Source organism: Nonomuraea longicatena (genome assembly GCF_039525605.1).
Classification (GTDB): domain Bacteria; phylum Actinomycetota; class Actinomycetes; order Streptosporangiales; family Streptosporangiaceae; genus Nonomuraea; species Nonomuraea longicatena.
In genome coordinates, this window is record NZ_BAAAHQ010000015.1 from 104260 (window position 1) to 216885 (window position 112626).

At 71.7% G+C, this 112626-nt stretch carries 110 protein-coding genes (1 of these 110 only partly in view); 52 read left to right on the plus strand and 58 right to left on the minus strand.

What is annotated here, in order from left to right; all coding sequences use genetic code 11:
* Positions 1-3: 3 nt before the first annotated feature.
* Together ABD120_RS16015 and ABD120_RS16020 are read right to left on the minus strand one after the other, a co-directional pair.
* Positions 4-870: a glutamate ABC transporter substrate-binding protein gene (locus ABD120_RS16015; RefSeq protein WP_343950675.1), complete on the minus strand. Its 867-nt coding sequence runs from the start codon at positions 868-870 to the stop codon at positions 4-6.
* A gap of 19 nt (positions 871-889) precedes the next feature.
* Entirely contained in the window at positions 890-1609 is a 720-nt protein-coding gene (locus ABD120_RS16020; protein ID WP_425563978.1) for an amino acid ABC transporter ATP-binding protein, read from the minus strand.
* A 174-nt stretch (positions 1610-1783) separates the two neighbouring features.
* On the opposite strand from ABD120_RS16020, the gene miaB reads away from it, so the two are divergent.
* The 4 genes from miaB to ABD120_RS16040 all read left to right on the plus strand — a co-directional run bounded on the left by miaB (position 1784) and on the right by ABD120_RS16040 (position 6679).
* Positions 1784-3274 carry a tRNA (N6-isopentenyl adenosine(37)-C2)-methylthiotransferase MiaB gene (gene miaB / locus ABD120_RS16025; protein WP_343950676.1) on the plus strand — a complete coding sequence of 497 codons (1491 nt, stop codon included), beginning with the start codon at positions 1784-1786 and terminating at the stop codon, positions 3272-3274.
* Positions 3275-4423: 1149 nt separating this feature from the next.
* Positions 4424-4936 (plus strand): hypothetical protein, encoded by a 513-nt coding sequence (locus ABD120_RS16030; protein WP_343950677.1) that lies wholly within the window; start codon positions 4424-4426, stop codon positions 4934-4936.
* Between the two features lie 258 nt (positions 4937-5194).
* Positions 5195-5923, plus strand: a complete 729-nt coding sequence (locus tag ABD120_RS16035; RefSeq protein ID WP_343950678.1) for an isocitrate lyase/PEP mutase family protein — start codon at positions 5195-5197, stop codon at positions 5921-5923.
* An 87-nt stretch (positions 5924-6010) separates the two neighbouring features.
* Positions 6011-6679: a class III extradiol ring-cleavage dioxygenase family protein gene (locus ABD120_RS16040; protein WP_343950679.1), complete on the plus strand. Its 669-nt coding sequence runs from the start codon at positions 6011-6013 to the stop codon at positions 6677-6679.
* Here ABD120_RS16040 and ABD120_RS16045 read toward each other — a convergent pair.
* Entirely contained in the window at positions 6655-7572 is a 918-nt protein-coding gene (locus tag ABD120_RS16045; protein WP_343950680.1) for a ribonuclease Z, read from the minus strand. The genes ABD120_RS16040 and ABD120_RS16045 overlap by 25 nt on opposite strands.
* 1 nt (position 7573) lies before the next feature.
* Between ABD120_RS16045 and ABD120_RS16050 the strand changes: the two genes are divergently transcribed.
* Positions 7574-8074: a methylated-DNA--[protein]-cysteine S-methyltransferase gene (locus tag ABD120_RS16050; protein ID WP_343950681.1), complete on the plus strand. Its 501-nt coding sequence runs from the start codon at positions 7574-7576 to the stop codon at positions 8072-8074.
* Here ABD120_RS16050 and ABD120_RS16055 read toward each other — a convergent pair.
* Positions 8071-8352: an antitoxin gene (locus tag ABD120_RS16055; protein ID WP_343950682.1), complete on the minus strand. Its 282-nt coding sequence runs from the start codon at positions 8350-8352 to the stop codon at positions 8071-8073. The genes ABD120_RS16050 and ABD120_RS16055 overlap by 4 nt on opposite strands.
* A gap of 80 nt (positions 8353-8432) precedes the next feature.
* Between ABD120_RS16055 and miaA the strand changes: the two genes are divergently transcribed.
* The 9 genes from miaA to ABD120_RS16100 all read left to right on the plus strand — a co-directional run bounded on the left by miaA (position 8433) and on the right by ABD120_RS16100 (position 21338).
* Positions 8433-9326: a tRNA (adenosine(37)-N6)-dimethylallyltransferase MiaA gene (miaA, locus tag ABD120_RS16060; RefSeq protein ID WP_343950683.1), complete on the plus strand. Its 894-nt coding sequence runs from the start codon at positions 8433-8435 to the stop codon at positions 9324-9326.
* Positions 9323-10135: a diaminopimelate epimerase gene (gene dapF, locus ABD120_RS16065; protein WP_343950684.1), complete on the plus strand. Its 813-nt coding sequence runs from the start codon at positions 9323-9325 to the stop codon at positions 10133-10135. The genes miaA and dapF overlap by 4 nt, the downstream gene beginning before the upstream one ends.
* A 26-nt stretch (positions 10136-10161) precedes the next feature.
* Positions 10162-10914: an SCO6745 family protein gene (locus tag ABD120_RS16070; RefSeq protein WP_343950685.1), complete on the plus strand. Its 753-nt coding sequence runs from the start codon at positions 10162-10164 to the stop codon at positions 10912-10914.
* Positions 10915-10933: 19 nt separating this feature from the next.
* On the plus strand, positions 10934-13210 hold the full coding sequence (locus ABD120_RS16075) for a tetratricopeptide repeat protein (RefSeq protein WP_343950686.1): 2277 nt from the start codon (positions 10934-10936) through the stop codon (positions 13208-13210).
* 175 nt (positions 13211-13385) lie between these two features.
* The gene (locus tag ABD120_RS16080; protein ID WP_343950687.1) at positions 13386-13748 is read left to right on the plus strand and encodes a phosphomannose isomerase type II C-terminal cupin domain; all 363 of its coding nucleotides are present in this window, start codon (positions 13386-13388) and stop codon (positions 13746-13748) included.
* 375 nt (positions 13749-14123) lie between these two features.
* Positions 14124-16787 (plus strand): GcvT family protein, encoded by a 2664-nt coding sequence (locus tag ABD120_RS16085; RefSeq protein ID WP_343950688.1) that lies wholly within the window; start codon positions 14124-14126, stop codon positions 16785-16787.
* Positions 16784-17989 carry a sarcosine oxidase subunit beta family protein gene (locus tag ABD120_RS16090; protein WP_343950689.1) on the plus strand — a complete coding sequence of 402 codons (1206 nt, stop codon included), beginning with the start codon at positions 16784-16786 and terminating at the stop codon, positions 17987-17989. Before ABD120_RS16085 ends, ABD120_RS16090 begins: the two co-directional genes overlap by 4 nt.
* The gene (locus ABD120_RS16095) at positions 17989-18228 is read left to right on the plus strand and encodes a sarcosine oxidase subunit delta (protein ID WP_343950690.1); all 240 of its coding nucleotides are present in this window, start codon (positions 17989-17991) and stop codon (positions 18226-18228) included. The genes ABD120_RS16090 and ABD120_RS16095 overlap by 1 nt, the downstream gene beginning before the upstream one ends.
* A complete protein-coding gene (locus ABD120_RS16100) occupies positions 18225-21338 on the plus strand; it encodes a 2Fe-2S iron-sulfur cluster-binding protein (RefSeq protein ID WP_343950691.1) in 3114 nt (1037 codons plus the stop codon). The genes ABD120_RS16095 and ABD120_RS16100 overlap by 4 nt, the downstream gene beginning before the upstream one ends.
* On the opposite strand, the gene ABD120_RS16105 is transcribed toward ABD120_RS16100, so the two are convergent.
* Both ABD120_RS16105 and ABD120_RS16110 read right to left on the minus strand, forming a co-directional pair.
* Positions 21301-22359, minus strand: coding sequence for a CU044_5270 family protein (locus ABD120_RS16105; protein ID WP_343950692.1), 1059 nt, complete (start codon positions 22357-22359; stop codon positions 21301-21303). The genes ABD120_RS16100 and ABD120_RS16105 overlap by 38 nt on opposite strands.
* Positions 22356-22946 (minus strand): RNA polymerase sigma factor, encoded by a 591-nt coding sequence (locus ABD120_RS16110; protein ID WP_343950693.1) that lies wholly within the window; start codon positions 22944-22946, stop codon positions 22356-22358. Before ABD120_RS16110 ends, ABD120_RS16105 begins: the two co-directional genes overlap by 4 nt.
* 171 nt (positions 22947-23117) lie before the next feature.
* On the opposite strand from ABD120_RS16110, the gene ABD120_RS16115 reads away from it, so the two are divergent.
* Positions 23118-23771: an HNH endonuclease family protein gene (locus tag ABD120_RS16115; protein WP_343950694.1), complete on the plus strand. Its 654-nt coding sequence runs from the start codon at positions 23118-23120 to the stop codon at positions 23769-23771.
* Between the two features lie 3 nt (positions 23772-23774).
* Here ABD120_RS16115 and ABD120_RS16120 read toward each other — a convergent pair whose 3' ends face one another.
* From ABD120_RS16120 to ABD120_RS16130, 3 genes are all read right to left on the minus strand, one after another.
* The gene (locus ABD120_RS16120) at positions 23775-24119 is read right to left on the minus strand and encodes a PepSY domain-containing protein (RefSeq protein ID WP_343950695.1); all 345 of its coding nucleotides are present in this window, start codon (positions 24117-24119) and stop codon (positions 23775-23777) included.
* 75 nt (positions 24120-24194) lie between these two features.
* Positions 24195-25460, minus strand: a complete 1266-nt coding sequence (locus tag ABD120_RS16125; protein WP_343950696.1) for a sensor histidine kinase — start codon at positions 25458-25460, stop codon at positions 24195-24197.
* The gene (locus ABD120_RS16130) at positions 25457-26137 is read right to left on the minus strand and encodes a response regulator transcription factor (RefSeq protein WP_343950697.1); all 681 of its coding nucleotides are present in this window, start codon (positions 26135-26137) and stop codon (positions 25457-25459) included. The genes ABD120_RS16125 and ABD120_RS16130 overlap by 4 nt, the downstream gene beginning before the upstream one ends.
* A gap of 50 nt (positions 26138-26187) precedes the next feature.
* Here ABD120_RS16130 and ABD120_RS16135 point away from each other — a divergent pair, with 50 nt between their 5' ends.
* Positions 26188-26646 (plus strand): hypothetical protein, encoded by a 459-nt coding sequence (locus tag ABD120_RS16135; protein ID WP_343950698.1) that lies wholly within the window; start codon positions 26188-26190, stop codon positions 26644-26646.
* Here the strand turns inward: ABD120_RS16135 and ABD120_RS16140 are convergent.
* From ABD120_RS16140 to aceB, 8 genes are read right to left on the minus strand one after another with little or no spacing between them, the layout of a single operon-like run.
* Positions 26630-28522: a hypothetical protein gene (locus ABD120_RS16140; protein WP_343950699.1), complete on the minus strand. Its 1893-nt coding sequence runs from the start codon at positions 28520-28522 to the stop codon at positions 26630-26632. The genes ABD120_RS16135 and ABD120_RS16140 overlap by 17 nt on opposite strands.
* A 60-nt stretch (positions 28523-28582) precedes the next feature.
* Positions 28583-28795 (minus strand): DUF2277 domain-containing protein, encoded by a 213-nt coding sequence (locus tag ABD120_RS16145; protein WP_343950700.1) that lies wholly within the window; start codon positions 28793-28795, stop codon positions 28583-28585.
* Between the two features lie 4 nt (positions 28796-28799).
* Positions 28800-29537 (minus strand): IclR family transcriptional regulator, encoded by a 738-nt coding sequence (locus tag ABD120_RS16150; RefSeq protein WP_343950701.1) that lies wholly within the window; start codon positions 29535-29537, stop codon positions 28800-28802.
* 25 nt (positions 29538-29562) lie between these two features.
* Positions 29563-30291, minus strand: a complete 729-nt coding sequence (locus tag ABD120_RS16155) for an IclR family transcriptional regulator (protein WP_425563986.1) — start codon at positions 30289-30291, stop codon at positions 29563-29565.
* Positions 30292-30293: 2 nt separating this feature from the next.
* Positions 30294-31481 (minus strand): (Fe-S)-binding protein, encoded by a 1188-nt coding sequence (locus ABD120_RS16160; protein ID WP_343950703.1) that lies wholly within the window; start codon positions 31479-31481, stop codon positions 30294-30296.
* A 1-nt stretch (position 31482) separates the two neighbouring features.
* Complete coding sequence (locus ABD120_RS16165) at positions 31483-32688, minus strand: FAD-binding oxidoreductase (RefSeq protein ID WP_343950704.1); 1206 nt, start codon at positions 32686-32688, stop codon at positions 31483-31485.
* Positions 32688-34124: an FAD-linked oxidase C-terminal domain-containing protein gene (locus ABD120_RS16170; protein ID WP_343950705.1), complete on the minus strand. Its 1437-nt coding sequence runs from the start codon at positions 34122-34124 to the stop codon at positions 32688-32690. Before ABD120_RS16170 ends, ABD120_RS16165 begins: the two co-directional genes overlap by 1 nt.
* Positions 34121-35674, minus strand: a complete 1554-nt coding sequence (aceB, locus tag ABD120_RS16175; protein ID WP_343950706.1) for a malate synthase A — start codon at positions 35672-35674, stop codon at positions 34121-34123. The genes ABD120_RS16170 and aceB overlap by 4 nt, the downstream gene beginning before the upstream one ends.
* A gap of 144 nt (positions 35675-35818) precedes the next feature.
* On the opposite strand from aceB, the gene ABD120_RS16180 reads away from it, so the two are divergent.
* From ABD120_RS16180 to holA, 6 genes are all read left to right on the plus strand, one after another.
* Positions 35819-36502, plus strand: a complete 684-nt coding sequence (locus tag ABD120_RS16180; protein ID WP_343950707.1) for a DUF4097 family beta strand repeat-containing protein — start codon at positions 35819-35821, stop codon at positions 36500-36502.
* Positions 36503-36584: 82 nt separating this feature from the next.
* Positions 36585-37994 (plus strand): GTPase HflX, encoded by a 1410-nt coding sequence (gene hflX / locus ABD120_RS16185; RefSeq protein WP_425563987.1) that lies wholly within the window; start codon positions 36585-36587, stop codon positions 37992-37994.
* Positions 37995-38382: 388 nt separating this feature from the next.
* On the plus strand, positions 38383-39591 hold the full coding sequence (locus ABD120_RS16190) for an amidohydrolase family protein (RefSeq protein WP_343950709.1): 1209 nt from the start codon (positions 38383-38385) through the stop codon (positions 39589-39591).
* Positions 39592-40224: 633 nt separating this feature from the next.
* Positions 40225-40644, plus strand: a complete 420-nt coding sequence (locus ABD120_RS16195) for a ComEA family DNA-binding protein (protein WP_343950710.1) — start codon at positions 40225-40227, stop codon at positions 40642-40644.
* Between the two features lie 538 nt (positions 40645-41182).
* Positions 41183-44149, plus strand: a complete 2967-nt coding sequence (locus tag ABD120_RS16200; RefSeq protein WP_343950711.1) for a ComEC/Rec2 family competence protein — start codon at positions 41183-41185, stop codon at positions 44147-44149.
* A 310-nt stretch (positions 44150-44459) separates the two neighbouring features.
* Positions 44460-45431 (plus strand): DNA polymerase III subunit delta, encoded by a 972-nt coding sequence (gene holA / locus ABD120_RS16205; RefSeq protein ID WP_343950712.1) that lies wholly within the window; start codon positions 44460-44462, stop codon positions 45429-45431.
* Between the two features lie 586 nt (positions 45432-46017).
* Here the strand turns inward: holA and ABD120_RS16210 are convergent.
* The 6 genes from ABD120_RS16210 to ABD120_RS16235 form a co-directional block, all read right to left on the minus strand.
* The gene (locus ABD120_RS16210) at positions 46018-46707 is read right to left on the minus strand and encodes an ABC transporter ATP-binding protein (RefSeq protein WP_343950713.1); all 690 of its coding nucleotides are present in this window, start codon (positions 46705-46707) and stop codon (positions 46018-46020) included.
* Positions 46700-47620 carry an ABC transporter ATP-binding protein gene (locus ABD120_RS16215; protein WP_343950714.1) on the minus strand — a complete coding sequence of 307 codons (921 nt, stop codon included), beginning with the start codon at positions 47618-47620 and terminating at the stop codon, positions 46700-46702. The genes ABD120_RS16210 and ABD120_RS16215 overlap by 8 nt, the downstream gene beginning before the upstream one ends.
* Positions 47621-50233, minus strand: a complete 2613-nt coding sequence (locus ABD120_RS16220) for a hypothetical protein (protein ID WP_343950715.1) — start codon at positions 50231-50233, stop codon at positions 47621-47623.
* Positions 50230-53403 (minus strand): FtsX-like permease family protein, encoded by a 3174-nt coding sequence (locus tag ABD120_RS16225; protein ID WP_343950716.1) that lies wholly within the window; start codon positions 53401-53403, stop codon positions 50230-50232. The genes ABD120_RS16220 and ABD120_RS16225 overlap by 4 nt, the downstream gene beginning before the upstream one ends.
* 205 nt (positions 53404-53608) lie before the next feature.
* Complete coding sequence (gene rpsT, locus ABD120_RS16230) at positions 53609-53875, minus strand: 30S ribosomal protein S20 (RefSeq protein WP_343950717.1); 267 nt, start codon at positions 53873-53875, stop codon at positions 53609-53611.
* A 108-nt stretch (positions 53876-53983) separates the two neighbouring features.
* Positions 53984-54982, minus strand: a complete 999-nt coding sequence (locus ABD120_RS16235; protein WP_343950718.1) for a glycoside hydrolase family 18 protein — start codon at positions 54980-54982, stop codon at positions 53984-53986.
* A gap of 55 nt (positions 54983-55037) precedes the next feature.
* On the opposite strand from ABD120_RS16235, the gene lepA reads away from it, so the two are divergent.
* Positions 55038-56870: a translation elongation factor 4 gene (lepA, locus tag ABD120_RS16240; protein ID WP_343950719.1), complete on the plus strand. Its 1833-nt coding sequence runs from the start codon at positions 55038-55040 to the stop codon at positions 56868-56870.
* A gap of 69 nt (positions 56871-56939) precedes the next feature.
* Here the strand turns inward: lepA and ABD120_RS16245 are convergent, their stop codons facing one another.
* On the minus strand, positions 56940-58355 hold the full coding sequence (locus ABD120_RS16245; RefSeq protein ID WP_343950720.1) for a DUF6297 family protein: 1416 nt from the start codon (positions 58353-58355) through the stop codon (positions 56940-56942).
* The gene (locus ABD120_RS16250; RefSeq protein ID WP_343950721.1) at positions 58352-58954 is read right to left on the minus strand and encodes an ABC transporter ATP-binding protein; all 603 of its coding nucleotides are present in this window, start codon (positions 58952-58954) and stop codon (positions 58352-58354) included. The genes ABD120_RS16245 and ABD120_RS16250 overlap by 4 nt, the downstream gene beginning before the upstream one ends.
* 188 nt (positions 58955-59142) lie before the next feature.
* Here ABD120_RS16250 and ABD120_RS16255 point away from each other — a divergent pair, with 188 nt between their 5' ends.
* Positions 59143-59448 carry a hypothetical protein gene (locus ABD120_RS16255; RefSeq protein ID WP_343950722.1) on the plus strand — a complete coding sequence of 102 codons (306 nt, stop codon included), beginning with the start codon at positions 59143-59145 and terminating at the stop codon, positions 59446-59448.
* Positions 59449-59504: 56 nt separating this feature from the next.
* On the opposite strand, the gene ABD120_RS16260 is transcribed toward ABD120_RS16255, so the two are convergent.
* Entirely contained in the window at positions 59505-60752 is a 1248-nt protein-coding gene (locus ABD120_RS16260; protein WP_343950723.1) for a glycoside hydrolase family 18 protein, read from the minus strand.
* A 123-nt stretch (positions 60753-60875) separates the two neighbouring features.
* On the opposite strand from ABD120_RS16260, the gene ABD120_RS16265 reads away from it, so the two are divergent.
* Positions 60876-61613 (plus strand): tyrosine-protein phosphatase, encoded by a 738-nt coding sequence (locus ABD120_RS16265; RefSeq protein WP_343950724.1) that lies wholly within the window; start codon positions 60876-60878, stop codon positions 61611-61613.
* A 146-nt stretch (positions 61614-61759) separates the two neighbouring features.
* On the opposite strand, the gene ABD120_RS16270 is transcribed toward ABD120_RS16265, so the two are convergent.
* From ABD120_RS16270 to ABD120_RS16280, 3 genes are all read right to left on the minus strand, one after another.
* On the minus strand, positions 61760-62416 hold the full coding sequence (locus tag ABD120_RS16270) for a response regulator (RefSeq protein WP_343950725.1): 657 nt from the start codon (positions 62414-62416) through the stop codon (positions 61760-61762).
* The gene (locus ABD120_RS16275) at positions 62413-63405 is read right to left on the minus strand and encodes a sensor histidine kinase (protein WP_343950726.1); all 993 of its coding nucleotides are present in this window, start codon (positions 63403-63405) and stop codon (positions 62413-62415) included. The genes ABD120_RS16270 and ABD120_RS16275 overlap by 4 nt, the downstream gene beginning before the upstream one ends.
* 239 nt (positions 63406-63644) lie before the next feature.
* A complete protein-coding gene (locus tag ABD120_RS16280) occupies positions 63645-64025 on the minus strand; it encodes a hypothetical protein (RefSeq protein ID WP_343950727.1) in 381 nt (126 codons plus the stop codon).
* 149 nt (positions 64026-64174) lie between these two features.
* On the opposite strand from ABD120_RS16280, the gene hemW reads away from it, so the two are divergent.
* Both hemW and ABD120_RS16290 read left to right on the plus strand, forming a co-directional pair.
* Entirely contained in the window at positions 64175-65392 is a 1218-nt protein-coding gene (gene hemW, locus ABD120_RS16285) for a radical SAM family heme chaperone HemW (RefSeq protein WP_343950728.1), read from the plus strand.
* A 9-nt stretch (positions 65393-65401) separates the two neighbouring features.
* Positions 65402-65743: a winged helix-turn-helix transcriptional regulator gene (locus tag ABD120_RS16290; RefSeq protein WP_343950729.1), complete on the plus strand. Its 342-nt coding sequence runs from the start codon at positions 65402-65404 to the stop codon at positions 65741-65743.
* Here the strand turns inward: ABD120_RS16290 and ABD120_RS16295 are convergent.
* The 5 genes from ABD120_RS16295 to ABD120_RS16315 form a co-directional block, all read right to left on the minus strand.
* Positions 65740-66090 carry a hypothetical protein gene (locus tag ABD120_RS16295; protein WP_343950730.1) on the minus strand — a complete coding sequence of 117 codons (351 nt, stop codon included), beginning with the start codon at positions 66088-66090 and terminating at the stop codon, positions 65740-65742. The genes ABD120_RS16290 and ABD120_RS16295 overlap by 4 nt on opposite strands.
* On the minus strand, positions 66087-67679 hold the full coding sequence (locus ABD120_RS16300) for a hypothetical protein (RefSeq protein WP_343950731.1): 1593 nt from the start codon (positions 67677-67679) through the stop codon (positions 66087-66089). Before ABD120_RS16300 ends, ABD120_RS16295 begins: the two co-directional genes overlap by 4 nt.
* Before the next feature lie 70 nt (positions 67680-67749).
* Positions 67750-68235 carry a DUF4870 domain-containing protein gene (locus tag ABD120_RS16305; RefSeq protein ID WP_343950732.1) on the minus strand — a complete coding sequence of 162 codons (486 nt, stop codon included), beginning with the start codon at positions 68233-68235 and terminating at the stop codon, positions 67750-67752.
* A complete protein-coding gene (locus tag ABD120_RS16310; protein ID WP_343950733.1) occupies positions 68232-69041 on the minus strand; it encodes a DUF3097 domain-containing protein in 810 nt (269 codons plus the stop codon). The genes ABD120_RS16305 and ABD120_RS16310 overlap by 4 nt, the downstream gene beginning before the upstream one ends.
* Before the next feature lie 17 nt (positions 69042-69058).
* The gene (locus tag ABD120_RS16315) at positions 69059-69895 is read right to left on the minus strand and encodes a hypothetical protein (RefSeq protein ID WP_343950734.1); all 837 of its coding nucleotides are present in this window, start codon (positions 69893-69895) and stop codon (positions 69059-69061) included.
* Between the two features lie 144 nt (positions 69896-70039).
* Here ABD120_RS16315 and hrcA point away from each other — a divergent pair, with 144 nt between their 5' ends.
* From hrcA to ABD120_RS16330, 3 genes are all read left to right on the plus strand, one after another.
* Positions 70040-71050, plus strand: coding sequence for a heat-inducible transcriptional repressor HrcA (gene hrcA / locus ABD120_RS16320; protein ID WP_343950735.1), 1011 nt, complete (start codon positions 70040-70042; stop codon positions 71048-71050).
* Positions 71051-71061: 11 nt separating this feature from the next.
* The gene (gene dnaJ / locus ABD120_RS16325; RefSeq protein ID WP_343950736.1) at positions 71062-72201 is read left to right on the plus strand and encodes a molecular chaperone DnaJ; all 1140 of its coding nucleotides are present in this window, start codon (positions 71062-71064) and stop codon (positions 72199-72201) included.
* 108 nt (positions 72202-72309) lie between these two features.
* Entirely contained in the window at positions 72310-73035 is a 726-nt protein-coding gene (locus ABD120_RS16330) for a 16S rRNA (uracil(1498)-N(3))-methyltransferase (protein ID WP_343950737.1), read from the plus strand.
* 1 nt (position 73036) lies between these two features.
* Here ABD120_RS16330 and ABD120_RS16335 read toward each other — a convergent pair whose 3' ends face one another.
* Positions 73037-73690, minus strand: a complete 654-nt coding sequence (locus ABD120_RS16335) for a hypothetical protein (protein ID WP_343950738.1) — start codon at positions 73688-73690, stop codon at positions 73037-73039.
* Positions 73687-74166 (minus strand): SigE family RNA polymerase sigma factor, encoded by a 480-nt coding sequence (locus tag ABD120_RS16340; RefSeq protein WP_343950903.1) that lies wholly within the window; start codon positions 74164-74166, stop codon positions 73687-73689. The genes ABD120_RS16335 and ABD120_RS16340 overlap by 4 nt, the downstream gene beginning before the upstream one ends.
* 298 nt (positions 74167-74464) lie before the next feature.
* Here ABD120_RS16340 and ABD120_RS16345 point away from each other — a divergent pair, with 298 nt between their 5' ends.
* From ABD120_RS16345 to era, 8 genes are all read left to right on the plus strand, one after another.
* A complete protein-coding gene (locus ABD120_RS16345; protein WP_343950739.1) occupies positions 74465-74809 on the plus strand; it encodes a histidine triad nucleotide-binding protein in 345 nt (114 codons plus the stop codon).
* 92 nt (positions 74810-74901) lie between these two features.
* A complete protein-coding gene (locus tag ABD120_RS16350; protein WP_343950740.1) occupies positions 74902-75939 on the plus strand; it encodes a PhoH family protein in 1038 nt (345 codons plus the stop codon).
* Entirely contained in the window at positions 75936-76412 is a 477-nt protein-coding gene (ybeY, locus tag ABD120_RS16355) for an rRNA maturation RNase YbeY (RefSeq protein WP_343950741.1), read from the plus strand. Before ABD120_RS16350 ends, ybeY begins: the two co-directional genes overlap by 4 nt.
* A complete protein-coding gene (locus ABD120_RS16360; protein WP_343950742.1) occupies positions 76409-77674 on the plus strand; it encodes a hemolysin family protein in 1266 nt (421 codons plus the stop codon). Before ybeY ends, ABD120_RS16360 begins: the two co-directional genes overlap by 4 nt.
* Before the next feature lie 657 nt (positions 77675-78331).
* Positions 78332-78988: a hypothetical protein gene (locus ABD120_RS16365; RefSeq protein WP_343950743.1), complete on the plus strand. Its 657-nt coding sequence runs from the start codon at positions 78332-78334 to the stop codon at positions 78986-78988.
* Between the two features lie 6 nt (positions 78989-78994).
* Positions 78995-79315: a cytidine deaminase gene (locus tag ABD120_RS16370; protein ID WP_343950744.1), complete on the plus strand. Its 321-nt coding sequence runs from the start codon at positions 78995-78997 to the stop codon at positions 79313-79315.
* Between the two features lies 1 nt (position 79316).
* Positions 79317-79793, plus strand: a complete 477-nt coding sequence (locus tag ABD120_RS16375; protein ID WP_343950745.1) for an NUDIX domain-containing protein — start codon at positions 79317-79319, stop codon at positions 79791-79793.
* Between the two features lie 18 nt (positions 79794-79811).
* Positions 79812-80720: a GTPase Era gene (gene era / locus ABD120_RS16380; protein ID WP_343950746.1), complete on the plus strand. Its 909-nt coding sequence runs from the start codon at positions 79812-79814 to the stop codon at positions 80718-80720.
* Positions 80721-80732: 12 nt separating this feature from the next.
* On the opposite strand, the gene ABD120_RS16385 is transcribed toward era, so the two are convergent.
* Positions 80733-81215: a hypothetical protein gene (locus ABD120_RS16385; RefSeq protein ID WP_343950747.1), complete on the minus strand. Its 483-nt coding sequence runs from the start codon at positions 81213-81215 to the stop codon at positions 80733-80735.
* A gap of 210 nt (positions 81216-81425) precedes the next feature.
* Between ABD120_RS16385 and ABD120_RS16390 the strand changes: the two genes are divergently transcribed.
* Complete coding sequence (locus ABD120_RS16390; RefSeq protein WP_343950748.1) at positions 81426-82256, plus strand: helix-turn-helix domain-containing protein; 831 nt, start codon at positions 81426-81428, stop codon at positions 82254-82256.
* The gene (locus ABD120_RS16395) at positions 82241-82468 is read left to right on the plus strand and encodes a DUF397 domain-containing protein (RefSeq protein ID WP_343950749.1); all 228 of its coding nucleotides are present in this window, start codon (positions 82241-82243) and stop codon (positions 82466-82468) included. The genes ABD120_RS16390 and ABD120_RS16395 overlap by 16 nt, the downstream gene beginning before the upstream one ends.
* An 87-nt stretch (positions 82469-82555) precedes the next feature.
* Here the strand turns inward: ABD120_RS16395 and ABD120_RS16400 are convergent, their stop codons facing one another.
* The 8 genes from ABD120_RS16400 to ABD120_RS16435 all read right to left on the minus strand — a co-directional run bounded on the left by ABD120_RS16400 (position 82556) and on the right by ABD120_RS16435 (position 89235).
* On the minus strand, positions 82556-83275 hold the full coding sequence (locus ABD120_RS16400) for an urease accessory protein UreD (protein ID WP_343950750.1): 720 nt from the start codon (positions 83273-83275) through the stop codon (positions 82556-82558).
* An 8-nt stretch (positions 83276-83283) separates the two neighbouring features.
* On the minus strand, positions 83284-83934 hold the full coding sequence (gene ureG / locus ABD120_RS16405; protein WP_343950751.1) for an urease accessory protein UreG: 651 nt from the start codon (positions 83932-83934) through the stop codon (positions 83284-83286).
* 14 nt (positions 83935-83948) lie between these two features.
* Complete coding sequence (locus ABD120_RS16410; RefSeq protein ID WP_343950752.1) at positions 83949-84767, minus strand: urease accessory protein UreF; 819 nt, start codon at positions 84765-84767, stop codon at positions 83949-83951.
* Positions 84767-86467, minus strand: coding sequence for an urease subunit alpha (locus ABD120_RS16415; protein WP_343950753.1), 1701 nt, complete (start codon positions 86465-86467; stop codon positions 84767-84769). Before ABD120_RS16415 ends, ABD120_RS16410 begins: the two co-directional genes overlap by 1 nt.
* Positions 86460-86771, minus strand: a complete 312-nt coding sequence (locus ABD120_RS16420) for an urease subunit beta (RefSeq protein WP_343950754.1) — start codon at positions 86769-86771, stop codon at positions 86460-86462. The genes ABD120_RS16415 and ABD120_RS16420 overlap by 8 nt, the downstream gene beginning before the upstream one ends.
* Complete coding sequence (locus ABD120_RS16425) at positions 86768-87070, minus strand: urease subunit gamma (RefSeq protein ID WP_343950755.1); 303 nt, start codon at positions 87068-87070, stop codon at positions 86768-86770. Before ABD120_RS16425 ends, ABD120_RS16420 begins: the two co-directional genes overlap by 4 nt.
* A 68-nt stretch (positions 87071-87138) precedes the next feature.
* Positions 87139-88404 (minus strand): endonuclease/exonuclease/phosphatase family protein, encoded by a 1266-nt coding sequence (locus ABD120_RS16430; protein WP_343950756.1) that lies wholly within the window; start codon positions 88402-88404, stop codon positions 87139-87141.
* Between the two features lie 111 nt (positions 88405-88515).
* The gene (locus ABD120_RS16435; RefSeq protein WP_343950758.1) at positions 88516-89235 is read right to left on the minus strand and encodes a Mut7-C RNAse domain-containing protein; all 720 of its coding nucleotides are present in this window, start codon (positions 89233-89235) and stop codon (positions 88516-88518) included.
* A gap of 27 nt (positions 89236-89262) precedes the next feature.
* Between ABD120_RS16435 and ABD120_RS16440 the strand changes: the two genes are divergently transcribed.
* From ABD120_RS16440 to ABD120_RS16450, 3 genes are all read left to right on the plus strand, one after another.
* A complete protein-coding gene (locus tag ABD120_RS16440) occupies positions 89263-90204 on the plus strand; it encodes a TAXI family TRAP transporter solute-binding subunit (protein ID WP_343950759.1) in 942 nt (313 codons plus the stop codon).
* Positions 90205-90356: 152 nt separating this feature from the next.
* Positions 90357-90656, plus strand: coding sequence for a type II toxin-antitoxin system Phd/YefM family antitoxin (locus tag ABD120_RS16445; protein ID WP_343950760.1), 300 nt, complete (start codon positions 90357-90359; stop codon positions 90654-90656).
* Between the two features lie 59 nt (positions 90657-90715).
* Positions 90716-90892, plus strand: coding sequence for a type II toxin-antitoxin system RelE family toxin (locus ABD120_RS16450; RefSeq protein WP_343950761.1), 177 nt, complete (start codon positions 90716-90718; stop codon positions 90890-90892).
* On the opposite strand, the gene ABD120_RS16455 is transcribed toward ABD120_RS16450, so the two are convergent.
* The 5 genes from ABD120_RS16455 to ABD120_RS16475 all read right to left on the minus strand — a co-directional run bounded on the left by ABD120_RS16455 (position 90889) and on the right by ABD120_RS16475 (position 95566).
* The gene (locus ABD120_RS16455; RefSeq protein WP_343950762.1) at positions 90889-92226 is read right to left on the minus strand and encodes a sensor histidine kinase; all 1338 of its coding nucleotides are present in this window, start codon (positions 92224-92226) and stop codon (positions 90889-90891) included. The two genes, ABD120_RS16450 and ABD120_RS16455, sit on opposite strands and share 4 nt — an antisense overlap.
* Positions 92223-92888 (minus strand): response regulator transcription factor, encoded by a 666-nt coding sequence (locus ABD120_RS16460; RefSeq protein WP_343950763.1) that lies wholly within the window; start codon positions 92886-92888, stop codon positions 92223-92225. Before ABD120_RS16460 ends, ABD120_RS16455 begins: the two co-directional genes overlap by 4 nt.
* 10 nt (positions 92889-92898) lie before the next feature.
* Positions 92899-94221, minus strand: coding sequence for an MFS transporter (locus tag ABD120_RS16465; protein WP_343950764.1), 1323 nt, complete (start codon positions 94219-94221; stop codon positions 92899-92901).
* 91 nt (positions 94222-94312) lie between these two features.
* Positions 94313-95278: a GNAT family N-acetyltransferase gene (locus ABD120_RS16470; protein ID WP_343950765.1), complete on the minus strand. Its 966-nt coding sequence runs from the start codon at positions 95276-95278 to the stop codon at positions 94313-94315.
* Between the two features lie 42 nt (positions 95279-95320).
* A complete protein-coding gene (locus tag ABD120_RS16475) occupies positions 95321-95566 on the minus strand; it encodes a DUF2630 family protein (protein ID WP_343950766.1) in 246 nt (81 codons plus the stop codon).
* Between the two features lie 276 nt (positions 95567-95842).
* Here ABD120_RS16475 and leuA point away from each other — a divergent pair, with 276 nt between their 5' ends.
* The 4 genes from leuA (at position 95843) to ABD120_RS16495 (ending at position 101128) form a co-directional block, all read left to right on the plus strand.
* Positions 95843-97549, plus strand: coding sequence for a 2-isopropylmalate synthase (gene leuA, locus ABD120_RS16480; protein WP_343950767.1), 1707 nt, complete (start codon positions 95843-95845; stop codon positions 97547-97549).
* 121 nt (positions 97550-97670) lie between these two features.
* On the plus strand, positions 97671-98207 hold the full coding sequence (locus tag ABD120_RS16485) for an MFS transporter (protein ID WP_343950768.1): 537 nt from the start codon (positions 97671-97673) through the stop codon (positions 98205-98207).
* Complete coding sequence (locus ABD120_RS16490) at positions 98204-100513, plus strand: PEP/pyruvate-binding domain-containing protein (RefSeq protein ID WP_343950769.1); 2310 nt, start codon at positions 98204-98206, stop codon at positions 100511-100513. The genes ABD120_RS16485 and ABD120_RS16490 overlap by 4 nt, the downstream gene beginning before the upstream one ends.
* Before the next feature lie 9 nt (positions 100514-100522).
* Entirely contained in the window at positions 100523-101128 is a 606-nt protein-coding gene (locus ABD120_RS16495) for a TetR/AcrR family transcriptional regulator (protein ID WP_343950770.1), read from the plus strand.
* 3 nt (positions 101129-101131) lie between these two features.
* On the opposite strand, the gene ABD120_RS16500 is transcribed toward ABD120_RS16495, so the two are convergent.
* Positions 101132-101830: a TetR/AcrR family transcriptional regulator gene (locus tag ABD120_RS16500; protein WP_343950771.1), complete on the minus strand. Its 699-nt coding sequence runs from the start codon at positions 101828-101830 to the stop codon at positions 101132-101134.
* Between the two features lie 66 nt (positions 101831-101896).
* Here ABD120_RS16500 and ABD120_RS16505 point away from each other — a divergent pair, with 66 nt between their 5' ends.
* On the plus strand, positions 101897-102802 hold the full coding sequence (locus tag ABD120_RS16505; RefSeq protein ID WP_343950772.1) for a Gfo/Idh/MocA family protein: 906 nt from the start codon (positions 101897-101899) through the stop codon (positions 102800-102802).
* Here ABD120_RS16505 and ABD120_RS16510 read toward each other — a convergent pair.
* From ABD120_RS16510 to ABD120_RS16525, 4 genes are all read right to left on the minus strand, one after another.
* Complete coding sequence (locus tag ABD120_RS16510) at positions 102780-103574, minus strand: trypsin-like serine peptidase (protein ID WP_343950773.1); 795 nt, start codon at positions 103572-103574, stop codon at positions 102780-102782. The genes ABD120_RS16505 and ABD120_RS16510 overlap by 23 nt on opposite strands.
* A gap of 76 nt (positions 103575-103650) precedes the next feature.
* On the minus strand, positions 103651-104130 hold the full coding sequence (locus tag ABD120_RS16515; RefSeq protein WP_343950774.1) for a cupin domain-containing protein: 480 nt from the start codon (positions 104128-104130) through the stop codon (positions 103651-103653).
* A 10-nt stretch (positions 104131-104140) separates the two neighbouring features.
* Positions 104141-104332 (minus strand): hypothetical protein, encoded by a 192-nt coding sequence (locus ABD120_RS16520; protein WP_343950775.1) that lies wholly within the window; start codon positions 104330-104332, stop codon positions 104141-104143.
* A 164-nt stretch (positions 104333-104496) separates the two neighbouring features.
* Positions 104497-105774: a Glu/Leu/Phe/Val family dehydrogenase gene (locus ABD120_RS16525; protein WP_343950776.1), complete on the minus strand. Its 1278-nt coding sequence runs from the start codon at positions 105772-105774 to the stop codon at positions 104497-104499.
* A gap of 204 nt (positions 105775-105978) precedes the next feature.
* Between ABD120_RS16525 and ABD120_RS16530 the strand changes: the two genes are divergently transcribed.
* From ABD120_RS16530 to ABD120_RS16545, 4 genes are read left to right on the plus strand one after another with little or no spacing between them, the layout of a single operon-like run.
* Positions 105979-107520: an alkaline phosphatase D family protein gene (locus ABD120_RS16530; RefSeq protein WP_343950777.1), complete on the plus strand. Its 1542-nt coding sequence runs from the start codon at positions 105979-105981 to the stop codon at positions 107518-107520.
* 22 nt (positions 107521-107542) lie between these two features.
* A complete protein-coding gene (locus tag ABD120_RS16535; protein WP_343950778.1) occupies positions 107543-108259 on the plus strand; it encodes a class I SAM-dependent methyltransferase in 717 nt (238 codons plus the stop codon).
* 53 nt (positions 108260-108312) lie between these two features.
* A complete protein-coding gene (locus tag ABD120_RS16540) occupies positions 108313-108918 on the plus strand; it encodes an RNA polymerase sigma factor (RefSeq protein ID WP_343950779.1) in 606 nt (201 codons plus the stop codon).
* Positions 108911-110221, plus strand: coding sequence for a hypothetical protein (locus ABD120_RS16545; RefSeq protein ID WP_343950780.1), 1311 nt, complete (start codon positions 108911-108913; stop codon positions 110219-110221). The genes ABD120_RS16540 and ABD120_RS16545 overlap by 8 nt, the downstream gene beginning before the upstream one ends.
* A 6-nt stretch (positions 110222-110227) precedes the next feature.
* Here the strand turns inward: ABD120_RS16545 and ABD120_RS16550 are convergent, their stop codons facing one another.
* From ABD120_RS16550 to rocD, 3 genes are all read right to left on the minus strand, one after another.
* Complete coding sequence (locus ABD120_RS16550) at positions 110228-111697, minus strand: multicopper oxidase family protein (RefSeq protein ID WP_343950781.1); 1470 nt, start codon at positions 111695-111697, stop codon at positions 110228-110230.
* Positions 111694-112062, minus strand: a complete 369-nt coding sequence (locus ABD120_RS16555) for a hypothetical protein (RefSeq protein WP_343950782.1) — start codon at positions 112060-112062, stop codon at positions 111694-111696. The genes ABD120_RS16550 and ABD120_RS16555 overlap by 4 nt, the downstream gene beginning before the upstream one ends.
* A 115-nt stretch (positions 112063-112177) precedes the next feature.
* On the minus strand, positions 112178-112626 hold the final stretch of the coding sequence (gene rocD / locus ABD120_RS16560; RefSeq protein ID WP_343950783.1) for an ornithine--oxo-acid transaminase. 760 nt of this gene lie beyond the right edge of the window; only the last 449 of its 1209 coding nucleotides appear in the window; the start codon falls outside the window, past its right edge; it ends in the stop codon at positions 112178-112180.

Sequence of the window (112626 nt, forward strand, 5' to 3'; positions counted from 1 at the left end):
TTTCTACGCGCAACCCTCGGCGGGCGGCGCGGCGGTCGGAGCCGTCAGGCCCTTGGCCTGGCCGAACCACTTCTGCCAGAGCTGCTGGGCCTCACCCTTCTGGTAGAGGGCGGCCACGGCCTTGTTGACCGCCTCGCACGTCTTGGTGTCGCCCTTCTTCAGGCCGATGCCGTACTTCTCCTCGGTGAAGGGGTCGCCGAGGATCTTGAAGTTGCCACCGGCCTGCTTGGCGAAGCCCGCCAGGATCAGGTCGTCGGTGGTGACGGCGTCGAGGTTGGAGCCGCTCAGCTTCTGCACGCACTCGGAGTAGTTGCTCGCGCCGACCAGCTTGGCCGACAGGCCCAGCTTGCCGTCGGGCGGCGGGTCGGTGATGCGCTTGTAGGAGTTCGAACCGGCCGCCTGGCAGATCCGCTTGTCCTTGAGGTCGGTCGCCTTCATGATGGCGGAGTCGTCCGCGCGCACCATCGTGTCCTGGCGGGCGATGATGTACGGCCCGCCGAAGGAGACCTTGCCCTTGCGCTCGTCGGTGATGGAGTACGTGGCGAAGATGATGTCCACGGTGCCGTTCTGGAGGAGCGCCTCGCGGTTCTTGGAGGGCGCCTCCTTCCAGCTGATCTTGACGTCCTTGCCGCCGGCCATCTCCTTGATGACGGCCTTGGCCATGTCCACGTCGTAACCTTCGGGCTCGTTGCCCGTCTTCAGGCCCAGGCTCGGCTGGTCCCATTTGGTGCCGACGACGATCTCGCTCGCGCCCGTCACCTTGTCGACGACGGTCGAGTAACTGGCGTCGCCGCCCCCGCCGCCACAGGCCGCGAGTCCGACCGCGAGGGCGGCCACAGAGCCGGCGACACCGATTCGACGCTTGTGCATGCGTTCCCTACCTCAATCTTCAGTGCGTGAGGATCTTCGACAGGAAGTCCTTCGCCCGTTCTGTCTGGGCGTTGGTGAAGAACTCGTCGGGCGTGTTCTGCTCGACGATCTGTCCGTCGGCCATGAAGACGACCCGGTTGGCCGCCCTGCGCGCGAACCCCATCTCATGCGTGACGACCATCATGGTCATGCCGTCCCGTGCGAGCCCGACCATGACGTCGAGCACCTCCTGGACCATCTCGGGGTCCAGCGCCGAGGTGGGCTCGTCGAAGAGGATCATCTTCGGATCCATCGCGAGCGCCCTGGCGATGGCGACACGTTGCTGCTGGCCACCTGAGAGTTGCGCCGGGTACTTGTCCGCCTGCGCGGCGATGCCGACCCGTTCGAGCAGTTCCATGGCGCGCTTGTCGGCCTCCGCCTTGGCGATGCCGCGGACCTTCACCGGACCCAGCGTGACGTTCTCGCGAATCGTCTTGTGGGCGAAGAGGTTGAAGGACTGGAACACCATCCCGACCTCGGAGCGGAGACTGGCCAGAGCCTTGCCCTCCGCCGGAAGGACCTTGCCGTCGAAAACGATCTGACCGCCGTCGATGGTCTCCAGCCGGTTGATGGTCCGGCAGAGCGTGGACTTGCCCCCTCCAGAGGGCCCGATCACGACGAGAACCTCGCCCCGGGAGACGGTCAGATTGATGTCCTTCAGGACGTGCAACGCCCCGAAGTGTTTGTTGACGTGCTCCATTACGACGAGTGGAGCGCCGTCACCTTTCTCCATCATGGGGAGAAAACTAGAGGCAATATGGTTCCTGGTCACTAACCGGGTGGTACCGATCCGATCACATCCCACCCGTAACCTGGAGTAATGAGACAGGTGGGGAACGCGCAGGCCAGAGATGCGACTACCCTTGAACTCGCGATGACTGTTACCCAGGAGGGCGCCCGCACCTACCAAGTGCGCACATACGGGTGCCAGATGAACGTCCACGACTCCGAGCGGCTGTCCGGCCTGCTGGAGGACGCGGGATACGTCCGTGCGGCCGACGACGACACGGCGGACGTGGTGGTCTTCAACACCTGCGCCGTCAGGGAGAACGCCGACAACCGCCTTTACGGGAACCTCGGCCACCTGCGCCCGGCCAAGGTGCGCAACCCTCGCATGCAGATCGCCGTGGGCGGCTGTCTCGCGCAGAAGGACCAGGGCGAGATCGTCCGCAAGGCCCCATGGGTCGACGTGGTGTTCGGCACCCACAACATCGGCTCGCTGCCGGTGCTGCTGGAGCGCGCCAGGGTCGCGGGCGAGGCGCAGGTCGAGCTGAAGGAGTCGCTGGAGGTCTTCCCCTCGACGCTGCCGACCAAGCGTGAGTCGGCCTACGCGGCCTGGGTCGCGATCTCGGTGGGCTGCAACAACACCTGCACGTTCTGCATCGTGCCGTCGCTGCGCGGCAAGGAGAAGGACCGGCGGCCGGGCGAGGTCCTGTCGGAGGTGCAGACGCTGGTCGACCAGGGTGTGCTCGAAGTGACGCTGCTGGGCCAGAACGTCAACACCTACGGTGTCGAGTTCGGCGACCGGCTGGCGTTCGGCAAGCTGCTGCGGGCCTGCGGCGACATCGCGGGCCTCGAACGCGTCCGCTTCACCTCGCCGCACCCGGCGGCCTTCACCGACGACGTCATCGCCGCCATGGCCGAGACGCCCAACGTGATGCACCAGTTGCACATGCCGCTGCAGTCGGGCTCCGACCGGGTGCTGAAGGCGATGCGCCGCTCCTACCGGGCCGAGCGCTACCTGGGCATCATCTCCCGGGTGCGGGCCGCGATGCCCGACGCGGCGATCTCCACCGACATCATCGTCGGCTTCCCCGGTGAGACCGAGGAGGACTTCCAGGGCACGCTCGACGTGGTCCGCGAGTCGCGGTTCGCCAACGCCTTCACCTTCCAGTACTCCATCCGCCCCGGCACACCGGCCGCGACCATGGCCGACCAGGTGCCGAAGGAGGTCGTCCAGGAGCGCTACGAGCGGCTGGTGGCGTTGCAGGAGGAGATCTCCTGGGAGGAGAACAAGAAGCAGGTCGGGCGCACGCTGGAGGTGCTGGTGGCCGAGGGCGAGGGGCGCAAGGACGCGGCCACGCTGCGGCTGAGCGGGCGCGCGGCCGACAACCGGCTGGTGCACTTCACGGCGGGCGACGGGGTGCGGCCTCGGCCGGGCGACATGGTGACGGTGGAGGTCACGTACGCGGCGCCGCACCACCTGGTGGCCGACGGCGAGGTGCTGTCGCTGCGCCGTACGCGTGCGGGTGAGGCGTGGGAGGCGCGGCAGGGGGCGCCGAGCGGGGGCGGGGGTGTGTCGCTGGGCATGCCGACCGTGGGCCGACCGGCGCCTTTGCCGCCGTCGGGATGCGCGGCTCACTGAGGGGTCCGCGCTTTTTCAAAGCGCTTGTGGTCTTCATCACGGCAGTGCCCACGTAACCGCCGCCCGCCGACGCCGGTTCCCCGACGTCGGCGGCGCCAGGCGTCCGACACACCGACCGCCGCGACGACGCACTGTTACGCGCGCCGCCGGCCAGGCACGTCGTCCACGCCGGTAACCGGTCTCGGTGGTAGCCGGGCCTGCCGGCCATCGCACTCGCCGGTAGCCGGTCGTGTCGGCCATCGGTCGTGCTGGTTACGGGTCGTGCTGGTCACGGGTCTGGCTGGTCAGGGGTCTGGCTGATCACCGGTCTCGCCGGTCATCGGCCGAGGAGGCGGTCGCAGTAGGCGCGCCGGATGTCGGGAAATGTCGCGCACGGGTTCGGTTGTGGCTTCGGCGCTTCCTGGGTGGTCGATCGGCCGCTGTCCGGCTGGGACGGCGGCTGCCGTGTGCCCGCACCAGGGCGGGTGTCGGCGGTGCCGGGTGCGTCGGACCCGCTGCGGGGCGTCGGCGTGTCCTGAGCCTTCTGCGTCGCGTGTTCCGACTGCTGGGCCGGTCGTTCGGCGGGACGCCGGGCGGCGCGGTGCGGTGGCCGGTGTTCTGACGCGGGGGCCGGAGGGCGGGCTTCCGTACCCGGTCGGTGGGCTTGCGCGCTGCCCTGAGGCGGGGACGACGGGGTGAGGGACGTGCTCGGGACCGTCGTTGGGGTCGCCGGAGGAGGTGTTGTGGGGGCGGTGGTCCCGGGTGGCGGGATGCGCTGGGTCCAGCCCACGTGTCTGACAGAGCCGGTTCCGGATGAATACGCCGGTGTGGAAATCTGTCTTACCTGATCGTTTACTGACTGCTCTTGTTCGATTCCCGTGAAGGACAGGGCTATGCCGAATCCCGCCACTGACAGGACGGCGCCCACTGAAACCACTGGCGCCACCCAATTTCGCTGACCTGGTCGAACGGCTCCAAAGCGTGACAAGTCGTGATTCCTTTGTGATTGGTGCGCGAGCATTGCACTCCTGTGGCTAGTGTGAGTCATCACCCGCGGAAGCCGGCGAGCTTTCCCGATCCGACCGCAGGGAGTTGTCCCCCATGCACCATCCCGAGCCGAACCGGCCCGACCTCCTCACCGGGCCAGGAGACGAACCCAGGCCGGCGCGAATGCGCAGGAGGAAGTCCGTCGTCGCCGGAGCGGTCGCCGCCGTCCTGGTGGCGGCAGGCGTCGGCTTCGCCGTGTCGCAGTCCGGAGGCGGCCCCGCCGCCGGCACCGAGCAGAACCAGCAGCCCGCGCCCCCCGGCCTCGCGGAGGACCGGACAGGCGACCCCCCGAACACCGGCCCGTCCCAGGACGGCGGCGCGGACGACGCCGACGGCGGCCCGGGCAGCGGCCCCGACACCGGTATCGGCGGCGGCCCTGACGGCGGCACCGGCGGTGGCCCTGACCGGGGTTCCGACGGTGGCGCCGACCAAGGCTCCCACTCCGGGACGCCGCAGAACAGCGCCGAGAACCCCCCGGACACCGGCTCAGCGGGTTCCGACACCCCTCGCGGCAACGGCGACGTCGGCAAGGGCGACGGCCCGGCTGGCGGCACCCCGTCGGACGACCTCACGAACACTCCCGCGGACGGCCCGGCCGGTGAAGTCCTCGGCGAGTGCGCCAAATCCGGCTGCTGACGCCCGAACGGCGGCCCCACGCCGGGGCCGCCGCCCGCAACTCTCACACCCACGCCGAGCCCGCGACGAAGGACACCGTCCCCTTCGCGCCGGGCTGCGCCGGGCTGCGCCGGGCTGCGCCGGGCTGCGCCGGGCTGCGCCGGGCTGCGCCGGGCTGCGCCGGGCTGCGCCGGGCTGCGGAGGTGGGGAAGTGGTCTGTGGCTTCCGGGGGGAAATGGATCTTCTGGGGTGCGGTGCGGGTGCCTAGAGTGGGTGGGCATGACAAGCTCGAAAGCCGATCTCCTACGCCGACTTCACGTCCCCGGCACCCCGCTCGTGCTGGCCAATGCCTGGGACGCCGCGTCGGCGCGGGCCGTACAGGAGGCAGGGTTCCCCGCCGTGGCCACCGCGAGCGCGGCCGTCGCCCCCGTGCTCGGGTACGCCGACGGGGAGGAAACCCCGGTCGCCGAGATGCTCGCGGCGGTCGCGAGGATCGCCAGGGCCGTCGAGGTGCCGGTCACCGCCGACATGGAACGCGGCTACGGCCTCGAACCGGCCGAGTTCGCCGAACGCCTGCTCGCGACGGGCGCCGTCGGCTGCAACCTGGAGGACCTCGGCCCCGGCGGGCTGCGGGATCCGCACGAGCAGGCGTCCTACCTGTCGGCGGTCAGAGCGGCCGCAGGCCAGGACCTGGTGATCAACGCCAGGGTGGACACCTTCCTGCCCGAGGGCGGCACCCTGGACGACGCCCTCCATCGCGCGGCCCTGTACCTGGAGGCGGGGGCCGACTGCGTCTACCCCATCCTCGCCCCCGATCCGGCCGCGCTGGCGAAGGGGATCGGCGGCCCGGTGAACGTCCTGTACACCAAGGGGTCACCCGCCCTGGCCGACCTGGCGGCCATGGGCGTGGCCCGCGTCAGTTTCGGTCATGTCCTCCACGAGGTGACCCAGTCGTACACGGCCGGCCTCCTGAAGCGGATCAACCAGGGCGAAGATCCCTACATGTGACCATTCGTAGAAGAGCGGCACGGCATGAGGCCGTACCCCCTGGCGGTCGGAGGGGCCGGGGGGCGCGTACTCGCATAACCTGAACGGGTGCTGATCGCCGCGGCCGTCTGCCCGCATCCTCCGCTGCTCGTGCCCGAACTCGCCGGTGCCGCCGCACCCGAGCTCGACCGCCTGCGCGCCGCCTGCTCCGCCGCCGTCGCCGCCGTGCGCGCCGCAGATGCGGAGGTGCTCGTCGTGGTCGGCGCGGGCGAGCGCACCCGCGAGTACGGCGCGCGGGCGGCGGGCTCGTTGCAGCCCTGGGGCGTCGACGTGCGGGCCGGCGACGGCGAGCCGGTGCTGCCTCTGTCCCTCACCATCGGCCGCTGGCTGCTGGGCGAGGCGCCGGACGGGTTCCAGGCGGTCGCCGGGGACGCGCCCACCGCCGAATGCCTGGCGCTCGGCGAGCGGCTGGCGGCCGGACGGCGCACCGCGCTGCTCGTCATGGCGGACGGCTCGGCCAAGCTGGGCGAGAAGGCGCCCGGCTACCTCGACCCGGGCGCCCCGCCGTACCAGGAGAGGTGGTCCAAGGCGCTGGCCGAAGCGGACGCGGCGGCGCTCGCGGCGCTCGACCCTGCCGAGGCCGAGGCGCTCTGGGCGGGCGGCCGGGCGGCGCTGCAGGTGCTCGCCGGGGCGGCCGGGGGAGCGGCGCTGGAGGGCGGGCTGCTGGCCGAGATCGCCCCGTACGGCGTCGGCTACTCGGTGGCCGTCTGGACTTGACGTCTGGGCACCGGCACGGTCATGAGATCTTCTGCCAGGACCACGTCGCCGTCGTAGGAGGCGCGCACGTCGGCGAGGAAGCGCGGCTCGTCGTCCTTGCGGTAGCGCTCGGAGAAGTGGGTCAGCACCAGCCGCCGCACCCCGGCCGCCCGCGCGACCACGCCGGCGTCGCGGGCGGTCAGGTGGCCGTACTCGTGGGCCAGCGCGGCCTCGGACGACAGGAACGTCGACTCGATCACCAGCAGGTCGGCGCCGTCGGCGAGGGCGAAGACGTTGTCGCACAGGCGGGTGTCCATGACGAAGGCGACGGACTGCCCCGGCCGGTGCTCGCTGACCTGCCCCAGGCTGACGCCGCGCAGGGTGCCCTCGCTCTGCAGCAGTGCGATGTCGGCGCCGCCGATGCCGTGCTCGCGCAGCCGCTCGGGCAGCATCCGGCGGCCGTCGGGCTCCTGGAGGCGGTAGCCGTACGACTCGACGGGGTGGGACAGCCGCCGCGCGGTCAGCAGCGGCGGCACCCGCGCCACGTCGCCGTCGAGGGGGTGCTCGACGATGACGTCGGTGTCGGCGAAGACGCTGGCGTGCCGCAGGCGTTCCCAGAAGACCTGGCCGGAGGCCGGGTAGAGGGCGTGCACCGGGTGGGCGACCCCGTCGCGGGCGATGCGCTGGACGATGCCGGGCACGCCGAGGCAGTGGTCGCCGTGGAAGTGGGTGACGCACAGGTAGTCGATCCGGTTGGCGCTGAGGCCCATGAGCGCGAGCTGGCGCTGGGTGCCTTCGCCGGGGTCGAACAGCAGGCCCTGTCGGTCCCAGCGGATAAAGTACCCGTTGTGGTTGCGGTGCCGGGTCGGCACCGCGCTCGACGTGCCGAGGATCGTCAGCTCACGAGAGGACATCGTGCCCACTGTCGCCTATGCCGAGGTTCCGACGCCGGTCGGCGACTTCCATGTCGCGGTGACCGAGCAGGGGCTGGTCGCGACGGGCTGGCGGGCCTTCGACGGGCCGGCGGGCCTGGCAGAGGTGCATGATCCGGATCGTACGGCTCCGGTGGTGGCCGAGCTCAACCGCTTTTTCGACGGCACGCTGCGCGAGTTCGCCGTCCCGATCGACTGGCGGCTGACGGCCGGGTCACGGCGCAAGGTGCTCCAGGCACTGCACCGCGTGCCGTACGGCAGGGTCGTCACCTACGGCGAGCTCGCCGAGTTGAGCGGCACCCGGGTGCCGCCGCGCGGGATCGGGTCGATCATGGGTGCCAACCCGATCCCGATCGTGGTGCCCTGCCACCGCGTGCTGGCGGCGAGCGGGCTGGGCGGCTTCAGCGGCGGCGTCGGCGTCGAGACCAAGCGCTGGCTGCTCACCCACGAGGGCTATCTTCAGCCCACGCTGCTCGACCTCTAACCCTCCTTGCCGTCGATCTTGTCGGCGGCGTCCTTGGCCATGTCGGTGCCCTTGGAGATCTGGTCGTCGTACTTGCCCCCGGTGGCCTCACTGGCGGCCGACGAGGCCTTGTCGATGCCCTGGTTGGCCAGGTCCTCGGCCTTCTCGCGGGCGGAGTCCATCACGCCGCCCGACGAGTCCTGAGCCTGGCCGCCGGTGTTCTTGGCCTGCTCGGGGATGTTCTTGAGCTTCTCCTCCGCCCCGCCGAACATCTCCTTGACCTTGTCGAAGATCGACATGTCGTTACCCCCGATGCTTGGTTCACGGCCCCCCCGAGCCGCGTCTTCTTCATACCCGTTCCATTGACACACTTATCGGTGTGCGTACCCAGCCAGTCATCGCCGTCGTGGGCCCCACCGCGGCCGGAAAGTCCGATCTCGCCGTGGATCTGGCCCTCCGGCTGGGGGGTGAGTGCATCAACGCCGACTCGATGCAGCTTTACCGAGGAATGACCATTGGAACGGCTAAACTCTCCCAAACTGAGCAACGTGGTGTACCTCACCATCTGCTGGACATCTGGGATGTGACGGTCACCGCCAGCGTGGCCGAGTACCAGCGGCTGGTCCGGCCGCTGCTCGACTCCGTCGCCGTGCCCGTCCTCGTGGGCGGCAGCGGCCTGTACGTCAGGGCCGCCATCGACGAACTGGACTTCCCCGGCACCGACCCGGACATACGCGCCCGGCTGGAGGCGGAGCTCGCCGAGAACGGCTCGGCGGTCCTGTACGACCGGCTCAAGGCGCTGGACCCGGTCGCCGCCGAGGCCATCCTGCCCAGCAACGGCCGGCGCATCGTCCGCGCGCTGGAGGTCATCGAGTTCTCCGGGCGGCCGTTCTCCGCGAGCATGCCGTCGTACGAGGCCGTCTACCCGAGCGTCCAGCTCGGCCTGGACGTTCCGAGGCCCGAACTCGACGCGCGCATCGAGTCGCGGGTCGAGCGCATGTGGGAGGCAGGGCTGGTCGAGGAGGTGCGCGGCCTGCTCGGGCAGGGACTGGCCGAGGGCCGTACGGCCGGGCGCGCGCTCGGCTACGCGCAGGTCGTGCGCTTGCTGTCGGGAGAGTGGAGCGAGGAGCAGGCCAAGGCCGAGACCGTCCGCGCGACCAGGCGCTTCGCCCGCCGCCAGGAGTCGTGGTTCCGGCGCGACCCCCGGGTGCACTGGCTGCCGTACGACGCGCCCGACCTGCTGGAGCGGGCCCTCGATAGGGTTGGCGCATGAGGTTTCTCAAGGGTCACGGCACAGAGAACGACTTCGTCATCCTTCCCGATCCCGACGGCGAGCTCGAACTGCCCGCCACACTCGTGGCCGCGATCTGCGACCGGCGGGCCGGCATCGGCGCCGACGGCGTGCTCCGCGTGACCCGCGCCAAGACCAGCGAGGAGGTCGCGGCGCTGGCCGGGGAGGCCGAGTGGTTCATGGACTACCGCAACGCCGACGGCAGCGTGGCCGAGATGTGCGGCAACGGCGTGCGCGTCTTCGCCCGCTACCTGGTCGACGCCGGACTGACGGCGCCGGGCGAGTTCGCGATCGCCACGCGCGGCGGCCTGCGCCGGGTGCGCCTGGGCGCGGAGGGCGACGTCACCGTGGACATGGGACGCCCGGTCGTCCGGGGCGAGAGCCTCACCACCGTCGCAGGGCACGACTATCCCGGCCTCCACGTCGACATGGGCAACCCGCACCTGGCCTGCGCGATCGGCGACCCGGTCGCCCAGCTCGACCTGACCCACCAGCCGGGCTTCGACCCCGGGGTGTTCCCCGCCGGTGTCAACATCGAACTGTTCAACGCGGTGGGCCCGCGCCGCGCCGTGATGCGCGTCCACGAGCGCGGCTCGGGCGAGACCCGCTCGTGCGGCACCGGCGCGGTCGCCACGGCGGTCGCGGCGGCGCACCTTGCGGGCGAGAGCACCGGTGAGTGGATCGTCGAGGTGCTCGGTGGGCGGCTGACGGTCACGCTCGACCAGGAGACCAGCTACCTGAGCGGGCCCGCGACGCTGGTGGCCGCCGGCGAGCTGACTCTTGCAGAATAATGTTCTTTCGGGTCATGCTGTGACCCATGGCTGATCCACAGACCACCGCCGCCGAGGTCAAGACGCCCGTCGGCCTGCTCGGCGGGGGCTTCATGGTGTCGAGGGAGGCCAAGGCCCTCTGCGCGGCCCACGGCCTCGGCGGGCGCGAACTGTACTTCAGGGGCCGGTGCGGCGTGCTCGGCGAGTGCGACGCCGAGGTCGTCGCCTCCGTCGCGGTCTTCTTCCCGCTCGACCACGTCAAGGAGAGCTGGGACGGCGGGCGCAAGCTGCCGGCCGAGCAGGCCGTGGAACTGTACGCGGGCGCCTGCCACGACTGGGGGCGCCGCCGGCTGACCGGCTTCGACGGGCTCGGCAGGGTGGCCGAACTGGTCGAACGCGTGGTGACGGCCGCCTCGCCGATCGGGGCGCCGCTGTTCGCGGGATGGCGGGCCCTGCCCCTGCCCGGCGACCTGCCCGCGCGGGCGGCCCACCTGCTGCACCTGCTCAGGGAACTGCGCGGGGGACTGCACGCCAACGCGGTGCTCGCCGCGGGGATCCACCCGCTGGAGGCGATCATCGCCGCGGACCACGACGCGCCGATCGGCCACTCGACCGGCGAGCGGATGGCGCGCTTCTTCGCCTGGCCGGAGCCGTACGCGGTGCCCGGCCCCGAGCTCATTCAGCGCAGGGCCGAAGCGGAGACCGTCACAGACCGGCTCATGGCACCGGTATTTTCCACCCTCAACAGTGATGAATCGGACGAGCTGATAGCCCTTCTGCGTTTGGGGCACGGTCATTGACCTGGCAGACTGACTGCCCATGGACGTGGACATCTGGGCCTGGGTCGGCGAAACCCAGCAGCAGCTTTCAGAGGCGGGCAACGTGGGCCTCGCCATGGCGCTGGGAGACCTCCCCGCACAGGCTTACGAGGGCCGCTACCCGCAGCTCGACGTGATGGCTCCGGCCATCGCCCAGCAGGCGGAGGCCCTTCAGCAGCCCTGGCTGGAGTTCTACGCCCGCTACTGGCACCTCATCGGCCGCGTCGGCGACCGCGCGCAGGGCGCGGTCGCGGTCGGCGACGCCGAAGAACTCCTCGCCTTCGCCCAGCGCGAGGACATCCGCGACTGCCCGGCCGCACCGGCCGCCGTCGAGGCGCTGGCCATCGCGATGGCCGCCGCGGACGGCCCCGGCTACGCCGACGAGCGCCTGGCCAAGCTCGGTCCGGCCATCGACGCGATCACGGCGGGCGACCCCGCCTACTGCGGGCTCGTGACGCAGTACGTGTCCGCCCTCACCGACGCCGGCCGCGCCGACGAGGCGGTCGCCTACGCCGAGTCGGCCGTCGAGCAGTTGCGCGCGATCGACAAGCAGGCCAGCTGGGAACTCGGCGCGGAGAGCGCCCGTGCCCTGCTCGCCACCGGGCGGGCCGAGGGCGCGCTGGCCGCGCTCCAGGCCGCCGCCGACTTCCCCGCCGACGACCCGGTCGCCAAGGAACATCGCGACGGCGTGCGCCGCGCGCTCATCCTGGCCGAGCTCGGCCGCACGGCCGAGGCCGTCGACGCGCTGCCCGACCTCGACGTGGTCGGCGAGCACCCCCGCGTGTTCGTCGAGTGGGCCAAGGCCATCGACAAGCTCGTCGGCTCCTCGCAGATCACCAACACCTGGCAGCTCGGCCGGGTCCTGCGCCAGTGGATCGACTACTTCAGCATGATGGGCGGCTACCGCGCCCGCATCGAACTGGCCCTGGTCGCGGGCGAGCTCGCCGTCGCCAGGCAGGGCGTCTGGCAGGCCAAGTTGCTCGCCGACCTGGCCGAGAGCTTCCTCGGCGAACTGCGCGCCGGCGACGGCCTCACCGAGCGCATCGCCGCCCTGCGCGCCAAGACCGACGCCACCACCGAGCCCGCCGCGCCCGGCCCGGTCGAGGAGCGCGTCGCCTACTTCGACGCCGCCGACGGCTTCAACGCCGACCCGGAGAAGTGGGTGGGCTGGCTGTCCCCGCTGTCGGGCACCGACCTGGAGACCACCCGCCGCCACACGACGACGCTCGGCTTCCTCGGCTACCCCGCCACCGGCGCCGACATCTACTGGAAGCTGCTCGTCGACCCCGGCGAGATCGCCTCCGCTTCCGCCGAGGACGTCTCCTACCTGACCACGCTGCTCATCGAGGCCCGCCAGGACGAGCGCCTTGAGCAGATGGCCGGCCTCCTCGACCACGCGGGCAAGCACCTGGCGCTGGCCCGCCTCCACAGCGCTCGCGAGCGCTGGGCCGAGACCCTCGCCGAGGGCGAGCACGCCATCGCGGCCGGAGCCGGTCTGGAGGCCCGCCGCCTGGTGTCCGGCGCCGCCCAGCAGCTCGACGACAACGCCAAGGGCGCCCAGGTGCTGCTTGAGGTCATCGACGAGCTCGGCGACGAGGACGTCTGGCGCATGGTCGTCATGGCTACCTCCGCCGAGGACTGGGCGCTCGTGCGCAAGGGCGCCGCCAAGATCGGCATGCCGCTCAAGTCGTCCGAAGGGCCGATCGAGGAGGAGATGGGCCTGATCCGGGTCATCCTCCCCGCCCCCGACGGCGGCCGCAGGCAGGTCCTGTCCATCCGCACCGGCCCCGCCACCGCCCGCCTGGCCCTCCCGCAGCCGCGCGGTATGGAGTACAACGCCGGCGACCTGGTCGTCTTCGACCCGCAGTTGCTGGAGCCCATCCCGGAGGACCCCAAGGAGCAGGAGAACTTCGTGCCGCCGTTCGCGGCCGTGCGCATCCTGCGGCCGGGCGGCTACACGAGCTACTTCTTCGACGGCGCGGCGCCCGGTGAGTCCGACTGGACGGAGTTCACCGAGGTCATGGCCGAGCGCGGCTGGCCGATGTGGGTCTACTCCGACGAGAACTACACCGTCGACCACCCGACCAGCGGCGAGAAGCTGCCCGGCGTCTACGGCTGGGTCGCGGTGCCGCCGGAGGTGTCGGCGGCCGAGGTCGACGCCCTGCTCGACGACGCCACCGAGCGCTGGTCCCATCCGCTGGCCTGGCTCGACCTGGCCCGCGAGATCGACGTCGAGGTCGAGCGGCACGAGCGCATCGTCAAGGAGTACGGCCTTTGACGCACCCGCGTCCCGGATTCGGCGGGCGGCGGCAGCCGCCGCCCGCCGAATCGGTGGCCGAACCCGGTGAACCCGGTCCTGCCGACCGGTGACGTGTTGTCGTCTATCGCCGGGATGGTGCCCGAAAAGGGGACCGGGTGGTAGCTTGCACACATTTCCAGGTTTGGAGGGGCTGATGGGCGACATCGACAAGCTCGGCGCGATCATCCGTGACGAGCGGCCGTGGGGGGGCTTCGAGCAGTTCACCCACAACGAGGTGTCCACCGTGAAGATCATCGACGTGGCGGCGGGTCAGCAGCTGAGCCTGCAGCGCCACCGGTTCCGTGACGAGCTGTGGGTGGCGCTGGACCCGGGGTGCGTGTTCGAGATCGACGGCGAGCGGAGCGAGCCCGAGGTGGGCGATCGGGTGCTGATCCGCGCGGGTCAGACGCATCGGCTGGGGTCGTCGGGGCCCGCCACGCGCATCCTGGAGATCGCCTTCGGCCACTTCGACGAAGCCGACATCGAGCGCCTGGAAGACGATTACGGCCGCTCGTAGCGGATCACTTCTCATCTTCGTCACGGCACCGCCCGCTTGGCGCCCCCCGCCGTAACCCGTGACCGGCCGCCAAGGCCGGCACTCCTCTGACGGCTTCTCGCCGTGACGCCGCCTTCTTGCGTGCCTCCCGCCTTTCTGCCAACCCCCCGCAGGTGACGTGGCGCGTCAGCCTGCCACGTTCGTTCACCCTCGGGCATGGCGGCGTTCTTCGAGCCGTCGGCTGCGTCGAGCCCTCGATGCGCCTTCGCCCGGAGCCGTCTCTCCCGTCGGATGTTCTCGTCTCCGCTCGCAGGCTCTTGTCGGTCGGAGGGTTGAGATCTATGTTCGTTGCGTAGTCCGGTGCTTGTTGCGTAATGAGGAACAACCGGAGGGCGGATGGCGGGCCGGCCGAAGTTAGTGATCATTGGAGCCGGGATCGTCGGCTGCGCTCTGGCGGATGAGCTCACCGCGCGCGGGTGGACCGACGTGACCGTGGTCGAGCAAGGGCCGCTGTTCGCCACCGGCGGGTCCAGTTCCCACGCTCCGGGGCTGGTCTTCCAGACCAACCCGTCGAAGACGATGACCGAGTTCGCCGCCTACACCGTGGCCAAGTACGACGGGCTCGGCTCCTTCCGGAAGGTCGGCGGGCTGGAGGTGGCGACCACCCCCGAGCGCTGGGCCGACCTGCATCGCAAGGCCGGGTGGGCCGAGTCGTGGGGGGTCGGAGGACGGCTGGTCGAGGCGCGTGAGTGCGCCGAGCTGTGGCCGCTGCTCGACCGGCGGCGGGTGCTGGGCGGGTTCCACGTGCCGTCCGACGGGCTGGCCGACGCGGTGCGCAGCGGCGAGGCGCAGGCGCGGCGAGCGATGGGGCGCGGGGCACGGTTCCTGTCCGGGCACACCGTCGTGGGGATCGAGCAGCGCGGCGGCCGGGTCACCGGGGTCGCCGTCGAGGTCACGCGGCCCGGCCACCCCGGATCCGCCCCGGAGGACCGTTCCGCGCAAGGCACGCGTGGTGCCGATGGTCGGGATGCGTACGCAGCCGACGGGCAGGGTGCACGCGGGGTTGAGCGGGGTGCCCCCGCAGACGGGCCGGACGTTCACGGCGACCGGGAGCACCGACGCGGTGCTTCCACGGACACTCGGGGCGGAGGGCGCGCGGATGGCCCTGATGCGTACAGACGGGAGTACGAGACGCCCTCGGCTCGAAGCCGGGAGTACCGGGAGTACCGGGAGTACAAGGTGCTGGCCGCCGATGTGGTGGTGTGTGCGGCGGGGTTCTGGGGGCCGGGGATCGGGGCCATGGCCGGGGTGACCGTACCGCTGCTGCCGCTCGCTCACCAGTACGCGAAGTCGGGGCCGATACCCGGCAGGCGCGGCGAGGACTGGCCGATCCTACGGCACCAGGACCGGGACCTGTACTTCCGGGCGCATGGCGACCGGATCGGCGTCGGGTCGTACGCGCACCGGCCGATGCCCGTACGGCAGGACGAGATCGCCGGGAAGGCGACCACGATGCCCTCGGTGCAGGAGTTCACCGAGGAGGACTTCGAGCCCGCCTGGCGGGAGGCCGTCGAGTTGATGCCCGCGCTCAAGGAGCGGTCGTTCCACGACGGGATCAACGGCGTGTTCTCCTTCACCCCCGACGGGTTCCCGCTGATCGGCGAGGCGCCGGGGCTGGACGGGTTCTGGATGGCGGAGGCGGTGTGGGTGACGCACTCGGCGGGGGTGGCCAGGGCGCTGGCGGAGGTCCTGGTCGAGGGGGCCGCCGGTGTGGACCTGCACGAGTGCGAGCTGAACCGGTTCGAGCAGGCCCAGCTCGCCCCGGCGTTCGTGCGGGAGCGGGGTAGCCGCAACTTCGTCGAGGTGTACGACATCGTCCACCCGCTCCAGCCGATGCAGGCGCCCCGCCCGCTGCGCACCAGCCCGTTCTACGCCCGCCAGCAGGAGCTCGGGGCGTACTTCCTCGAAGGGGCGGGCTGGGAGCGCCCGCACTGGTTCGCGGCGAACGAGCCGCTGCTGGCGGAGGTGGGAGGCAGCACTGGGGCGGCCGAGCGGGACGCGTGGGCGGCGCGCCACTGGTCGCCGATCGCGGCGGCGGAGGCGCACGCCACCCGCGAGCGCGTCGCTCTGTACGACATGACGCCGCTGAAGCGGATCGAGGTGAGCGGGCCGGGGGCCGCCGCGTTCCTGCAGCGGATGACGACCAACAACGTGGACAGGAAACCGGGGTCGGTGACGTACACGCTGCTGCTGGACGTCGGCGGCGGCGTGCGCTCGGACCTCACGGTCGCCCGGCTCGCGGAGGACCGCTTCCAGGTCGGGGCCAACGGCAACGCCGACCTCGACTGGCTGAGCAGGCACGCGCCCGGCGGCGTCCAGGTGCGGGACATCACCTCGGGCACCTGCTGCATCGGTGTGTGGGGCCCGGGGGCGCGCGAACTGCTGCAGCCGCTCACCGACCTCGACCTCGCGCATCCGGCCTTCCCGTACTTCACCTGCGGCAGCGGGTACGTGGGGCACGTGCCGGTCACCGCGATGCGGCTGTCGTACGTCGGGGAACTCGGCTGGGAGCTGTACACGAGCGCCGACCTCGGCCTGAAGCTGTGGGACACCCTCTGGGCGACGGGCCTGCCGGTGGCCGCGGGGCGGGCGGCGTTCAACAGCCTGCGCCTGGAGAAGGGCTACCGGCTGTGGGGCGTGGACGTGACGCCGGAGCACAGCCCGTACGAGGCGGGGCTCGGTTTCGCGGTCAGGAAGGACAAGGACTTCGTCGGGCGCGACGCGCTGACCGAGCAGGTGCGGCGCAGGCTGGTCCCGCTGCTGCCGGAGGAGGTGGTGATGGGCAAGGAGCCGGTACGGCACGCGGGCCGTACCAGGGGCTATGTCACCAGCGCCGCCTTCGGCCACACGATCGGGCGGCCCATCGCCTACGCCTGGTTGCCCGCCGAGCTGTGCGAGCCGGGCACCCAGCTGGAGATCGCCTATTTCGGGCGCCTCGTGCCCGCGCAGGTCGCCGCCGAGCCGCTGTTCGACCCAGGGATGGAGAAGATCCGCCGTTGAGCCCGCACCCCGACTTCCTGTGGCGAGACCCGGAGCCGCGTCGATCCTACGAGGTGGTGATCGTGGGCGGCGGCGGGCACGGCCTGGCCACCGCCTACTACCTGGCCAGGAACCACGGCGTCCGCGACGTGGCGGTGCTGGAGAAGGGCTGGCTGGCGGGTGGCAACATGGCGCGCAACACGACGATCATCCGGTCCAACTACCTGTGGGACGAGAGCGCCGCGATCTACGAGCACTCGCTGAAGCTGTGGGAGGGGCTGAGCGAGGAACTGGACTACGACCTGCAGTTCAGCCAGCGCGGGGTGCTCAATCTCGCGCACTCCCTGAGCGACGTGCGCGAGGGCAGGCGGCGGGTCAACGCCAACCTGCTGAACGGCGTGGACGCCGAATGGCTGGATCCGGCGGAGGTCGCCGCGTTCTGCCCGATCCTGAACGTCTCGGGCAGCGCCCGCTACCCGGTGCTCGGCGCGACGCTGCAGCGCAGGGCCGGGATCGCCAAGCACGACCACGTGGCCTGGGCGCTGGCCCGCAAGGCGGACGCGTACGGCGTGGACCTGATCCAGAACACCGAGGTCACCGGCTTCCAGATCACGAAAAATCGGGTTACGGGTGTTGAAACCACGCGAGGGACCATCGCGGCCGGAACCGTGGCACTCGCCGCGGCGGGCCACACCTCCGTCCTGGCCGCCAAGGCGGGCCTGCGGCTGCCGCTGCGCTCCCACCCTCTCCAGGCCATGGTCTCCGAACTGCTCGAACCCGTCCTCGACTGCGTCGTCATGTCCAACGCCGTGCACGTGTACGTCAGCCAGGCCCACAAGGGCGAACTCGTCATGGGCGCGGGCATCGACGCCTACACCTCCTACGGCCGGCGCGGCTCCTTCCACGTGATCGAGGCGCAGATGGCGGCCGCGCTGGAGCTCTTCCCGATCTTCAGTCGGGTCCGGCTGCTGCGCACCTGGGCGGGCATCGTGGACGTCTCGCCGGACGCCTCCCCGATCATCGGCCCGACCTCGGTCGAGGGCCTGTACGTCAACGCCGGGTGGGGCACCGGCGGCTTCAAGGCGACGACCGGCTCCGGCTGGGCGTACGCGGACACGATCGCGAACGGGCGCCCGCACGCGCTGGCGGCGCCGTTCGGGCTGGAGCGGTTCACCACGGGCGCGCTCATCGACGAGCACGGGGCGGCGGCGGTGGCGCACTGATGCTGCTCATCACCTGCCCGCACTGCGGACCCCGCGACGAGACCGAGTTCCGCTACGGCGACCAGGCCGGGGTCGCCTACACCCCCGACGCCGACGACGCGGCGTGGGCCGCCTACCTGTTCGTGCGCGACAACCCGAAGGGCTGGTTCCACGAACGGTGGTTCCACGCGCACGGCTGCCGCACCTGGTTCAGCGTCCACCGGCACACCGTCACCCATGAGATGAGGCAGCAGCCGTGAGGTTCACCTTCGACGGCAGCAGCCACGTGGGGATGCCGGGCGACACCCTGGCCGCCGCCCTGCTCCGCAACGGGGTGCGGGTGGTCGGCCGCAGCGTCGAGCTGGGCCGTCCGCGCGGTGTCTTCGCAGCCGGGCCGGAGGAGCCGAACGCGCTGGTCCGCGTCGGCGCCGACCCGATGGTGGCGGCCACGACCGTGGAGTTGCACGAAGGGCTCGCGGCGTGGAGCCTGCGCGGCAAGGGGCGGCTGGACCCCGGCGCGGTGGACGAGCGCCGCTGCGACAAGGGCTACCTGCACTGCGACGTCCTGGTGGTCGGCGGCGGCCCGGCCGGGCTGGCGGCCGCGCTGGCGGCGGGCGCGGCCGGCGCGCGGGTGGTCCTGATGGACGAGCAGCCGCGCCTCGGCGGCGACCTGCTGTCCAGCAGGGTACGGCTGGACGGCGCCCCCGCGCTCGGCTGGGTGGCCGCCGCCGAAGCCCGCCTCCAGGCGTTCGCCGAGGTCAGGATCCTGCACCGGACGACCGCGCTCGGCCTCTACGACCACGGCTACGTGATCGCCGTCGAACGCCGGGGTCGGGACGAGCGGCTGTGGCACGTCCGAGCCCGCCGCGTCGTCCTCGCCACCGGTGCCCACGAGCGCTCGGTCGCCTTCCCCGGCAACGACCGGCCCGGCGTCATGCTGGCGTCGGCGGCGCGGACCTACGTCAACCGGTACGGCGTGCGCCCCGGCACCCGCGCGGTCGTCTTCGCCTGCGCGGACTCCGGCTACGAGGCGGCCCGCGACCTGGCGGCGGCCGGGGTGGAGATCGCCGAGATCGCCGACACGCGCGTCGGCGTCGTCGTCACCGGCACCACGGCCGACGCGGACGGCCTCCTCGACGGGGTGCTCATCGGAGAGCGTCGGGTGGCGGCCGACCTGCTGGCGGTCGCGGGCGGCTGGAACCCGGTCGTCCACCTGTTCGGCCAGGCCCAGGGCAGGTTGCGCTTCGACGACACCCTCCAGGCGTTCGTCCCCGGCACGTGTGTGCAGGCGGTGCGGGCGGCGGGCGCGTGCGCGGGCCGGTACGGCACGGCGGAGGCCATCGCGGACGGTCACCGCGCGGGCAGCGGCGGAACGCCCGTTCCCGACGGCGACGGGCACCACGTGCCCGACAGCGACGAGCCGTCCGTGCGGCGGCCGCCTGCCGCGTTGTGGGTGTGCGGCGACGACCCGGGCACCTCCTTCGCCGACCTGAACCGCGACGTGACCGTCGCCGACCTGGCCAGGGCGACGGGCGCCGGGATGCGGGCGGTCGAGCACGTCAAGCGGTACACCACGGCGGGCACCGGCGCCGACCAGGGCAAGACCTCGGGAGTGAGCGTGGCGGGAGTGGTGTCCGTGCTGCTCGGCGTCGAGGCGGGGGAGGTGGGCACGACGACGTTCCGCCCGCCGTACACGCCGGTGTCCTTCGCGACCCTCGCCGGACGCGACAGGGGAGCGCTGTCCGACCCGGTGCGGACGACGGCGATGCACGACTCCCACGTCGGCGCGGGCGCGGTCTTCGAGGACGTCGGCCAGTGGAAGCGCCCCCGCTACTTCCCGCTCGCCGGAGAGGACCTGGCGGCGGCGGTGTCCAGGGAGTGCCGGGCCGCCCGTACCGCAGTGGCCGCGATGGACGTCTCCACCCTCGGCAAGATCGACATCAGGGGCGCGGACGCGGGCCGGTTCCTGGACCGGATCTACACCAACGTCCACTCGACGCTGCCCGTCGGCGCCTGCCGCTACGGCGTGATGTGCCACGCGGACGGCATGGTGTTCGACGACGGGACCAGCGTCCGGCTCGGCGAACACCACTACCTGGTGACGACCACGACGGGCAACGCCGCCGCCGTCCTGGACCGGCTGGAGGAATGGCACCAGACGGAGTGGCCGGACCTCGACGTGCGCCTCACCTCGGTCACCGACCACTGGGCGAGCGTCGCGGTGGCCGGGCCGAAGGCGCGCGCGGTCGTGGCGGCCCTCGCCCCCGGGGCCGGGGATCTGGCGTTCATGCGGTGCGTGAGCACGCCGGTGATGGGCGTCGAGGGGCGGGTGTTCAGGATCAGCTTCTCGGGTGAGCTGGCCTACGAGGTCAACGTGCCGTGGTGGTATGGCCGGTCGTTGTGGGAGGCGGTGCTGGCGCTCGGGGCGGTGCCGTACGGGACCGAGACCATGCACGTGCTGCGCGCGGAGAAGGGCTTCGCGATCGTCGGGCAGGAGACGGACGGTACCGTCACCCCGCAGGACCTCGGCCTGTCGTGGCTGGTCTCCCGGCGCAAGCCGGACTTCGTGGGCAGGCGCTCGCACAGCCGCCCCGACACCGCGCGCGCGGACCGTAAGCGGCTGGTCGGGCTGCTGCCGGAGGAGTTCGTGGAGGAGGGCGCGCAACTGGTGGCGCCGGGGGAGCGGCGGATGCTCGGCCACGTCACCTCCAGCTACGTCCGGGAACGGCCGTTCGCGCTGGCGATGGTCCGTGAGGCCGCCGTCGGCGACCGGCTGGTGGCCGTGTCCGGCGGGCGGACCGTACCGGTGGAGGTGGTGGAGCCGGTCTTCTACGATCCGGGCGACACCCGCCGCGACGGAGACCCGGGCGACCACCGCGACGGCGGCCTCGACCTGGGCGTCCTTTCCTCGGGCGCCGGGCGGGCGCGGGCCGAGAGCCCGGCCGCGCGTTACGGCGACCGCTTCGCGGCCGCGAGTTCCCCCCTGGTACGGCTGCGCGAGGTGCCCTTCGTCCGCATGTGGGAGGTACGCGGCCGGGACCCGGGCTATGGCCTGTGCCTGGGTCCCGGCTGGTGGCTGGTGTTCGACGAGCCCGCCTCGGGTGTGGAGGTGTCCGGCCAGCGGACGGTCCTGGAGCTGTCCGGCCCCGGCGCCGTCGAGGTGCTGCTCACCGGCTGTCCCCTCGACCTGCATCCGTCGGTGTTCACCGGCCACGCGCAGACCCTGCTGGGCCAGGCCGGGGTGATCCTGCGGCGGACCGCCCCCGACGTCTTCCAGATCCTGGTGCGCTCGTCGTTCACCGGTTACCTGGCGGAGTGGCTGCTGGAGGCGGTCAGCCCTGGTTCTTCGAACAGTCGTAGTCCTCGGTGACGGGGGCGTCCGGCGCCGAGTCCGCCACCGACACCGTGAGCTGGGCAGTCGAGGTCACCAGCGAGCCGACCGGCGCCTTGGCCGCCTTCTCGTCGACGACGATGCCGCGCTCACCGAGCAGCGTGTAGGTCTCGGTGTCGAAGACGAGCTCCTGCCGGACCCCGTGCATCGGGACACCGACGGCGATCCCCTTGCGTCCGGCCGCGTCCTCGGCGTCCTGGACGACCTGGATGCCGGGCAGCGTGCTGAGCGCGGTGAACAGCGCCGAGCGCTGCGCCGACGGCATGTGGGACTCGCGCAGCCACTCGCTGGCGCCCATCCACACCTCCTGGGTCCGGTCGGCCTTGTCCCCTCCGGGGAAGAGCCGGAACAGGTGCTCGCGCATGGCCCCGGGGTCGGTGGGCAGCTTCTTCAGGGTCGCGTAGTCGTCGCGCAGCCGTTCGGGCAACTTCTCGCACTGGACGAGCGGGACGGTCTCCGTCCTGCCCGCCTCGTCGCGGGCGATCTGCGGGATCGGCCAGCCCGGATACTGGGCGGGCTCCAGCATCTCGGACTGGAGCACCCCGGCCCGCCGGTCGGCGTCCGTGCTGCCGTCCGCGCTGACCCAGATCTTGCGCTTGCTGCGGTACAGGTAGCGCTCCTCCTTGTCCTCGGTGAACGCGTGAGCGGGGTACATGGTCTGCGACTCGGTGACGATGAACTGGTCGTCGCGCGGGTCGATCTCCTCGGCGGGCGCGCCCGCCGCCCGCTGCAGCACCTGGGCCGCCGACATCAGGTTGACCTGCGGCATCGCGACAGACGGCGGTCCGGCCTGCGGCGGGGCATCGGCGGGCAGGAACCGGGTGGCGGTGAAGGCCACGGCGAGCGACAGCGCCCCGGCGACGGCGAGGGTGTGCGAGCGCCGCCACGCGAACCGGCTCCCGCCCGCCCTGACCAGCCGATCCCTGGCCATGGCCTTGGTGCCGGGATCGTAGTCGGGGACGTCCGGGCGGGCCTGCTTGATCTGGTCGAACTCGTTCATCGGCGGCCTTCCATCGCGGCACGGATCTTGGCTCGGGTGCGGGACAGACGTGAGCGCACGGTCCCGACCGGGACACCGAGCGCCTCAGCGGCCTGCTCGTAGGACAGTTCGGCCCACGTGACCAGGAACAGCAGCTCACGCTCGGCCGTGCGGAGCGACGCGAGCGCCGCAGCCAGGCGCGGGCCGAGGCGCTGCGCGTCCATCCGGTCGACGCTGCGCTGCTCGAAGGCGTCCGTGTCCGGCTCGGCGGCGCGGGCGAGGGCCTTGAGCTTCCTGACCTCGGTACGGCGGTGCTTGGCGATCAGGTTCGCGGCGATGCCGTACAGCCAGGGGCGGGCGTCGGGCCGGGTGAGGTCGTAGCGCCTGCGCTTGCGGAAGGCCACCAGAAAGGTCTCCGCGGTCACGTCGTCGGCGAGGTCCTGCCGGTCCGCGCCGAGTCGCCGGGCGGCATACCTGTGGATCTCGTCGGAGTGGCGGTCGAAGACACGGGCGAAGCGATCGGGGTCGGCCACCGACGCGGAGATGTCCGCGGCGTCGGCCCCGAGTTCCTGCCCGGCCGGGACTCTGCCGGACAGGGCCGCGCTCACCACAGTGGGGGTCTGTGCATCGAGGGTGTGTTCCTTCCGTAGGGCGCGTTCGCGCCCTTCACCCCTTCTCCCCCGCGCCCGCTGTTCGGTTCCCACTTTTCTTCGCGCCTGTATCTGTGTCTTTAGAATGTTTTGAGGATGTCTTGGGAATGCCCTGGTGAGGAGGTTACGGTGCGCGGAGCCATGGTGGGGTTGCTGGCGGTGGCCGTCCTCACGGGATGCGGCGGCGTCCAGGCCGAGAAAGAGGGGCCGGCGGAGGGCCGGATCGAGGCCGGGCAGACGCGTGACCGGCTCGCGGGCCTGGCGGTAAAGGGGCGGGCGCCGAAGACCGGCTTCGACCGTGACGCGTTCGGCCCCGCCTGGGCCGACGTCGACCGCAACGGCTGCGACACCCGCAACGACATCCTCAAGCGCGACCTGCGCGAGGAGACCTTCCGGCCGGGCACGCGCGACTGCGTCGTCCTCACCGGGGTCCTCGACGACCCTTACGGCGGCGAGCGCATCGAGTTCGAACGCGGAAACGAGACCAGCGTGGCCGTTCAGATCGACCATGTGATCCCGTTGTCGGACGCCTGGCAGAAGGGCGCCCAGAAGTGGAGCGCCGCCAAGCGCAAGGAGTTCGCCAACGACCCGCTGAACCTGCTGGCCGTCGACGGGCCGCTCAACGGCCAGAAGAGCGACTCCGACGCCGCCACCTGGCTGCCGCCGCGCAAGTCCTACCGCTGTGCCTACATCGCACGGCAGGTCGAGGTGAAGGCCAAGTACGCGCTCTGGGTCACCGCCGCGGAGAAGGCGGCGATGGAGCGCGTACTCGGCTCCTGCTGAGGACTAGTCGTTGTCGTCCTTGTCGTTCCTGTCGTCGTTCTTCTCGTTCTCGTCGTCTTTGTCGATCTTGCTGTGCAGGACCTTGCCGGTGGCGGCGTCGAGCTCGACCTCGTGCTCGACGTTGCCCTTGACGAGCTCGACCGACCAGTGCGGGCTCTTGTCGTCGTCGTAGTCGACGCTGCTCACCCAGGCGCCGGAGACCTCGGCCTGGGCCAGCTCTACGGCCTTCTCCACGGTGATCTTGGGGGCGGGGCCGGAGTCCACGGCCGCGAAGGCCGCGGCGCCGCCGCCGACCAGGAGAGCGGTCGCACCGGCACCGACGAGGAGGAACTTCTTCGTGATCTGCATGACCCCAGGAAACCCCGGCGGAGGGTAACGCCGCGCTGTGGCAACCCTAAGGCGCGGTTAACGCCTCCAGCCGCGTCATCCGGCCCCGGTGCCACGCCCGAGAACCAGCTCCACGGCCGACCCGGCGACCCGCATCCCGCCGCCGGACGCCTGCGCCGTCCGGCGGGCGATGTCCAGGCCCAGCCCGGTCGAGCCGCCGCCGCTGCTGCCGCGCTCGCCGAACTCGGCGGGGAAGCCCGGACCGTCGTCCGAGACGGTCAGCACCGCGCCGGTCGCCGTGGCGGCCAGCCGTACGGCGAAGGCCAGCCCCTCGGCCGTGTGCGCGAACACGTTGCCGAGCAGCGCGTCCACGCACGCCGCCAGGTCGCCCTCGCTCACCGCCACCTCCGCCGGCCCGTCGGGCAGCTCGATCGTGAACGCGCGCTCCTGGTCCTCCGCCAGCACCGACCAGAACAGCACCCGGCCGCGCACCACCGACGTCGCGTCGCACGAGGGCCGACGGGCGGGCGTCACCGCCTCGGCCGCGTCGCGGTCGGCGCGGCGGCGGGTCTCCTCGATCACCGCGCTCACCGCCCGCTCCAACGCGTCGGCACGGGCGCCGATCCGGGCCGCCTCCTCCGGGTCGCGCAGCGACTCCGCGTCCGCGCCCAGCCCCATCAGCGGGGTGCGCAGCCGGTGCGAGAGGTCGGCGACCGACTCGCGCTCGGCCTCCAGCAGGTCGCCGATGCGCCCGGCCAGATGGTTCAGCGCCCGGCCCACCGACTCCACCTCGGGCGGGCCGCCCGGCTCCGCCCGCGCGCTCAGATCCCCTCCCGCGAGCCGGTGCGACAGCCTGGCCAGCTCGCCCACCGGCCGGGTCACCCGCAGCGCCAGCCGGTCGGCCAGCACGATCCCCAGCACCACCAGCGCCAGCGCGAGCAGCCCCAGCGCCAGCCACGCCTCCCGTACGCCGCCGGCCAGCTCCGCGTCGCCGACGAACACCCTGATCACCACCGGGCCCTCGGCCGTGCGCACCGAGACCAGCACCTCGCGCCCGCCCTGCGCCTGCGCGGTCACGCTGCGGCCGGTCTTGGCCAGGCGCACCGCGTCGGACACCGGCGCCGGCTCGCCCAGCACCCGGCCGTCCGGCAGGAAGACCGTGGCGGGCACGGGCATGCGCTCGACGGCCAGCGGCAGGTCGGGGGTGCCGACCGCGACCACGACCGACTCGGCCGCGCTGGTCGCCCGGCTGAGGGCGCCGTTCTCGGCCACCGTACGGATCAGCAGGGCCATCGGCACCAGCAGCGCGACCAGCACCGCCCCGGTGACCGCCGCCGCCAGCATGGCCAGCCAGCGCCTCACGAGGGGGCGACCAGCTTGACCCCGACGCCGCGCACCGTGTGCAGGTAGCGCGGGCTGGAGGCGGTCTCGCCGAGTTTCCTGCGCAGCCACGACAGGTGCACGTCCACGGTCTTGTCGGCGCCGCCGTAGGGGACCTGCCAGACCTCCGTGAGCAGTTCGCGCTTGCTGACCACCTCGCCCGCGCGGGCGGCCAGATAGTGGAGCACGTCGAACTCCCGCGGCGTCAGGTCCAGCGCGGCCCCGTCGAGGGTCGCCACCCGCGCCCGGTGGTCGAGGCTGAGCGCGCCGACCGTGACCGCCTCCTCTGCCCGCTCGTCGCCCGTCCGGCGCAGGACCGCCTTGATCCGGGCGTTGAGCTGGGCCGCGCTGAACGGCTTGACCACGTAGTCGTCGGCGCCCGCGTCCAGCACGGGCACCATCTCGTGGTCGCCGTCGCGGGCCGTCGCCACGATCACCGGGACCCGGCTGACCGAGCGCAGCATGCGCAGCAGTTCGCGGCCGTCGAGGTCGGGCAGGCCGAGGTCGAGCACGACGAGGTCCGGCCGGTCCTGTACGGCCAGCCGGAGCCCGTCGAGAGCGGTGGGGGAGGAGGAGACGGCGTGACCCAGCTCGCGTAGTCCCCGGGTGAGGGCGGTGCGGATCGTGACGTCGTCCTCGATCAGGAGGATTGCAGCCATATATCTCCACGTTAACCTGGCGTTAGGAGTGATTGGGGGAGTCTGGGCCTGTGAAACGACTGGTCATCGCCTGGCTCGTGGTCGCGCTCGCCGCCACGGGCGCCGCCGTCGCCGTGCTCGGGTTGCTCGGCGGTTCCATCACCGGCGGAAACGGACATGTCATGACGCAGGCCGAGGCGAGGGCGCAGCTGGCGACCGTACCGGCCGGGGGCGGCCCGGCGCGCGCGCAGACGGTCACGCCCACCGTGCGCCCCGGCGGCACCGGGGCGCCCGCCGTGCAGTCGGTCATTCGCACGGCGGGCGGCACCGTGATCGCCTCGTGCAGCGGCGGGCAGGTCAGCCTGCGCAACTGGAGCCCCTACCAGGGCTTCTCCGCCGACGACCAGGCGCCGGGCCCCGCCGACCGGCTCACCGTCGAGTTCGATCGTGATGACGGAGCGGACAACGGGGAGGACGTCGAGGTCGTCGTCGGCTGCTCCGCCGGGCAGCCGGTCACGCTGGCGGGCTGAGTTCCGCCTTCGTCCGCTCGGCCTCCTGCCTGATGCGGCCCATCACCGCCGGGCTCAGGTCCTGCGCGGCGAACCTCGCCACCATCGCGTCCATCACCGCGTGCGCCCGGCCGAACTCGCCCTGCCTGGCCTCCGCCCTGGCCAGACGGCGCATCACCAGATTGAGGGTGATGTTGTCGATCCGCCCGCCCTCCCGCACCACCGCGCCGAGCCTGCGGACACCCAGTTCGGCGTCCGCCGCCCGGACCCGCAGCCGCCCGCCCGACAGGTCCTTGAAGCCGCGTTCGGCGTTCAGGCCGGTGACCAGCCGGGCGTACACGGCCAGTGGGTGGGCGCCGTGGCGCTCGATCACCTCCTCCAGGGCGTCGTTGCCCGCCCGCAGCCGGGGCGAGTCGGAGCCCAGCAGCGACAGCAGCGTGCCCTGCTCCTCGCCCAGCAGCAGTTCGGCCACCCGCCGGTCGTCGGCGGAGACCGGCTCCGCCACCCGGATCACGCACGGCGGGGAGACCACGCGCGAGCCGTCGGCCGCCGCGTACTGCGCGGTGATCCGGTACTCGCCGGGGCGCTGGAAGTAGTGCCCGTCGCGGCCGTGCCCGATGTAGGCGCTGTCATAGCGTGCCGGGCCGAGCGTCACCGACGGCGCGTCGTCCACGCAGTGGCGCAGCATCGGCCGGTACAGCACCGAGTCCCCGTCCGGCCCGCGCACGCACACCTGGGTGAACTCCGTGTCCGGGTGCAGGTGCCCGTGTGTGGTGGCCGGGCCGTCGGCCGACCACAGCTTCAGCTCGACCACCACCGGCTCGCCGAAGGCGAACGACTCCTTGGCCCGCACCGAAAGACGCAGCCCGCCGGCCTCCTCGTCCTGCTGCTCGAAGGGGTCGATGTCGGCCGCGCCGGTGCCGAAGGCGTTCGCGCCCATCGCCACGTCGCGGAAGAATCCGTGCCGCAGGTGCACCAGTTCGGCGTCGGTGAACTGGAACGGGAAGGCCGCCCAGTAGCCCGGCTCGCCGCCCGGCCGGTAGTTCTGGACGTAGTTCATCCACGACAGGTCGCCGAACCCGCCGCTGGGGCCGAGCGGCTGCGGCGGCCTGGCCAGGTTCTTCTGCCAGGAGTGCATCAGGTTGAAGGCGTGGCCGAGTTCGTGCACGTACGTGCGCAACTGGGCGCGCTGCGCCTGCGGGGAGGTGCCCTTGACGGCGTCGTGGAAGACCGCCGCGCCCTGCCGCTGGTAGGCGTCCGCGTAGTCGAACATGATGCCCCGGTAGCCGCCCACGTGCCTGCTGGCCACCAGCAGCCAGACGCGCCAGGCGGCGGCGTCGCCGTACTGGCTGAACTGGGTGGTCATCGCGTGGTGCAGTTCGGCGTCGTCCCAGGCCAGGTCGGCGCCGGCGGCGCCGACCGGTACCACGCCCGGCTGGGCCAGGCGCAGTTCGATGCCCGCCTCCGCGTACGCGGCGGGCACGCTCAGGTGCCGCGCGGGCGAACCGGTCGGGCCGGGCAGCGAGCCGGTGTCGTAGGAGACGAACGGCACCGCGCCGACGACCGAGTCCTGTTCGAGCAGCACGCTGCGGAAGAACCGCGAGGTGAAGGTCAGCGCGTACTCACGGCCGGCCACCGCCGCGCTCGCCCCGTCCGGGCCGATCACGACGCGTACCGCCGGGTCGGTGACCTGGTGGGTGAAGACGCCGGTGCCGGACACCGTCGTGCGCCCGCCCTCCGAACGGACGGCGGGCGCGGCGACGACGAACGAGCCGGTGTAGGAGGTGCCGGAGAACAGATCGCCGCTCACCCGCCCCGTGGGACGGATCCCGTCGACGTCCACGCGCAGCTCCAGCCGCTCGTCGCCGTCCTGACCCTGGTACAACCCGCTGATCATGGGGGACTCCCTGTGCGATGGGGGTTACACCTGGGACGTTCCGCCTGATCAGAGGGGCTGTCAACGGCTTCCGCGAACCTGGAGCGAGGCCAGCAGCTCCTCGGAGGCCTTGGTGATCACCTCCACGGCGCGGTCGAAGGCCTCCGCGTTGTGGGCGGCCGGTGCCCGAAATCCCGAGATCTTCCTGACGTACTGCAGCGCCGCCGCGCGGACGTCGTCCTCTGTGACGCTCTCCGTGTAGGGCGGGCGCAAGGTCTTGATGCTTCTGCACATACCGTCAACGGTAATAGCCGATGCGCTGGCTTATCCGGTCGGCGCCCTCGACGAGCCGGGCGCCGACCTCGGGCAGCCGCTCCGGGGTGAGCCGGTACGACGGCCCCGACACGCTGACCGCCGCCACCACCGCGCCGTCGGCCCCGCGCACCGGCGCGGCCACCGCGTTCAGCCCGATCTCCAGTTCCTCCACGGTGCTCGCCCAGCCTCGCTCCCTGATCCGGTCGAGGCCCAGCTCCTCGACCGTGGTGACGGTGGCGGGGGTGTAGCGCTCCAGCCGGGGCGGCGGATCCAGCGCGCCGAAGGCCAGCAGCACCTTGCCGCTGGAGGTGGCGTGCGACGGGGTGCGCTGGCCGACCCAGTTGTGGCCGCTGATCGCCGACGGGCCGCGCACCTGGGTGATGTTGACCGCGTGCCCGTCGAGCGGGACCGCCACGTTGACGGTCTCGCCGACCTCCTCGGCCAGCCGCCCGCACACCTCGCGGCTCTCCTTGGCCAGGTCGAGCTGGGCGGTGGCGGCCCCGGCCAGCCGTACGACGCCGAACCCGAGCCGGTAGCGGCCGCGCTCGCCGTCCTGCTCCACGAGCCCGCCCTGCTCCAGGGCGGCGAGCAGGCGGGAGGCCGTCGACTTGTGCACGTCGAGTTCGGCGGCCAGATCGGTCACCCGGGTGGCGCCCCTGCGCGCGAGGATCTCCAGGATCGCGATGGCGCGATCGACGGACTGCACCGGGCTGTTGCTCACAGCGCGACAGCGTAGCGCCCGGCGCTCACCGGAGCTCGGTGCCGAAGGCCGCCGCGAGCTGCCGCATGCCCTCGGCCAGCTCGTCGCGGTCGAGGGCGTCGATGCGCTCGGCCGGGCCGGACACCGACATGGCCGCCACCACCCGCCCGCCGTCGTGCACGGGCACCGCCAGGCAGTGGACGCCCAGCTCCTCCTCGCCGAGGTCCAGCGCGTAACCCCGGGTTCTCACCAGGTCCAGCTCGGCCAGCATGGCGGCGGGCTCGGTGATGGTGTTGGCCGTTTTGCGAGGCATCCCGGTCCGCTCCAGCAGCGCCAGCGCCTCGGCCCGGCTCCTGTCGGCGACGAGCACCTTGCCCACCGCCGTGCTGTGCGGCAGCACCCTGCGGCCGACCTCGGCGAACATCCGCAGCCTGCGCGGGGAGGACACCTGCGCGACGTACACGACGAAGTCGCCCTCCAGTACGGCCAGGTTCGCGGTCTCGCCGGACAGCTCGACCAGCCGGGTCAGGTACGGCTGCGCCCACACCGCCACCATGCGCTCGGCCACGCCGCCCAGCCGGACCAGGCCGCCGCCCAGGGCGTAGCGGCGGTCGGACTCCTGCCTGACGTACCCGCGCGTGAGCAGCGTGCGCAGCAGCCGGTGGATGGTCCCGTACGGCAGCCCGGTCGCGGCCGCGATCTCGGACAGCCCCGCCTCGCCGCCGTGGTCGGCCAGCGCCTCCAGCACGTCGAGCGCGCGGTCGACCGACTGCACGCTCACAGGCGCACCCCTCGCAGCGACGCGTCCAGCACCTCGGCCGTGTGCGCCACCCGGATCGGCCGGCCCGCGCGGGCCATCGCGGCGGCGATCTGCATCGTGCAGCCCGGGTTGGCGGAGATCAGCAGTTCCGCGCCGGTCGCGGCCACCGAGGCGGCCTTGCGGTCGCCGAGGTCGCGGGCCGCCTCCGGCTGGAAGACGTTGTACGTCCCGGCCGACCCGCAGCAGATCGCGGCCTCCGGCACCTCCTTCAGCCGCAGCCCGGGAATCGCCGCCAGCAGTTCCCTCGGCTGCCGCCTGATGCCCTGCGCGTGCGCCAGGTGGCAGGCGTCGTGGTAGGCCGCGCTCACCTCCAGCGGATGCCGCTCGGCGGCGGGGCCCAGCTCGGCCAGGAACTCCGACAGGTCCACGACGCGGAAGCCAGGCGCCTCGTACTCCTTCATCGACGACCCGCATCCGGCCGCGTTGACCACGACGGTGTCCACGCCCGCCTTCCTGAACGTCCTGATCGTCCGCGCGGCCAGCCGCCGCGCCTGCGCCTCCTGGCCGGCGTGCACGCTCAGCGCCCCGCAGCAGCCCTGGCCGGGCGGGATCACCACGTCGCAGCCCTCCAGCGCGAGCACCCGTGCGGTCGCCGCGTTCACCTGCGGGAAGAACTCGCGCTGCACGCAGCCGGTGAGCATGCCGACGACCGCCCTGCGCGGCCCGCGCGCCCGCACCAGCCTGGGCAGCCGCTGCCTGACGGGGACCTCGGGCGCGAGCGCGGCCATCGCCCCGAGGCTCGGGTGCGCCCGCGCCAGGAACGGAGCCAGCCGCCGCGCCGTCCGCAGACCGGGGCGCAGCAGCCGCAGCCGCCTCGGGTAGGGGAACAGGCCGAAGACCAGGCCACGGATCGCCCGCTCCCTCGGGTCGCGGACGACGGCGCGCTCGACCTCGGCGCGCGTCTGCTCGATCAGCAGGTCGTACCGGACGCCGGACGGGCAGGCGGTCACGCACGCCATGCAGCCGAGGCAGGCGTCGAAGTGCCCGGCCATCACGGGGGTGATCGGGGTGCCCTCCGTGTGCTGCTTCATCAGATGGATCCGGCCGCGCGGGGAGTCCATCTCCTCGCCCCACAGCACGTACGTGGGACAGGTCGGCAGGCAGAACCCGCAGTGGACGCAGTCCTTGATCAGTTCGGGGTCCATGTCAGATGCCTCCCACGAAGCGGCCGGGCGACATCGTGCGCGCGGGATCGAAGCGCTCCTTGACCCGCCGCATCAACGCCATCGCCGAAACCTCGCCCCACCGGTCGATGCCTTCCGGGCCGTTCGCCGCCGTACGGTCGGGCCACTGGTCGGACCACTGGTCGGACCACTGGTCGGGCCACGCCAGCAGGACCACCCTGGCTCCGTCCGCCCTGAGCCGCGCGACCAGCTCAGGATCGCGGGCGTGCAGCCACAGGCGCCCGGTGACCGGCGACCCCCGTAGCGCGGCGCCCGCCTCCGCCGCGAGGTCGAGCACCGCGCCCACCCGGGACGGCAGGCAGCGCACCTCCGCCAGGTGGGTCCCGTCGAGCGGCTCGTCCCACCACGCGGGGGCCGTGTCGCGCACCTCGCCGGGCAGGCCGCTCTCGCGCAGCAGCGCCTCGGCCCGGTGGGCGGCCGCCGTACCCTCGACGAGGGCGGCCACCCGCACCCCGTCGCCGCTCGCGCACTCCACCGCGCTGGGCTCGTGCTGGGAGGCGGCCAGGACGGCGGCGAGCTCCCGGACCCGCGCCCGCCCGGTCTCCACCTCGATCCACCGGCGCTCGGCGGGCAGCGGGTGCAGCCGGAATGTGGCCTCGGCGATGACGCCCAGCGTGCCGTACGACCCGGTGAACAGCTTGCCCAGGTCGTAGCCCGCGACGTTCTTGACCACCTTGCCGCCCGAGCGGGCGACGGTGCCGTCCGGCAGCACCACGGTCATGCCGATCAGCAGGTCGCGCGGGGTGCCGTACCGGAAGGAACGGGGACCGGCGAGCCCGGTGGCCAGCAGGCCGCCGACGGTCTCGCCCGCGCCGGAGGGCGCGTCGGCGGCCAGTTCCTGCCCCGCCCGCGCGAGCCGGTCGGCGAGCGCCGCCAGCGTGAGGCCCGCCTGCGCACGCACGATCAGGTCGCCCGTGGCGTGCTCGACGACCTCGTTCAGGCAGCTGGTGTCGAGCAGGACGTCGCAGCGTTCGGGCGGCGCCCCCCAGTGCACCTTGGTGCCGCCGCCCACGGGCACGACCGCCAGCCCTTCCTGCGAGCAGGCGCGCAACAGCGCGGCCACCTCCCGCACGGACTCCGGCAGCGCCACCCAGCGGGGCAGCACCCCGCCGACCCGGTCGCCGTCACCGGCCTCGCGCAGCGTCACTCCCGTCGTGCCGATCGCCATCAGAACTGCTCCGCCTCCCCGGACTCGACCAGCGGATGCACGCCCTTGCGCACACCCGGTACCTCGCCGCACAGGCGCGGCGTCGGGAAGACCTTGCCGGGGTTGGACAGGCCGCGCGGGTCGAAGGCGCACCGGACGAGCTGCATGGTGTCGAGATCGTCCGGGGAGAACATCTTCGGCATGTACCCGGCCTTGTCGACGCCGACGCCGTGCTCGCCGGTGATCGAACCGCCGTGCTCGACGCACAGGTCGAGGATGCGGCCGGAGACGGCCTCGGCCCGCTCGCCCGCGCCCGGCTCCGCGTCGTCGAACAGCACCAGCGGGTGCAGATTGCCGTCACCGGCGTGGAAGACGTTGGCCACCCTGATGCCGTATTCGGCCGACAGCCGGTCGATGCTCGCCAGCACCCGGGGCAGGCTGGTGCGCGGCACCACCCCGTCCTGCACGATGTAGGCGGGGCTGATCCGGCCGACCGCCGCGAAGGCCGACTTGCGGCCCTTCCAGATCGCCGCCCGCTCCTCCGCGTCCGCCGCCACCCGCAGCTCGAAGGCGTCCGCGCAGATCATCCGCAACTGCGCGAACTGCTGCTCGACCTCCGCTGCGGGGCCGTCCAGTTCGACGATCAGCACCGCGCCCGCGCCCTGCGGGTACGCGCACGCGACCGCCGCCTCCGCCGCCTCGATCGCCAGCGCGTCCATCATCTCGATCGCGGCGGGGACGATGCCCGCGCCGATGATCGCGGTCACCGCCGCGCCGCCCTGCTCGACGCTCTCGTAGGCGGCCAGGACCGTCGTCACGGCCTCGGGGGCACGGCTCAGCCGTACGGTGACCTTGGTGGTGATGCCCAGCGTGCCCTCCGAGCCCACGAAGGCGCCGAGCAGGTCGTAGCCGGGGTCCGTCCGGTCGAGGGTGACGATGTCACCGTCGGGCGTGACGATCTCGCACGCCTCCACGTGGTTGACGGTGAAGCCGTACTTGAGGCAGTGGGCGCCGCCGGAGTTCTCGGCGACGTTGCCGCCGATCGAGCAGATCTGCTGGCTGGAGGGGTCGGGCGCGTAGTAGTAGCCCTGCTCGCGCACCGCCTCCGTGATCGCCAGGTTGGTCACGCCGGGTTCGACCACCGCGCGGCGGTCGGCCAGATCGATCTCCAGGATGCGGCGCATCCGCGAGGTGACGATGAGCACGCCGTCGGTGCGGGGGAGCGCGCCGCCGGACAGGCCCGTGCCGGAGCCGCGCGCCACGAACGGCACGCCGTACTCGGCGCAGAGCCTGACGATCGCGGCGATCTCCTCGGCGCTGCCGGGCAGGACGACGACGCCGGGCGTGGCGCGGTGGTAGGTCAGGCCGTCGCACTCGTACGTGCGCAACCGGACCGGGTCGGTGATCGGTTCCGTCACCTCGCCCAGCCGCGCGACGAGCTCATCGAGGGCTGTCATGGCATGCGAGCATATGCCGGAAGAGTCAGGAATTCGGCGAAGTCGTCGTCCAGCGCGACCTCCTTGAACAGCTCCTTGGCCTGCTCGAAGAACGGGCTGTCGTGCCGCTGCTCGTCGATGATCCGCTCCACCAGCTCCTTCGTGACCACCTGCCCGGTGTCGGACAGGCGGATGCCGTTGTGGATCCACTGCCAGATCTGCGAGCGCGAGATCTCGGCCGTGGCGGCGTCCTCCATCAGGTTGTGGATCGCGACCGCGCCGAGCCCGCCCATCCAGGCCGCCAGGTAGCGCAGCGCCACGTCCACGTTGTTGCGCAGCCCCGCCTCGGTGATCTCACCCGGCGTGGCCGAGACGTTCAGCAGGTCGGCGGCGCCCACCCGGACGTCCTCGCGCAGCCGGTCGAGCTGGTTCGGACGGCCGTCGAGGACGGCGTCGAAGACCTCACGGCAGACCGGCACCAGGTCGGGGTGGGCCACCCAGGAGCCGTCGAAGCCGTCGCCCGACTCGCGGGTCTTGTCGGCGCGGACCTTCTCCAGCGCGGCCGCGTTGACCTCCGGGTCGCGCCGCGACGGGATGAAGGCCGCCATCCCGCCGATGGCGTGCGCGCCGCGCCGATGGCACGTTCGCACGAGCAGTTCGGTGTAGGCGCGCATGAACGGCGCGGTCATCGTGACCGCGTTGCGCTCGGGCAGCAGGAACTCGCGGCCCCTGGTGCGGAACTTCTTGATCACGCTGAACAGGTAGTCCCAGCGGCCCGCGTTGAGCCCGGCCGAGTGCTCGCGCAGCTCGTAGAGGATCTCGTCCATCTCGAAGGCCGCCGGGTAGGTCTCGATCAGCACGGTCGCCCGGATCGTCCCCCTGGGGAGGCCGAGCGCGTCCTGAGCGTGGACGAACACCTCGTTCCAGAGCCGCGCCTCCAGGTGGGACTCCATCTTCGGCAGGTAGAAGTAGGGGCCCTTCCCCTTGCCGAGCTGGCGCCTCGCGCAGTGGAAGAAGTACAGGCCGAAGTCGAACAGCGACGCCGGCACCGGCCGGCCGTCCACCCTCGCGTGCTTCTCGTCGAGGTGCCAGCCGCGCGGCCGGACCACGACCGTGGCCAGCTCGTCGTCGGGCCGCAGCGCGTAGCTCTTGCCCCCGGTCTCGAAGTCGATCGTGCGGTCGAGTGCGTCGCGCAGGTTGAGCTGGCCGTTCACGCAGTTCTCCCACAGCGGGGAGTTGGCGTCCTCGAAGTCGGCCAGCCACACCCTGGCGCCGGAATTGAGGGCGTTGACGGTCATCTTCCTGTCGACCGGGCCGGTGATCTCGACGCGGCGGTCCTCAAGGCCGGGAGCGGGCGGCGCGACCCGCCACTCGCCCTCCCTGACCGCCTCGGTCTCCGGCAGGAAGCCGAGCGTGCCGCCCGCCGACAGCTCCGCCTGGCGGTCCTGCCTGGCCTGGAGAAGTTCGCGGCGGCGGGCGTCGAAGCGGCGGTGGAGGGACTCCACGAAGTCCAGTGCCTCGGGCGTGAGGATCTCGTCGAACCGGTCGAGCCGCGGGCCGGTGATCTCCATTACCCCTCGCTTTCCATTATGCGGAAAATCAGTTCTGGATTATGGAATTGAAGCTACTTCATGCGCCTGCGGGGGTCAAAGGCGGGGTCACCCCGGGGACATCCCGGATGCAGGCCGTACCCTGGGCGCGGAAGGATCGCCCGCATGAGAGCAATCGTGTTCGCGGGGGCGCTGGCCGTGTCCGCCGTCGTGCTCACGGGCTGCCGCCTGGAGAGCCTCGGCGGCCCCACCGAGGAGAGCGTGGTCAGCTACGACGTCGGCGACAAGGTGAGCGCCCTGGAGGTCTACGCGGGCAGCGGGGACATCGTGGTCACGGGGTCGGACCGGAGCGGCATCCGCGTCACGGAGACCATGCAGTGGCGCAACAGGAAACCGGAGGCCCGGCACCAGGTCAACGGCGAATGGCTCCGGCTCGACTACGAGTGCCCGCACGGCACCTGTTCCGTGAGCTACCGCGTCGAGGTGCCCAAGGGAACGCAGGTCAAGCCGGAGACCGGGTCGGGCGACATCACCCTGCGCGGCCTCACCGGCCGGATCGAGGTCACGGCGGGCTCCGGCGAGGTCGAGGCGTCCGGGCTCGGGGCGGGTGAGACCACGGCCGAGACGGGCTCGGGGAACATGGAGTTCAAATACGGCGCTGTGCCGGGCGACGTGGACCTGCGGACGGGTTCCGGCAACATCTCCGTGACCGTGCCCGACGCCTCTTACGACATCACCACGGACACCGGATCGGGCGACACCCGGGTGGACGTCGCACAGGACCCCGCGGCGCCTTCGAAGATCGCCGTGGAGACCGGTTCCGGAAATATTCGCGTGTTGCCCGGATAACCAGGTGATCGCCCCCCTGGTGACGTGTCACCATCGGGAAGACACCACGGTGTTCAGACGTTGCCTATTAGAGATGACACGAATGCAGAATTTTACCCCACTCGATCACATCGAGACCGGCGAGTTGGACCTTGAAGAGCGCCAGGCGCTCCGCCGCGTCGCTGGCCTCTCCACCGAGCTCCAGGACGTCACCGAGGTCGAATACCGCCAGCTCAGACTCGAGCGGGTGGTCCTCGTCGGTGTCTGGACCTCGGGAACGGCTGAAGACGCCGAAAACTCTCTCCTCGAACTCAAACTCCTGGCGGAGACCGCCGGCTCGGAGGTGCTGGAAGGGCTCATCCAGCGCCGGCCGAAAGCCGACCCCGCCACCTACATCGGCGCGGGCAAGGCGCTGGAACTGCGCGACATCGTCGAGGCCAGCGGCGCCGACACGGTCATCGCCGACGGCGAGCTGACCCCGGCGCAACTGCGCGAGCTGGAGGAGGTCGTCAAGGTCAAGGTGGTCGATCGGACCATGCTGATCCTCGACATCTTCGCCCAGCACGCCAAGTCCCGCGAGGGCAAGGCGCAGGTCGAGCTGGCCCAGTTGCAGTACCTCATGCCGAGGCTGCGCGGCTGGGGCGGCAACCTGTCCCGCCAGGTCGGCGGCCGGTCCTCCAACGGCGTCGGCGTGGGCGGGCGCGGTCCCGGTGAGACGAAGATCGAACTCGACCGGCGCCGCATTCGCGAGCGCATGGCGAAACTGCGCAGGCAGATCGCCGGCATGTCCACCGCGCGCGAGGTCACGCGGCACCGGCGCAAGAGCCGCGAGGTTCCCGCCGTGGCCATCGCGGGCTACACCAACGCGGGCAAGTCCTCGCTGCTCAACCGCATCACCGGCGCGGGCGTGCTGGTGGAGGACGCCCTGTTCGCCACGCTGGACCCGACCGTGCGCAGGTCGCGCACGGCCGACGGCCGCCTGTTCACGATCGCCGACACCGTCGGCTTCGTCAGGCACCTGCCGCACCAGCTCGTCGAGGCGTTCCGCTCCACGCTGGAGGAGGTCGCCGACGCCGACCTGATCCTCCACGTGGTCGACGGCTCGCACCCCGACCCTGAGGGGCAGCTCGCCGCCGTGCGCGAGGTCTTCGGCACCATCGAGGGCGCGCTCGACGTGCCCGAGCTGGTGGTGATCAACAAGGCCGACGCGGCGGACCAGGAGGTGCTCGACCGGATCGCCAGGCGCGAGCGCGACAGCGTCGTGGTCTCCGCGCACACCGGCGCGGGCATCCCGGAGCTGCTGGAGCTGCTGGAGAGCCGGCTGCCCCGTCTCGACCACGAGGTCAGGCTGCTCGTCCCCTATGACAGGGGCGACCTGATCTCCAGGGCCCACGAGGAGGGCGAGGTCGTCTCCGTCGAGCACGTCGAGGACGGGACGATCCTGCACGCCTGGGTGCTGTCCAGCCTGTACAGCGAGCTGGAGCGGGTGGCCAAGCCCGTCGAGCGAGTCTGATGCCGGTATAAGGGGTACGGCGGCAGCCGTCGTACCCCTTATATGCCGACAAAAGCGGCAGTGGTCTTGGGGTCGGGGGATTGCTACGATTGGCCAAGCCTTAGGACGAAACGGCGTGGGTTATGGATGATGGCTGCTGCGGAACGTCACGCCCGCAGGGGGCTCTGTGACGGTTGGGATTTCTTCCGAATAACCCTGTACAGCTAGCCAGCCTGTGAAATAACGTAACTGAACTGAAATCGTCGGAACATGCGGCCGACGGTAAGGTCACCGCACATCATTGGCGGATGAGAGCAGGAGACCCCATGTCGTCCGGACCCGGAGCGGACTCAATGGGCGCGGCGAAGGCCGTGCGCGTGCTTCCGCGTCCGTGCGGGGCGGTGATGCGGTGACCGTTCGCCTGCTGACCAACATCGGCCGTCTCTGGACCGGCAACGAGGTCCTCAGCAACGCGGCCATCCTCGTCCACAACGACCGCATCGCGTGGGTCGGCCGCGCCCCCGACCTGCCGCAGAGCGTCCCCGGAGTCGTCGACGACATCGTCGACGTCGACCACGTCGAGAACCTCGGCGGCGCCCTCGTCACACCCGGCCTCATCGACGCCCACACGCACCCGGTCTACGCCGGCAACCGCTACGCCGAACTCGCCATCCGCACCGGCGGCTCCACCTCCTCCGCCATCACCGCGGCGGGCGGCGGCGTCGGCTCCACCGTCACCGTGACCCGGGGCACCGACCCGTGGACCCTCTGCAACGGCGTCCGTGAACGCCTGCGCTCCTGGATCCTCGGCGGCACCACCACCGTCGAGGCCAAGACCGGCTACCACCTCACCCGCGACGGCGAACTCGCCGACGTGCGGCTGCTGCGCGAGCTGGAGAAGGAACCGATGATGCCGAGGGTGCACGTCACCTTCCTGGCCGCGCACGTCGTCCCGCCCGAGTACTTCGGCCGCCAGCGCGAGTACGTCGAGGCCGTGGGCGCCTGGTGCGCCGACGCGGCCGCCGCCGGAGCCGACAGCGTCGACGTCTACTGCGACGAAGGCCACTTCACCACCGAGGAATCCCGCTGGGTCCTCGCCTCCGGCCGCAACGTCGGCCTGCTGCCGCGCATCCACGCCGGGCTGTTCAGCCGCCGAGGCGCCGTGCAACTGGCCGCCGAACTCGGCTGCGCCTCCGCCGACGGCCTCCACCACACCTCCGACGAGGATCTCGCCATCCTGTCCCGGTACGGTGTGCCCGCCGTCGTCTGCCCCGCGACCGCTCTGCAGCGCGGCAATCTGCCGCCCGTCCGCAAGATGATCAAGCATGGCGTGGTCGTCGCCCTCGGCAGCGACCACAACCCCGGCTACTGCGGCATCACGTCGATGTCCCAGGTCATCGCCATGGCCGTCGCCGCCTTCGGGATGAGTGTCAACGACGCCCTGCGTGCCGCCACGCTCGGCGGGGCCACCGTACTCGGGGCGCCCGACAGAGGCGTGCTCACACCCGGCCGCCTCGCCGACATCGTCCAGTGGGACGCCGACCACGAAGGCGCCTTCGCCTGGGCTTTCGGTCTCAAGCCGCGCCGGGTCTGGCGGGGTGGCACGCCCGTCCAGTAGTGCGGTAGACCACCGGTCGCCGTCATCGCCTGCCTGATCGTCACCGCCTCCACCGCCTGTCTGAGCGTGCCGGCGGACGTCATTCTCGTCACCGCCTCCACCGCCTGCTTGAGCGTGCCCGCCGACGTCACTGTCGTCTCTGATGGCCTGATCGTGCCTGCCGTCGTCACCGTCGTCTCAGCTTGACTTCGGCGTCACCGTAACTGTCTGGCCTTCGTCCTCATCGCCGTCCACAGCTCTGGCGACGGCCTCACCCGTTATCCCCAGAACGCCGTTCTGGCCCTTGGCCTTGGCCCCACCCGCCATACCTTCGTTCGCGTGCACGCCGCCGACCCCACCACCGAGCAAGCCATCGCCACCTCCCGGCTTCAAGCGATCATCGACCCGGCCGAAGACACACCTCCACGCCCGCCATCGCGCTCACACCCGACCCAGCCCCCTCGGCCCTCGACCAGACCCGGCCTTCTGGACCCAGGCAGACCCGGCCTCCGAGTCCTGCTGGCGATCGGGGCGCTGGCGGTTGCGGTGGGCGCCGTCTATCTCTGGCAGTCCCGCCCCACCTCCCACCCGCTCCCACCTCCAGCTCCGATAGCGGCCCCACACACCTCGGCCAACCGCCCCACGGCGACCGTCATGGTCCACGTAACCGGAAAGGTCCGCACCCCCGGCGTCTACACGCTGCCGGCCGGAGCCCGGGTAACCGACGCCCTGAAAGCCGCAGGAGGCCTACGGGACGGCGCGCACCCAGGCGTCCTCAATCTCGCCAGACGCCTGCTGGACGGCGAGCAACTGGCCGTGGGCACCAAACCCGCCTCTCAACCGCCGGGCGCGATCACCACCTCTCCACTCGACCCCACGGCCACCGTCATAGACCTCAACACAGCCACGATCGCCCAGCTGGAGCAGCTCCCCGGAGTAGGCGAAGTCCTTGCCACCCGCATAGCCACCTACCGCGACACCCAGGGCGGTTTCCGCAGCATCGACCAACTCAAAGAAGTCAGCGGCATAGGCGACCGCAAATTCGCCGACCTGAAAGACAAGGTCCGTATCTAGCCTGAAAATGCCCGAAGCCTTCAACGAAACACCCTTGCCACACACCACCCGGCCCCGCAGCCCCGCAGCCCCTTCGCGTGGCTGAGTTGGCAGCCTCACCAACCGTCACCCGGCCCTGTCCCTCCGCCTACCCCTGGTCGACGACACCCGCATGTTCTTCACATCACCCACCCGCGACGAGCCCGGCTCAGCGACCACCTGGTCTCTTGCCATGCCCGCCACAGCTTCCTGGGCAACGGCTCTCATCCTGCTGGGCTGTCCACCCGCAGCATGCATCACCACAGCCATCACAGCGGCTCTCGCCGCACTCATCGTCGCGGCCAGGCGCCGTACGACCAGCCTCAGCCCTGCCACACCCGCCCCCACAACCGGCCACCGACCGCTCAGCCCTGACCGCCTGCCGAGTCGGCGTCCTCCCCAGCGCTCCGCCACTTCGGACACCACGGAACACTCACCGAGCCGACCCCGAACCCTGCCTCCAACCACCCACCACAACTCCCGGCACATCCTCACCTGGCGGACGCCTCTCCGTGAACCCGTGAGAACGCTCATCCACCGCGCAGCTCAGAGCATCCGAATCCAACCGACCGCCTCCGGATACACACGGCTGTGGCGGAACACCCTCCTCGCGGTGCTCACCTGTGTCGCCGCCACCTCCGCCACCGTGGCCATGAGGGTCCACGCGGTCACCTCCGGCCCGGTTGCCCACCTCGCGGAACAGGGCGCCATCGTCACCGCCGAGGTCACCCTGACCGACGACCCGAAAATCCGACCACCCAAGAGCACTCGTTTCCCCCAAGACCGGGTGGCAGTCGAAGCCCGCATCGACATACTCCAGACAGACAAGGCCCGCATTGCCGTACGGTCGCCGGTGGTCCTCCTGGCCTCAGGCCGCTCGTGGCGCAACCTCCTACCCAGCCAACGCCTGCAAGTCAGCGGCAAGCTGGTACCCGGAGACCAGGGCACGCTCACCGCCGCCCTGTTCCTGCTCCGAGGCCAACCCGAAATCCTCTCGGGCCCGTCCTCACCGCAGACCGTGGCAGGCGAGATCAGGGCAGGCTTGCGGAACGCCGCGAACGTCCTGCCGACCGAGCAGCGCGGCCTCCTCCCCGGACTGGTGGTCGGCGACGTATCACGCATGGACCCCCAGGTGTCCGCCGACTTCAAGGACGCGGGCCTGTCTCACCTCACAGCGGTGAGCGGCGCGAACCTCGCGATCGTCGCCGGAGCCGTCCTCGCCCTCTCCCGCCTGACAGGGCTGCCACTGGCCGCCCGCGCCGGGCTGGCCGCAGTCGCCATGATCGCGTTCGCGGTGGTCGCCCGCCCCTCACCCAGCGTCCTGCGGGCCCTCCTCATGGGCCTCGTCGCCGCCGTCGCCCTCGGCACCGGCCGCGCCCGCGACGGCGTCGCCGCCCTGTCAGCCTCAGTTCTCCTACTGATCCTCTTCAACCCAGAACTAGCCCGTTCGTACGCTTTCGCGCTATCGGTCACCGCCACAGCCGGAATCCTGCTCTTGGCCCCAACCTGGCGCGACCGCCTTACCGGCACATCCACAACCACCTCCGAGGCGCCACTCACCCACGACGAACCACCCGCTGGCACTGCCGATTCGCACAATCGCCAAACCACGCCCGCCAAGCACCGACCACCCGTCCTCCGAACCAGCGGCCAATCATCCCGACCCCGCCGCCCGCTCTCTGATCACGTCTCTTCGGCACGGTCCTGCCCGCCCTCTGGCCACCCCTCTTCGGCACGGCCCTGCCTGCCCTCTGATCACCTCTCTTCTGCAGTGTCCTCCCAGCCTGCCGACCACATCCCCTCCCCGATGTCCCGTCCGCTCGCTGGCTCTGAGCCCCCCGCCGTACACCGGCAACCCATGGACAGCGTGATCGTTCAATACCGAGGAGAGCTCTCCAGCCACCGGGATGCGTTGCTTGGCGATCCAGGTCGGACGGGCCTTGGAGTTCGAACCGCCTGCCGTGCGGCCGGGAGGTGGGTACGCCGCCGCTTCGCCCCTGGCCACGGTCGCGCACGCCGCATGCCGCGCTGGGTCGCGGAGGCGATCACCATCCCCGCAGCTGCTCAGGCTGCGGTGACCCCGGTGCTGGTGCTCATGGCGGGCGAGCTGACCCCTGTCGCGGTCCTCGCCAACCTCCTCGCCGGACCTGCCGTAGCCCCTGCCACCCTGCTCGGCTTCGCGGCCGCGCTGATCGCCCCCATCAGCCAAGACGCGGCAGAACTCCTCGTGATCCCGGCTGGGTACGCGGTCGGCTGGATCATCACGATCGCACAATGGTCCGCGCGACTCCCGCTGGCGACGATCCCATGGCCAGGTGGCCTGCCCGGAGTGGCGATGCTGGCGATCGCCGCCGTGGCCGCCGTACTTCTGCTGCGCCGCGCCCGGTGGCGAGCCGTCCTCGCGACACTGACGGTCGCCACGCTCATCGTCGTGTACGCCGTCGGCCCCGCCGTCGCTCCCTGGCCGCCGAAGGGGTGGCTGTTCGTGATGTGTGATGTGGGCCAAGGAGATGGGATGGCCGTGGCCGCAGGCGAGGGCCGAGCGGTCGTGGTCGACACGGGCCCGGACCCGGTCGCGATGGACAGATGCCTCAGCGATCTGGGCATACAGGAGGTCCCCCTGGTCATCCTCACTCACCCGCACATGGATCACACCGGTGGACTTGCCGGGATCCTCAGAGATCGCCGGGTAGGCGCGATCGTGGTGGCTTCGCACCACACCACCGAGGCCGTCCTGCCACCACTCACTCCCGCTCCCGCCGTACTCCCCTCGCACGACACGGACGCCGGCGAAGGCACCGTCCCGGCCAGCGGGGGAAGCGTGATCCCGCCCGTGACTCTGCTGCGTGATCCCGAAGATGCGCCGGGCACGGGCGTCGGGCCAGAAGTGGCGCGGCGTCGGGTTCCCGATTCCGGAGATGCGCCGGGCACGGGCGTCGGGTCAGAGGTGGCGTGGCGTCGGGTTCCCGATTCCGGAGATGCGCCAGGCACAGGGTTCGGCTCAGAGGTAACGCGGCGTCGGATTCCCGTGTGGGCCGCGTTGCCCGGGACGAGATGGCAGTTCGGGCCGTCGGAGCTGACGGTGCTCGCTCCCGATCAGGACGCCGTAGGAGGACATACCGAAGGAAGCGAGGTGAACAATGGGAGCCTGGTGGTTCGCGTTCGCTGGCAGGCGGGCTCACTGCTGCTCAGTGGGGACATCGAGACCGAGGCGCAGGCCAAGCTGCTGCGTGCGGAATCCCCGGCGGCGGACATCCTCAAGGTGCCCCACCACGGCTCCGCTCGGCAGGATGCGGACTTCATCGATGCGGTCGGTGCCCGAGCGGCACTGATCAGCGTGGGGGCGGACAACGACTACGGCCATCCGGCCCCCTCGACCCTGTCGATGCTGCAGAGGGCGGGAGCGCGCGTTTACCGTACGGACCGCTCGGGAGATCTGGCGGTTGTGTCCACGAGCGCAGGGTTGGCTGTCACGACGCGCCATTGATGGACGGCGAGCTGCGGGTGAGGCACATGGGAGAACGCCCCTGTGCTCGTCGGGGCCTGCGGCCTGGCCGACAGCGTGCGCCGCCGTCGCTCCGACTCGCTCTCCAGCATCGGGAGTGAATCGTGAGGAGGAGGGCGTGCCGAGTGGAGGGTGAGGAGCGGGGGCGAGAGGAAATGGAGGGTAAGGGGTGAGCGGTGGGCCGGGGCGCGTCGGTATGGCGGGAGGTGCAGGTGGGGGACTTGGGAGGTAGGGGACTTGGGTGGTCGGAAGGTGGTCTGGAGTGTCGGGGCGACGTGGGATGCTGCTTGGTATGGCGGTAACCGATCCAGCTCTGGTCACCCTGGTCGTCGGCGAAGAGGAACTGCTGGCCGAGCGGGCTGTGCGTGAGGTCGTGGCGGCGGCGCGACAGGCGGAGGCCGGCGCGGAGGTGCACGACCTCGTCGGGTCGAAGGTCACCCCCGGCGAGTTGGCACAGCTTGCGGCGCCGTCGCTGTTCGGCGACCGGTCGGTGGTGGTGATCAGGTCGGCGCAGGATCTCGGGAAGGACGTCATCGCCGAGGTCGTGGCCTACGCCAAGCAGCCGTCCGAGGACATCGTGCTCGTGGTGGTCCACCCGGGCGGGGTCAAGGGCAAGGCGCTGGTCGAGGGGTTGAAGAAGGCGCGGGTGGGCGTCGTCACCATCGGCAAGGTCACCAAGCCGGGCGAGCGGCTCGACTTCATCAAGACGGAGATCAAGCGGGCCGGGCGTTCCATCCAGGCGGACGCGGCACAGGCTCTGCTCGACGCGGTCGGCAATGACCTGCGGGAACTCGCCGCCGCGTGCAGTCAGCTGGCCTTCGACACGCAGGAGAAGAGCATCAACCTGGCCGCCGTGGCCCGCTATCACAAGGGCCGGGCGGAGGTCACCGGGTTCAACGTGGCCGATTCCGCCGTCGAGGGCAAGCTGGGGGAGGCGCTGGAGCAACTGCGGTGGGCGCTGGGGACGGGGGTCGCGCCCGTCCTGCTCGTGAGTGCCATGGCCGGTGGGCTGCGGTCGCTGGCGAAGGTGGGCGGGGCGCCGCGCAACCTGCGGGGCGGGCAACTGGCGAGCCATCTGGGCATGCCGCCGTGGAAGGTCGACCGGGTGCGGCGTCAGCTCAACGGCTGGGGGCCCGAAGGGCTGTCGCGGGCGCTTCAGGCGGTGGCCGTGGCGGACGAGCAGGTCAAGGGGGGTGGCGCGGATCCGGGCTATGCGCTCGAACGCGCCGTCCAGACCATCGTCGCCAGCCGGACCGGCCGGTAGCGGTCCACCGACAGTCTCCGAACCAGGATGCCGGTATCTCGGCCACCGGCTGTCAGGACGGATGATCGTCGGGTTGGGGTGTGAGGCCCCATGTGTCTCTTGGCTTCTAGCGGTCGTCGCAACACTGCTGATTGCTACTGTCCTCGGCGAGAAGCTCAGCCATGCGTTGGGCTGGGGTGTGGTGTCGTGTGGTCTGGGGTTGGGCCGTGGGGTCGGGTGGCTGCCGGTTGGGGTGTGATGTCGGCGACGGCCCGTAGCCGCTGCGCTGCGCAGCTCCAGGACGGCCAGGAATCGTGCGATCACCTGTCGGCGATGGCCCGTAGCCGCTGCGCAGCCCTACCCTGGATATCTCGTCAGGGCCCTGGCGCGGGTCGGCCTCAACGGCGCTGTCAATAGCACCGTGCCGCCTGCTGTCGGGGCGAGTAGTCGCGTGGCCGTGGAGTGGAGCGCGCAGTCGCACGCCTGACGTGGGGCGACGGGCCTGACAGCGGGTTTCTGAGAAGAAGTGGAGGTCACTTGCTGGCGAGGGTGCCGGGGCCTGCCAGCGGGTTGGGTTCGACTCGAATCGCTGGTTCCGGGCAGAGGGTCATACAGGGGTGGTTTCCCGTAGGACGCCGTCGTGGATCTCCAGGACGCGGTCTGCCAAGGTGATCAGCCCGGGGTCGTGGGTGGCGACCAGGGCCGTGACGCCCTCGCTGCGTACCAGCGCCCGGATCAACTGCATGATCTGCCGCCCCGTCTGAGAGTCGAGCTGCCCCGTGGGCTCGTCGGCGATCAGCAGGCGCGGCCGGTTGGCCAGCGACCGGGCCAGCGCCACCCGCTGGCGCTGGCCGCCGGAAAGCTCGTACGGCCGCTGGTTGGCGTGCTGTTCGAGTCCGACCAGCGACAGCAGCATCCGTACCCGCTGGTCCCGTTCGTCCACCGGCATCCGGGTCAGCCGCATGGGCACCCCGACGTTCTCGGCCGCCGACAGCACCGGGATCAGCCCGAAGGACTGGAACACGAACCCGAGCGTGTCCCGCCGCAGCGCCAGCAGCCGGTCCTCGTTCATGGCGGTCACGTCGTGACCGTCGATGGCTACCCGTCCCGCGTCGGGGGTGTCGAGCCCGCCGATCTGATTGAGCAGCGTGGTCTTGCCCGACCCGGACCGCCCCCGGACGGCGATCAGCTCGCCCGGGTGGGCGGTGAAGGACACCTCGCGCAGTGCGACGACCTCCTTGGGCCCGCTGCGGTACACCTTGCGCAGGTTCTCGACGACGACCAGGGGCTCACTCACCGTTGCTCTCCTCCCGGGCGGGCCAGACACCGATGTGGTCGTTCTCAAGCTCCAGCCGCACCCGGCGTTCCATGGCCAGGGCGTTCATGAAGTCGCGGGGCAGCTGGAGCCGCCCGACCCGGTCGAGCACGGCGTACTCCTCGGCGACGATCTCCCCTGCGGCGCCCTCGCGCCGCAGCGTCTCGCTGGACGTGCGGCCGTCCCGGATCCCGATCGTACGGTCCACCTGCTCGGACACGAGCGGGTCGTGGGTGACGATGACGACGGTGACCCCGAGCTCCCGGTTGGCCTTGCGCAGCGCGTCGAAGACCTCTTCCGAGGTGTCGCTGTCGAGTTCGCCGGTGGGCTCGTCGGCGAGGATGAGCTGCGGCGAGTTGGCCAGCGCGACGGCGATGGCGGTGCGCTGCTGCTCGCCGCCGGACATGCCGTCGGGCCTGCGCTGGGCGCAGTGCTCGACGCCGAGGAGGGCCAGCAGTTCCATGGCGCGTCCTCGGGCGGCCTTTCCGGCGAGTCTCATGGGCAGTTCGACGTTCTCGCGCGCGTCGAGGTACGGCAGCAGGTTGCGGGCGGTCTGCTGCCAGACGAAGCCGACGATCTCGCGCCGGTAGCGGAGCCGGTCCTTGGCGGTCATGGCGAGCAGGTCGGTGCCCGCGACCCTGGCGAGCCCCGCCGTGGGTACGTCGAGACCGGACAGTACGTTGAGCAGCGTGGACTTGCCGGAGCCCGACGCGCCGACGACGGCGACGAGTTCGCCCTTCTGCACGAGCAGATCGAGTCCTTGGAGGGCGACGACCTCGACGCCTTCGGTCTTGTAGATGCGGACGAGGTTGTCGCAGACGATGTGGGCGTCGCCGCCGAAGGCGGCCCTGGCCCCGGTGGCCTGGGCTTCCAGCTCGGACAGGGTGGGGTTCATCTAGTCACTCACTCGAAGGACGGAGCCGAGGCTGCGGCGACGGCTGAGGGCGGTGTGCGCGTAGGCGCCGAGAAGCGTGACGGCGGCGAGTCCGGCGGCGAGGAGCACCGCAGGCAGCAGGTGAAGTTCGTAATCACTTATCGTGATATTTCCGGCGTAGCGGGAGAGGTTGACGCCGGGCCCCAACGCCGAGGGCAGCCCCAGTCCCAGCGCCAGCCCCACCAGCGCGGTCATCACGATCATCGGTGAGATCTCCAGCAGGGTCAGCGCCTGCGCCTGACGGCCGGACAGGCCGAGCGTTCGCAGGAACGAGACGGCCCGCGCCCGGTCGGCCGCGCCCACGACCAGCGAGATGACCACCGACACCAGTGCGTACGCGCCCAGGGCGACCGTACTGACGCCGAGCACGCGGGTGATCGCGGCGGCGAGCGGATCGTCCGCGATCCGCGACAACTCCTCGGCCTGCCCGACCGCGAACACGTCCGCCGTCCCGATGGCGGCGGTGACGGCCCCGAGGTCGATGTCCCCGCCGAGCAGCAGGACGTTCGGCGCGACCCGCCGGTTGGCGTCGAGCGGCACCACGATGAACTTCTGGCCGGTGAACAGACCGGGCAGCGCGCCGACGCCGCCGGACTCGGTGAGCGTCATGCGGACGTTCCACCCGATCTCCAGTGTTCCGCGCCCTTTCAGTGCGGGGGAGTAGAGAGCGGGCACGCCCGCCCCGGCCGGTGGCGCCGGCAGGGTGATGGGCGTGCCCGCGAGCAGGTTCTGCCACCGGGCGAGATCGACGGCGACGATCTCGGCCCGCTCGGAGGTGTGGCCGATCTGCACCCGGCCGGTCTGCACGGGGACGACGTCGGTGACGCCGGGCACCCGCCGTACCCGCTCGACGGCCTCCGCCGGGAACTCGGTCGTGACCTGGAGCCGGGCGGGCGCGCCCGCCCGCTGCCAGGAGGCGAGGTCCTGCGTGGCCGACAGCCCGCCGGAGACGACGGAGGAGAACACCGCGACCGCCAGCGCGGGCAGCAGCACGAGGATCGCGAGCACGGTGAAGGACCCGGCCCGCGCGGCCCTGGTGAGCCCCAGGAACGGTACGGCGGGGCGCGTGCGGGCGGCCACCCGTACGAGCAGGCGCAGCGGATAGGGGTAGACCCGCAGGGTGACCAGCGCGGCCGCGACGGTGAGCGCGACCGGCACGAGCAGCAGGAACGGGTCTTCCCCCTGCTCCTCGACGGCGGTCGTGAGCCCGCGCGTCCGCATCAGGTAGGCGCCGACCAGCGCGAGCACGACGACCAGCACCTCCAGGGTGACGCGCTTGGGCGAGGGCCGCGAGGCGACCACGTCGTCGCGCCGTTCGCTGAGCGGGGTGCGGTGTGCGGCGGCCACGCGCAGCGCGGTGAAGGCGAGGGTGACGACGGCCAGCAGCACGGGCCCGAGGTGGACGGCGGTGGTGAGCGGGCCGGGCACCAGGTAGGCGAGCGCGTACCCGGCGAGGGTGGCGGGCACGGCCGCCAGGCCGATCACGAACGTTCCGGTCAGGGTGACCCGGCCGAGCGAGGCACCTCGGGCCCGCATCAGTGAGAGCGCGCGGTCCATGCGTCCGATCGCGAGCTGGGCGGCCAGTGCGATCACGCCGAGCGCGACCACCATGAGGCCGCCGAGCACCAGGTAGATCACGGTCCGCGCGGTGGCGATCTTGCCGGTGAAGGCGGTCAGCAGCCCGCTCAGCGCCGAGTCCGTACGGAACACCCGGGCGTGGTCGCTCACCAGAGAGACCGCCCGGCCGAACTCCGCGACGGACTCGCGCAGCCGCAGCGGGTCGTGCTCGGCGGCGACGGGCGGGTCGGCGGGCAGGATCCAGCTGTAGGCGAGCTTGCGGCCGGGGCCGAGCGCGCGCAGCCCGGCGTCGGGCAGCAGCGCCGTGGTGTAGAACTGCTGGCCGCCGCCTCCCGGCGGCTGGACCACGTCGACGTCGCGTACCTCCGGGTGGTGGGTCCACCAGGGGCTGCCGGGGTTCTTGGGCCGGAACACGCCGACGACCCTGACCGCGTTGTAGTCGCTCTCGCCGATGACCTTGGTGGTGCCGATCTCGAGTCCGAGCTTGGCCACGGCGTCCTCGACGACGCCGATCTCGAACAGCGGGATCCGTCTGCCTTCGTGCTCCGACGTCAGCAGCGCGTCAGGCGCCCGTCCGGCGACCCACTCGACGTGCTGCCCGGAGTCGGACATCCAGGCCAGATTGACGTACCTGGTGCCGCCCGTACCGGCGACGGGGGTGTCCCAGGTCTTGGCGCTCATGTGCGCGCCGCCCCTGCCGGGCGGCGCCAGCACCCGCTTCAGAAGGTCGGGCAGCCGGCCGCGCAGCGTCGCGTCGACGGTCGCGAAGGCGGCCGGGTCGGTCAGGCGGCTCGCGGGGTCGGAGGAGGGCTCATAGCGTACGGCGAGGTCGGCCTGCTGCCCGGCGGCCGCCGCCAGTTCCTTCTCCAGCGCCAGATCGAAGGCGCCCTGCATGGTCCTGGGCAGCCCGGCCACGAGCAGGCTCGTCGTGAGCGTGAGCAGTGACAGCACGACGAGCGCGCCGACGTGCATCCGCGCGAGCGGCATGGGCTTCACTGGTCCTCCCCGTTGCGCAGCACCTGGCCGAGCGTCCGCCCGCGCAGACCGCGTGCCAGCGCGGCGACGATCCCGAACAGCAGGAGGGCGACGCCCGCGAGCATCGCGATCGTGGCGGGCCACGGGATGTCGAGCACGACGCCGGGGGTGACCTCGGTGGCCTGGCCGGTGAGCACGATGTGCGGCACCACCAGGTAGCCGACGGCGACCGCGAGCAGCGTCCCCGCCGCCAGCGACAGCCCGATGACGAAGGTCTGCTCGATCGCCAGCACCCCGAACAACTGCCGGAAGCTCACCCCGAGCGCCCGCAGCACGGTGAACTCGGCCGTCCGCTCGCGCGCCGCCACGGCCGCGTTGACCAGGAACCCCAGTACGGCGAAGACGAGCGCGGCGAGGAAACCGAGGACGAGCGCACCCTGCAGGCCGCCGGCGAGCGGGTCGTCGCGGAGTTCGACGGCCAGGTGCTGCCGGTCGACGACGACGGCGTCCCACTCCGGATGGACGCGCAGGGCCTCGCGCGCCGGGGCGGTGGGCCCGCCCGCCGTGGACAGCCACCACTCGGTGGCGGGCTGCTGGCGCAGTCCGGACACCAGCGCCCGCGCCTGCATCCCGGACCAGTCGACGAGGACGGCCCGGTCGCCGTCACCGGTGGTGGGCATCCGCTCGACGACGCCCGCGACGACGATCTCGACCACCTGGCGGTCCAGCGTGACGGGCTGGACCTGGCCCGTGCTGAGTTTGAGCCGCCGGGCCACGTTGGCGGTGAGCACGACGGGCAGTCGCTTGTTGACGGCGGCGCCGGGCGCGCGGGGCGGGGCGAACACGTCCGTGTCGCGGACGCCGGTGGGCACGAGCAGGCCGACGCCGTACTTCTCGCCGGTGGAGCGCAGCTCCAGGTCGTCGCCACCGGTCACGGTGGCCCAGCGCTGCCCGGCGGGCGGGGTGAGCGCGACTCCGTCGGCGCGGACGGCCGCGACGCGGTAGAAGGGCCTGCCGCCGGCGTCGGCGGTGGGGTTGACCAGCCCGCGCAGGGTGAGCGGGTAGCCGAGCCGACCGCCGCGTCCGGCGAGCGCGCGCAGATCGACGGTGAGGCGGCCGGGACGCTCGGCGACCGCGTCGGCCTGGTGCCAGACGCCGTACGCGTCCGACAGCACCACCCGGAGGGGTTTGACGGTGCCGCCGGTGCTCGCGTCGAGTTCGAGCCGGGCGGGCCGTCCCGGCAGGGGGATGCCGCCGACGGCGGGTCGTTCGCCCGCCATGGTGCGCGCCATGGCGGCGAGGCTCAGCTCGGACAGGTCCCGGCGCAGGTGGACGGTCTGGGCGAGGCTTTCGGCGGGCAGCGACAGCAGGGTGACGTCGTCGCCGCCGAACTCGGTGGTGCCACGGTAGCCGGGGGCGGCGGCGCGGACGCCGGGCAGCGTCGCGAAGGCGGTGCCCCGGCCGAGCGCCCCGAGTTCGGCGGACTCGGCAGCGCCGGTCAGCCGCAGGTCGGCGCCCGCCAGATGGCGGGCCTGGTCGTCCTGCGACAGCCGCCAGGTCGCGGCCGTGGACAGCGAGACGATCCCGATCGCGACGGCCATGGTGAGCAGCAGCGCCGGACCGGCGTACTTGAGCGGCCGCCTGGCGACCTGCCAGGCACCGAGCGCGGGCGCGAGCGAGCGCCGCCTGCTCGTGAACCGCTCGGCCAGCCGGGAGATGCGCGGCACCAGGCGCAACCCGAGCATGCCTCCGGCCAGCAGCGCCAGCGCGGGCCCGGTGACGATGAGTGGGTCTATGCCCAGCTCGCCCTGCGTGGTGGCGGTGACGGGGGCGCCGTAGTGCTGGAGCTGCCAGACCGCGAGCCCGGCGACGACCAGCAGCGCCACGTCGGCGCCCGCCCGCTGGAGCAGGCCGCGTCCGCCGCCTCGGCCGCGCGCCGACTGCTCCTCGACGTAGGTGCGCCGGGCGCCCGCGACGGCCGGCAGCACCAGCAGTACGGCGGCCGCCAGCGACACCCCGGCCGACATCAGGAAGGCGCCGAGGTCGGGTTCCGGTGCCGGCCGTACCCCCGAGGACCTGATCCACGGCAGCGAGTCGACCAGCGTGAGCAGCGGCGGGCCGAGGAAGGGCGCGACGAGCGCGCAGGGCAGCGCCACCAGCAGCGCCTCGCCGCCCGCGAGCCGGGCCAGCCGCCAGGTGCCCGCGCCACGCGAGCGCAGCAGCGCGACCTCCATGCGCCGGTGGTCGGCGAGCAGGCGGGCGGTGAGCGTGAGCGCGTACGCCGACAGCAGCATCAGCTGCAGCACCGGGATCAGCATGGTGGAGCGCGAGACCAGCGCGGCGGTGCCGAGCTGGGTGAGCATGTCCGGCAGGCGGCTGACGGAGACGCAGCCGGGGCAGCCGGCGCGCTTGAGCTCCTCCGTCAGCCCGGCGACCCGGGTGGCGATGGGGGCGAGCCGCTCGGGGGAGACGGCGCGCAGGTCGGGCACGGACAGCCAGGACGCGCCCACGCTCGTGGCGAAGTGCCGCAGGAACGTGGACTGCTCGACCATGAGCGGCCCGTACGTCGTGAAGCTCCCGGTCTGCACACCCCGGCTGAGTAGTTGCTCCTGGGCGAATCGCGGGCTGAAGGGGTCGTCGAGCTGGAAGATGCCGGTGATCCGCACCCGGACGGGCTTGCCGTCGATGCGGCCGCGCGTGGTGATCGTCTGTCCGACCTGGAAGCCGGTGGCGGAGGCGGCGGGCGCGGAGATCACCGCCTCGACCACGTCGTCAGAGGCGCTCGGCCAGGTGCCGGACAGGATCGCGGCGTGCCGGTCGAGGCCCTGGTAGCTGCCGAAGCGCAGCAGCTCCGGCCGCTTGCGGCCCTCCTGGCCCGGCATCGCGTACGAGTCGGAGCCCATGCCGGCGGTGACCTCAGCGGGGGCGCCCGCGTACGCCTCGGAGATCTCACGGCGCACCGCCGCGTCGATCGCGGCGTGGTTCCGCGCGGTGACGGGGGAGCCGATCGTGGCCGAGGCCGTGCCGATCGAGGCGGTCTCCATGCTGCGGCGCACGCCCACCTCGGCGATCGTGGAGGCGTACATGGTGAGCGCGACCAGCGCCGTGGTGGCCAGGAGGATGGAGCCGAGTGCGGCGAGCAGGAGCAGCGGCTCACTGAACGCTCGCTTGATGACCATCGGCCCCCGCATCCGACCCCCTTTGACCCGTTTAGGGAACTTTTGGGGACCAGGTTGGTCGGAGGCAAGGCAGGTCTGTGATCAGTTGCGCACCCGATACGCTGCGTCGATACGTATGTGATATCGAAACTGTGACGTTCTTCGCACGGAATCGCCACGCTTGTCGGCAAAGGAAAACGCCGCATCCCGGCCGGGATGCGGCGCCCTGAGCGTCTGGCTACTTGGCCAGCGCGCCAGCCTGCTTGGCGATCGCCGACTTGCGGTTGGCGGCCTGGTTCTTGTGGATGACGCCCTTGCTAACAGCCTTGTCGAGCTGGCGGGCGGCGGCGCGCTGAAGGACCACGGCGTCGGCGGCGTTGCCCTGCTCGGCGGCCTCGCGGAACTTGCGGACGGCCGTCTTCAGGGACGACTTGATCGCCTTGTTGCGCAGACGAGCCTTCTCGTTCTGCTTGTTGCGCTTGATCTGGGACTTGATGTTCGCCACGAAGAAGCCTCGGTGAGAGTCTGGGTGATGGATGGGGCGCGCGGGCTCGTGAGAGGGCGCGCCACACGCAGTTGCCCAGCCTACCAATAACCCAGCTCGCCCCCCAAATCAACGACGCGTAGGCAGCCACTCCCGCTCGTACTCCAGCCAGTCCTGCGGCGTGGCGGCGAAGTCGACGTAGAGCGCCACGCCGAAGCGCTCGCGGCGCCCGTGCTCGCTCAGCGCCAGCGCGGCCCCCCGCACCGACACGGCCACACTCTCCGCCGCGTCGCTCCAGGGTACGCCGTGGTCGTGGTAGGCGGGCGCGCCCATCAGCAGGGTCGTGGTCTCGGGCACCAGCTTCAGCGCCAGCTCCGTCTGCCTGGCGACGAACCCGCCGTACAGCGACTCCGTGGGCATCGCCGTGTCGTAGCTCATCACCGCGACCTGGTCCACGCGCCGGGCGACGCTCTCGAAGAAGCCCTGCGACCAGTACTTGTCGCGGCCCAGATAGGTGCGCGGACCCAGGCGCAGCAGCGGGTACGGCTCGATCTGCGGCGTCGAGGTGGACAGCAGCCGGGTCAGCGGCCGCGTGTCGTCGAGCAGCTTCAGGAAGTCGTCGTCCGAGTCGCCGATCGGCTCGAAGTTGTAGTGGATGCCCTCGTAGCCGAGCCCCATGATCGTCCGCACACTGGCGAGGATGTTCTGCCTGGTGGCGGGGGAGTCGAGGTCGAGGAAACCGTCCACCTTCTGCCCGAGCCAGGCCGAGACCCTGATGCCGGGCATGTGGGCGTCCGCCCACCTCACGAAGCTGCCCGCCGTGGAGATCCGGCCCAGATCCAGGCCGCCGTCGGCGGTGAACGGGCCGGAATGGACGTACACGTCCTTGACACCGGTACGGCCCAGCCGCTCCGCCAGCTCCTTGACGTCCTGCTCCGTCTTGCGCCCGTCCACCCACATGTGCCCGAGCCAGATCGCGTCGTTTCCGGTGCTCTTCGCCCAGTCGGCGGGGTCGCCGGTAAACTGGAGCCGGAACGCCGCGGCGAGCAAGCCCGCGAGCACGACCACGACGACCAAGGCAAGCGCGAGCAGGCGCAGGCCGCGGCGGATGACGGTTCGGAGAATCATCCGGGCATGTCACCATGAAAGACGCTTGACCTCAACCCTGTCGAAACGGACTTCGGTGCGCAATCAGCCTGGCCAGACCGACCCCGCGTTGATCCGCAATTTCTGCATCATCGCGCACATCGACCACGGCAAGTCGACGCTTGCCGACCGCATGCTGCAGATCACCGGAGTGGTGGACGAGCGGTCGATGCGAGCCCAGTACCTCGACCGGATGGACATCGAGCGCGAACGCGGCATCACGATCAAGTCGCAGGCCGTCCGGCTGCCGTGGGACGACCACGTGCTCAACATGATCGACACCCCCGGCCACGTCGACTTCACCTACGAGGTCTCGCGGTCGCTGCAGGCGTGCGAGGGCGCGGTCCTGCTGGTCGACGCCGCCCAGGGCATCGAGGCGCAGACCCTGGCCAACCTCTACCTGGCCATGAGCGCCGACCTCCACATCATCCCGGTCCTCAACAAGATCGACCTGCCCGCCGCGCAGCCGGAGAAGTTCTCGGAAGAGCTCGCGGGCCTGATCGGCTGCGACCCCTCCGACGTGCTGCGCGTGTCGGGCAAGACCGGCGAGGGCGTGCGTGAGCTGCTCGACCACGTCGTGGCCTCCGTGCCCGCGCCGGTCGGCGTCGCCGACAGCCCCGCCCGCGCGCTGATCTTCGACTCGGTCTACGACACCTACCGGGGCGTCGTCACCTACGTCCGCGTCATCGACGGCCACCTCGGCAAGCGCGAGCGCATCCTGATGATGTCCACGGGAGCCACCCACGAGACTTTGGAGATCGGCGTCATCTCGCCCGAGCCCAAGCCCGCCGCCGCGGGCCTCGGCGTCGGCGAGGTCGGCTATCTCATCACCGGCGTGAAGGACGTGCGCCAGTCGCGCGTCGGCGACACCGTCACCTCGGCCGTCAAGCCCGCGCCCGAGATGCTGGCCGGCTATGAGCACCCCAAGCCCATGGTCTTCTCCGGCCTCTACCCGATCGACGGCGACGAGTACCCCGAGCTGCGCGAGGCCCTCGACAAGCTCCAGCTCAACGACGCCGCGCTCGTCTACGAGCCCGAGACCTCCGCCGCCCTCGGCTTCGGCTTCCGCGTCGGCTTCCTCGGCCTGCTCCACATGGAGATCGTCCGCGAACGCCTTGAGCGCGAGTTCGGCCTGTCGCTGATCTCCACGGCCCCCAACGTCGTCTACCGCGTCGTGATGGAGGACGGCAAGGAGCTCACCGTCACCAACCCCTCCGAGTTCCCCGCCGGTGGCAAGATCGGCCAGGTCTTCGAGCCGGTCACCAAGTCCACGATCCTCGCTCCCGCCGAGTTCATCGGCGCGATCATGGAGATCTGCCAGGGACGGCGCGGCCAGCTGCTCGGCATGGACTACCTGTCGGAGGACCGCGTCGAGATCCGCTACACGCTGCCGCTCGGCGAGATCATCTTCGACTTCTTCGACCAGCTCAAGTCACGCACCCGGGGCTACGCCTCGCTCGACTACGAGCCCGCCGGAGAGCAGGACGCCGACCTCGTCAAGGTGGACATCCTGCTCCAGGGCGAGGCCGTCGACGCCTTCAGCGCCATCGTCCACAAGGACAAGGCGTACTCCTACGGCGTCGAGATGGCCAAGAAGCTGCGCGAGCTGATCCCGAGGCAGCAGTTCGAGGTGCCGATCCAGGCAGCCATCGGCGCGCGGGTCATCGCCCGCGAGAACATCCGCGCCATCCGCAAGGACGTCCTCGCCAAGTGCTATGGCGGCGACATCTCCCGTAAGCGCAAGCTGCTGGAGAAGCAGAAGGAAGGCAAGAAGCGGATGAAGATGGTCGGCCGCGTCGAAGTGCCGCAGGAGGCGTTCGTCGCCGCGCTGTCCACCGACTCCTCCGGCGGCGAGAAGGGCAAGAAGTAGCGGACGGCGGGTGTCTCCGCCCGCCGTCGCGGCGAGAAGCGGCGGGCGGAGTACGGCTCCGCCCGCCGTTCACCGGCCTCTGAACAGCGCGAGATAGCCGCCGAGCGCGGCGGCGCCCGTCACGGCCTGCGCCGCGACGAAGAGCGCGAGCCCCTCCGGCCGCACGACCAGCGCGACGATCGCCGGAAGGCAGGCGAGCACGGCGAGGTCGGGCCCCTTCATCGCCCAGATCGCCGGCCCCGTCGGGATCGAGCCCATCGGGGTGTCGAGGATCGGCATGGTGTGGTCGGCGGGCGGGCGCCTGGCCATCCGCAGCGCCGCCGCGGCCAGCGCCGGAGCCGCCACGGGGGCGAACCACGCGGCCGCCGTACCCGAGATCGCACCGGCGACCGCGAGCCACACTCCTCCCACCAGCGCCGGGAGTACGGCCCTGGCCGCCAGCGTCGCCCGGCGGGAGGTGCCCAGAAGGCGGGCCAGCGCCGCGTCGTCCGCGTCGCGCCGCGCCCCGGTCACCACCGTGGAGGCCGCCGCCAGCGCACCGGCCAGGAGCCACACCGACACGTCGGCTCCGGCCCGCGCCGCCAGCACCGGCAGCGCCACCGAGACCGCGATCAGCGCCAGCCGTCCGGGACGGCGTCCCAGACGCCGCCAGTCCTGCCAGGCCACCGCGAGCGGCGCGGGCAGCGACGGCCACCGCTTCGAGGCCAGCGTCCTGGCCCGCCAGTGGTTGTCCTCGGCGATCCACGACAGGACACTCGGGTCCATGGCGGAGGTCGCCCTGGCCACGCTGGCGGTGCGGGAGGAGGCGTCGAGCAGCGCCCGCGCCGGGATGCGGGTCAGTGCCGCGTGCGCCCGCCGTACCAGCAGCAGAGCCGTCACCACGGGTACGGCCAGCAGGGCGGAGGGGGCCGAGACGAGGTAGGTGGCGAGGCCGCCCAGGGCGGCGGCCACCGCCAGCACCATCAGCAGCCCGATCACCGCCCGCAGGGCCACGTCCCACGGCTGCGACTCCTGGCCGAGGACCGCCAGCGCCATACCGCCCACTCCGGCGCTCACGCCCACGACCAGCGCCCCGATCAGCCGCCAGGTGAGCTGGTCGGGGGCGCCCAGCGCGATCAGTAGCCCGAAGCCGAGCACGACGCCGACGGCGACGCCGAGGGCCAGCAGCACGCGGGCCGTCCCGCCGAGCACTCCCCGGCGATCCAGCGGCGACAGCAGCACCCAGGCTGCGTCGGCGGCGGACAGCGTGACCGGACCCAGCGTGCGGGCCAGCGTGAGCGCGCCCGCCAGCGCCAGCAGGACCAGCGCCAGGCCCGCACCTGCCTGTGCGGGGTCGATCGGCCTGGCCAGATCGCCGAACGCCTCCGACACCGGCCGGCCCAGGATCGCCGCGCCGACGAGCAGTGTCGCCAGCACCGTGTAACGGTCGCTGAAATCCGGCCCGCCGCGCCTGGTCAGTGCTCGCACCTGGGTCAACGCGCTCATCCGAGGGCGACCTCTCTGCCGCGCGCGGCGAGTTCGGCGGAGTGGGTGGCCATGACCACCGTGCCCGGATACTCGCACAGGAGGTCGCCGAGCCGGTCCCTGAAGTCGCGGTCGAGGCCGCGTTCCGGCTCGTCGAGCAGCAGCAGCGAACTCGGGCGCATGAGCGCCGCCGCGAGCGTCAGCCGCTGCCGCTGGCCGGTCGAGTAGTTGACGGGCGGGGAGTCGGCTCGCGCCGTCAGGCCGAAGTTCTCCAGCGCGTCCGCCACCGACATCCGCGAGCCCTGGTGGACGGTTCCCATCAGTTCCAGGTGCTCGGCGGCCGACAGGCCCGGGTACCAGGAGGGCTCGTCGCCGCTGACCGCGACCTCGCGCCAGAAGCCGGGGCTGTCCTCGGGCTCGCGCCCCAGCACCCGCACCTCGCCCCCGCTCGGCCGCTGCAGGCCGGCCAGGCAGCGCAGGAGGGTGGACTTTCCGGCGCCGTTGACGCCGGTGAGGGCGACGATCTCGCCCTGGCGGACCTTCAGGTCCACATCTTTCAGTACGGTCTCGCCGCCCAGCTTGACGGTGAGGCCGATTGTCTCCACGACCGGTTCGCTCACCCCGCCGACCCTATGCCGTGTTCCAGGGTCGGGCGCATCCCGGTTCGCCCGGTGTGCTCGATCCGGGCCGTTCGGTGCGATCGTCCGCCGGGACGCGCCCGGCGCGGTCGTGGCCGGTGCTCGGAAATTGTCGGTGGCCTCGTCTACCTTTCAAGAAGTCGAACGTGTGTGCGGTTGGAGGTTGGGGCATGATCGCTTCAGAGCGGTTCGAACGGGCCGCCATGCTGGGCGTGGCCGTCGCCGAGGAGACGCGGCGGCTGCTGCGGCTGCACGTGGCGCCGTCGGAGGTGGCGGCCGACGGGACGGTTCGCGTCGATGTGCCCTATCCGGACGCCGCCGTGGTGGAGGCGCTTCTCGACGTGGCGGCCGAGTGCTTCGGTGAGCGGGGTGCCTCCGTCGAGGAAAGCCGCCGGGCGGCGCTGGAGAAGCTCTTACAACTCGCCGGCCATGACACCGACTCCCAGCTGAACGGCGGCACCGGCCACAGAGGGTGAGGCACGGGCAGCCCCCCGATGGTGCGGCCCGTGCCTCCTCGGTCATTGCCGTTCGGTCAGTGCAGCACCGAGTACAGGGCCGAGGTCAGGGAGGCCCTGGCGTCGTCCTGGTCGATCGACCACATCATGTAGCCGCCCAGATCGCGGTGACGGATGTAGTTGGCCTTCTGGAGCATCACGGCGGGGTCGTCGTACGACCAGAACTCCTTGCCGTCATAGAGCCAGTGTGCGCCGGTGCGGGCGTCGCGGAACCGCTTGCCGGGCTTGTTGACGAGGTCCTTGTAGTCCTCGCCGCCCGGTCCCCACTTGCCGGGGGCGGCGCCGGTGGCCTGCTGGTACAGGCCGGTGCCGCCCGCCGTGACGCCGGTCCAGCCCTGGCCGTACGCGGGGATGCCGACGACGATCTTGTGGGCGGGTGCGCCCCGCGACAGGTAGTCGCGCACGGTCTGGTCGACGCTGTACTTCACGGGCTCGGGGTTGCGGCGGTCGGTGAACAGGTTGCCGTTGTGGCCGGTGGTGAGACTCCAGGGGCCGTGCAGGTCGTAGCCCTGGACGGTGGCGAAGTCCAGCAGGCGGAAGACCTGCGGCACCTCGATTCCGGCGTCGATCTTGGCGGTGGCGGCGGGGAGGAAGGCGGTGAGCTGGGCCGTACGCGAGAACTCGCGCATCTGGCGGCGGAGTTCGGCCGTGAAGAGCGTGAAGTTGCGCTTGTCCTCCGGCCTGATGACGTTGCCGGGCGCGCCCGAGGAGCCGGGCCACTCCCAGTCGAGGTCGATGCCGTCGAAGACGCCGGCGCCGGTGCCGGGTGCGGCGCCGGGCAGGTTGCCGCGCAGCCACAGGTCCACGCAGGAGCGGGCGAGCTTGGCGCGGCTCTCGGCGGTGAGGACGGCGTCGGAGAAGTACTTGGAGCCGGTCCAGCCGCCGAGCGAGATGTGCAGCTTGAGGTCGGGGTACTTCGCCTTGAGCTTGCGGAACTGGTTCATGTTGCCGTTGAGCGCCTGACCGGGCGCGTCGGCGACGCCGTCGACGCTCTGCTCGGCCGGCACCGGGCGCTGCCAGTCGGCCCACTCGTCGGAGGAGTAGCAGTCGCCGGCGGCGTTCACGAAGCCGAAGGCGTAGTTGACGTGCGTGAGCTTGGCGGCGGCGCCGCTGGTGTCGAGATCCTTGACGTGGAAGTTGCGGCCGTAGACTCCCCACTGGATGAAGTAGGCGACTCGCTTGTAGTCGTCGGATCGGGCCTGGGCTCCGGCGGGTACGGATACCGAGGCCAGGCAGAGTAAGAGGGCGAGCAGGACTTTCTTCACGCGGTGTCTCCCGAATTTATAGGAAACTTTCCTGTAAGTTGCCCGGATCGTAGGCCGCCCTGCCCCGACCGTCAATCCTCTGTCTCGACCTGCGGAGGCGGCGGTGATCGTAGGGTGAGCCGGGTGAGGAGACATATCGCCTTCGAGCGCCTGCACAACTTCCGCGATCTGGGCGGCTACCGCGCCGCAGACGGCCGGGCTGTGCGATGGGGGTCGCTCTACCGCTCCGACTCGCTGTCGAAACTGGCGGGCCCGGACTGGGACCGGTTTCTGGCCCTGAGCGTCGGTACGGTCATCGACCTGCGCTATCCGTGGGAGATCGCGGCCAGGGGACGCGTGCCCGGCCACGACGGCCTCGCCTACCACAATCTGAGCATCGAGCACCGCCCCTACGACCAGGCCGAGATCTCACCGGCGGTCGATCCGTGGCGCCACCTGGCCGACCGGTACGCCGAAGTCGCCTTCGACGGCGTCGCCGAGCTGCGCCGTACCCTTGAGGTGATCGCCGCCGCCGACGGGCCGTTGGTCTTCCACTGCGCCTCGGGCAAGGACCGGACCGGGATGGTGGCCGCGCTCGTCCTGTCGCTGCTCGGCGTGCCCGAGGACGTCATCGCCGACGACTTCGCCCTCACCGAGCTGGCCACCGAGCGGCTCATCGCCGACTGGCGGGCCGCGCACCCCGGCCGCGAACTGAGATGGCCGGGGTACGGCCGGGCGCCGGCCGAGGTGATGCGGCACTTCCTCGCCGACCTCAAGGCCGCGCACGGGTCGGTCGAGGGGTACGTCGTGAACGCCCTCGGAGTGGACCGGACGGTCATCGCCGACCTGCGGACCCGGTACCTGGACACCCAGGACCGGTGAGCGCGCTAAAGGGCTTCTCAACGCTCAGCTCCCGCCGGCCTTCGGCCAAGTCCGGATGCCCCCGCCGACCTTCGGTAGGCGCCGGGTGCCGCCGCAAAGGGCAGATGCCGTAAAGGGCGGGCTGGGTACGCTGCGGGGGCAGGCCGTCAGGAGCCCGGCCGGACCAGGCCGCTTTCGTAGGCGAGGATCACCAGCTGCACCCGGTCACGCACGCGGAGCTTGGCGATCGCCCGGGTGATGTGGGTCTTGGCGGTGAACGGGCTGATCGTGAGCCGCTCGGAGATGTCGTCGTTGGACAGGCCGAGCGCGACCAGTCGTACCAGCTCCAGCTCCCGCGCCGTGAGCCCCGCCAGCCGCTCCCTGGCGACCGGCGCCGGCCCCTGGCGCAGCGCGAACTGCTCCACCACCCGCCGCGTGACCCCGGGCGACAGCAGCGCGTCCCCGGCGGCGACGGCGCAGACCGCCCGCCGCAACTCGCTCGGCTCGACCTCCTTGGTGAGGAATCCGCTGGCTCCGGCGGCCAGCGCGGAGAAGACGTGCTCGTCGGTGTCGAACGTCGTCAAGATGATCACCCGGCAGCCGGTGCCGGCGACGATGCGGCGGGTGGCGGTGATGCCGTCCATACCGGGCATCCGGATGTCCATGAGCACCACGTCCGGACGGTCGGCGGCGGCCAGCCGTACGGCCTCGTCGCCGGTGGCCGCCTCGCCGACCACGACGACGTCGCGCGTGCGGGACATCAGGCTGCGAAAGCCCGCCCGCACGAGTGCCTGATCGTCGGCCAGCAGCACCCGGATCGTCATGGCGACGAGCCTGCCACAGGGATCTCGCCCCGCACCGAGAAGCCGCCCGGTCCGGAGGCGAGGTGCAGGGTGCCGCCGAGGGCGCCCACCCGCTCGCGCATCCCGGCCAGGCCGTGTCGCTCGACGAGTTCGGCGCAGCCGCCGCCGTCGTCCGAGACCATGACGGTGATCACATCCGGCCCGGCGGAGATCGTCACGGTGGCCCTGGTCGCGTCGCCGTGCTTGAGCGTGTTGGTGAGGGACTCCTGGACGATGCGGTAGACGGCCGAGCCCTGTGCGGCCGGGATCGCGGACAGGCTCTCGGGGACGTCCAGGAGGACTTCGAGGCCGGTGGCGCGGGCGTCCTCGACCAGGGTGGCGAGCGAGGCCGGGTGCGGCTGCGGAATAGCGCCGTCCGGGTCGTTCCGCAGCACCCCGATCAGGGATTTCAGGTCGGTCATCGCCCGGTTGCGCACGTCCTTGGCCACCCGCAGCGCCTCGGCGGCCTCGACACGACCCTGCCCGAAGTCACGGTCCTGTCCGAAGTCACGGTCCTGTCCGAAGTCACGGTCCTGTCCGAGGTCGTGGTCCTCCCTGAGAAGGTCGGCGGCGACGTTGAGCTGCACGCCGACGACGGCGAGGGTGTGGGCGACGATGTCGTGCACCTCGCGGGAGACCTCCAGCCGCTCCTCGGCGGCGCGCGCGCGGGCGTCGGCCTCGCGCAGCCGTCCGCGCCAGTTCGTGACGGCGACCACGGCCCGGCCCGCGCCGATGAGGCCGATGAGCAGCAGTCCCTCCCCGGCGATATGGATGACGTAGCGTGGGACGTTCTCGTCGAGCACGACGGAGAACTCGACGGCCTTGTACGCCAGCTGGGCGGCGCCGACGCCCGCCGCCCACCAGACGCGCGGCGTGCACGCGAGCGTGAAGTACGCGGCCGACGCGGGCCACATCCAGCTTCCGTCGACGTCGTTGTGATAGCGGTAGGCCACCAGCGCGGCGACGGACAACAGGAGCACGGTGACCGGCAGGCGCCGCCTGAACAGCAGCAGCCCGCCGAGGAACAGCCCGAGTGGTATCAGCCCGTTCCACGGCTGGTGAACGCCGGCCGCCAGACCGCCGGTGACCGTGCCGATCAGGGTGATGAGGGCGAACGCCGCGTCGAGCAGCCGCGCCGAGTGGCGGACCGGTGCGGGCGCACGCTGGGGGACGGATGCGGCCGTGAGCCCTCATTCTCCTGTCAGGGGACTCAGACGTGGGTGACCAGGAGGGTGACGCCCACCTCGCCGCCGCAGTCCACGAAGACCGGGCCCACCCCGTTGCCGACGGTGCGGGAGAGCGTCGCCTTCGCCGTGAAGCCCTTGGGGTCGTCGGAGACGATGCGGATGTTCTCCAGCGTCGGCCTCGTCGTCATGCCGCCGATCACCCGCACGAGCTTCCGGCCGCCCCCGCAGTGGCCGGTGATCGTGATCTCCTGGCCGCGCTCGGTGGTGGGGTTGGGGCCGACCTGGACCACGGCCCGCGCGCCCTTCGGCGGCTGCTGCCCGGTCTGCGCGACGGCGCTTCCCGGGCCGAGGGCGCCGACGGCGAGGGCGGCTCCGGCGATCACCGCGATCGTTCTGGTACGCATGTGCTGTCACCTTTCGTCGTTGTCGGCACAGACGCTAGGCCGGGCGGTGGCCCGCGCACATCGTCCCCGTGGGGTGACTCCGCCCTGCACCACGGGGTCTACGGGCTGCACCGAACGCTGTAGGTCCCGGGAGGGGGCACACTGGGAGGGTGCCTTCCGTATTGCCTGATGGGGACCCGGTTCCCGTTTCCGGGGAACTGCCCGCTTCCGCCCTCGACGGTCTCGGCGAACGGGCGTTCGGGTTCTACGTCCATGTGCCGTTCTGCGTGACCCGGTGCGGCTACTGCGACTTCAACACCTACACCGCCGCCGAACTGGGGCCGGGCGCCTCGCACCGCGACTACGCCGACACGGCCGTCGCCGAGGTGCGGATGGCCAGGCGGGTGCTCGGGCGCCCGGTTCCCGTCGAGACCGTGTTCTTCGGCGGCGGCACCCCCACCCTGCTGCCCGCGGACGACCTCGGGCGCATCCTGCGGGCGATCGACGAGGAGTTCGGGCTGGCGCCGGGCGCTGAGGTCACGACCGAGGCCAATCCCGAGTCCGTCGACCCGGACTATCTTGAGCGGCTGCGCGGGCACGGCTTCAACCGGATCAGTTTCGGCATGCAGAGCGCCAGGGAGCACGTGCTCGACGTGCTCGATCGCCGCCACACGCCCGGCCGCCCGGCGCAGGCCGTACGCGAGGCGAGGAGCGCCGGGTTCGCGCACGTCAACCTCGACCTGATCTACGGCACCCCCGGTGAGAGCGACGACGACTGGCGGGCGTCGCTGGAGGCGGCGGTCGAGGCCGCGCCCGACCACGTGTCCGCCTACTCCCTCATCGTCGAGGACGGCACCAGGCTCGCGGCCCGCATCCGGCGCGGCGAACTGCCGATGCCGGACGACGACGTGGCGGCCGACCGCTACCTGATCGCCGACGAACTGCTGGAGAAGGCCGGGTTCCGGTGGTACGAGGTGTCCAACTGGGCGAGCACCGAGCAGGGCCGCTGCCGCCACAACCTGCTCTACTGGACCGGCGGCGACTGGTGGGCCGCCGGGCCGGGCGCCCACAGCCATGTCGGCGGCACCCGGTGGTGGAACGTCAAGCACCCGGCCGCGTACGCCAGGCGGCTGGCGGACGGCCACTCGCCCGCCCACGCTCGCGAGGTGCTCAGCGACGCCGACCGGCGGGTGGAGCGGTTGATGCTTGAGCTGCGCCTCGACTCCGGGTTCCCGCTGGCCGACATCGAGCCGGACGCCCGGCCGGTGGTGGCGCGGGCACTGGGCGACGGACTGCTGGAGACCGAGGCGTTCAAGGCGGGCCGGATGGTCCTCACCCTGGGTGGGCGCCTGCTGGCCGACGCTCTGGTCCGCGACCTGACCGCGTAGGCTGGCACGATGGCGATCGTACGCAGGCCCGGGGCCTACATCTGCGGAGTCGACGCCGCGATGGACGTGATCGGCGGCAAGTGGAAGGTCCTGATCCTCTGGGCGCTCGATGAGCGGGCGTGCCGCTTCGGTGAGCTGCGCAGGGGACTGCCCGGCGTGACCGAGAAGGTGCTCACCGCCCAGCTGCGGGAACTGGAGCTGGACGGCATCGTGCACCGCGAGGTGTACGACACGGTGCCGCCGCACGTCGAGTACTCACTGACGCCGGTCGGCGTCTCGCTCAACGCGGCGCTGGGGCCGCTCGGCGAGTGGGGCAGAGAACACGTCCTCGGCCCCGGGTACGCGGGCTAGAGCAGCGCCGCCAGTTCGGCGATGGGGGCCAGGGCCGAGGCCAGCGCGGTCACCGGGGCCAGCCGCAGGGCGAGGCGGTCGAGGGCGGCGGTGATCCGCTCTCGGTCGCGCCCGCCGGGCGGGGTCTGCGCCTCGGAGAGGAGTTCGCGCAGGTCACGGCGGGCGTGCCGGGCCTCGGGCAGCGACTCCTCGTGCTCGTCCACGCGGTCGAGCAGGTCTTCCACCAGCGCCCGCAGCGACGATGCGGTGCCCTGGTGGAAGACGGCGCCCTGACCGCCGATGCTGGAGCCGGTGAACGTGCCGCCGGTGATGACGACGCCGTGGTTGTCGCCCTGCGGGAGGCTCACGCCGCCTCCCCTGCGGTGACCTTGGCGCCCTGGCCGCCGATGGCGACGCCGGAGAAGGTGCCGCCGTTGACCACGGTGCCGTTGTTGATGACGGCCGCGACCTGCTGCCGGTAGGCGGTGGTGTCGACGTCGTGCAGGTCGAGGTAGTCGAGCACGGCGTTGTTGAGGCGCTCTTCGACCAGCTTGGCGTACTTGAAGGCGTCGAGCCGTTCCAGGAACGTGGTGATCTCGCGCTCGGCGCCCAGTTCGCGCAGGCTCACCTCGGCGCCGAAGTCGAAGACCACGAAGTCGGCCGGATCCTTCACGGTGCGCAGCGCCACGAGGCCGCCGCGCACCAGCCGCACCGGCGCGGCGACCAGGTCGCGGGCGAGTTGCAGCGGCGCCCTGGTGAGGGTGGTGAGCAGCAGCGCCGGGCCCGCCTCCTTGGGCAGTTCGTCGACGACCCGGTGGGCGGCGCGGACCGGTGGCAGCGCCATGACGATGAACTCGGTGTAGAGCATCCGGCCCTCGATGGCCAGGTGGATGAAGATCGAGACGGTGGTGTCGCGGTCGGTGGCGGGCAGCACCTGGTTGCCGTGCCGGTCGGTGACGGCCGCGCCGCCGGTGCCGACGACGATCCACCGGTAGTGGCGGGCCCCCGACTGCGGGTTGCGGATGATCGCGTGGAGCGCGTCGTGGTCGAGATGGTGGCGGGGGCGGCCGTCCTGCAGCAGCGGGTGCGTGCCGTGGAGCTGGTTGAGCAGCCCCTCGGCGACGACGTGGTCGAGGATGTCCAGGTCGACGGGCATGCCGGGGGCGGCCTCGAAGCGCATCTGCTCCAGCCGGTCGCCGACGTACTCGTGCAGTTCGACGGCGTCCACCTCCGACAGTTCGCGCTCGTAGGTGCCCTTGCGGCGGTCGAGTTCGGCGGCGATGGTCCAGGCGCGTACGAGGTGCCCGGCGCCGATGAAGGGGTTCTCGCCCGAGTAGAGCGTGAGGTTGCCCTTCTGGGCCGCGTCGACCTCCCCCATCCGGGTGGAGGGGTCGGCTTCCGGGTGGGTGGCGCCGGGCCGCAGCCGCTCGGCCAGGATGCGGTAGACGCGCATCCGGTAGGCGAGGACGGTGCCCGCCGCCGCGAGCAGCATGACCGGCCCGAGCCAGGCCACCCCGGAGGAGTCCTCGTCGTACGAGGAGGAGGAGGCGGCCATGAGCGCCGCGAAGCCGATGCCCGCGCCCATCAGGGCGACCCCGGCCGCGCCGGCGGTCGCGAGGAGCCGCCCGGTGCTCCTGCGGGCCGCCATGGGGCCGCCGGGGTGGGAGGCGAGCACGCCGAGGCCCGCGAGCACCGCGATCCACGGGAAGACGCCGGTGAACCCGAACAGCAGGGCCAGCACCAGCATCGCCGTCACCGCCGCGTCTCTGACGGTCAGCAGCGAGCGGGCGTACAGGCAGTGCCGCAGCACGGGCACGAGGTCGAAACCGCCCACGGACGGCGCGACCGAGCGGTGCCGCTGGTCGAGCAGCGAGCCGAGGGCGCGGTCGCGGAAGGCGGGGTCCAGGTAGGCGGCGGCCGCCAGGTACCTGGTGGTGTTGCGCAGGCGTGCGTCCATGCACCCATCGTCGCTCTCCGAGAGCGACGATAAACGGAGAGTAATGAGATTGTGATGCCGGGTAACGGGATCAGGTGATCATCCGGATGCTGACGGGATAACGGTAGGCGGCGCCCCTGTTGGCGGCGACGGCCGCCTGGATGTGGAAGACGAGCGAGAACACGAACACGATCGGCAACAGCAGCAGGCCGATCAGCACGATGCTCAGCAGCACCGCCACCAGGTAGGCGATGAACATGGTGAGCTGGAAGTTCAGCGCCTCCGCCGCCTGCCTGCGGATGTACGGCGACTCGTCCTTCTTGGTCAGGTAGATGACGAGGGGGCCGACCCACCCGCTGACCAGGCCGAGCAGGTGGGCCAGCATCGCGAGGGTGGTGTCGTCCGTGCCGGGGCGCGGGCCGTCGTGGAACGGCATGGGCCGGCCGTGAGCCGGGGGCGGGGGATAGGCGCCCGGCCCGTACGGGTACGTCTCGTACGGCCCGCTGGGCAACTGTCCGTAGGGGTACTGCGGCGGCACCCCTCCGGTCGCGTCATGGGGTGGCTGGGGATGGCTCACGGGACCTCCGTCACGAAGTCGATGAGTTCCTCGACCCGGCCGAGCAGTTCGGGTTCGAGATCGGCGTAGGTGGACACCGCGCCCAGGATGCGCCGCCACGCCTCGGCGGGCTCCACGCGCCAGCCCAGCGCGGCGATCACGCCTTCCTTCCACGGCACCCCGCGCGGGACCTCCGGCCAGGCCGGGATGCCGAGCACGGCGGGCTTGACCGCCTGCCACACGTCCACGTACGGATGGCCCGCGACGAGCACGTGGGGTGAGGCGATCCGCGCGGCGATCCGGCTCTCCTTGGACCCGGGCACCAGGTGGTCGACCAGGACGCCGAGCCGTCTGCCCGCTCCAGGCTCGAACTCGGCCACGATGGCGGGCAGGTCGTCGACGCCCTCCAGGTACTCGACGACGACGCCCTCGACCCGCAGGTCGTGGCCCCAGATGCGCTCGACGAGGGCGGCGTCGTGGACGCCCTCGACGTAGATGCGGCTCTCGCGGGCGACGCGGGCGCGCAGCCCTTCGACCGCGACGGAGCCGGAGGCGCTGCGGCGCGGACCGGAGGACGCGGCGGGGGCGGGCCGTACGAGGGTGACCGCTCTGCCGTCCAGCAGGAACGCGGCGGGCGCCAGGGGGAACAGGCGGCGCCTGCCGAAGCGGTCCTCCAGCGTCACGGCCTCCTTGTCGCAGGCGACCACGGCGCCGCAGAAGCCGCTGTCGGCGTCCTCGACCACGAGGTCCGCCTCGGCGGGCACCTGTGGGATCTTGCCCTTGCCGGGACGCCGCCAGTTACCCGCCAGTACATCGCCGTCGTACACACGGGGACCGTAGCAAATCACCCGCCCGCCGCGAGGCGCCTGCGGTGGGCGTTGCGGCGGACCACCACGACGACGTTGACGGCGGCGCCGACGACGATGCCGGTCATCGGCAGGATCACCATCGCGGCGAGCCCGCCGAAGAAGCCGCCCGCTCCGGCCGCGAGGCTGCGGCCCAGCCCGAACCTGGTCCGCACCTGCTCCTGGACGGTGCACACGATCGGATAGTCGCCCTTGGCGGGGACGTTGACCAGGGCGATCATGGCCCAGGTCACCCCGTCGGAGGTGAGCGTCTGGTCGCTGGTCGTGACCAGCCTGCCGTCCTTGCCGATCCGGCACTCCCAGGTGAGGCGGCCGGTGTTCTGGACGTACAGGGCGGGCTGCTCGCCGGGGTCGATCGTGAGCGTGACCGACTCGCCGGGCGCGAACGTCCTGGAGGGCGCCGAGTCGACGAGGCCGCCCACGGTGCCGGTGACGAACAGGGCGATCCCGGTGATCACGCAGACGGCCGCGACCGCCCAGCCGGCCGCGATCCACCACAGGGGCGGGCGCACCTGCGCGGGTGGCGGGCCCCCGTATTGGGCCCCGTATTGGGCCCCGTACTGCGGGCCGCCGTGCGGGGGATGGGGGTAGGGGTGCTGGGGGCCGCCGGGCGGCCCGTACGGCGGCGGCGGTGGCCCGCCGGGGTGGCCGAAGGGGGTCTGGGGGCCGCTCGGAGGCCCGTACGGCGGCTGGGGGGCGCCGGGTGGGTCATAGGGCCGGGGCCCGCCGGGAGGGACGTGGGGGCCGGGTGGCGGGCCGTAGGGCGGCTGCGGCGGTTGCTGCCAACCCTGGCCCTGCCGGAAATCGTCACTCATATCCGTCAAGTGTGGTGCAGTGGATCGTGAGCCGCCAGCACGAGAGTTATCGCACCTTGTGGGCGGGAGCCGTACACTTGGCACTCGGGACCACAGAGTGCTAGATCTGGCGTTTCTGTAAGGGAAGAGGCAGGAGGTGCGCACGTGCTCGACGACCGTAAGCTCGCGGTCCTGCGGGCCATTGTCGAGGACTACGTGTCCACCAACGAACCGGTGGGCTCGAAGGCGCTGGCCGAACGTCACAATCTCAAAGTCTCCCCGGCGACGGTGCGCAACGACATGGCCGCGCTGGAGGAGGAGGGCTACATCACCCAGCCGCACACCAGCGCGGGCCGGGTGCCGACCGACAAGGGTTATCGGCTCTTCGTCGACCGGCTCTCGCAGGTGAAGCCGCTGTCGGCGGCCGAGCGCAGGGCCATCGAGACCTTCCTCGCCGGCGCGGTCGACCTCGACGACGTGGTCACCCGCACGGTCCGCCTGCTGGCACAGCTGACCAGGCAGGTCGCGGTGGTGCAGTACCCCGCGCTGGCCCGCTCGACGGTCCGGCACGTCGAACTCGTCCACCTGAGCGACCGGCGCGTGATGCTGGTCGTCATCACCAACACCGGCCGCGTCGAGCAGCGTGTGGTCGAACTCCCCGAGATCGTGGACGACCAGCGCATCGCGCACCTGCGCGCGGTGCTCAACGCCACCCTCGACGGGTGCGGCCTCGCGGCCGTGCCCGACCTGGTGGCCGACCTTCCCGAACGGCTGGCCGCGGAAGACCGCCCCGCTGCGGCCACCATCCTGTCCGTGCTTCTTGAGACGCTCGTCGAGCGTCACGACGAGAAGATCGTGTTCGCGGGCGCGGCCAACCTGGCCGGCGCCGACTTCACCACCGGCCTGCGCGACGTTCTCGAGGCCCTGGAGGAGCAGGTGGTGCTCATGCGCCTGCTCGGCGAGACATCGGACATCCCGGCCGCGCTCACGGTGCGGATCGGGGCGGAAAACCCGTACCTTCACGGCACGTCGATCGTCGCCACCGGATACGGTTCTGGCGACAGGCAACTGGCTCGGCTGGGCGTCCTCGGCCCCACGAGGATGGACTACCCGGTGACGATGGGCGCCGTGCGCGCAGTGGCACGCTACGTCAGCCAGATTCTGGCTGCTTCCTAAGAGGTCGATAAGTGGCAAACAGCGACTATTACAGCATCCTCGGGGTGCGGCGAGACGCCGGTCAGGACGAGATCAAGAAGGCGTACCGCCGGTTGGCCCGCGAGCTGCACCCTGATGTGAACCCCGATCCCGAGACGCAGGAGCGTTTCAAGGAGATCACGCAGGCGTACGAGGTGCTGTCCGACCCGAGCAAGCGCCAGATGTACGACCTCGGCGGCGACCCCTTCGGAGGGGCCGGTGCCGGGGCGGGCGCGGGCGGGTTCGCGGCGGGCTTCCCCTTCAGCGACATCATGGACGCCTTCTTCGGGCAGGCCGGCGGCGGGCGCGGACCGCGCTCGCGGGCCAGGCGCGGGCGCAACGCGACGATCCGCGTCGAACTCGACCTCAACGAGACCGCCTTCGGCACCACGCGCGAGCTGATCGTGGACACCGCCGTGGTGTGCGAGGTCTGCCACGGCGCGGGCGCCGCGCCGGGCACCCATCCGGACACCTGCGACATGTGCGGCGGGCGTGGAGAGGTCTCGCAGGTCACGCGGTCCTTCCTGGGCCAGGTCATGACCTCGCGGCCGTGCCCGCAGTGCCAGGGCTTCGGCACCCTCATCCGCACGCCGTGCCAGGAGTGCTCCGGCGACGGCCGGGTGCGTACCCGGCGGACGATCAAGGTTCGCATCCCGGCGGGAGTCGAGGACGGCACCCACATCCAGCTCGCCGGGGAGGGCGAGGTCGGTCCCGGCGGCGGCCCGCCCGGCGACCTGTTCCTTGAGATCGTCGAGCGCCCGCACGAGATCTTCGAGCGGCGCGGCGACGACCTGCACTGCACGGTGCAGATCCCGATGACGGCCGCCGCGCTCGGCACGGTGCTGTCGGTGGAGACCCTCGACGGCACCGAGCAGGTGGACGTGCGGCCGGGCACGCAGTCCGGGCAGGTCATCTCGATGTTCGGGCGGGGGGTGCAGCGGCTCAACGAGTCGGGGCGCGGCGACCTGCTCATCCATGTGAACGTGGAGACGCCGCTGCGGCTGGAGCCGCAGCAGGAGGAACTGCTGCGGGAACTCGCCAAGCTGCGGGGAGAGGAGCGTCCGCCGGGAAAGTTCGCCCCGGGGCAGCAGGGCTTCTTCTCCCGCCTGCGTGACGCGTTCAACGGCCGTTGACCGATCATCCATTACGGCCCGGCCGACCTGCCGCCACCCGCCGCAGTACGGCGGGTGGCGGCGGGGCGGGCGGGCCGTATCGATGACGATGGTTCTACTGGGGGAAGCGTGAGCGTGCCGGTGTTTCTCGTGGACGCGGTGGCGGAGGCGCACGCGGTGCTGGAGGGGCCAGAGGGGCGGCACGCGGCGGCGGTCCGCCGGATCCGCCCCGGTGAGCGCGTCGACCTGACCGACGGCGCGGGCGCCGTCGGCGAGTGCGTCGTCCGCGAGACGCTGAAGGACGGGCTCGTCCTCGACGTCCTCAGGCGCTACACCGTGCCCGCCCCCGCGCCGCGCATCGTCGTCGTCCAGGCACTGCCCAAGGGAGACAGGGGCGAGCTGGCCGTCGAGATGATGACCGAGGTCGGCGTGGACGTGATCGTCCCCTGGGCGGCCTCGCGCAGCATCACCCAGTGGCGCGGCGACAAGGCGGCCAAGGCGCTCGGCAAGTGGCGCGCGACCGCCCGGGAGGCGGGCAAGCAGGCGCGGCGCTTCCACCGGGCCGAGGTGGCCGAGCTCGCCACCACCCGCGACGTCGTCCGGCTCGCGGAGCAGGCGGCGCTGGCGCTGGTGCTGCACGAGGCGGCCGCGCGGCCGCTGGCCCGGGTCGAGCTGCCGGGGAGCGGCGACATCATGATGATCGTCGGGCCGGAGGGCGGGGTCGCGGAGACGGAGCTCGCGGCGTTCACTGAGGCGGGGGCGGTGCCCGCGCTGCTGGGTCCCACGGTGCTGCGCACCTCCACGGCGGGGGTGGCGGCGGCGGCCGTGCTGCAGGCCAGGACCGGGCGCTGGTAGCTCAGCCCGGCATGGTGCTGGGGATGCCGGTGTCGTTGAGCAGAGTGGGGCCGGACTCCTCGGCCGGGCACTCCTCGGCGGGGCAGCTCGGCGTGACCGGCGGGGTCTCGCTGGGCGTGGGCGACGTGGAGGGGGTGCGGGTCGGGCACTCGCTCGCGCCGGCCTCGCTCTCGGTGCTGTTCTTGGCAGAGGACGCGCTGGGACAGGGCGTCGGCGTCGGCGTCGGGGTGGGCGTGGGTGTGGGCGTCGGTTTGGACACGGACCTGGTCGACTCCGCCGTCTGCTCGGCCTCCACCGGGGTCTTCGGCGCGGTCACGTGCGGGACGGCGGGCTCGGACCTCGGGATGGAGGACGGCCCGGGCGGCCGGTTGGTCGACTCGCTGCTCGGCTGGCTGGTCTCGGACCGTACGTCGCGGATGCGGGTGGTGACCTCGTCGCGCAGCGAGGGGACGACCATCACGATCGTGCCCGCGACCAGCACGGCGCTGGCCAGAGCGGCACCCGTCCGCCACCAGAACAGGCCGCGCGAGCCCTTCTGCTCGATGCGCGCGCGGATGATCTCCAGGCCCTCCGGGGAAGGCACGACCGCGTCCGCCTCCGCTCGGAGCACACGGCGCAGGACGTCGCCGTGCTCGTCGTCGGGGGACTGGGTCATGACATCTTCTCCAGGACAGATCGCAAGGCGGCCATGCCACGGGCGGTGTGGCTCTTGACCGCCCCCTTGCTGATGCCCATGGCGTGGGCGATCTCAGCCTCGGACAGATCGCCGTAATAGCGAAGGACGAGGGCCTCTCTCTGGCGGGTGGGCAGGGCGCGCAACGCGTCGATCACGGCGGAGCGTTCGAGCTCGCCTATCGCGCCGTTCTCGGCGCTCGGGGCGTCGGGCAGGCCCTTGGGAGCATACTTCTCGACGACCGCGCGATGCCGTAAGACGGACCGCGACCGGTTGACGACCGATTGCCGCAGGTAGGCCAGCGCCTTGTCGGGGTCGCGCAGCCTACGCCAGGCGCCGTGGACGGCCACGAACGTGTCCTGGACGACTTCCTCCGCGGTCGCGGTGTCGCGCACCAGCAACACAGCGAGACGCACCAATGACCGAAAGTGCGCACTGTAGAGCGCGGTTACGGCCATGTCGGCGTCCCACCCGACAGGCACCGCCCCCAGCGACCCGTCGGCCAGCAGGGTTTCGGTGGTCACCTCTAGAGGACGCTCGGCCTTCCCGAAGGGTTTACGCTCTTCCGGACTTGGAGGGGTTCCCGGATCATTGGGGTGCATTACCCAGTCGTGTCCTCGCCAGGTGGCCTCGCCCGAGCCTGAATCGTATTTTTTCGCGTGAAGTCTCGCACACCCACCTTAACCGTGGGGATCTTCCCTCGCACAACGCGAGGGATCACCGATTGGCAACGGGATGCCTCGATAGGGTACACGCGTGAGCGACTGCCTGTTCTGCAAGATCGTGGCCAAGGAGATCCCGGCCACGGTGGTCCACGAGACCGCCCGCACCCTCGCCTTCCGCGACGTCAACCCCCAGGCTCCCACGCACGTCCTGGTCGTCCCCAAGGGGCACTACGCCGACGCGGCCGAGCTGGCCCAGGCCGACGACGGCCTCGCCGACGACGTCCTGAAGGCCGCCCACGCGGTGGCCGTGCAGGAGGGGGTGGCCGAAACCGGCTACCGGGTGGTGTTCAACACCGGCGCGGGGGCGGGGCAGACCGTTTTCCACGTGCACGCCCACGTTCTCGGAGGGCGCACGATGACCTGGCCGCCCGGCTGATATTGCCGCGAGTGTTCGGGCCGGTCCCGGCTACGATGTGCGTAAGAGACACCATTCCAGACCGGGAGGCATCAGGCCCGAGGGCCTGTCCCATGTCCGAACTACACGAAACCCGAAGAACAGCACCACCCTCGCGCACGCAAGCCAAGGTGCTGATCCCGGACGAGTACCCGATGGTCAGCCTCCTGGGCTCCCGCGACGAGCTGCTGCGCGTCATCGAAGGCGCCTTCCGGGCCGACATCCACGTCCGGGGCAACGAGATCACCGTCACCGGCGGCCCCGACGAGAGCGGCGCGGTCGTGCGCCTGTTCGAGGAGCTCGTCGAGGTGCTGCGCAACGGCGGCGAGCTCACGCCCGACGCCGTCGAGCGCAGCATCGCGATGCTCCGCATGAGCTCGGAACGGCCCGCCGAGGTGCTCTCACTCGACATCCTGTCCTCCAGAGGCCGCACCATCCGCCCCAAGACCGCCAACCAGAAGCGGTACGTCGACGCGATCGACAGGCACACGGTCGTGTTCGGCATCGGCCCCGCGGGCACGGGCAAGACCTACCTGGCCATGGCCAAGGCGGTCAGGGCCCTGCAGGAGAAGAAGGTCAACCGGATCATCCTCACCCGCCCGGCCGTCGAGGCGGGAGAACGGCTCGGCTTCCTGCCCGGCACGCTCTACGAGAAGATCGACCCCTACCTGCGCCCGCTCTACGACGCGCTGCACGACATGCTCGACCCCGAGACCATCCCCAAGCTGATGGCGGCGGGCACCATCGAGGTCGCCCCGCTGGCGTACATGCGCGGCCGCACGCTCAACGACGCCTTCATCATCCTCGACGAGGCCCAGAACACCTCGCCTGAGCAGATGAAGATGTTCCTCACCCGGCTGGGCTTCGGCTCCAAGATCGTGGTGACCGGCGACGTGACGCAGGTCGACCTGCCCTCGGGCACCGAGAGCGGCCTGCGGGTGGTGCAGAGCATCCTGTCCGAGATCCGCGACATCCACTTCAGCAGGCTCACCAGCGCCGACGTCGTGCGCCACCGGCTCGTCAGCGACATCGTCGACGCCTACGGCCGCTACGACGTCCAGAAGCAGCAGGAACTCAAGTCCGTCAAGCAGCAGCGAGGGCCGCGCAGGTGAGCATCGAGATCAACAACGAGTCCGGCGACGAGGTCGACGAGGAGTCCCTCGTCGCCCTCGCCGGGCACGTGCTCGGCGAGATGGGCATCAACCCCCTCGCCGAGTTGTCCGTCGTCATCGTCGACGAGGGCACCATGGCCGACCTCCACGACAAGTGGATGGGCGAGCCCGGCCCCACCGACGTGCTCGCCTTCCCGATGGACGAGTTGCGGCCCGGCGGCGGCGCCAGAGGCGACGCCGAGGGCCCGGCGGATCCGGCGCTGCTCGGCGACGTCGTGCTGTGCCCGCCGGTGGCGGCGCGGCAGGCGAAGGAGGCGGGTCACTCGACCCGTGACGAGCTGGAGATGTTGTGCACGCACGGCATCCTCCACCTGCTCGGCTACGACCACGCCGAGCCCGAGGAACACAAGGAGATGTTCGGTCTGCAGGGCCGGCTTCTCACGTCGTGGAAAGAGGTGCGCACCCAGCGGTGAACGTCTGGTTGCCGCTGACCGTGGCCCTGGTGGTGATCGGAGGGCTGATCGCCAGCGCGGAGACCGCGCTGACGCGGATCTCCAGGGTCCGGGCGGAGGAGTACGTCCGCGAGGGGCGGCGCGGGGCCAAGCGGCTGCAGGAGATCGAGAACGATCCTGCCCGCTACCTCAACCTGCTCCTCCTGCTGAGACTCAGCTGCGAGCTGGTCGCCACGGTGATCACCACGCTGTTGTTCATCGACTACCTCGGCGACCAGGGCTGGGCCTACGTGGCGGCGGCCGGGGTGATGATCGTGGTCAGCTACGTGATCGTCGGCGTCATGCCGCGCACCCTGGGCCGCCAGCACGCCGAGCCGATCGCGCTGGCCAGCGCGCCGGTCGTCTACGGGCTGACCCGCATCTTCGGGCCGCTGCCCAAACTGCTCATCCTGCTCGGCAACGCCCTCACGCCCGGCAAGGGCTTTCGCGAGGGGCCGTTCACGTCGGAGGCCGAGCTGCGCGACCTGGTCGACCTGGCCGAGGAGCGCAGGGTCATCGAGCCGGACGAGCGCGAGATGATCCACTCGGTGTTCGAACTGGGTGACACGCTGGTGCGCGAGGTGATGGTGCCGCGCACCGACATGGTCTTCATCGAGCGGGGCAAGTCGCTCGACCAGGCGCTGTCGCTGCACCTGCGCAGCGGGTTCTCCCGGATCCCGGTGGTGGGGGACAACGAGGACGACATCGTCGGCATCGCCTACCTCAAGGACATCACCCGCCGCGTCCACGAGTCGCGCACCGGCAGGGAGAAGGTCGAGTCGATCATGCGTCCGGCGACGTACGTGCCGGAGAGCAAGCCGATCGACCAGCTCCTGCGGGAGATGCAGGCCAGGCAGATCCACCTGGCCGTGGTCATCGACGAGTACGGCGGCACGGCGGGGCTGGTCACGATCGAGGACGTCCTGGAGGAGATCGTCGGCGAGATCACCGACGAGTACGACCAGGAGGCGCCGCGCGTCGAGGAGATGCCAGACGGCGCGGTGCGGGTGACCGCGCGGATGCCGGTGGACGAACTGGGCGAACTGTTCGGCAAGGAGCTTGAGGTCGACGACGTCGAGACGGTGGGCGGGCTGCTGGCGCACGCGCTGGGGCGGGTGCCGATCGCGGGCTCGCAGGTGGAAGTGGCGGGCCTGCGCCTGACCGCCGAGAGCCTGGCCGGCCGCCGCAACCGGATCAGCACAGTGGTGGTCTCCCGCACCGACCGGCCCTCGGAGCCTGCCTGAACACCGCCTGGGTGTGTTTCTGAGCGCCTGGGCGGACGTTTCCGGGGCAGGTGTTTCTGAACACCCGCAGTGGTTACGGCCGGCCTCCGCCCACACCTCCCGCCGACTTGGGCCGACGGCCTCTCCGGCGCTCAGCCCCGCCCGCACTTCCCGCCGCGACGACGCCTTGCCACGCCCCGAGTCCGGTGGCGGTGACGCCCGCACGGGCTCGCGCCGTCGCGCCGGCATCGCGGGACAACCCAACCCCCCGACCCCAAGCTTCGGCGGCACGCAGACTCTGTCGGTTTATGGTGGCAAAAGGATCTTGGTGCGATTTATAGGGAAAAGTCATCAAGTGTCCTACAAGTCTTCTGCAACCGGAGTCCGCGAGTCTGTGTTCACGACACCCGGTGCGGTGGGTGTCGCGAAGGGACTGACCGGACGCCGGGTGGGGTTCGCGGCGCGAGGGAGAGTCCCCGGGGGGACGGCAACGGACCGGTCTGCTAGCCGATCGGACGTTGCACGGCGTCAAGGGTGTCTCCGCCTGGTAGCCCGGGCGGGGACACCCTTCGGCGTCTTTACACCCTCTTCGGAGAGAAATCCCGGTTGACCGCTTGTTGGTGACTCCGGTGGATTGCCGCATTCGCCTATGGGGGAGATCAGGCTCCGGGGGGAAGCATGAAACTGCGCATCATCGCCTGCGCGCTGCTCACGACCGGTCTCGGGGCAGGACTCGCCGGATGCGGCGGCGACTCCGGCACCGGCGCCCGTATCGACACCAGGACACAGGCCCGGCTCCAGGAGATCCTCAGCCGGAACCTGCGCCTGCCCGACGGCTTCACCGCCCGGCCGCAGGAGCCCTGGCGGGTGCCGTTCACCGCCCGCGACAAGCGCTGCAAGGCCCTGCTCGCCGTGGCAGGGGGCAAGGTGCCCAAGGAGGCGCTGACCGCCCAGGCCGCCGTCAGCTACCCCGGGCACGGGGTGGGCGAGACGGCGGGCGTGGCCCTGGCCACGTACGCGGGCGCGGGGGCGGAGACGCACCTCGACGACCTGGGCGCGGACCTGGCCGCCTGCCAGAAGGTGGCCGTCGGCGGGGGCACCAGGCTGAAGCTGCGCACCACGCCGGTGAAGGAGGTCGGCGACGAGGCGGTGGGCGGGCGGCTGCGGGGGCGGCTGAACGGTTTCCCGTACGCGCTGAACGTGCTGTTCGTGCGGGACGGTGACACGCTGCTGTCGCTGGTGCACACCGGGGTGAGCCCGGTCGATCTCAAACGCACCGAGCAACTCGCGCGCTCGGTGCTCAGCAGGGCACAGGAGGGCCAGGGCCTAACCTAGTCTGCTGTGACACTCGATCCTGAAGACAGCAAGCTGATCACGCTGGCCCGTGCCGCCAGGGCGCGCAACGAGGCGGCCGAGGGCGCCGCCGTGCGCGACGAGACCGGCCGCACCTACTCCGCCACGAACATCGCCCTGGAGTCCCTCACACTGTCGGCCGTGCAGGTGGCCGCCGCGATGGCCGTCTCCAGCGGGGCCCGCTCCCTGGAGGCCGCCGCCCTCGTCACGGCGGGAGAGGGGCCGAGCGCGGCCGACACGGCCGTGACCGGCGAACTCGGCGCCGGGGCGCTGCACGTGGCCGGGCCCGACGGCGTCCTGCGGAGCTGACATGCCGATGTCGCCCTACCTGGCCGGGCTACGGGCCGAGGTCGGCTCCCGGCTGCTGCTGTTGCCGTCGGTGACCGGCTGCGTGTTCGACGCCTCCGGCAGGCTGCTGCTGGCCAGGCACGGCGACGTGGGCCTGTGGGCCACCCCGGGCGGCGGCATCGACCCCGACGAGCGCCCGGAGGAGTGCGTCGTGCGTGAACTGCGCGAGGAGCTTTCGGTCGAGGTGGAGGTCAAGGGACTCATCGGCGTGTACGGCGGCCCGGAGTTCCGCACCCTCTACCCCAACGGCCACCAGGTCGCCTACGTCATCTCCGCCTTCGCCTGCGTGCTCGCGGGCGGCGAACCGGTCCCCGACGGGGACGAGATCAACGACCATGCCTGGGCCGCAGAGGCGGAACTCGGTACATACCGCCTGACCGCGTGGTCGCCGATCGTGCTCCCCGACGCGTACGCATGGTGGCGGCACCACCTGTCCTGATGGGTCACAATCGACTATGTGACTTCGCCTGACAGCCATCGCGCCGGATTCGCCTGCTTCGTGGGGAGGCCGAACGTCGGCAAGTCCACGCTCATGAACGCCCTGGTCGGAACGAAGGTGGCGATCACCTCCTCCAAGCCGCAGACCACCAGGCGGGCCATCAGAGGCATCGTGCACCGGCCCGACGCCCAACTCGTCATCGTCGACACGCCCGGCCTCCACCGGCCGCGCACCCTGCTGGGCGAGCGCCTGGACAGCCTGGTGCTGTCCACGCTCACCGAGGTGGACGTCATCGGCTTCTGCCTGCCCGCCGTCGACGCGATCGGCAAGGGCGACCGGTTCATCGCCGACAAGCTCGCCGCCGTCAAGAAGACGCCTGTCGTGGCCGTCGTCACCAAGTGCGACCTGGCGAGCAGGGAGCAGATCGCCGAGCAGCTTCTCGCCGTGCAGGAGCTGGGGGACTTCGCCGACATCGTGCCCGTCTCGGCCGCCTCCGGCGACAACCTCGACACGCTGTCCGACGTACTCATCCGGCACATGCCGCTGTCGCCGCCGCTGTACGAGGACGGGCGGCTCACGGACGAGCCCGAGCAGGTGCTGGTCGGCGAGCTGATCCGGGAGGCCGCGCTGGAGGGCGTGCGCGACGAGTTGCCGCACTCGATCGCGGTGGTCGTCGACGAGATGCTGGCCCGCGAGGACCGCGACGACCTGCTCGACATCTACGCCCACCTGTTCGTCGAACGGCCGTCGCAGAAGGCCATCATCATCGGGCACCGGGGCGAGCGGCTGCGCGACGTCGGCACCCGGGCACGCAAGCAGATCGAGGCGCTGCTGGGCACCCGCGTCTACCTCGACCTGCGTATCAGCGTGGCCAAGGACTGGCAGCGCGACCCCAAGCAGCTGCGGCGCCTGGGCTTCTTCGACTGAGACGGACGCCGGTCAGTCGCGGCGGGGAAGCAGTGAGAACAGGGCGAAGACCGTCGTCGCCACCGCTGCGGCCAGGGCGGCGAACCAGCCGTACTTCAGCGCCGGTTCGATGGTCAGGAAGTCGCCCAGCGCGACGGTGAGGCCCTTGCTGTGGCCGTCGGGGTTCGTCACGAACACCACCAGCAGCACCCCGGCGGCCAGGCCCGGGATCGCCGCGAGCGGGGTCAGCGGCAGCCGCGTCACCAGCGTGGCCAGGCCGAGCATCACGGCCAGGACACCCGAGAGCAGGGTGTAGACGCCGCAGGCGGCATCCACCCCGCGCAGGCTCTTGCCGATACCGGCGTCGATGAGGTCGCTGCGGGCTTCGAGCCCGGCCCAGGGCAGCGCCGCGCAGAACACCAGCAGGGCACCGGTCACGACCACCGCGAGCGCGTACCCCCTGCGCGGCTTGCGTTCCGCTCTCGCGGCCGGGCGAGGCGGAAAGTACTCGGCCACACCGCCACCATATGCCTGCTCGCCGCCACGCACCACCGTCCGCGCCCAAGGACCGGACCCTCAAAGGAAGAGCGCTGAGCGGAAAGCTCCGTTCCCGCCCCTCCCCACACGTATCCTCGAATGACTACCCTGTGTAGGTGTACGGCTACGACATCCGGCCCGTCTCCGCCGGTTGCCCTCGCATGTTGGACTGCGTTGAATGGAGTCGCGATGCCCCCCGCACGAGACCTCGACAGTGGCGCCAGCCCGCTCGCGTACTTCGGCGCCGAACTACGCCATCTCCGGGTCAAAGCCGGACTCTCCCAAGAGCAGGTGGGCGAGGCGGTCTTCTGCTCCGGCTCGCTCATCGGTCTCATCGAGAACGCCAAGAGATCTCCGTCGCCTGACCTGGCGAACCGGTGCGACGAACTGCTGAAGACCGGCGGCATGTTCAACCGGATGCTGCCGCTGCTCCGCTCCGCGAGTCACCCTTCGTGGTTCCAGAGCTGGGTCGAGGTCGAGCGGACGGCCCACTCGCTGCGCACCTGGGAACCGATCGTGGTGCCAGGGCTCCTTCAGACGAAGGACTACGCCTATGCGCTCTTCGCCCGCTATCCGGGCGTGACCCCAGAGAAGGCCGAGGCGTCGGCCATGGCTCGCGTCGAACGCCAGGCCATCCTGCACCAGGACGAGCCACCCCTGTTGTGGGCCGTCATCGACGAAGGTGTCCTGCACCGGCCCATCGCTCGACCCGAGGTCATGCGGGCACAGCTCGCGACGCTGCTGACGATGGCGCAGGCCCCCAACATCACCCTTCAGGTCGTTCCGCTGTCGGCGGGCACAAGCTGCGGCTTGGCGGCCGGATTCGTGATCGCGGGGGTTCGAGGGGGAGCCGATACCGTGTATCTGGATTCGGCGGCGGCAGGATACGTGACCGGTCGGCCGGACGACGTAGTGGGCATAACGCACATGTACGAGCAAATCCGCGCTGATGCTCTATCGGGCAAGGAGAGCGTCAGCCTCCTGGAGAAGGTGATGGATGACAGATGGGCGCAGACCTGAGCAACGTCGTGTGGCGCAAGGCGCTCCGTAGCACCGGTAACGGCGGTAACTGTGTGGAGGTTGCCGTGGTGGATGGGGCCAAGGAGGGCCACACCCGTCTGTTCGCGGTGCGAGACAGCAAGAGCCCGGATACGGCCCTGCTCTTCACTCCCGCCGAGTGGGAGGCGTTCCGGCTCGGTATGAAGGACGGCGAGTTCGACGACCTGAGCTGACCCCGGCTCAGCCGTCTCCGGTGCGTATGGTGCGTTCGCGGCCCCGCCGATCTTCTCCTGGCGGGGCCGCGGCTTTCCCGAGGGCTGTCAGGGCGCCGGATCGCGGGCCTGGGCGACGGCTTCGCCCCACAGCAGGCGCCGTCGCAGGGTGACCGTGTCGTCGGCCAGGGCGGATACCAGGGTTCCCGGTCCGGCGAGCGGCAGTACCGCGACCCCGTCGCCCACCACTGCCTCCTCGCCGTCGCAAGAGGTGATCAAGGTGGTGCCCAGGCAGCGGGAGGTTCCGTACACGGCCGGGGAAGCTGTGGTGGACGGGTCGCCGACCAGCAGGTCCTGGCGGAGCAGGGGGCGACCGGCCACGGTGGCGTCGAAGCGGGTACGGCACCGCCCGGCGGGCTCTCCGTGACGGCCGAGGACCAGTTCCTCACGCCACAGCACGCGGGCGGCAGGGGACTGCTCCAGCCGTACCAGCGAGCGGTGGACGGCTCCCGAGGCCAGGACGACCGGTTCCGGTGTGTACGTGAGCGACGCCTCCGCCCCCACCCGCGCCGTGACCCGCGACAGCGACTCGCCGGGCCCGGGCAGCACGAGGCTGCTGCCGATCGAGGCGAGTTCCAGCGTCGTGCCGGGGGCGAGGTCGAGGGCCAGGTCGAGGACGTCGCCGCCCAGCGGGCCCGCCGCGGTCGAGACCAGGTGCACGGTGTGCGGGCCGGTCTGGCGCAGCGTCAGCGGCGGGGCCGAGCGCAGTTCGGCGAAAATCGTGCGCCCGTGCTCCAGGACGGTCCTCACCACGGCCGCTGCGCGCATCGCGGGCCTCAGCGGGTCCAGGCGCGCAGTTCGCCGGTGACCCAGGTGGCCACGTCGGCGGCGCCCGCCGTACGGAGGGAGGTGAACATGACCGGGCGCTCCTCCCGCACCGCCGCCGCGTCGCGCGCCATCACCGACAGGTCGGCCCCGACCAGGGGCGCCAGGTCGGTCTTGTTGACCACGAGCAGGTCGGCGGCGGTGACGCCGGGGCCGCCCTTGCGCGGCACCTTGTCGCCGCCGGACACGTCGAGCACGAAGATCTGCCGGTCGGCGAGGCCCCTGCTGAACGTGGCCGTCAGGTTGTCGCCGCCGCTCTCCACGATGACCAGGTCCAGGGGACCGAAGCGGTGTTCGAGGGTCTCGACCGCGTCGAGGTTGGCGGCGATGTCGTCGCGGATGGCCGTGTGCGGGCAGCAGCCGGTCTCCACGGCGAGGATGCGGGCGGGATCCAGCACCCCTGCGGCGCGCAGGAAGTCGGCGTCCTCCGTCGTGTAGATGTCGTTGGTCACCACCCCCAGCCGCAGGTCCCGGCCGAGCGTGCGGCACAGAGCGGCGACCAGGGCGGTCTTGCCGCTGCCCACCGGCCCGCCGACGCCCAGCCGGAGGGCGCGGCCGCCGGTGCCCGGCGCGTGGTGACGGTCTTCGTGATGGGCGCCCATGGCGGGTCCTTTCCTCAGGAGACGAACAGCCGGACGGCCGCCTCGGCGTGGCGTTCGGCGAGCAGGTCGAGGGCGGGCGCCGAGTACGCGGGCAGCCCCGCCCAGGTACGGAGGTCCGGGTCGGCCCCGCCGACATCTTCGGGCGGGCCCTGACGCACCGCTCGTTCGCCTACGCGGACGGCGGCCTGCCCGCCGACGGGCGCCTGGAGTTCCCGGGCGGCGGCCTCGGCGGCTCGGGCGGTCACGGTCGTGAGGTTCGGGGTCAGGTCGGCGAGCAGGCGGTGGACGGCCACCGGGTCGAGCCCCAGCAGGCGCACCGCCGCCGTGGCCGGTCCCGTGATCGCGTGGTAGGCCGCCGCCAGGGCGGCGTCCTCCGGTGCGGCCCCCGCCGCGTGCGCCGCCGCGCCGAGCGCGACCGGATGATGGGGCGACGGTACGGCGGCGGCCAGCGACTCCAGCACCGGCGACGGCCACAGGCGGCCCGCCACCCGCAGCAGCAGCCTGCCCTGCTGCCGAGCCGCCCGCCGCTGCGCCGGAGACGCCGTCCGCGCGTCGGCCTCCGCGTCGAGCTCCTCCCACACCCGGCCAGAAGAAGTGAGGACGTCGGGTGAGGTGGGGACCGGGGAGGAGGGGGCGGTTGGGAGGGCGCAGGCGGCTGCGGCGAGGGCGGCGCAGACCGCGCCGGTCGTGTGGAGGCGGCCGCGCAGGAAGGCGGCCAGCGTCGCCACGTCAAGGACGGCACCCGCCGCCACTGCCGCCTCCACGCCGCCCGAGTGGGCGTGGCCGCCCGCCGGCAGGCGGGAGTCCGCGAGCAGGAGCAGCGCGGGATGCATCAGAACAGGAAGTACCGCTGGGCCAGCGGCAGCGTCTCGGCGGGCGCGGGCTCGACGGTCTCGCCGTCGATCGTGACGGTGAAGGTGTCCGGCGCCACCGAGATGGCGGGCAGGGCGTCGTTCAGCGGCATGTCCTGCTTGCCGCGCCGCCGTACGGAGGCGACGGGCGCCAGCCGCCGCCGGACGTCCAGGTCGAGCCCGGACTCCAGCGCCAGCGGCGAGACGAAGTGCAGCGACGTGGCGGCGGCCGTGACCGGCACGGCCCCGAACATGGGCCGGGGCAGCACCGGCTGCGGCGTCGGGATCGAGGCGTTGGCGTCCCCCATCTGCGCCCAGGCGACGACACCGCCCTTGAGCACGAGCGCGGGCCGTACGGCGAAGAACGCGGGCTCCCACAGCACCAGGTCGGCGAGTTTGCCCACCTCGACCGAGCCGACCTCGGCCTCCAGCCCGTGCGCCACGGCGGGGCAGATCGTGTACTTGGCCACGTAGCGGCGGGCGCGCAGGTTGTCGGCGGGCCCGCCCAGCGCGCCTCTGCGCGCCTTCATGACGTGGGCGGTCTGCCACGTACGGATGATCGTCTCGCCGATGCGCCCCATCGCCTGGGAGTCGGAGCCGATCATGGAGATGGCCCCGAGATCGTGCAGGATGTCCTCGGCCGCCATGGTCGTGGGCCGGATCCGCGACTCGGCGAAGGCTAGGTCCTCCGGCACGGCCGGGTTCAGGTGGTGGCAGACCATGAGCATGTCGAGATGCTCGTCGAGGGTGTTGACGGTGTGCGGCCGGGTCGGGTTGGTGGAGGACGGGAGCACGTTGCGGTGCCCGGCGATCTCCAGGATGTCGGGCGCGTGCCCGCCTCCGGCGCCTTCGGTGTGGTAGGCGTGGATCATCCGCCCGCCGATGGCGGCGAGCGTGGATTCGAGGAATCCGGCCTCGTTGAGCGTGTCGGTGTGCAGCGTCACCTGGACGCCGGTCTCGTCGGCGACCCGCAGGCAGGCGTCCACGGCGGCGGGGGTGCTGCCCCAGTCCTCGTGGAGCTTGAAACCGGAGGCCCCGGCCCGCAGTTGTTCGAGCAGTCCTTCGCGGCTGACGGTGTTGCCCTTGCCGAGGAGCGCGAAGTTCAGCGGGTAGGAGTCGAGCGACTCCAGCATGCGCGCGAGATACCAGGTGCCGGTGACGGTGGTGGCCTTGGTGCCCTCGACGGGCCCGGTGCCGCCGCCGACGACGGTGGTGACGCCCGCGCCGAGGGCCTCGTCGAGCAGTTGCGGGCAGATGAGGTGGACGTGGGAGTCGACGGCGCCGGCGGTGAGGATCCTGCCGTTGCCCGCCAGGATCTCCGTGGAGGGCCCGATGACGATGTCCACGTGGGACATGGTGTCCGGGTTGCCGGCTTTGCCGATGGCGGTGATGCGGCCGTCCGTGACCGCGACGTCGGCCTTGACGACGCCCCAGTGGTCGAGGATGACCGCGCCGGTGACGACCAGGTCGGGGGCGCCTTCCGCGCGGGTGGCGAGGCCCTGGCCCATCGACTCGCGGATGACCTTGCCGCCGCCGAAGACGGCCTCGTCGCCCGCACCGGACGGGCCGGAGGAGCGGTCCTCGGTGATCTCGATGAACAGGTCGGTGTCGGCCAGGCGGATCCGGTCGCCGGTGGTGGGGCCGTACAGGGCGGCGTAGGCGGCGCGGCTCAGCTCAGTCATCGAGCGGCCCGGCGGACTCGGGGCGCAGGCCGGGCACCGTACGGGCGCCCGCGATGGGCACCAGCCGGACCTCGCGCTCGACGCCGGGCTCGAACCTGACGGCGGTCCCCGCCGGGACGTCGAGCCGCATCCCCCACGCGGCCCCTCGGTCGAAGGACAGGCCCGGGTTGGCGACGGCGAAGTGGTAGTGGGAGCCGACCTGGACGGGCCGGTCGGCGGTGTTGACCACGCGCACCTCGACGCGTTCGCGGCCGGGGTTGAGGGGGATCGGCTCGTCCGGGTGGACGTACTCGCCGGGGATCACGGGATCGGCCGGTGGACGGTGACCAGTTTGGTGCCGTCGGGGAAGGTGGCCTCGATCTGCACCGAGTCGAGCATCTCCGGCACCCCGTCCATGACGTCGGCGCGGCCGAGGACACCCCGCCCGGCGCTCATGAGCTCGGCGACGGTGCGTCCGTCGCGGGCGCCCTCCAGGAGGAAGGCGGAGATGAGGGCGGTCGCCTCGGGGTGGTTGAGCCGCAGGCCCCTGGCCTTGCGGTCACGGGCGACTCCGGCCGCGACGTGGATGAGCAGCCGCTCCTGCTCGTGTGGGGTGAGCCGCATGCCCCGGACCCTAGGGACCGCCCGTTTCCGGGGCGTTGCGGCTCGATGTCGTGTCGGTTTCCCGCGCCTCAGCCGACCTTGAACGTGGTCAGGACGGCCGCGTGGTCGGAGGTCCAGGCGTTGCCCCGGTGGTTCGGGATCGCTGTGGGCGTGCCCTCGACGACGGCCTCCGAGGCGGTCACCTTCAGGTCACCCTGGTAGAGGACGTAGTCGATGCGGTCCTGCGGTTCGGGCTCGCCCTTGTGGGCGTCGTGGCCGTACCCGCCGGTAAAGGTCGGGTACACCGGCGACCAGGTGACGCCGGGCTTGGCGACCGGGTCGGGGTTGGCCACCCGGTAGGAGTCCTTGAACCCGGCCTGCTCGGGCACGACCGAGGTCGGCCACGGCATCGACTCGTAGCCGCACCTGCGGGTCGCAGGCGTCCAGTCGAGATGGGAGGGGGCGTTGAAGTCGCCGGTCAGCAGGACGGGGGTGCGCCGTACGTCGGCGAGGTCGTCGGCCATGGCCGCGACCAGGTCCTTGATCTGCTTGGTGCGCCGGGACTCGGCCTCCCGCTCCAGCAGCCGATCGACGCTCCACTTGCCGAAACAGGCGTCGTAGGGCCCGTACGGCGTGTACCCGAGGTGGGCCGTCCACACCGACACGGTCCGCCGCTCGTCGAGCTCGACCTTGACGTTGACGCCCGCGAGCCCGGACACGGACGGCAGCGGGCCACGCGAGACGATCGGGTAGCGGCTGATGACGCCCATGTCCGAGCCGGCCTGGTAGTAGTCCCAGCCGAGCGCCTCGGCGAGTTCCCTGGCGGAGGTGGAGGAGGTCTCCTGCATGCCGACGACGTCCACGTCGGTGTCGAGGAGGAACTTCAGTTGCTTGGCGCGGGCCCCCTCGACCTGGCTGCCGCCGTGCCACAGGTTCCAGCTCATGGCCTTCAGCTCGGGCACCAGCGGGGCGCCCGGCGGGCGGACGGGGATGCGGACCAGCGCCGTCGTGCTCTCGCCCGTCTCGCCCCGGGCCTCGACGGTGACGGTCGCGGTCTTGGCGGAGGCGGAGGCGGGCGGGGTGCCGGTGACGGTGCCGTCCGCGCCGACGCGGACCCACGACGGCCCGGCCGCCTTGGAGAAGCTCGCCCGCCCCTGTACGGTCCCCTTCACGCTGGCCGAATAGGGGGACTTGGCGCGGGCGTTGCGCAGGGCGAAGTCGCCGGTGACGAAACGCGGGCTCTCGGTGCTCACGAGCTTCACGGTGAACGCTCCGTCGGGCGCGGCGGCGGCCGGGACTGCGGGAAGGGAGAGGGCCGCCGCGATGACGACGGCCGTGGGGAGGGTGTGACGCATGAATGCTCCTTGTGCGGGTGTTCGCACAGGAGACTCGCGCGTCAGAGTGACGGCAGGGTGTACACAAGTTGAAAGGTGTTAGAGCAGGTCAGAGCTACACAAGTGACACACTTAGCTGGACAGGTGGGCGCGGGCCGACCTGACGATCTCCTCCAGGTGGCCGCTGTGCGCACCCCGCCAGTAGACCTGCCCGCAGTCGCGGCAGCGGCCGTAGGCGTCGTAGCCGCTGCGGGTGCCCGCCTCCAGCACGCCCTCGACCTCGCCCTTGGCGACCTGGTCCAGCACGCCGTTGCACGCCGTGCACCGGGTCCACGGACGCAGCGGAGGGGCGAAGCGTTCGAGCAGGTCGCGAAGCTGCTCGTCGGCCCGCGAGCCGCGCACGTACGCCCCGAGCCACAGCGCCCGCCTGCGCAGCAGCCCTCGGTCCTGTGTGAGCAGCACCCGGTGCTCCTCGTTGGCCTGCACGACCAGGGCGGGGTCGTCCATGTCGTTGTGGTAGGCGGTGTCGACGCCGAGCAGCCGCAACCGCCGGGCCAGCGTCCCGAGGTGCACGTCGAGGAGGAACCTCGGCTCGCCGTCCACGGGCTGCGGCCGGGGCATGGGCACGACGTCGATCACGTCACCGGGCACCGGCTGGTAGGAGGGGGCGACCTCGGCCGCTCCCGCCGTCATGGGGCCGACCTCGGTGAGGGGGATGCCGAGCGACTCGACGAGGTGCCCGAGGGAGGAGGTGCCGTCCAGGGCGAGGCCATGCTGCTCCCGGCGCCGGGACGACGGCAGGAAGAATCGCAGCTCAGGGGCGACACGCAGGTGAATGTCTGGATCGTCCACCCCGCCAGCATGCCATAGCGTGGAGAGATGACCGTGTCCCGTCGTTCCTTCCTCGCCGCGGCGGCCGCCGCCGGGGCCGCCGCTGTGGCAGGTGGTGTGGCAGGTGGTGTCGGCGGGTGCGCGGGCGGGCGCGAGGAGCCCGGCAGGCTGCGGCTGGCGACCGGACCGGCGGGCGGGCCGTACGAGGTGCTGGGGGACCGGTTCGCCGCCGAACTGCGCCGCGTGGGCTTCGAGGTGAGCGTGGTGCGGACGACCGCGAGCGTGCGCAACCTGGAGATGCTCGGCGACGGCAGCGCCGACCTGGGGCTGGCCCTGGCCGACAGCGCCGACCAGGCCGTGCGCGTGCACGGACGGCCGGTCGCGGCGCTGGCCCGCATGTACCTCAACTACGTGCACCTGGTCGTCCGCGCGGGCTCCGGGGTCCTGGCCGCGACCGAGCTGGCGGGCCGTCCGATCTCGATCGGAGCCGTCGGCTCCGGTACGGCGGTGACCGCGGAACGCGTGCTCGGCGCCGCCGGGCTCGGCTCCGCGCGGCTGCTTCGGCTGGGGCTGGACGAGTCCGTCAGGGCGTTGCGCGACGGCCGCGTCGAGGCGTTCTTCTGGTCGGGCGGGGTGCCGACGCCCGCGCTCGCCCGGCTCGGCGACATCCGGCTGGTGCCCCTCGACCTGCTGGTCCCGGTGCTGCGCCGGATGTACGGGCCGCTCTACGAGCACGCCACGGTCCCCGACGGCGTGTACGGCGGCGCCCGCCCGGTCGCGACGATCGGCACGGCCAGCTACCTCGTCTGCCGTGGCGACCTCGCCCCCGACCTGGCCCGTACGGTCACCGAGACCCTCTTCGCCAGCCGCGACCGCCTCCAGGCCCCCGACGCGCCCGGCGGCCGCCTGGACCGCCGCTACGCCATCGGCACCGGCGCCGTCCCCCTCCACCCGGGCGCCGTCTCCTACTACCGCTCGGTCTACGGCTGACCCTTCGAGTCTCCTTCCTTCCGGGCCCAGGAAACTGAGCAACATGTACACACTGCACATGCTGTGCAGCTTGTGCAGGTTCTATGTATCGTGGAGGGCGGAACCACCCGGGCGAGAGCGACCCCGGCGCAGGAATCATGAGGAGAATCACCATGGCCATCACCGACTCGCTGGGCATCGCCGAAGCCCGAAGCCAACTCGGAACGCTCGTCGCACGAGCCGTTCACGGCCACCAGCCCACCACCATCAGCCGATCCACGACGGAGCGCGCCGTCCTGATCTCGGAAGACGACTACAAGGCACTGCTGCGCGCTCGCCATGAGCTGGAGGTCAGCCGAGTATCCGACGCGATCGCCGCCCACGGCCGAGGTGAGCGCGAGATGATGACGTACGACAGCAAGGAGGCCTTCTACGCCGACCTTGGCCTACCCGTTCCCGGTGAGCATTCTTGAAACGATTCCTCCACATCGACCTCCCGGTAGGCAAAATCCTGGGCCGGTTGGCGCCTGGCTTGCGCGTCTCCATCGGAGAAACCCTGCTGGACCTGACCGAGGACCCAGAACCGCTCGGGGCGATGCCCTACGGTGGCATCCCGGACGCGTTCGAGATCCATACCAACGCCTTCCGCGTGGTCTACACGTACGGCCCTGACCACGTCTCGGTCTGGGTGCTGGAGATCGACACCTAGCCTTCGGGCAGGCGGATCTCCACCACCAGGCCGTGCGGGTCTGCGGGGAGCAGGCGTAGTTCGGCGCCGCACGCGTCGGCGAGTTCGGCCGCGATGGCCAGGCCCAGCCCGCTGCCCGGCACGTTGGCGTGCGAGCCGGACCGCCAGAACCGCCCCAGCGCCTCGGCCCGCTCCTCCTCGCCGAGCCCCGGCCCGTCGTCGGCGATCCTGAGCACCCCGGCGGCCAGTTCCACGCTCACCCGTCCACCGGCGGGCACGAACTTCTGCGCGTTGTCGAGCGCGATGTCCGCGATCCGCGCCACCGGCTCCGGCACCACCCCGTCAGCCCCGGACGAGGAGCCCAGGGAAGAGCACAGCGTGAGCCCGCGCGCCGCGTACACCTCCCGCCAGCCGGCCAGCCTCGGCGCCAGCTCGGCCGGCGCGGCGGGAGCGGTCGCGCCCGCCTCCACCCTGGCCAGCGTCAGCAGGTCCTCGACCAGCAGCGCGAGCCGGTCGATCTCGGCCAGCGCCTCCTCGTACTCGGGACCGCCCTCCTCGCGCAGGTGTGGTTCGAGGTTCTCCAGCCGCAGCGACAACACGGTCAGCGGGGTGCGCAGCTCGTGGGAGGCGTCGGCGACGAAGGCGCGCTGGCGTTCGAGGGCGCCGGAGACCGCGTCGGCCATGGTGTTGAACCGCTCCTCCAGCCGCCGCAGCTCGGACGGCCCGGCCCCGTGGTGGACCCGGGCGTCGAGCTGCCCTTCCGCGATGGCCCGCGTGGTGCGGTCGAGTTCGGTGACCGGCCGCAGGATCCAGCGGGCCAGACGCCGGGCGGCCAGCACCGAGTAGCCGAGGGCCACCAACGCCCCGGCCGCGAGCCCGCCCCACACCAGCGCGACGTCCTTCCTGGCCGCGTCGGTGGGCGTCTCCAGCAGCACCACGCCGGACAGTTGCGCGTCGCGGCCGGCGGGTTCGGCCAGCAGCACGGCCTGCGGGCCGAACGGGCTGATCGTGGGCAGGTCCTCGGTGACCCGGCCGGACATCGCCACCTCGACGGCCGCGCCGGTGTCGGACCGCATGCTCCCCGCCTCTGCCAGCACCTCGCGGTCGCGGCCGAGGACGCGGACGGCGGCGCCGTACACCTGGGCGTACCGGCCGATCTCGCCGCGCAGCGCGATCAGGTCGCCGTCGCGGGTGGCCTGGTCGGTGAGTTCGGCGAAGCGGGTGGCGTCGGCGCGGCGGTCGAGCAGCAGCCGGTTGGTGCGGTGGGAGGCGTAGGCGAGCCCCAGCGGGACGGCCAGCGCGGCGATCAGGAAGACGATCAGGGTGGTGAAGGTGACCACGAGCCGGGCGTTCACGGCGGCGAGCCCAGCCGGTAGCCGGTGCCGCGCAGGGTCACGACCAGCCCGGGACGGCCGGTCTTGGCCCGCAGCCCGGCCACGTGCACGTCGAGGGAGCGCGAGGCCGACAGCAGCGGGTCGCCCCAAACCTCGTCGAGGATCTCCTCGCGGCTGCGGACCACACCGGGCTGGCGGGCCAGCAGGGCGAGCACGTCGAACTCGCGCCTGGTCAGCGTGACGGGCTCGTCGGCGACGTACACGCGCCTGCACGCGAGGTCGATGCGGACGTCGCCGACGCACACCACCTGGTCGCGGGCCGGCTGCGGACGGGTGCCCCGGCGCACCACGGCCTCCATGCGGGCCATGAGCTCCGCCGTGCGGAAGGGCTTGACGAGGTAGTCGTCGGCGCCGGAACGCAGGCCGCGCAGCACCTCGCGCTCCTCGACGCGCGCGGTCACGACGATCAGCGGTACGGCGGAGCTGCGCCGCACCCTGCGCAGCACCTCCAGGCCGTCCATGTCGGGCAGCCCCAGATCGAGCAGGACGAAGTCGGCGCCCCCCGCCAGGCGGAGGGCGTCGACGGCCCGCGCGGCCCGCACGACCTGGTGCCCGTGGCGGGTGAGGGCCGTGGTCAGTGCCGCCGCGAGCCGGTCGTCGTCTTCGACCAGGAGCACTCGCACGCACCCCAGGTTAGACGCGCGCCGAGACCTCCTGGGACGGCGTGCCGCCCTGCTCGCCGCGGGTCAGCGCGGCGTCGCGGGTCTCCCTCATGGTGAAGTAGACGACCAGCGAGACGGCTGCGCAACCTGCGACGTACCAGTAGAAGCCCGGCTCCATGCCCGAGTCCTTGAACCACAGCGCCACGTACGGCGCGGTGCCGCCGAACAGCGCGTTGGCGATCGCGTACGGCAGCGCCACGCCGAGCGCCCGGATGTTCGTCGGGAACAGTTCGGCCTTCACGACCGCGTTGATCGAGGTGTAGCCGGTGATGATGAGCAGTCCGGCCAGCGACAGCACCAGCGCGCTCCAGAAGCCGGAGACCGACGACAGCGCGTACATGAGCGGCACCGTGCCGAGCATCGAGCCGAACCCGAAGGTGATGAGCAGCGGACGGCGGCCGATCCGGTCGGACAACGCCCCGGCGGCGGGCTGCACGCACATGAAGATGAACAGCGCGCAGAAGCTGACCAGCGTGGCCGTGGACTTCGGCAGCCCGGCCGTGTTCGACAGGTACGTCGTCAGATAGGTGGTGTAGGTGTAGTACGCGACGGTTCCGCCCATGGTGAGGGCGATGACCAGGAAGAATTCCTTCTTGTGCGTGAACAGCGCCCTGAGTGTTCCGCGCTCGGCCTTGGAGGCGCCCGCCGAGTCCTCCTCGTCGTAGGCCTCGGTCTCCATGAGGTTGCGACGCAGGTAGAACACGACGGCGGCGCCGAGCGCGCCGATGATGAACGGGATCCGCCAGCCCCAGGAGGTGAGCGCCTCCTCGGACATGGTGTTCTGCAGGATGATCTGCAGACCGAGTCCGATGAGCTGGCCGCCGGTCATCGAGACGTACTGGAAGCTGGAGGCGAGGCCGCGCCTGCCCGGTGGGGTGGCCTCGGTCAGGTAGGTGGCGCTGGCGGCGTACTCACCGCCGACGGAGACGCCCTGCAGCAGACGGGCGATGAGCAGCACGACGGCGCCGAAGTAGCCGACCGCCTCGTACGTCGGGGCGATGGCGATGAGCAGGGCGCTGGCCGACATGAGCGTGACCGTCATGGTCAGCGCGGCCTTGCGGCCCTTCCGGTCGGCGTAGCGGCCGAGCAGCCAGCCGCCGATCGGACGCATGAAGAAGCCCACGGCGAAGATGCCGAGGGTGTTGAGCAACTGGGCGGTGGGGTTGCCCTTGGGGAAGAACGAGGCGGCGAAGTACAGCGCGAAGCTGCTGTAGACGAACCAGTCGTACCACTCGACCAGGTTGCCGACAGATCCGCCGATCACGTTCTTCCACGGCATGCGAGCTTTGCTCACTGGGAAACCTCCATGGGGTGTTGTTGCAGGTCAGAGCCTCACCCCAGAAGGTTTGTCCGGACAAGGGAGCGCGCCGTAATCTAACGTGCGCTTAACGTTGGAGTGAGACCTGCCAGGTCTCCCACTCGTCGAGCAGCCGGAAACCCATCGCCTCGTTGATCGCCAGCATGTGCCGGTTCGAGGTGGCGTTCCACGTGATGACCTGCTCCGCGTGGGGTACGCGCTCGCGCAGCGACCACAGGTTGTCCAGCTTGAGCGCGAGGCCGAGGCGGTGCCCCCGGTGCCCGGGGAGCACGACGGTGTCGGCCTGGTAGGCCCAGGTGTCGGCCCCGTCGGCGCGGACACCCAGGCGGGTGAGGCCCGCGACGGCGTCGTCGGACTCGCGTCTGGCCAGCACGCCGAGTGTGTCCCAGCCTCTCCGCGAGACGACCTGCTCTATCTCGCGCACGCGGTCGAGGTCGTAGTGTTCCTCCTCCAGGTCGCCGCCGCGCGGGGCGTCGTTCATGCCGTTCATGAGCAGGACCAGGTCGGGCAGCAGTTCCTCGGGCGCGGGGCTCGCGAAGCGCTCCAGCCGGTAGCCGTCGTGGGCGGGTGCCGCCGCCCGGACGGCGTCCCAGTCGAGGGTGCGCAGGTCGAGGGTGCGGCGGGCCTCGGGCAGCACGATCTCGCAGCCCATGGCCTCGACGAAGGCCCTGCTCCCGCCGGAGGCGGGCGACTCGCCGACGACCAGACTCCGGCCCGCCGCCCGGACGGCCGCGCGGGCGCGGGTGAACAGCGCTCCGCCGATGCCCCGGCGCCGGTGGGCGGGATGGACGAACAACTCGTACACGTACGCCTTGCGGGGGTTGTCGAGGTGGGAGAAGAACAATGCGAAACCGCCCAGCACGGCGTCGCCGTCGAGGGCGGCCCATATCTCGCTCGTGGCCCCGGTGGGGCCGTTGCGCAACTGCCATTCGACGTCGGCGCGGAAGACCGGCGGGCCCGGCCGGTCGGCGACGGCGGCGGTGTAGGCGTCGAGGTAGTCGGGGGGCAGGTCGTCGAGGCGCCGGATGTCCATGGGGACAGGCAACCGGACGCGCCCGCGCCGGCGCCATCGAATTTACTGCTGGTAGCCCTCGACCTCGGTGACCGGGCGGGCCGAGGCGTCGTCGGGGTTCTCGCCGACATCCCGGCGGGCCCGCCGCTGGCGGAGCAGGTCCCAGCACTGGTCGAGCGACGCCTCCAGTTCCCTGACGCGGACGTTCTCCTCCTCGGAGGTGACCTGCCCGGTGCCGAGCCGGTCGCGCAACTCGCGCTCCTCCGAGACCATCGCGCTGATCCTGGCCAGAATCTCGTTGTCCTGCATGATCACGACTCTAGACGCCGGAATATAGGATGTGACATCTGTCGGGTATCGCGCCGGTAAGGAAAGCACCGATCCCCGCCTCGCCTCCGGCGGTGATCTCGGCCCGTGAGATCCCGGCCCGTCCAAGGTGAGACGTCTGGTAGCCTGCAAGGCATGCTGCGCGGGCTGCTTCTTAGCTGCCGCGGCGAGGGCCTCTGAAACTGGCCGGCCCCCTCGTCGCGGAGCGAGCCATGCGCGTCGGCCGTTTCCTTCTCGACCGACGAGGATCTTAACCCGATGACCGCTCAGCAGCCCAGCTCCATGCCGGTTCACCGTTACCAGCCCTTCGCGCCCGTCAGGCTGACCGACCGCACGTGGCCCGACCGGGTGATCACCAAGGCGCCGCGCTGGTGCGCCGTCGATCTGCGTGACGGCAACCAGGCGCTGATCGACCCGATGGACTCCCACCGCAAGCTGAAGATGTTCGACCTGCTGGTGCGGATGGGCTACAAGGAGATCGAGGTCGGCTTCCCCGCCGCGTCGCAGACCGACTTCGACTTCGTCCGTCAGATCATCGACGAGGGGCGCATCCCCGGCGACGTGGTGATCCAGGTGCTGACCCAGGCCCGGCCCGAGCTGATCGAGCGCACCTTCGAGGCCATCAGGGGCGCCAAGCAGGCCATCGTCCACCTGTACAACTCCACCTCCACGCTGCAGCGGCGGGTGGTGTTCGAGAAGGACCGCGACGGCATCACCGCCATCGCCGTCGAGGGCGCCAAACTGGTACGCAAGCTCGCCGAGGCGAGCGACGTGGACGTCCGCTACCAGTACTCTCCCGAGTCCTTCACCGGCACCGAACTGGAGTACGCCGTCGAGGTGTGCGACGCGGTCAACGAGATCTGGCAGCCCACCCCCGAGCGCAAGGTCATCGTCAACCTGCCCGCCACGGTCGAGATGGCCACCCCCAACGTCTACGCCGACCAGATCGAGTGGATGAGCCGCAACCTGCGCGACCGCGACTCGATCATCCTGTCCGTGCACCCGCACAACGACCGGGGCACCGCCGTCGCCGCCGCCGAGCTCGGCTACCTGGCGGGCGCCGACCGCATCGAGGGCTGCCTGTTCGGCAACGGCGAGCGCACCGGCAACGTGTGCCTGGTGACGCTGGGCATGAACCTGTTCACGCAGGGCGTGGACCCCGAGATCGACTTCAGCGACATCGACGAGGTCCGCCGCGTCACCGAGTACTGCAACCAGCTACCCGTGCACCCGCGTCACCCGTGGGGCGGCGAACTGGTCTACACGGCCTTCTCCGGCTCCCACCAGGACGCCATCAAGAAGGGCTTCGAGCACCTGGCCGCCGACGCCGAGGCGGCCGGCGTGCCGGTCGACCGGCAGACGTGGGCGGTGCCGTACCTTCCGGTCGACCCGAAGGACATCGGGCGCTCCTACGAGGCGGTCATCCGGGTCAACAGCCAGTCGGGCAAGGGCGGCGTCGCCTTCATCATGAAGGCCGACCACCAGCTCGACCTGCCGCGCCGCCTGCAGATCGAGTTCTCCAAGGTCGTGCAGGCCCGCACGGACGCCGAGGGCGGCGAGGTCACCCCGGCCGAGATGTACTCGATCTTCGAGGACGAGTACCTCCCGACGCCGGGCAACCGGTGGGGCCGCCTGAGCCTGATGGCCCACCGCCACGACTCGACCGGGCAGGAGCGGGACCGCATCTCCGCCGACGTCCGCGTGGACGGGGAGATCAGGGAGATCTCCGGTTCCGGCAACGGGCCGATCTCGGCGTTCATCGACGCCATCGCGCGCGTCGGGATCTCGGTGCGCGTGCTCGACTACGTGGAGCACGCCATGAGCGCGGGCACCGATGCCAAGGCGGCTTCCTACCTGGAGTGCGAGGTGGACGGCCGGGTGCTGTGGGGGGTCGGCGTCGACGCCGGCACCACGACCGCGTCGCTGAAGGCGGTCATCTCGGCCGTCAACCGCGCGGCCCGCTGATCCCCACGTTCACCGGACGTTCCGGAAAAAGGGCACGGCTCATCTGAGTCGTGCCTTTCTCGTTCACCGGGGATTGATCTACTCTTCTTAGAGAACGCTTCGTTCTCTAAGAAGGTGCCGGATGCCCCTCGCCCTGCCCGGCCTGATGCTGGCCATGCTGCTCGGCGCGCTCGACCAGACCATCATGGCGCCCGCGCTGCCCGCCATCGCGGCCGACCTCGGCGGGTTCGGCCAGCTGCCCGCCATCGTCACCGCCTACCTGGTCGCGGCCACCGTCGTGATGCCCGTGTACGGCGGGCTCGGCGACAGGTACGGCCGCAAGCCGCTCATGCAGGCCGCCATCGTGATCTTCGTGGCCGGTGCGGCGCTGAGCGCGCTGGCCACCTCGATGCCGCAGTTCCTGCTCTTCCGCGTGCTCCAGGGCGTGGGCGGCGGCGGCCTCATGATCGGCGCGCTGATCACCGTCCGCCTGCCGGACGGCGCGAGCCTCCCGTCCGCCGGCGCCGCAATGGGCCGGGCGGCCATGACCGCCTTCGCCGACGCGGTACCGTTCGTGTTCGCCCTGATGGCACCCCTGCTCGGGGTGGCCTTCCTGCTGGCGCTGGCGCTGCCCGTACGTCCACTGCGCACCACCGCACACGTTGAGGAGCCCACATGACACTCGTCGCACCCCTGCGCGACTTCGGTCGCCGTGATCTCGACCGGGCCGGCGGCAAGGGCGCCAACCTCGGCGAACTCCTCCGGCTCGGCCTGCCGGTCCCCGACGGGTTCGTCGTCACCACCGCCGCCTACGGCCTGGTCGCCTCCGCCACGGAGATCGCGGACGTGGAACTGCCCGCCGAGCTGCGGAAGGAGCTTGTGGGAGCGTACGAGCGGCTGGGGGGCGGGCCGGTGGCCGTGCGCTCCAGCGCCACCGCCGAGGACCTGCCCAGCGCCGCCTTCGCCGGGCAGCAGGACACCTTCCTCAACGTCGTCGGCGAGCGGCAGCTGCTCGACGCGGTCCGCCGCTGCTGGGCCTCGCTGTTCACCGCGCGCGCGGTCGCCTACCGGGCCAGGCGCGGCATCGCCGACGACGGGGTCGCCATCGCGGTCGTGGTGCAGAGCATGGTGGAGGCCGAGATCGCGGGCGTGCTGTTCACCGCGAACCCGGTCACCGGCGCCCGCGACGAGTTCGTCGCCGACGCAAGCTCCGGCCTCGGCGAGGCCGTGGTGTCCGGCCTGGTCACCCCCGACCATTACGTCCTCGACCGGGAGGGGCGGCCGCTGCACTACCGGGCGGGCCGCCGTGAGGTCGTCGTCAGGAGCGTCGAGGGCGGCGGCACCCGCGAGGAGCGCCCGGACGGCCCCGGCGGCCCCCGGCTGCCCGCCTGGGCGCTGCGCGAGCTCACCGCCCTCGGCGCCCGCGTCGCCGCCCACTTCGGCCGCCCCATGGACCTCGAATGGGCCTACGCCGCCGGGCGGGTGTCGCTGCTGCAGGCCAGGCCGATGACCGCGCTGCCGCCGCCGCCCCTCACCCGCAGGCTCAACGCGGCCCAGCGCCGCATCGGCGGCGTCCTGCTGGAGTACATGCCGGTCCGCCCCTATCCGATCGACATGTCGAGCTGGCTGCCGTACGGCCCGGCCGGCCTGATGGGCGAGGTCGCCGACCGGATGGTCGGCATCAGGGCCTCCTTCGAGGAGGCCATCGAGGAGCAGGACGGCGTCGCCTACCGGATGGTCCCGCCCACGATCAGACCCACCCGGCGCCTGCTCACGCTGCCGGTGCGGCTCCTGCGCAAGGCCAGGACGTACGATCCCGCCGCCTGGACCCGCGACCCCCGCTTCTCCGACTACCTCACCCGGGTGGAGAGGATGAGGGCCGCCGACCTGGCGAGCCTGCGCTGGCCGGAGCTGAAGGCGGTGCCGCGCCAGGTGCTCGACCTCGTCCGCGTCGTCGCCGACCTGCGCGTCGACTACCTGCCCGGCAGCGCGCTCGCGGTCGTCGAACTGCACGCGGGGCTACGGCTGTACGGCCTGGGCGGCCACGCCTCCGCGCTGGTGGCCGGCGCCAGGACCCGCACGGAGGACACCAACCGCGAGCTGGCCGCGCTCGCCAGGCGACTGGACGAGCCCGGCTTCGAAGCGGCGTTCGCACGCTTCCTCGACGAGTACGGCCACCGCGAGACCATCAGCCCGGTCCTGGTCTCCGCGCCCGGCTGGGGCGACGACCCGGAGACCGTACGGGGGCTGCTCAAGGTGCTGGCCGACGGGGACGAGCGGCCGGAGGAGCCCGATCCGCTGGCGTCGCTGCTGCGCCATCCGAGGTTGCGCCCGCCCCGGCGGCGGGCCCGGATCCGGCGGCTGGTGGCGAAGGCGCGGGCGGGGTTCGCCTTCCGTGAGGACAGCCACTTCTACTTCACGATGCCGCAGCCGCTGCTGCGCCGCGCGCTGCTGGAGATGGGCGGGCGGCTCGGGCTGCGCGAGCGGGAGGACGTCTTCCACCTGCGCCTGGAGGAACTGGAGCGGATCAAGGACCCGGACTCGGAGGCGACCGGGGAACGGCTGCGGTCGATCGTCTCGGCGCGGGCGGCCAAACGCGAGGAACTGGAGGGCGTCAGGATGATCGACCCGCGTGCGGTCTTCCCCGCGCCCGACCCGGGCGACGCGCTGGTGGCGGGCACCCCGGCGAGTCCCGGGCGGGTGAGCGGGCCGGTGCGCGTGATCCTCGGGCCCGCCGACTTCGGCCGGCTGGAGCCCGGCGACGTGCTGGTCTGCCCGTACACGAACCCGGCGTGGACGCCGCTGTTCCAGCGGGCCTGCGCGGTCGTGGTCGACACCGGCGGACCCGGCTCGCACGCCGCCATCGTCGCCAGGGAGTACGGCATCCCGGCGGTCATGGGTACCTGCGGCGGCACCGCCGTCCTCACCGACGGGCAGCGGGTCGTCGTGGACGGGGACCTGGGCCGGGTGAGTGGATCTCCTTAGGATGCCGGTATGGCGATTATGGCGACCGACCACCGCAAGCAGCCGCGCCGCAGGGGCGAGGCACTCAACAACGCCATCTTCCAGGCCGTGCTCGACGAACTCGCCGACGTCGGCTACGCCGGGCTGACGATGGAGGGTGTCGCGGGGCGGGCGGGCACCGGCAAGGCGTCGGTCTACCGGCGCTGGCCCACGCGCATCCACCTGGTGACGGCCGCCGTCTACTCCCGCTTCCCCGCCTGCGGCGACGTGCCGGACACCGGCAACCTGCGCGACGACCTGCTGGAGGCGCTGCGGCGCGTCGCCGCCGCCATGGAGGGGACCCCGGGCCTCGCCCTGCGGGCCGTGCTCAGCGAGGTGCTGACCGACCCCACGAAGGCCGCGCTGCTGCGCCAGGACTTCCCGAGCGCGGCCCGCCGGATGATGATCGAGGTGGCGCGCAGGGCCGTCGAGCGGGGTGAGATCGCCGAGGTGTCCGTCACCCCGCGCCGCATGGCCACGGGGGCGGCGCTGATGCGGCACTACGTCCTGTTCCACCACCAGCCGGTGACCGAGGAGCTGATCGTGCAGATCGTGGACGAGGTGATGGTGCCGCTGCTGTCGGCGCCGGTGCCGTGAGCCTCAGCCGCGCAGCCCCATGAGCGCGGCGTGGTTGCGCATGGTGTGCTCGAAGGCGGCACGCCGCTCCTCGATGACGTTCTCGAACTGGCCGAACACCTCCATCGTCAGCCACCCGAACAACCCGGTCCACGCCGTCACCGCGAGGAAGACCGCCGTGTCCGTCTCGCCGGGCAGGATCTCCCGCAGCGTGCGCGCGTCGCCCGCGACGGCCGCGGGCGGCTCGGGCAGGCCGGGCGGCGGCCGCAGCGCCCCTGCGGCGGTGGCGTCGGCGACGATCCGGCCGAAGACCGTCACCGCGCGGCCCGCCGCCCCGAGCGTCTCCTGGGGCGCCTGGTAGCCGGGCACCGGAGAGCCGTAGATCAGCGCGTACTCGTGCGGGTGCGCCAGCGCCCAGTCCCGGACGGCGTGGCACAGGCCGAGCCAGCGCCCGAGACGGTCGGCCGGGTCGTGGCCGTCGTCCGCGCGCTCGGCGACCTCGCCCACGGCGTTGTAGCCGTCGATGATGAGCGCGGTCAGCAGATCGTCGCGGCTCGGGAAGTACCGGTACATGGCAGAGGAGACCATGCCCATCTCGCGGGCGACGGCCCGCAGCGACAACCCGCCCGCGCCGTCGGTGGCCAGCTGCCGCCGGGCCAGGTCGGTGATCTCCTTGGTGAGTTCGGCTCTGACGCGTTCGCGCGCGCTCCTTCCAACGCTCATGCGGGCACGCTACCAGAGCGCTGACTGTAAACGAGAGCACCGCTCTGCCCGGGCTAGTCTGGCCCGATGAAGACCGCCCTGATCGGTCTGGGGGACATCGCGGAGAAGGCCTACCTTCCCGTGCTCGCCGCCCAGCCCGGCCTCGACCTGCACCTGTGCACCCGCGACCCCGACCGGCTGCGCAGCCTCGGCGAGGCCCACCGCGTCGCCAAGCGGTTCACCTCGGTGGAGGCGGTGATCGCGGCGGGCGTCGAGGCGGCCTTCGTGCACGCGGCCACGGCCGCGCACCCCGAGATCGTGACGGCGCTCCTGGAAGCCGGGGTGCACGTCTACGTGGACAAGCCGATCGCCGACAACCTGGCCGACGCCGAACGCCTGGCCGCGCTCGCCCGGACGGCGGGCCGCTCGCTCATGACCGGCTTCAACCGCAGGTACGCCCCCGGCTACGCGGCCCTCACCGAACTGCCGCGCGACCTGGTGCTCATGGAGAAGAACCGCGCCGACCACCCCGACCTGCCCCGGCCGGTGGTCTTCGACGACTTCATCCACGTCGTCGACACGCTGCGCTTCCTCGTCCCCGGCGAGGTGACCGGTACCCGCGTGCGCACCCGTGTCCGCGACGGCCTGGTCGAGCACCTCGTGCTGGAACTGTCCGGCGACGGCTTCACCGCCCTCGGCGTGATGAACCGGGTCAGCGGGGCCTCGGAGGAGAGCTGCGAGGTCATGGGCGCGGGCGTCAAACGGCGGGTGGTCAACCTGGGCGACGTGCTCGACTATCGGGGCGGCGAGGTACTGCACCGCAGGCCGGACTGGGTTCCGGTGTCCCGCCAGCGGGGCATCGAGCAGGTGTGCCTGGCCTTCCTCGACGCGGTCGCCGCCGGTCGGGTGCTCGACGCCGCCGACGCCCTGCTCACCCACCGGATCTGCGAGGACATCGTCGCCGACGCCCTCAGCGCGGCTCCTCCCGCATGACCGTCTCGGCCCGGACGAGCATACGCCGGAAGGCCCGCGAGTCCAGCGGCGCCAGCACGGTGAAACCGTCCGGGTCCGACAGCGGGCTCGACGAGGAGACCACGGCGGCCACCCCGCCACCGCGGACGGCGGGCCCGCCGCTGCCGCCACCGGCGGCGTGGCAGTTGTGCGTCACCAGCACCCCCCGGTAGGGGGCGGTCCGCGCGAGGCAGTGGTAGAGGCGGGTGCCGGGGTAGTCGCGACCGGCCGGATACCCGAGCAGGTCCAGGCTCCGCGCGCCGCTCCTCCCGGTCAGCGGTCGCAGGCCGCCGCCCGCCACCTCGCCGAGCGTGCGTCCCTTGCGCGCCACCCCGACCAGGGCCACGTCGTACGGCAGCCGCGACGGCGCCCCCGGCCGCTCCCGCCATCGGGCGGGCACCCAGGCGTGGACGGCGCTCCAGGCGCCGAGCGGTGAGCCCGCGCCCTGGAAGCCCGGCGTGAACTCCAGCCGCTCCAGCAGCCGCCCCCGGTGGTAGAGGCAGTGGGCGGCGGTCAGCACCAGGCTGCGGCTGCGTGAGCGGACCACCGAACCGCCGCACACGATCTCCCGGCCGTCGATCGGGTCGCGCCCGACCAGCACGCCGACCTCCGGCCTGGTGGTGACGGCGGGGGCGTAGCCGAGCCGGTCGCCGCCCGGCGTCAGCACCCTCGGCACGGGCACCGACCGCTGGGGCGGTCCGGCGAGGGGAGGCGGGAACGGGAGCAGGGCGAGCGAGACCATCAGCCGGAGCACGCGTCCACTGTAGGGCGACGATGATCAGCGCCCTGGGCTGCGACACTCTTCTTTACCCCGTCGTGGGGCCGGATAATCAGACCCAGTAGTTGTCGTGCCGCAGGAAGAACTCCGCCTTCTCCTCCTCGCTCATCTCGCCCAGGTGGGCGACGCCCTCGAAGTACCCCTCTCGCGGCGCTCCGGGGGAGAAGTGGATCAGCATCTCGGCGGGCGCCCCCGACTCGTTGCGGAAGCCGTGGACCCCGCCCGGCGGGACGTGGATCCAGTCGCCGGGCGCGGTGTCGATCCAGTCGTCGCCATCGTAGATCCGGATGCTTCCGGAAAGGATGTAGAACGACTCCGACAGCGACCGGTGGAAGTGCGGCCCGGGACCGCTGGGCACCGGACCCATGACCCAGTGGTACAACCCGAACAGCCCGCCCGTGGAGGCGCCCGTGGACAAGTAGTGGACACGGGTCCCGTTGGCGTGGACGAGGTCGGGGGCGGTGCCGGCGGGCCGGTAGGTGGCGCTGGCCTCGCCGTTGTCGCCGAAGTAGAGCGGGTCTGGGTACGTCATGGGGCCGAGCCTAACCCCGGCGCTTCTTGTCCACCTGCGCCCACCCGATCAGCGCGAGTCCGGCGAGTCCGATGCCGAGGTAGGCCGCGGTCGGCAGTTCGACCATGCGGTGCAGCAACCCCCAGTCGCGGTCGAAGAACGCGCGGGCGACGAAGGCGCCGAACCCCTGCACGATGACGATGAATCCCAGAATCTCTCGCATGCCCTCCACGATCCTGCAGCGGCACCGGCCGCCGCATCCGTCGATGGGCGGCCGGGCGCCGACCAAAGTCGATGCCGTCGCGGCGGACGGTGGCGCGGCCGGTGAGCGTGGCCCTGGAAGGGCGGCCACCCGGTGCGGCGGGTGGCCGTCAGGAGGGCCGGCCGTCAGGGGTAGAGACCGCGCGCCCGGTGCGCCTCCGCGACGCGTCCGACGCCGATCGCGTGGGCCGCCTGCCGCAGCGTGCGGCCTCGGTCCGACGCCAGCGCCGCCACCTCCCCGTACGCCTCCCGCATCATCGCGGTCAGTTTCCGCTCGACCTCCGCCGCGCTCCACGGCAGGGCCTGCATGTTCTGCACCCACTCCAGGTACGACACGATCACCCCGCCCGCGTTGGCCAGGATGTCCGGCACGACCGTCGTGCCGGTCGCCGCCAGGATCTCGTCCGCCTGCGGTGTCGTGGGCCCGTTGGCGCCCTCGACGATCAGCCGGGCGCGCACCCGGGGCGCGTTGTCCTCGGTGATCGCCCCTTCGAGCGCGGCCGGTACCAGCACGTCCACGTCGAGTTCGAGCAGGTCGGCCGGATCCATGGCGTCGGCGTGCGGATAACCGGACACGCCGCCCGCCTCGGCCGTCCACGCCCGCAGCCCGGCCACGTCGAGCCCGGCGGCCCGGTGGACGGCGCCGCCCGCGTCGGAGACGGCCACGATCACGCAGCCCGCCTCCGCGAGGTAGCGCGCCGCCTGGGCGCCCACCTTGCCGAAGCCCTGCACCGCCACGCGCACCCCCTCGGGCGAGCGGCCGAGCGCGGTGAGCGTCGCGATCAGCACCCCGCGCGCGGTCGCCCCCGTACGGCCCAGCGACCCGCCGAGCGTCATCGGCTTGCCGGTCACCACGCCGGGCACCGAGTACCCGGCGTTGACGCTGTAGGTGTCCATGATCCAGGCCATGGTCTGCTCGTCGGTGCCGACGTCGGGGGCCGGGATGTCCTTCTCCGGGCCGATGATCGGCAGGATCTCGTTGACGTAGCGGCGGGTCAGCCGCTCCAGTTCGCGGGTGGTCAGCGCGGCGGGGTCGACGGCCACGCCGCCCTTGGCGCCGCCGTACGGGATGCCGACCAGCGCGCACTTCCAGGTCATCCACATCGCGAGGGCGGTGACCTCGTCGAGGTCGGTGCCGGGGTGGAAGCGGATGCCGCCCTTGGCGGGCCCGCGTGAGACGTTGTGCTGGACACGGAAGCCCTGGACCACCTCCATCCGGCCGTCCTCACGGCGGACGGGGACGGAGACGGTCAGCGAGCGGCGCGGCGTGGCGAGTATCGTGCGCAGCCCGTCGTCGAGCCCGAGGTGCTCGGCGGCCTGGCCGAGTTGGTGAAGGGCGGAGTCGAGGGCCTGACGGCCCGGGGTGATCAGGGCCGGCGTCCTTGACGGCACCATGACGGTCATGGAAGAGAGTCCTCCCGGTATGGACGCCCATTAACGGCAGCGGCGCCATTGCCATGCCTTGGGCGTACTTGTCGTGATCAGCCTAATTCGTGGTGATTTGTGAGAGCAGGGATCATGTCCGATTCGCTGCCGAACCGTTGCTTCCGCACCGCGTCTGGCAGGCTGGAGACGATCCTCGTCGAAACTGTCATACCAGGGGGTTGGATGCCCGCGTTGGTGATCGGTCCGATGTTGCGTTACGTCGATGTGACCAGTGCTTCCATCTGGGTCGAAACCGACCGTCCCGCCACGGTCACCGTCCACACGCCGGACGGCGACCACTCCTCGACCACCTTCACCGTCCACGGCCACCACTACGCCGTCGTCGACCTCGTCGGCCTGACCGGCGACGTCCCCGGCTACCGCGTCAGCCTCGACGACACACCCGTGTGGCCGCTCGACGGGGCGCCGCCCAGCCGGATCCGGCTGATCCCCGAGGACGGCCCCCGGCGGCTGGCGTTCGGCTCCTGCCGCACCAGCGTCCCCAACGACCCGCAGACCGTCCGCACCCACGGCCCCGACGTGCTGCGCGCCTACGCCCGCCATCTGGAGACGGCCGCCGACGGCGACTGGCCCGACCTGCTGCTCCTGCTCGGCGACCAGGTCTACGCCGACAACCCCTCGCAGGAGATGCTCGACTTCGTCCGGGCCCGCCGCACCGGCGAGCCGCAGGGCGAGATCGCCGACTTCGAGGAGTACGCCGAGCTCTACCGCCAGGCGTGGACCGAGCCGCCGATCCGCTGGCTGCTGTCCACCGTCCCGAGCGCCATGATCTTCGACGACCACGACGTGCGCGACGACTGGAACACCTCCCAACCTTGGCGCGAGGCGATGGACCGGGTGCCGTGGTGGCGCCACCGGCTGATCTCGGGACTCGGCGCGTACTGGGTCTATCAGCACCTCGGCAACCTCTCGCCCGACGAGCGCGCCAAGGACCCCCTCCTGCTCGACCTCATGCGCGGCGCGGGTTCCGAGCGCCTCGACGCCTTCGCCGACCTCGCCGACACCGACCCGGCCAGCAACCGCTGGAGCTACGCCCGCGACCTCGGCCGCACCCGCCTGATCATGATCGACACCCGCTGCGCCAGGCAGCTCGCCCCGGGCGAGCGCCGCATGCTCGACCCGGGGGAGTGGGCGTGGCTGGAGGAGCAGGTGGCCCGCCCGGCCGACCGGCTGGTGCTCGGCTCCTCGATCCCGTTCCTGCTGCCCGAGGGCGTCCACCTGGTGCAGAACTGGAACGAGGCGCTGTGCGACGGCGCCTGGGGCCGCCCGGTGGCCCGCCTGTCCGAGTCGTTCCGGCAGGCGTTCGACCTGGAGCACTGGGCCGCCTTCCGGCACTCGTTCGACGCGCTCGCCACCCTGCTGGCCGGCCGGGGCGTCCCGGTGGTGATCCTCTCCGGCGACGTCCACTTCTCCTACCTCGCGCGCTCCCGCAACATCTTCCAGGTCGTCTGCTCGCCCATCCGCAACCCGCTCAGCCGGGTGCTGCGCCTGGCCAACGTCCTCACCCAGTTCGGCGTCGCCACCCTCGTCGGGGCCGTCCTCGCCCGGCTGGCCCGCATCCCGCGCCCGCCGATCCGCTGGCGGGTGACCAAGGGCCCCTGGTTCCAGAACGCCCTCGCCACGCTCACCCTCCCCGACCAGGTGACCTGGCACGAGGCGGACGGCGACACCGTGCGGCCGATCGACGGCGCCCGCCTGCGGTGACGGCCGGTATCGTCGGGTGCTTGTGACCCAGGATCAGTACACGCTCGCCACCCCCTTCTACGACCTCTGGCACCTCGACGGGCACATCCCCGAGGTGCGCGCCCTGCTGCCGGGCATGCTCGCGGACGTCGAGGGCCCGGTCCTGGAGATCGGCGCCGGGACCGGCCTGGTCACCGAGACCATCGCCGCCGCCACCGACGGCGAGGTCTTCGCCGTCGAACCCGCCCTCGGCATGCGCGCGATCCTGCTCTCGCGCCTGGCCGAGCGCCCGGACCTGCGCGCCCGCGTCACCGTCCTGCCCTGGGACGTGCTCGACACCGACCTCGACGAGCCCGTCTCCGCCGTGGTGATGATCTCCGTCCTGTACGGTCTCCCGCCCGCCGACCGCGCCCGGGTGTGGCCCGTCCTGGCCCGCCAGCTCCGCCCCGGCGGCCACCTGATCTTCAACTGGCGCCCGCGCCCGGTCGCCGAACCCGGCGAACCCGAACCCATGGGCTCCTACCGGGTCGGCCGCCACACCTACGAGGTCTGGGGCCAGGTGCTGGCCGCCACACCCATGAAGACCACCTCGCGGCTGTTCTACCGGATCGTCCACCGAGGCGTCGTGATCAGCGAGGACGTCGTCGACAGCGAGTCCTACCGCCCCGAGTTCGCCGAGCTCGCCGCCGAACTCGGCGCGGCCGGCTTCACCGCGCGAGAGGCCCCGCAGGGCATGACGCGCTGGCGGCTCGGCACCTGACCGGAATCGGATGGAACCGTCCTCTCCCCAGCGGTCAACAACAGGGTGACCGCTTGAGAGAGGACCGCGACGTGGTGGTTGTTCAGGAACATCTGGATGACTCTGCGCTGGTCGGGCAGTCGCTGAGCGAGCCGGAGAGGTTCGCCGCGCTGTTCGACCGGCATGCCGAGGAGATCCACCGCTATGCCGCCCGGCGGCTCGGCCCCGAACTCGCCGAGGACGTGGCGGGGGAGGTGTTTCTCGTCGCCTTCCGGGTCCGCCACCGCTACGACCTCGGTCGGCCCGACGCCCGGCCCTGGCTGTACGGCATCGCCACCAAGGTCATCGCCCAGCACCGCAGGGCCGAGCGCAGGCGCAACGCCGCCATGGCCAAGGTCACGGTGGAGCGCCCGGCGGGCTTCGAGGAACGCAGTGCCGACCGGGTCAGCGCCGAGTCGCTGCAGCCCCGGCTGGCGCGGGCGCTGACCCGGCTGAAGCCGGCCGAACGCGACCTGCTGCTGCTCCTGGCCTGGGCCGACCTGACCTACGAGGAGGCCGCGCACGCGCTCGGCGTACCCGTGGGCACGGTCAGGTCCCGGCTGCACCGGCTGCGGGTCAAGGTGCGCAGAGCGCTCGGCGGTATCGATCCCTTCACTGCAGAGGAGTCCGACCGTGGATGACGAGATCAGGGTGTTCGCCGAGGGCAGGCCGCAGGCCGGGACGTACGGGGAGGAGGCGCGGGAACGGGCGCGCGAACGGTTGCTGGGCGAGGCGGTGCGGGGGCGGCGCGGGTTCCGGCTGCCCAGGCTGAGCCTCCAGGTCGCGGCGGCGTTCGGGGTCACGGTGGCGCTGGTCGGCGGCGTGGCCGTGGCACTGACGGGCGGCGAGGAGGGCGCCGGCCGCACCGCGTCGGCGTCGATGGAGGAGCCGACGCCCGGACCCGGGCAGTTCGTCCGCAAGGAAACGATGCGGATGTTCGCCTTCGGCACGGCGGACGGCCGTCGTGGCCTGGAGAGAAACAAGGAGACGAAGTGGCTGCCCGCCGACCCGTACGGCTCGGTGCTGACCCTGGCCGAGGACCGGCGGATCCTGCCGTGGCCGGGCGAGTCGAAGCCGCCGGAGATGGCAGCGTGGGAGAAGGAGACGAAGCGTTGGTCCGCCGGCTGCGGGTACCCGGGCTTCCCTGCGATTCCGTCGTCGGATCCCGAGGCCCTGCGCGGAGTGCTCTACCAGGACGCCGGCGCCGATCGCGACGGGAACGCGTGGAACAGGGCCGAGTGGCTGCTGAGAGGGTACCTCCCCGAGTCCGGGCAGCGGGCGCTCTTCCACGCGATGCGGGCGATTCCCGGTGTCGCTGAGGCGCAGGGCGTCGCCGACGCGCAAGGACGCACCGGGGTGGGACTCGGCAAGGTCGTCGACGGCACCCTCCTCCAGTACATCTTCGACCCGCAGACCCAGCGCTACCTCGGCCTCAGGGGGACGGCGGCGGATCCGGAGGGGTCGCGGGCGCCGAAGGACGCCGTCCTGCTCCTGACCGCCGAACTCGGTGTCACGGTGGTGGACACGCTGCCCACGCCCGACTCGCCCGACGGGTTCCCCACGATGGACTGCGGGGGGCCGAAGGACGCGACGGGGGATCCGGACGCTTCGCCCTCCGAGCAGGCCCGCCCGGACGCCGAGCAGGACCCCCGGCCGTCGGCGCCCGCCGACGCGCCCGCGCAGGACCCTCGGCCCACCGCATCCGTCACGCAGCCCGACCCCGACCCCGCACAGCCCGACCCCGACCCCTCGCGGCGCGATCCCGCACAGTCCGACCCCGCACAGTCCGACTCTGCACCCTCGCGGCCCGATTCCGCACAGCCCGACCCCGAGCCGACGGCTGGCGCCGACCGCCCGGTCGAGGCGCCCGAGGTCTCTGCCGTCCCCGACGCGCGCGCCGGGCGTTCGGCGGGTGAGCCGGAGGTGGCGGAGCCCCGCGAGTAGGCCGGGTCAGATCACCTCGAAGTCCGCCATCATCGCCATGTCCTCGTGTTCCAGGTTGTGGCAGTGCATGACGTACTTGCCCCGGTAGCCGGTGAAGCGGGTGACGATCTCCACGGTCTGCGCGTCGCGCAGTTCCACGGTGTCCTTCCACATCGGCGGCCCGGCAGGGCGCTCGCCGTCGATCGACACCACCTGGAAGTGTGCCAGATGCAGATGGACCGGGTGGGCGACGTCGCTGGTGAAGCGCCACACCTCGACGTCGCCCAGCTTGGGCCGGGCGACGAACCGTCCAGGTTTGTACGCCTCACCGTTGATCACCCAGCCGTCGCCGTGGTGCGTCGAGCCGCTGCTGAACTGGAAGTCCCTGGTGGCCTTTGCGGCGGCCGGGTCGAGCACCTCCACGCGCGACAGCGTTGCGGGCACCGCGGAGTCGTCCTTGGCGGCGCGGTCCACCACGAAGCGCATCACCTGGGCCTGCGGCCCCTCGCCGAGCAGGTTGCGCAGCTCGACCTGCCCGCCCACCGGGTAGGCGGAGAAGTCCACGACCACGTCGGCGCGCTCGCCGGGGGCCAGCCGTACCTTCTCCAGCCGGACCGGGGCGGCCAGCAGCCCGCCGTCGGAGCCGATCTGCGTGATCGGCCTGCCGGGCGCCAGCGCCAGCTCGTACGTGCGCGCGTTGGAGCCGTTGAGCAGCCGGAACCGGTATCGGGCCCGCTCGACCCGCAGCTGCGGCCAGGGCGCCCCGTTGACCAGGATGACGTCGCCGAGCACCCCGCCCATGAACTCCCCGGCGGCGCCGGGGCCGTTCGGGCGGCCCGGGTAGGGCATCGAGCCGTCGGCGGAGAAGGCGCGGTCGCAGATCAGCAGCGGCACGTCCCGCTCACCTGACGGCAGCGGCAGCGCCTCCTCCTCGGCGTCGCGGACCAGGAAGAACCCCGCCAGCCCCTGCCAGACCTGCGGCCCGGTGTAGTCCATGCGATGGTCGTGGTACCACAGCGTGGCCGCGCGCTGGGACAGGGGGAAGTCGTAGTCGCGTTTCGCGCGGGGCTGGATCAGGTCGGTCGGGTAGCCGTCGTGCTCGGGCGGGGTGTGCCCGCCGTGCAGGTGCATGACCGTGGGGACGTCGAGCCCGTTGTCCAGCCGGACGACCGTGCGCCGCCCGCTGCGGGCCTGGATCGTCGGGCCGGGGAAGGTGCCGCCGTACCCGAGGATGCGGGTGCGCAGTCCGGGCAGGATCTCCACGTCGGCCGTCCGCGCCACCAGGTCGTAGTAGTCGGCGCCGCTGTCCGTGCGCGTCGGGCGCGCGACCGAGGGCAGCGGCAGGTCCGTCGTGAACGGCATCGGCAGCGGCGCGGCGCTGGTCAGCAGCTTGGGCAGTGGAGTGCCTGGCAGGAGGCCGCACCCGGACGCGGTGGCGGCCACCGCGCCCAGACCGGCCAACCGGAAGAGCCGCCTCCTGCTCAGGTTCACTCTCACGCGGGCGACACTCTGCGGCTGGGCCACGCCCGGGACAGCTGCAGCATGGCGAAGCCGAACATGAGCACGCCGAGCGGCACGTGCAGGCCGCGCATCTTCAATATGCCGATCACCGTCTGGACGACGGCGAGCACCAGCAAGGCCAGCGCCGGGGCCCAGGCGCGGAACGAGCGCCCGGACATGACGGAGGCGACGAGGTTGAGCAGGATCGTCGCGAGGGTGACGTAGGCGAAGATCACGTGGGCGGGACGCCCGCCGGACGAGCTGAGCAGCATTCCCGCGGTGACGCCCTGCGAGAGGACGGCGGCCGCCTGCAGCGCAGTGGTCACCCGGAGGAAGCCCTGGAATCGGGATGGGTCACTCATGCCCCCGATGCTCTCGCCCCGGTCTGGGCCGACGCGTCCTCCAAGGGACTACAGCCGGGTGTACGACGCCGGGCGTAGCGCGGTCGCCCGCTACTACGCCCGGCGTAGTCGTCACTCAGCGGAAGGACTCGATGGCCTCGGCCAGCCGGTCGAGTGCCCACATCAGGTCCTCTTCCGAGATCACGATCGGCGGTGCCAGCCGTACGGTCGAGCCGTGGGTGTCCTTGGCCAGCACGCCCAGCGCGAGCAGCGCCTTCGACACCTCGCGGCCGCTCGCCAGCGACGGGTCGATGTCCACCCCGGCCCACAGCCCCCGCCCCCGTACGGTCACCACACCGTGGCCCACGAGCTCGTTCAGCCGCGCGTGCATGAGGTCGCCGAGGCGGGTGGCGCGGGCCTGGAACTCGCCGGTGTTGAGGAGGTCGATGACCGCGTTGCCGACGGCGCAGGCCAGCGGGTTGCCGCCGAAGGTGGAGCCGTGCTGGCCGGGCTGGATGACGCCGAGCACGTCCTGGTTCGCGGCGATGGCCGAGACCGGGACGACGCCGCCGCCGAGGGCCTTGC

What these genes read in the sequence shown, in the direction of transcription:
- ABD120_RS16015 (WP_343950675.1), bottom strand. Translation starts at nt 870, where the DNA reads ATGCACAAGCGTCGAATCGGTGTCGCCGGCTCTGTGGCCGCCCTCGCG.
- ABD120_RS16020 (WP_425563978.1), bottom strand. Translation starts at nt 1,609, where the DNA reads ATGGAGCACGTCAACAAACACTTCGGGGCGTTGCACGTCCTGAAGGAC.
- miaB (WP_343950676.1), top strand. Translation starts at nt 1,784, where the DNA reads ATGACTGTTACCCAGGAGGGCGCCCGCACCTACCAAGTGCGCACATAC.
- ABD120_RS16030 (WP_343950677.1), top strand. Translation starts at nt 4,424, where the DNA reads ATGCGCAGGAGGAAGTCCGTCGTCGCCGGAGCGGTCGCCGCCGTCCTG.
- ABD120_RS16035 (WP_343950678.1), top strand. Translation starts at nt 5,195, where the DNA reads ATGACAAGCTCGAAAGCCGATCTCCTACGCCGACTTCACGTCCCCGGC.
- ABD120_RS16045 (WP_343950680.1), bottom strand. Translation starts at nt 7,572, where the DNA reads ATGTCCTCTCGTGAGCTGACGATCCTCGGCACGTCGAGCGCGGTGCCG.
- ABD120_RS16055 (WP_343950682.1), bottom strand. Translation starts at nt 8,352, where the DNA reads ATGTCGATCTTCGACAAGGTCAAGGAGATGTTCGGCGGGGCGGAGGAG.
- dapF (WP_343950684.1), top strand. Translation starts at nt 9,323, where the DNA reads ATGAGGTTTCTCAAGGGTCACGGCACAGAGAACGACTTCGTCATCCTT.
- ABD120_RS16070 (WP_343950685.1), top strand. Translation starts at nt 10,162, where the DNA reads ATGGCTGATCCACAGACCACCGCCGCCGAGGTCAAGACGCCCGTCGGC.
- ABD120_RS16075 (WP_343950686.1), top strand. Translation starts at nt 10,934, where the DNA reads ATGGACGTGGACATCTGGGCCTGGGTCGGCGAAACCCAGCAGCAGCTT.
- ABD120_RS16080 (WP_343950687.1), top strand. Translation starts at nt 13,386, where the DNA reads ATGGGCGACATCGACAAGCTCGGCGCGATCATCCGTGACGAGCGGCCG.
- ABD120_RS16085 (WP_343950688.1), top strand. Translation starts at nt 14,124, where the DNA reads ATGGCGGGCCGGCCGAAGTTAGTGATCATTGGAGCCGGGATCGTCGGC.
- ABD120_RS16095 (WP_343950690.1), top strand. Translation starts at nt 17,989, where the DNA reads ATGCTGCTCATCACCTGCCCGCACTGCGGACCCCGCGACGAGACCGAG.
- ABD120_RS16105 (WP_343950692.1), bottom strand. Translation starts at nt 22,359, where the DNA reads ATGAACGAGTTCGACCAGATCAAGCAGGCCCGCCCGGACGTCCCCGAC.
- ABD120_RS16120 (WP_343950695.1), bottom strand. Translation starts at nt 24,119, where the DNA reads ATGCAGATCACGAAGAAGTTCCTCCTCGTCGGTGCCGGTGCGACCGCT.
- ABD120_RS16130 (WP_343950697.1), bottom strand. Translation starts at nt 26,137, where the DNA reads ATGGCTGCAATCCTCCTGATCGAGGACGACGTCACGATCCGCACCGCC.
- ABD120_RS16140 (WP_343950699.1), bottom strand. Translation starts at nt 28,522, where the DNA reads ATGATCAGCGGGTTGTACCAGGGTCAGGACGGCGACGAGCGGCTGGAG.
- ABD120_RS16145 (WP_343950700.1), bottom strand. Translation starts at nt 28,795, where the DNA reads ATGTGCAGAAGCATCAAGACCTTGCGCCCGCCCTACACGGAGAGCGTC.
- ABD120_RS16160 (WP_343950703.1), bottom strand. Translation starts at nt 31,481, where the DNA reads ATGGACCCCGAACTGATCAAGGACTGCGTCCACTGCGGGTTCTGCCTG.
- ABD120_RS16165 (WP_343950704.1), bottom strand. Translation starts at nt 32,688, where the DNA reads ATGGCGATCGGCACGACGGGAGTGACGCTGCGCGAGGCCGGTGACGGC.
- ABD120_RS16170 (WP_343950705.1), bottom strand. Translation starts at nt 34,124, where the DNA reads ATGACAGCCCTCGATGAGCTCGTCGCGCGGCTGGGCGAGGTGACGGAA.
- aceB (WP_343950706.1), bottom strand. Translation starts at nt 35,674, where the DNA reads ATGGAGATCACCGGCCCGCGGCTCGACCGGTTCGACGAGATCCTCACG.
- ABD120_RS16180 (WP_343950707.1), top strand. Translation starts at nt 35,819, where the DNA reads ATGAGAGCAATCGTGTTCGCGGGGGCGCTGGCCGTGTCCGCCGTCGTG.
- hflX (WP_425563987.1), top strand. Translation starts at nt 36,585, where the DNA reads ATGCAGAATTTTACCCCACTCGATCACATCGAGACCGGCGAGTTGGAC.
- ABD120_RS16195 (WP_343950710.1), top strand. Translation starts at nt 40,225, where the DNA reads ATGGTCCACGTAACCGGAAAGGTCCGCACCCCCGGCGTCTACACGCTG.
- holA (WP_343950712.1), top strand. Translation starts at nt 44,460, where the DNA reads ATGGCGGTAACCGATCCAGCTCTGGTCACCCTGGTCGTCGGCGAAGAG.
- ABD120_RS16215 (WP_343950714.1), bottom strand. Translation starts at nt 47,620, where the DNA reads ATGAACCCCACCCTGTCCGAGCTGGAAGCCCAGGCCACCGGGGCCAGG.
- ABD120_RS16225 (WP_343950716.1), bottom strand. Translation starts at nt 53,403, where the DNA reads ATGCGGGGGCCGATGGTCATCAAGCGAGCGTTCAGTGAGCCGCTGCTC.
- ABD120_RS16235 (WP_343950718.1), bottom strand. Translation starts at nt 54,982, where the DNA reads ATGATTCTCCGAACCGTCATCCGCCGCGGCCTGCGCCTGCTCGCGCTT.
- ABD120_RS16245 (WP_343950720.1), bottom strand. Translation starts at nt 58,355, where the DNA reads ATGAGCGCGTTGACCCAGGTGCGAGCACTGACCAGGCGCGGCGGGCCG.
- ABD120_RS16255 (WP_343950722.1), top strand. Translation starts at nt 59,143, where the DNA reads ATGATCGCTTCAGAGCGGTTCGAACGGGCCGCCATGCTGGGCGTGGCC.
- ABD120_RS16270 (WP_343950725.1), bottom strand. Translation starts at nt 62,416, where the DNA reads ATGACGATCCGGGTGCTGCTGGCCGACGATCAGGCACTCGTGCGGGCG.
- ABD120_RS16280 (WP_343950727.1), bottom strand. Translation starts at nt 64,025, where the DNA reads ATGCGTACCAGAACGATCGCGGTGATCGCCGGAGCCGCCCTCGCCGTC.
- ABD120_RS16290 (WP_343950729.1), top strand. Translation starts at nt 65,402, where the DNA reads ATGGCGATCGTACGCAGGCCCGGGGCCTACATCTGCGGAGTCGACGCC.
- ABD120_RS16300 (WP_343950731.1), bottom strand. Translation starts at nt 67,679, where the DNA reads ATGGACGCACGCCTGCGCAACACCACCAGGTACCTGGCGGCCGCCGCC.
- ABD120_RS16315 (WP_343950734.1), bottom strand. Translation starts at nt 69,895, where the DNA reads ATGAGTGACGATTTCCGGCAGGGCCAGGGTTGGCAGCAACCGCCGCAG.
- ABD120_RS16335 (WP_343950738.1), bottom strand. Translation starts at nt 73,690, where the DNA reads ATGACCCAGTCCCCCGACGACGAGCACGGCGACGTCCTGCGCCGTGTG.
- ABD120_RS16340 (WP_343950903.1), bottom strand. Translation starts at nt 74,166, where the DNA reads ATGGCCGTAACCGCGCTCTACAGTGCGCACTTTCGGTCATTGGTGCGT.
- ABD120_RS16350 (WP_343950740.1), top strand. Translation starts at nt 74,902, where the DNA reads ATGTCCGAACTACACGAAACCCGAAGAACAGCACCACCCTCGCGCACG.
- ABD120_RS16365 (WP_343950743.1), top strand. Translation starts at nt 78,332, where the DNA reads ATGAAACTGCGCATCATCGCCTGCGCGCTGCTCACGACCGGTCTCGGG.
- ABD120_RS16375 (WP_343950745.1), top strand. Translation starts at nt 79,317, where the DNA reads ATGCCGATGTCGCCCTACCTGGCCGGGCTACGGGCCGAGGTCGGCTCC.
- ABD120_RS16390 (WP_343950748.1), top strand. Translation starts at nt 81,426, where the DNA reads ATGCCCCCCGCACGAGACCTCGACAGTGGCGCCAGCCCGCTCGCGTAC.
- ABD120_RS16395 (WP_343950749.1), top strand. Translation starts at nt 82,241, where the DNA reads ATGGGCGCAGACCTGAGCAACGTCGTGTGGCGCAAGGCGCTCCGTAGC.
- ABD120_RS16400 (WP_343950750.1), bottom strand. Translation starts at nt 83,275, where the DNA reads ATGCGCGCAGCGGCCGTGGTGAGGACCGTCCTGGAGCACGGGCGCACG.
- ureG (WP_343950751.1), bottom strand. Translation starts at nt 83,934, where the DNA reads ATGGGCGCCCATCACGAAGACCGTCACCACGCGCCGGGCACCGGCGGC.
- ABD120_RS16410 (WP_343950752.1), bottom strand. Translation starts at nt 84,767, where the DNA reads ATGCATCCCGCGCTGCTCCTGCTCGCGGACTCCCGCCTGCCGGCGGGC.
- ABD120_RS16415 (WP_343950753.1), bottom strand. Translation starts at nt 86,467, where the DNA reads ATGACTGAGCTGAGCCGCGCCGCCTACGCCGCCCTGTACGGCCCCACC.
- ABD120_RS16425 (WP_343950755.1), bottom strand. Translation starts at nt 87,070, where the DNA reads ATGCGGCTCACCCCACACGAGCAGGAGCGGCTGCTCATCCACGTCGCG.
- ABD120_RS16430 (WP_343950756.1), bottom strand. Translation starts at nt 88,404, where the DNA reads ATGCGTCACACCCTCCCCACGGCCGTCGTCATCGCGGCGGCCCTCTCC.
- ABD120_RS16440 (WP_343950759.1), top strand. Translation starts at nt 89,263, where the DNA reads ATGACCGTGTCCCGTCGTTCCTTCCTCGCCGCGGCGGCCGCCGCCGGG.
- ABD120_RS16445 (WP_343950760.1), top strand. Translation starts at nt 90,357, where the DNA reads ATGGCCATCACCGACTCGCTGGGCATCGCCGAAGCCCGAAGCCAACTC.
- ABD120_RS16470 (WP_343950765.1), bottom strand. Translation starts at nt 95,278, where the DNA reads ATGGACATCCGGCGCCTCGACGACCTGCCCCCCGACTACCTCGACGCC.
- ABD120_RS16475 (WP_343950766.1), bottom strand. Translation starts at nt 95,566, where the DNA reads ATGCAGGACAACGAGATTCTGGCCAGGATCAGCGCGATGGTCTCGGAG.
- leuA (WP_343950767.1), top strand. Translation starts at nt 95,843, where the DNA reads ATGACCGCTCAGCAGCCCAGCTCCATGCCGGTTCACCGTTACCAGCCC.
- ABD120_RS16485 (WP_343950768.1), top strand. Translation starts at nt 97,671, where the DNA reads ATGCCCCTCGCCCTGCCCGGCCTGATGCTGGCCATGCTGCTCGGCGCG.
- ABD120_RS16490 (WP_343950769.1), top strand. Translation starts at nt 98,204, where the DNA reads ATGACACTCGTCGCACCCCTGCGCGACTTCGGTCGCCGTGATCTCGAC.
- ABD120_RS16495 (WP_343950770.1), top strand. Translation starts at nt 100,523, where the DNA reads ATGGCGATTATGGCGACCGACCACCGCAAGCAGCCGCGCCGCAGGGGC.
- ABD120_RS16500 (WP_343950771.1), bottom strand. Translation starts at nt 101,830, where the DNA reads ATGAGCGTTGGAAGGAGCGCGCGCGAACGCGTCAGAGCCGAACTCACC.
- ABD120_RS16505 (WP_343950772.1), top strand. Translation starts at nt 101,897, where the DNA reads ATGAAGACCGCCCTGATCGGTCTGGGGGACATCGCGGAGAAGGCCTAC.
- ABD120_RS16515 (WP_343950774.1), bottom strand. Translation starts at nt 104,130, where the DNA reads ATGACGTACCCAGACCCGCTCTACTTCGGCGACAACGGCGAGGCCAGC.
- ABD120_RS16520 (WP_343950775.1), bottom strand. Translation starts at nt 104,332, where the DNA reads ATGCGAGAGATTCTGGGATTCATCGTCATCGTGCAGGGGTTCGGCGCC.
- ABD120_RS16525 (WP_343950776.1), bottom strand. Translation starts at nt 105,774, where the DNA reads ATGACCGTCATGGTGCCGTCAAGGACGCCGGCCCTGATCACCCCGGGC.
- ABD120_RS16530 (WP_343950777.1), top strand. Translation starts at nt 105,979, where the DNA reads ATGCCCGCGTTGGTGATCGGTCCGATGTTGCGTTACGTCGATGTGACC.
- ABD120_RS16555 (WP_343950782.1), bottom strand. Translation starts at nt 112,062, where the DNA reads ATGAGTGACCCATCCCGATTCCAGGGCTTCCTCCGGGTGACCACTGCG.